Origin of the sequence: Domibacillus sp. PGB-M46 (assembly GCF_022668875.1) — a bacterium.
Lineage (GTDB): Bacteria > Bacillota > Bacilli > Bacillales > Domibacillaceae > Domibacillus.
The window spans coordinates 57,033-172,375 of the sequence record NZ_JAKGCR010000005.1 but is presented as its reverse complement, the minus strand read 5'-3'; the positions used below and the strand labels follow the sequence as shown (position 1 = coordinate 172,375).

Sequence of the window (115,343 nt, the reverse complement as noted above, 5' to 3'; positions counted from 1 at the left end):
GAATGCAGACCTTATTCATTTACATTCACTTTTCTGGAAGAAAGAACCTGGCCGTTTTTTCGTTCGATGAATTCAACGGATTTTCCAGAAGCGGCTCCAACCGGCTCTCCTTGTTTAATGCGTTCAAAAAGACGATACGAATGAGGACGCAGTCCCTTCACCTCCATTTCTGAACCATCTTCCTGCTGAATGACGATATTTTCAGCGCCAACCCGTACCACTACGCCGTTTTGTTCCGCGGCGAGCAGGCTGTTTGTGCTGGCAACGAAAGTCTGCCTGTCATTTGTTTGATGCATAGCCGGCAATAAAGGACCGAACTGTTCCTCATATGCGGCCGAAAAAACGGCAAACGAAAAGTCACGGGTAAAGATGGTTTGCACAAAGGAGGTATGCTGATTAACATACACGGCCGCAAATAAGCAAACAGAAACGAGGACTTTCTTGATCATCAGAATCCCTCCCGCCTGCTTATGTATATGCCGTCCAAAGAAAAAAAGCCGCTTTAAAAAAGCGGCTTTTTTTATCAGCTCATGCCGATAAATCGTTTGAGCTTCGTGAAGAACGTATCTTTTTCCTGCTCAAGCGGCTGAAGCGGAACCGACTCGCCGAGTATACGGCGGGCGATGTTCCGATATGCGATTGAAGCACGGTTATTTGGGTTATGAGCAACCGGCTCTCCGTTATGAGACGATTTAATGACCTCATCATCATCAGCTACAATCCCGATCAGCTCAATCGACAAATGAGCAGCTACTTCATCCACATCCAGCATGTCACCTTCTTTGACCATATGATTGCGGATCCGGTTCACCACAAGCTTTGGCGGTGCCATGCCTTCTTCTTTTTCCAAAAGACCAATTACACGGTCTGCATCCCGGACGGATGATTTTTCCGGTGTAGTCACGACAATGGCGCGGTCTGCGCCAGCTACAGCATTTTTATATCCCTGCTCTATTCCAGCGGGGCAGTCAATCAAAATATAATCATAATCTTGTTTTAATTCATCGACCAATTTTTTCATTTGCTCAGGTGTAACAGCAGACTTATCGGTCGTTTGGGCAGCCGGCAGCAAATAGAGGAGATCATTAAAACGCTTGTCCTTTACAAGAGCCTGATGCGTTTTGCACCGCTCCTCCACTACATCAACAAGGTCATAAATAATCCGATTTTCAAGTCCCATGACTACATCCAGGTTACGAAGACCGATATCTGTGTCAACGAGACATACTTTTTTCTCCTGCAGCGCAAGCGCTGTACCGAGATTTGCGGTCGTTGTTGTTTTGCCGACTCCGCCTTTTCCAGAAGTAATGACAATTGCTTCCCCCACTTAAAAGCCCCCTTTAAACGTCGATAAATCAGGACGCAAATATTTCAATACCTGCAGCCGATCAATCACCAATTGTTGTGCTTCATTAATAAACGCGCATTCCGACTCTGTAATATCTTCTTCATCATATCGGTCTGGTGAACGGGTTAAATGACTGCTGATCCGCAGCTGGGACGGCATCATTTTTCCGGCGGCAATCACCGCATTGTCATTTCCATAGCAGCCCGCGTGCGCCATGCCTTTTAGCGCCCCCATGATAAAAATGCTTCCTCCTGCCATCACAGCACCGCCAGGATTTACATCCCCAATCAGCAGTAAATCTCCTGGCACTTCCAGCACCTGACCGGAACGGATACGGCCTGTATATGAAACAATTTCATTTTCTTCTTTCCATTGTATAGCTTCGTCAATTGTCAGCACGTTGGACCTGATGTCTTCGACAACTAGATGACGGCGCTGCCTGATCAGCTGACGCAGTTCTTCTTTTTCTTCTTCAGTCAAATATCGGTTCCCCGTTTGAACCGTGACTGTAATGAGTGCATTTTCGCCGTCTTTTGTAACGGCATCTAATTTTTCGGTTAATTCCTCTATTAATTCACTATAGGAACATTTATCACTTAACTGAAGAGTCAGGCCGTCTTTCGTCCCTTTAATGACGACATTTTGACTTTGTTTCATAGAAAGTATCCCACCTCTGTACGTCTCAATATTCGACAGCGCTATCCGATATTCCTTTTTTCTCTCTTAATCGAACACTTTTTTCAATTTCAAAAAAGCACCTCGAAGCGGGATGGCAAACAGAATGTAAAAAAGAGCGTTTAACACAAACGTTGCCAAAAGCCGCATATAGGTGAACTGCTCAAATGAAAAGGTTGTCCGCTGTACGAGCACATTCAATCCGTACATGACCAATTCAAGCAGGGCAATATCAAACAACACGATAACGAGAAAAACAGGCAGCGTACCATGGAGCCATTTCGTCAGCATGGATGTTATGTAAACGATAAGCGGCAGGAAAAAGAAATAGGCGCCTAGAAGCCCTGTATAAAACATATCAAATAAAAAGCCGAAGAAAAAGCCATATTTTATAGCTGTATTCCTGTCAAAGAAAACAGACATAAACAAAAGGCCAATGATAAAAAAACGCGGAACCGGCATGTAGGCCCCGTCAAAGGCCTGTTCTGAAAAAAAGATCATAAACACACTATCACTATAAAACAGGGCGGTCATTAAAAGAGGAAGGAGCGCTTTTTTCACATTCCTTCCTCCTCAACCACTACCTGCTGGCGGTCTTCTTCTTCAGGCAGTACTTTTGTCATTTTACGCTTGGACACCATAACGTGTTCCAAATCATAAAAGCTTGCGGCCGGTTTGACAAGTGCTGTCTGTGTTAAACCAAATTCATCCGGAACAAGCTCTGATACCTTTCCAATCACCAGGCCTTTCGGGAAAACGCCGCCAAGGCCGGATGTTGTGACAGCTTGTCCTTTTTTTACTTTCGCATCGGACGGAATCTTCGTTAATTGAAGCATTTGTTTTTCTTCATCATATCCTTCAATAAGCCCATAAACGGTTTTGTCGCCTTGGACAAGCGCCGAAACGCGGTTGTTTGAATCGTGAGCCGACAAAAGCTGCACAGTAGACGTGAACTTTGACGTACTCTGTACTTTTCCAACCAAGCCGCTCGCTGTCATCACTGCCATATCCGGCTCAATCCCATTTGATTCTCCTTGATCGATGGTAATCAACTCATACCAGCGGTCAGGATTGCGGGCAATGACTGTTGCCTGAACGGGCTCGTAATCAGCCAGGCTGTCTTCTTTCTCAAGCACTTTACGGAGTTCAGCATTATCTTTTTCAAGACGCGCCACGTCACTTTCCAGCTGGGCAAGCTCTTCCAAGTGAGTGCGAAGCTTTTCATTTTCTTCATATGTATGGCGCAACCTGCTTACATCGTCAAAAAAAGACTCCACAGCACCCGCGGGCTTCGACACAATATTCTGCCCGAAACCTGTTACGTCTTTAATGAATTTTTCCGGCCAAGTGATGTTCTCCCGGTCCCGCATGGAAAAACCAATCATAGCAACAAGAAGAATAATACTGCCGAGCAATATAATCAACCGCTTGTTTGTTAAAAAGTGCGGCATGAATTCCACCTCAGTTTTCTAAGCATTCAAAACGGTGAGGCTGGTTCAACGCGCACCGGAAAACCGGTTAAGACGCGCGGAGAACCGGCCTCATCGTCAACGATTATTTGTTTTTAAACAGATGAATGTGATCCAATGCAAGACCCGTTCCTACTGCAACACAGTCAAGTGGATTTTCAGCAATAATAACTGGCATATTGGTTTCCTTGCTGATCACCTTGTCTAAATTGCGCAGCAACGCACCGCCGCCCGTTAGTACAATACCGCGATCCATAATATCGGCTGCTAATTCCGGAGGCGTTTTTTCCAAGGTGCTTTTTACCGTTTCTACAATAGCGTAAACCGTGTCTTTTAGCGCATCTGCTATTTCTTGTGCGGTAATCTCAATCGTTTTCGGCAATCCTGTCAACAAATCACGGCCGCGGATTTCCAAGTTTGGAATGCCTTCCGCATCGCCGGCTGACCCGATTTCCATTTTAATCATTTCTGCTGTCCGGTCTCCGATCAGCAAATTGTACTGCTTGCGGATATACGCGATAATTGCATCATCCATTTCATCACCGGCAATCCGAAGGGATTCGCTTGTCACAATACCGCCAAGCGAAATAATCGCGACTTCTGTCGTACCGCCGCCGATATCTACTACCATGCTTCCCGTTGGTTCCCATACAGGAAGATTGGCTCCGATGGCTGCTGCAAACGGCTCTTCAATCGGATAAGCATCCCGTGCCCCTGCCTGGCGTGTTGCATCAATCACCGCGCGGCGTTCAACGGCTGTAATACCAGATGGCACACAAACCATTACGTACGGCTTGCTTGATAGGAAGCCGCTTGCACCTTTTGTCGCCTGCTTAATGTAGTACTTAATCATCGTGGCTGTTGTTTCATAGTCGGCAATAACACCGTCTTTCATCGGGCGTGTGGCAATGATATTACCCGGCGTCCGGCCGATCATGTTGCGTGCATCATTCCCAACTGCCACGATCTGTTTTGTATCTGTCTGCAATGCAACAACAGATGGCTCCCGTACAATAACACCTTTTCCTTTTGCATAAACAAGTGTATTCGCTGTTCCAAGGTCGATGCCAAGGTCACGGCTCCCAATTCCAAACATGTAGTGTATCTCCCTTTCCTCAATAGACCCTTTTTATCGTGATCATTTCACTAGATATGGCTGTTTTAAAATGTGTGAAAAGTTTCTCAAAAACCATAACTTATATTATAGCGGAACGAAAAAAAAAAGCATAGCGTTATAAATAACCTTTTTCTTTCAAACTCACATATTTCTTCTCGCCTATAATCAAATGGTCGAGGACATCAATGCCTAATATTTTTCCGCACTCCACCAGCCGTTTAGTTACATCGATGTCTTCACGGCTGGGAGACGGGTCGCCCGATGGATGATTATGCAGACAGACAATCGAAGCAGCGGAACGGCGGAATGCTTCTTTAAAGACCTCGCGCGGGTGGACAATCGAGGCATTTAAGCTGCCAATAAACAGGGTTTGTTTGTGCATCACCTGGTTTTTTGTGTTTAAATAGAGCGCGACAAAATGCTCCTGGCTTAAGAAGCGCATTTCTTCCATCATATAATTAGCGGCATCTTCCGGAGAGCGGATGGTAAAACGCTCATCATACTTTAAGCGTTCTATACGCCGCCCTATTTCAACGGCCGCCATCAGCTGAATCGCTTTAGCACCCCCTATTCCTTTGATGGACGTAATTTCTTCAAGTGAGGCATCCTTGAGCAGGCGAAGGCCTTCAAAGTGGATTAAGATACGGTTGGACAGCTGCAGAACGGATTCTTCTTTTGAACCGGTACGAAGTAAAATAGCGAGGAGTTCATGGTTGGATAAACTGTGCGGACCGCTCGCAATCATTCTTTCACGCGGGCGGTCGTGCGGCGGAACATCCCGTATCATCAGCGGGTGAGACGGGATTGTTTTATCATGGGTCATTTGGATTCTTCCCTTCTTTTAATCGTGGACCGGCCCGGCCCGGCCCGTCCTCAAGAAGGCCCGATTGATTCAATCGGCGGTGAAGTGAGGAAACCGGCAGTCCCACTACATTAAAGTAATCACCGTGAATCGCTTTAACAAAAAGCGCGCCGGCTGTTTGAATTCCATAGCTGCCTGCCTTATCAAATGGGTCGCCTGTCTTGATATAAGCCGCAATCTCCGCTTTTGTCAGTTCCCAAAATTCAACGTCGGTTTTTTCATGAAAGACCACTTTTTCATTTCTCGAGAGAATGGCAACACCGGTATAGACGGCATGGTGGCGGCCGGAAAGCATACAAAGCATGTCCATCGCCTCCTGCTCGGTTTCCGGCTTTCCAAGAATACGATCGCCAACAGCTACGACGGTATCCGCACCGATCACTACTTTATCCGGGTACGCCGCCAAAACAGCTTCTGCTTTTCGTAGAGCAAGCTGTTCAACTGCCTGGGCCGGATGCGTTCCGGGTGCAATGGTTTCGTCCGTATTGGCCGCATGAACGATAAAAGGAATGTTTACTTGAGCAAGCAATTCTTTTCTGCGGGGCGATGATGAAGCCAAAATAATGTGGGTCAAAGAGGATCACCTTTCCTTTTGGTTGGATATAAAGAGTCATTGGGAGTTACGCGTTTATCATATCAAACAACATACCGGCAAACAAATAAAACCCGCCGGATGGAGGCAGGCTAGGGTGACAGAATCGAGGCGGCTTCTTCCAACTGCTGATCCTCTGCCGCTTTTTTTAACGCTTTTTCTTCTTCGCTTGAAACAGTGACTTTCGTTTCTTTTACATAAGCGGCTGTTCCGTCCGCTTCCAATTGCTGCTCGGCTTGATCCGCTTCAGGTTTGGAGAAAAAAACACCGTAGATCATGCTGTATTGCTTCCCTGTTGAAAGGACAGCGGCCCGCTCTTCTGATGCAGCAGCTGCTTCTTCTGCTGCCGATTTTGTAGAATAAAGCCCTCCTTGAAGAACAAACAGCGAAATATTTTTTTCGGTAGCAGCTATTCCTTTTTCGGCCGGCTCCTCTGCTGACGGCGCCGCTTGCTCAGAAGGCGTACCCGATGCCTGCACTTGTTTGGCTGATTTTTGATCCGGAACCGCGCTCATCATTAACAGCCCGAACACACTGCCTGTTAAAAGAGCAGCAAAAATAATTAGGATTCCCGTTCCTGCTTTTAAAGCAGGCTTTTTTTTCGGCTTCGGCAGTACCGTTTCTTCGCCGGGAAGCTGCCAAATCAATACCTCTCCATCCCGGCGTGTCCAGTCTGGCTCTTCCATGTTTATCCCTCCTCTCTTAAACATACGGCTTATAGAAAGCAAAAAGAACAGAATAAATACTATTCTGTCCTTATAATTTTTAATAGACAAGATGATCACTAGATACGTTTCTTTACACCTGTTTTTCAAAAGAAACTTAAGTACCAATCAATAAATATATTACCTTTAAAATAAGCTAGCAATGTACCCATCGAAATAAATGGAGCGAAAGGGACAGGTTCTTTTCTTTTTATTATTCCAAAAAATAAAAGAATAAGACTTATGACTGCTCCAAAGAAACAAGCAAGGAAAAAAGCTAGCAGAATCAATTTAAATCCTAACGTAAATCCAAGCAGCGCAAACAATTTAATATCTCCTCCGCCAATTCCTCCCCTTGATAACATAGCAAATGCTGCTAATACACCAAAAGTGAATAAAGCGGCTAACAAAGAGTTTCCCCAAGATTCTAGAGGCTTAATAAGCCATATAGGAAATATGATACTTCCAAAAACCAGTAAGATTTTATTTGGAATAAGCATATAAACAAGATCTGAAACAATAAGAATACTAAGTAACGAAATAAGCAGAAAGGCGTATAAAAAAGATAACGACGAGCCAAAAGTTTGATATGCAAATACAAAAAGCAGTGGTGTAACGAGCTCCATTATAAAATAAAGAGGAGAAATACTCTTTTTACACTTTCTACACCTGCCTTTTAACAGGATATAGGATATAAGAGGCAATAAGTCAGCAAAAGTTAAGCGATACTGACAGTGAGTGCATGTGCTTGGCGGGTAAAGAATTGACTTTCCGGCTGGAACACGTATCCCTATTACATTATAAAACGAACTGAAAACAAGTCCATATAGAAAAATCACCAAAGAATTCGCCATTAAACTTGATCATTAGAAACACGCATAGACTTTTTGTGAATTTTTGACCTGTTGGCCTTCTTCTGAAAAGTGAACGGATACATAAAATTCTTACTTTGTTTGTATTTGATTAACCTAATCATTTTAATGTTCCTCCTCCACTTCCTTTACTCTGTGCTCACTATACTTTAAATTTTTCTGGTTATGAAATATAGAAACGGCGTATTTCCACCCATATATTTACCATTTCCCTCTCTCTATCTAAAGAACTTATACATTTGGTCTTTAATCCAAAAAAAGAAAAGAAGACAATAACACTGATAGTAATATCTTTTGGAGGACACTAAAACGACGTAAACTAGTGAGCAAATAATCCTTTTGCTCCTTTTCCCCACTTTGAACCAACCATTTAAATGGTTAGTTCTTGTTTTATCATAGAAATAAAATAAAGGGAGCCCGTGACAATAAGAATATCTTGAATGGTAGAATTTTGCTGGAAGTCTCGAATAACCCTAACACAATCTGGATCAAATATAACTGATGCGCTTTGAAATGGTGCATACTCTTTTGCGCCTGCGGCTCTTGGAAAGTCAAACGAAGTCAGGTACAGCTGATCTGCCATTTGGTTTAAGCGTGCAATCATTCCATCCAGCGGTTTGTCCTTCATTGCCGCAAACAGGATCGTTATGTTTTTATTCGGAAACCGCTGGACGGCTGTCCGCACAAGTGCTTCTACTCCTTCTTCATTATGGGCGCCGTCTGCAATGATCAGCGGGTCGTCTGAGAGTGTTTCAAACCGTCCCGGCCATACGGCTTTTTGGAGCCCCTGCTCAATATGGTGCTCTTCGATTAAAAAGGAGTAAAATACACGTAAAAAGTCAGCTGCCATCACAGCTGTTGCCGCGTTTTGCACCTGGTGCAGCCCGGCAAGTCCCGTTTCGAGGGCAGAACGGCTGCTGTAAAGGGACGTGAAGTCAAATTGTTCTCCTTTTTCCGTTGAAGCGGTCCAGCTGCCCGTGAAATCCCGGCCGTATTGGTAAAGTGCTGAACGTTTTTGCTTTGCCGTCTCGGCAATCACAGCAAGAGCTTCCGGCTGATGAACCGCTGTTACAACGGGCACACCGCTTTTAATAATGCCTGCTTTTTCCCGCGCAATTTCTTCCAGCGTGTCACCAAGGAATTGAAGGTGATCCATGCCAATCGTGGTGATCACCGACAGCAGTGGATGAACAATGTTTGTTGAATCCAGGCGGCCGCCAAGACCGACTTCAAATAAAACAAGGTCAACCGGGTGCATATAAGCAAAATAATAAAAAGCCATAGCCGTAATGATTTCAAATTCACTCGGCCCGCCCATTTCCAGCTCTTCCATTTCATCTGCAATCGTTTTAATTTTCACTGCCAAAGCCGTAATCTCTTCATCTGAAATAGGCGTCCCATTAACGCTGATCCGCTCATTGAATTGTTCAATATAAGGTGATGTAAACGTCCCTGTTTCAAAGCCGGCTTCCGTTAAAATCGATCGCAGCATAGCGGTAGTCGAGCCTTTTCCATTTGTTCCGCCAATATGGACTGCACGCAGGCGGCGCTCAGGATGATCAAGCCGTTCCATCATATATTCCATCCGCATCAGACCCGGCTTAATGCCTACGCGCAGACGTCCATGAATCCAGGCAAGTGCTTCTTCGTACGTATTCATGCTATTTCTTCTCCTTATGTACGAAAAAGACGAACCGCCTTGAGGCGGGTTCGTCTTCTCGATTAATTCTTTAAATCTTCGATGCGTGCTTCAACAGCAGCGAGTTTTTCACGGTAATCCGCTTCTTTCGCGCGCTCTTCATCAACGACTTTTTGCGGTGCTTTTGAGATAAACCGCTCATTAGACAGCTTTTTCAGTACGCGGTCTACTTCAGACTGCCACTTTGCTTTTTCTTTTTCAAGACGGGCAATTTCTTCATCAATATTTAATAGACCTGCAAGCGGCATAAAGAGCTCGGCTCCCGTTACAACAGCTGTCATCGCTTTTTCAGGCACTGCCGGGTTTGCATCAATTACAAGCTCATCCGGGTTACAGAATCGCTCAATGTAGTAGCGGTTTTCTGTTAAAGTAGAAAGAACTGCTTCGTCTTTTGCTTTTAAAACAAGCGGTACTTTCTTGCTCATCGGCGTGTTCACTTCTGAACGAATGTTGCGCACAGCACGGATAATATCAACGAGCAGCTTCATGCTGGCTGCTGCTTCTTTGTTTGTTAAAGAATCATCTGCTGTTGGCCATGATGCTTCGACAATCGTTTCCCCTTCATGCGGCAGGTTCTGCCAAATTTCTTCGGTAATAAACGGCATAAATGGATGCAGAAGACGCATTGTGCTGTCGAGCACATAAGCAAGAACCGAACGGGTCATTTGCTTCGCCTGTTCGTCTTCCCCGTACAGCGGCAGTTTCGCCATTTCAATATACCAGTCACAGAAATCGTCCCAAATAAAGTTATACAGCGTCCGGCCGACTTCCCCGAACTCGTATTTATCCGATAAGTGTGTCACGCTTTCAATCGTTTCATTTAAGCGTGTTAAAATCCATTCATCTGCAACTGATTTTTTGCCCGTCAAATCAATTTGATCATATGTCATGCCGCCCATATTCATCAGGGCGAATCGAGACGCATTCCAAATTTTATTGGCAAAGTTCCATGTTGCTTCCACTTTCTCGGTTGTATAGCGCAAGTCCTGTCCAGGCGAGCTTCCCGTTGCAAGGAAGTAGCGAAGTGAATCGGCACCGTACTGGTCAATGACTTCCATCGGATCCACGCCGTTGCCAAGAGACTTCGACATTTTGCGCCCTTCTGCGTCGCGTACAAGACCATGGATTAAAACATCTTCAAACGGGCGTTCACCTGTAAATTCAAGCCCCTGGAAAATCATTCGGGATACCCAGAAGAAAATAATATCATACCCCGTTACAAGGGCTGCAGTCGGGTAATAGCGCTTGAATTCAGCAGAATCCTCATCTGGCCAGCCCAGCGTTGAAAACGGCCACAGAGCTGATGAGAACCATGTATCAAGTACGTCGGTATCCTGCTCCCAGTTTTCTGCATCCTGAGGCGCTTCCTGCCCTACATAAACTTCACCTGTTTCTTTATGATACCAGGCTGGAATGCGGTGCCCCCACCAAAGCTGACGGGAAATACACCAGTCACGGATGTTCTCCATCCAATGCAGGTATGTTTTTTCAAAACGATCCGGTACAAAGTTTACTTTGTTTTCGTTTTTTTGAAGCTCAACGGCTTGTTCAGCCAAAGGACCCATTTTAACGAACCACTGGGTAGACAAATACGGCTCGACAACAGCGCCGCTTCTTTCCGAATGGCCGACTGAATGTAAATGGTCTTCAATCTTAAATAGGACACCTTGTTCCTGAAGATCTTTGACAATCTGCTTACGGCATTCAAAACGGTCCATGCCGCCGTATGTACCGGCTTCTTTGTTCATTGTTCCGTCTTCGTTCATCACAAGGATACGCGGAAGATCATGACGGTTTCCGACTTCAAAATCGTTCGGATCATGCGCTGGCGTAATTTTCACAACACCGCTTCCGAATTCTGGATCTACATACTCATCAGCGATAATTGGAATTACCCGGCCGACAATTGGCAGGACAACATTTTTACCGATTAAATGTTTGTAGCGCTCATCTTCCGGATGAACCGCTACGGCCGTATCACCAAGCATCGTCTCCGGGCGTGTTGTGGCAACTTCAATAGAGCCTGATCCGTCCTCAAGCGGATATTTCATATGATAAAAAGCACCTTGTACATCTTTATAGATAACTTCAATATCTGACAGCGCCGTTTTAGTAGACGGATCCCAGTTGATAATGTACTCACCACGGTAGATGAGCCCTTTTTCATACAGCTTTACGAATACTTCACGAACGGCTTTTGACAACCCTTCATCCAGCGTAAAGCGTTCCCGGCTGTAGTCAAGGCCAAGACCAAGCTTTGCCCACTGGGCACGGATATGCCCGGCGTATTCTTCTTTCCATTTCCATGATTCTTCAAGGAATTTCTCACGGCCAAGATCATATCGGGTCTTGCCTTCTTCTTTTAACTTCTGTTCTACTTTTGCCTGTGTCGCGATACCGGCATGGTCCATTCCTGGAAGCCATAGAACGTCAAAGCCCTGCATGCGCTTCATGCGCGTTAAAATATCCTGCAGTGTTGTATCCCATGCATGCCCAAGGTGAAGCTTGCCTGTAACATTCGGGGGCGGAATCACAATCGTGTAAGGGGTTTTGGATTCATCGTTTTTTGCTTCGAAAAATTTGCCGGCTGTCCACCAGTCGTATCGGCCTTTCTCGATCGCCTGTGGATCATATTTTGTCGGCATCGTTGTTTCTTGTTGTGACATTGTTTTTCCTCCTTGTAAAAAAGCGCGAGGCACACGTTTTTCAGCGGCAAGCTTAAGACACCCCCTCACAGAAGCGGTTTGTACCTCCGGAAGGAACCGGCTTATGCCCTTGCTGATGGCGCCTGGAGCTTGGACATCATAAAAAAAAGCCCCGCCGTCTGAAAAGGACGAAGAGGCTGCTTGCGGTACCACCTTTTCCCGGTCCACACGTTTCTTTTCAATATCATTATCTTAGCCGAAAATGCTTCAGTGCGTCAACCTTACGCACCTTTTTTCGTGCAATTCATATGATGTCAAAAAGGAGTGTTTTCCATGATGCGCCATTACGATAGGTGGCCGCCGTGGCTGCGCCGCTGCCGCTTTATGTGCTGCCGGATTATTATTCCGCTTTGCTGCTTTCAAGGGCTGCGCACGCTTTTTTTGCCGACGACGTTTGATGTTATTCTGTTGGCTCTTTTGATTCTTCTTGCGGCTGCCCTTCATCTTGAGTGGTTATAAGCTCCACATTGCCGGAGGATACCTGGAACCGCCATTTAGCTTTTTGTGCAGGCCGCTCTTCAAGCCAGCTAAAAACGGAAGCATCGTCTTCCGCCCGTTTTTGAACTTGAACAGCGGCATCTTCTGATTCCATTTCGGCTGTTTCCTGCTCCTCTTCGGCTTCTGCGCTTTTTTCTGCTTCACTCTCCTCAAGCTCTTCTGCGTTGCTTTCTAAGCTTCCTTCTGGCTCGTACTCGTATGCAGCTGCCACGATTGGCGCTGGTTCTTCCTCTATTTTTCTGACAGTGGACACTGCAATAGCAAGCTCTGCTTCTAAAATAAGCCGGTCCGGCTTTTCTACTGTATAATCAAAGGTGTGAATTTCAATATCTGCCCCCTCCGCCGCACGCTGGTCCGGAGGCAAGACGGCCTGCACCGGAATATGACGGAAAAACTGGCGGATAGAATCTTCTTCCAGGCCAAAATAATCGTGTATACGATACTCGCCTGTTACCTCAATAGAGCCCTGCACACTTGCTCCTTGAATCACAACTTGCGGATCAAGGGAAATGGACAGCAGTTCATCCACTTCTTCTCCTTCTGGAAATACAACATCCTCCTGAAGCGCAACGAAAAATAACTCTTCCATGCACACCCCTCCCTTTCGCGCTAGTGTATGCGCGCAGAAACGGAAACATGAAAAAAAGGTGTCTATAACATAGCCTTAAAGGCTTTGTTATAGACACCACGTCGCTTTATTTTGCCAAGCGGCTAAACGCTTTTTCGGCTGCTTGAATGGTTTGATCAATATCCTCGTCTGAATGCGCTGTTGATAAAAACAGCCCTTCAAATTGGGACGGAGGCAAGAAAACACCTTCAAGCGCCATTTCGCGGAAATAATCAGCGAACAGAGCAAGGTCTGACCCTTTTGCATCTTCATAGTTTTGAACAGGCCCTTCATGGAAGAAGCAGCCGACCATCGAGCCAGCACGGTTAAACGTGATTGGAACCCCATATTTACGTGCCGCATCCGTCAGCCCTTTTTCAAGCATATCCGCTTTGCGTCCAAACTCCTCATAGGATGCCGGCGTCAATTGACGAAGTGTTTCGATTCCGGCAGTCATAGCCATCGGGTTTCCGGACAGCGTGCCCGCCTGATAAATGGTTCCCGCCGGCGCCACATTATTCATAATTTCCGCTTTGCCGCCGTAAGCCCCAACCGGAAGACCGCCGCCGATCACCTTGCCAAGACAGGTAAGATCCGGCGTAACACCGAAGTGCCCCTGTGCACAGTTGTAGCCGACACGGAAACCCGTCATCACTTCATCAAAAATAAGCAGCGAACCATTTTGCTCCGTAATTTCACGCAGGCCTTCTAAAAAGCCCGGCAGCGGAGGAACAACGCCCATATTGCCGGCAACCGGCTCAACAATTATACAGGCAATATCCTCACTATATTGTTCAAATGCAAAACGAACACTTTCCAAATCATTGTATGGAACCGTAATGGTGTTTTTAGCAACACTCTCCGGCACACCCGGGCTGTCCGGCAGTCCGAGCGTTGCAACACCGGAACCGGCTTTAATGAGCAGTGAATCTCCATGTCCATGGTAGCACCCTTCGAACTTAAGGATTTTGTTGCGTCCTGTATATCCCCGTGCCAGCCGAAGCGCACTCATTGTAGCTTCCGTACCGCTTGATACCATTCGAACGACTTCAATCGACGGTACGCGCTCAACGACGAGCTTTGCCATTTCATTTTCAAGCAGCGTAGAAGCGCCGAAGCTCGTACCCGTTTCCGCCGTTTTTTTCAATGCTTCGACTACCTCGTCATTTGAATGGCCTAAAATAAGCGGACCCCACGACAGCACATAATCAATGTACTCATTCCCATCAATATCGTAAATTTTTGACCCTTTGCCCCGCTCCATGAAAATAGGATCGATATTGACCGATTTAAACGCACGAACCGGACTGTTTACGCCGCCCGGCATCATTTGAACCGCTTCTTTAAAAGCAGCTTTTGATTTTTCGAATGAACGCATGAAAAAGCCTCCTCTTATTGTTCGTTTAGCCAGCGTGCCGCATCTTTTGCATGATACGTCATAATTAAATCTGCACCTGCGCGCTTCATGCCGGTTAATGTTTCAAGAACAATCGCCCTTTCATCAACCCAGCCATTTAAAGCAGCGGCTTTCACCATGGCATATTCACCGCTTACGTTGTATGCCACAACCGGTGCATCAAATTCGTTTCGTACGTCCCGGACAATGTCCATGTAGGAAAGAGCCGGCTTAACGATTAAAAAGTCCGCACCCTGTTCAATGTCAGCCCGCGCTTCCCGAATCGCTTCACGCCGGTTTGCCGGATCCATTTGATACGTTTTCCGGTCGCCAAATTGCGGTGTAGAATCGGCCGCATCACGAAATGGTCCATAATAAGCAGAAGAATATTTTACAGCGTAAGACATGATTGGCACTTCTGTAAAGCCCGCTTCATCCAGCCCTTTGCGGATTGCTGCGACAAACCCGTCCATCATGTTTGATGGCGCGATGATGTCGGCACCTGCTTCTGCCTGGCTGATTGCCGCTTTGGCCAAAAGATCAAGAGACGGGTCGTTTAATATGCGGCTTCCTTCGATAACGCCGCAATGACCGTGATCGGTATATTCACATAAACATGTATCCGCAATCACAATAAGGTCTGGATAGTGGTTCTTAATATGGCGTGTAGCTTTCTGGACAATGCCATCATTATGATAAGCGCCTGTTCCAACTGCATCTTTTACATCAGGCAGACCGAATAAAATAACCGATTTAATGCCAAGCCCGATTACCTCTTCGATTTCCTCGTTCAATTGATCAATAGATAATTGAAAAACGCCCGGCATAGATGGAACCTCGTTGCGGATTCCCTCTCCTTCTGCTACGAAAAGCGGGTATATAAAATCATTCACATGAAGACGTGTTTCCCGCACAAGTGCCCGCATATTTGCAGTTTGACGCAAACGGCGGTGACGTTCAAAATTCAATTCCATTTGTATCACTCCTTATAAAATCTGCTCATTTCCTTTACAAGCGCATCAATGGTAAAAACGGTTGGACAGACCGAAACCGGTATGCCGAATGCGACTGCTTCTTTTTCTGTTACCCGGCCAATCACTCCGTAATCTGTTTTTGGCAGCGGCTCTTGCGCCCGCTTCAAAATCTGCATAAAATGCCGGACAGCAGATGGACTTGTGAATGTAATCATATCTACTTTTTCCGTCCGAATCAGCTTTAATAAGTGTGCCCGCTCATCGGCTGGAAAGTAGGTTTCATAAACAAGCCATTCGTCTGCCTGTCTGCCTGCCTCACGAACGGTATCCGCTATTAAGCTGCGCGCCATGCTGCCTTTTGGAATCAGCACTTTTTCAGGCAAAAAACATCCTTTTCGTATGTCTTCGGCAACATCCTCCGCGGAAAACCGTCTGGGCATATAAGAAACAGAAAGTCCGTAGGATGCTGCTGCTTTAGCCGTTTGTGTGCCGATCGCCGCCCATTTTGGCCTTATTCTGTGCAAAAGATGACCGGCTTTTTGCATAAAAAAATCAACGCCGTTTTTGCTTGTAAACAAAATCCAATCATATGTATGCAAGCTGGCCAAAATGGCCTCTTCCTGCCCGTCTTCAAACGCCCGGAATGCGATAAGCGGCACTGCGTATGCTGTGCCGCCCGCTTCTTCTATTTTACCAATAAACGGTGCTGCCTGTCCCCTCGGACGGGTTACAACGATTCGTTTACCAGCGAGCGGCTTCATTCGGCTGCCGCCCTCGCCGCCTGGATTAATTCGAGCGCACCCCGGTCCTTTAAAAGATGTGCCGCTTCTAAGCCCACTTTTTCAGCGTTACTTCCGGAGACTGTTTCTTTTAAAATGGTTTTTCCATCCGGTGAAGCAACAAGTGCTGTTAAAGAGAGCTCTTCACCTTTTATTGTAGCAAAACCAGCTACCGGTACCTGGCATCCGCCCTCTACTGCTCCTAAAAAAGCACGCTCTGCCGTAACAGCTCGTTTCGTGTTGTCACAAGTGAATTGATCCAGCAAATTCCGTAATTCTTTGTCATCTTCACGGCACTCAATCGCTAGAGCCCCTTGACCGACAGCAGAAACAGACAATTCTTCACTCAAAAATTCTGTTACGGTATCTGCAGACCAGCTCATACGTGCCAGACCCGCGGCAGCAAGAATAATCGCATCATATTCTTCGTTCTGGAGCTTAGTCAGCCGCGTGTCAATATTGCCCCGAATCCATTTGATTTCAAGATCCGGTCTTGCCGCCAAAATCTGGGCGCTCCGGCGAAGACTACTTGTACCAACAATGGAGCCGGCCGGTAATTCATGAAACTTCACATGACCGTTTGAAATAAGCGCGTCGCGATGATCTTCCCGCTCCGGCACGGCGCCTATTACCAGACCTTCCGGCAGGACAGCAGGCATATCTTTCATGCTGTGAACAGCCATATCGATTTCGCCATCAAGCAGTGCCTGTTCGATTTCTTTTACAAACAGGCCTTTACCGCCTACTTTTGATAACGTCACATCCAGAATACGATCGCCTTTTGTCACGATTTCTTTTACTTCAAATTCTGTTCCAGGCGACAGCGCCTTCAGCTGATCGATCACTTGATTCGTTTGTGTGAGCGCCAGGCGGCTTCTTCTCGATCCGACAATAATTTTCCGCAAGATGATTCCCTCCATAACCGCCCGAAAGCCGGTGTCACGAATACCAGAAATGGAATGTGGACAGCCGGCTTCCGAGGAAAAAGTTCATTAAGATGATAAGAAAAGCCGCTGCATTGATCGATGCAAGGGTTTTTCCCGAAACTCCTTTTCGCACTTTTACATATAAAAAAGCACTATATATAAACAGTAAAACAAAAGAAGTAACAATTTTCAAATCAAACCAGCTTACATCAGGCAGTTTAATCGTTTTCCAAACCAGTCCTAAAATTAAGCTCAGCAGCAAAAGCGGAACACCTATTGCATTCCAGATGACTGACAGCTTTTCAAGCTGGCCAAGATCTCCAAGCCTCCAGAGGCGTTCATTCCACTTTTTCATTTTTAAAAGCCGGTATTGAAGCAGGTATAGGGCTGAAAAAATAAACGACAGAGAGAACGCTCCATACGACAAAATCGCTGTCGTGATATGAAGAAGCAAAAGTTCCGATACCAGTTTTTCCGCCGCCGCCTGCGACTCTACCTGAACCGGCGCAAAGGTATGGATCGTCATAATCATAAATCCTATCACATTCGTAAAGAAAACCGTGAAATCCATCCGAAGCAGCTTATTTAAAACAAGAGAAAACGTAACTAGCACCCATGCATAAAAATAAAGACCCTCAAAAAGAGTCAATACAGGAAATCGGCCTGTATTATACATATACAAGCCTAAAAAAATAGTTTGAAGGCTCCAAACCACTGTTAAAATCCAGAAGGCGATTCGATTCGCCCGCTGGTTTTTTTGAACAAAATCAAGAAAATAAAGCAATACGCTTACAGCGTACAAAATAATCATAAGTTCATGAAGGCGGATCATCCCTTGCTCCAACATCACGTAACCTCACTTAAAACTGGAGTAAAGGCTTTGTTTGAACCCTCTGAACACGCTCTTCCTCTTCCTGTGCACGTTTCAGTTCTTGAACGTCTTCCTCAATATTGAAAATGTGCATAAAAAGCTCAAGCTTTTCAGCCGCCCGCTTGTCACCGGCTAATTCTTTTGCCTGCAAGATCGGATCTTTCAGCATCTGATTGACAATACTTTTTGTGTGTTTACTTAATACTTTCCGGTCACGCTCTGATAAATGCGGGAGCTTCCGGTTAAGGCTCTCCATCGTGTCTGCTTGAATCGAAAGTGCTTTTTGGCGCAAAGCCGAAATAACCGGCACAACACCAAGCAAATTAATCCACTCATTAAACGCGACGATTTCCCCTTCAATCATAAGGCCTATTTTTGCAGCGGCTTTTTCTCGTTCAGCCAGGTTCGCTTCAACAATGCCTTCCAAGTCATCGATATCATATAAGAAAATGCTGTCCAAATCTGCAACCTCAGGAGCAATATCACGAGGAACTGCAATATCGACCATAAACAAAGGACGCCCTTTGCGCAGCTTTTGAACACCCTCAATTATTTCTTTTGTGATGACGTAATCCTTTGAGCCGGTTGAGCTGATTAGGATATCCGCCTCAACCAATGCGCCTTGCAGCTCGTCCATTGTTTTAGCCCGGCCCTGGAACCGCTCAGCAAGTGCTTCTGCTTTTTCGAACGTCCGGTTTACGACAGTCACTTTTGTCGCACCGCTGCCATGCAGGTTCTGGATGGCCAGTTCGCCCATTTTACCAGCACCCAGAACTAAAACATGGCGGCCGGACAAGCGGCCAAAAATCTTTTTGGCAAGTTCGACTGCTGCATAGCTGACAGATACTGCATTCGCGCCAATATCTGTTTCGGCATGCGCCCGTTTAGCCAATGTAACCGCCTGTTTAAATAAATGGTTAAAAACGGTACCTGCCGCTTTTACTTCTTGTGATTGCAAAAAGCTTTGGCGGACCTGTCCTAAAATTTGTGTTTCGCCCAGAACCATTGAATTTAATCCAGCAGACACACGAAAAAGATGTTCAACCGCCGCCTCTTGCTCATAAATAAACAAAAACGGCGTAAAGTCTGCCTGAGGAATATCGAACCATTTCGACAAAAATTCTTTTATATAGTAACGGCCGGTATGCAGCTGATCAACAACCGCGTAAATTTCTGTACGGTTACACGTCGATACGATGACATTTTCAAGCACACTTTTTTGTTTTTGGAGCTCTGCCATCGCTGCCGCGAGCGTTTCTTCTCTAAATGAAAGGCGCTCACGAATTTCTACCGGGGCTGTTTTATAATTTAATCCCACCGTGATGATATGCACGTCACTGCACCCCCGAAAACGATTCATTGTAGGTTTCATTATACCATAATGCAACGTTTTTATTTTTTATAAATTGTGAACATATGCTAACATAAAAGACAGTCGTGCTTTTAAAACATATATACACGTATTCCTGTTTCTATTTGTACTATAGACAGAAACTCCAATGCTAAAACTACGGCGTCACCGATCACCGTTATAACGCATGAGCTAATGCGCTGAACAACAGGTAAAATGATAGAAGTTCGGGGCCGTATTTTTTCAAACGACGTTTGTTCGGTTTCTTATTTATAAATATTATCAAATAAAAATTATTTTAGCAATAGGTTAAAATCATTGTACAAAGACTAAAAACGTGACGTCCTGTCACAATATCTTCGTGATCCACTTCCTGTGGTCGCTCTATTAAATGTGTTGGAAAGCGGGGGGCTTAATCGATATGAATGAACAGCGTATCTTCCCAGGAGTTTTATTAATCGGCTTTGGTTTGTACTTTTTTCTCCACCAATCAGCTTTTACGTGGGTTAAGCCTTACCTTGGCTGGCCGGCTCTGCTCTTTATTACAGGTCTTGCTTTTCTTGCCCAGGGGTTTAAAGGTGATGGAAGCGGACTGGTTCCCGGTGTCGTGCTTTCGGGATTTGGCTTTCATTTTTATGTAGTCGACTACCTCGGCTGGTGGGCCAATGATACCGGTGTTTTTCTTCTCATTATTGCCGTAGGCTTTTTGCTGCAGCATCAGCAGACCGGCCGCGGTCTTTTAAACGGTATTTTATTTTTGGCTTTAGCAGCCGTCATGCTTTTTTATGGGACTGTGAAACAATGGCTGGGACCGGTGGGTTCCTTTTGGCAGTTTTGGCCGCTGATTTTAATTGTGGTGGGCGGATACCTGCTGTTTGTGAAAAAAAACAGCGGACCGGCCCGCAAAAAAACATAAAAAAACAGCCTCCCTTATTGGGAGGCTGTTTTTATTCTTCTCCGAATTCTTCTTCTTTACGCAGCTCTGTTTGATATTCTTTTTGGTCGAGCGTCCGTTTTTTCACAGCTTTCCACACTTCATCTTTTCCAAGGCCTGTCTCCGATGAAAAAACAATGATATCATCGAGCGGATCGAAATCAAGGGTTTCTTTTACCACTTTTAAATGCTTTTGCCATTTTCCTCTTGGAATTTTGTCTGCTTTTGTCGCAATGACAATAGCTGGAATGTCGTGATATTTTAAAAACTCATACATCGCTACATCGTCAGCAGATGGAGCATGACGCAAATCGACAATATGAATGCAGGCAGCAAGGGGCTTCCGGTCCGTCATATACGTTTCGATCATGCGTCCCCAGGCTTCACGCTCTGTTTTAGCCACTTTTGCATAGCCGTAACCCGGCACATCGACAAAAAAGACGGTATCTTCAATTTTATAGAAGTTCAGTGTTTGCGTTTTGCCGGGTTTTGATGAAATGCGGGCCAGGCTTTTACGGCCGATCATGCGGTTAATAAAAGATGATTTTCCCACGTTCGACCGTCCGGCAAGTGCAAACTCCGGCAGTCCATCCGTCGGGTATTGGTGCGGTTTCGCGGCACTGATCACCAGTTCCACATTGTTTACTTTCATGAATTGCTTCCTCCGATCGCGATGTCCAATACTTCATCCATGGTCGAAACAGGCAGGAACGTCATGCCTTCACGGATACTTTCTGGAACATCATCGATATCTTTTTCATTGTCTTTAGGCAGAATGATCGTTGTTAAACCGGCACGGTGCGCACCGAGTGATTTTTCCTTTACACCGCCGATAGGCAGCACGCGGCCGCGCAGTGTAATTTCTCCCGTCATGCCCACATCCCGGCGTACTGGACGTCCCGTAAGAGCCGAAATAAGTGCCGTCGCCATTGTAATCCCTGCAGATGGCCCGTCTTTCGGAACCGCCCCTTCTGGAACGTGAATGTGAATGTCATAATGTTCATGAAAATCCGCTTCAATGCCCAGCTCATCCGCTTTTGAACGCACATAGCTGAATGCAGCCTGCGCGGATTCTTTCATCACATCTCCCAGTTTTCCGGTTAAAATAAGCTTGCCTTTCCCCGAGGAAAGTGACACTTCGATTTGCAGCGTATCGCCGCCGACAGAGGTATAAGCCAGACCGTTTGCTACGCCGATCTGATCTTCGGTATCAGCCTGCCCATAGCGGAAGATGCGCTTACCAAGAAATTCCTGCAAGTTTTTGTCTGTAACCGTAATCCGCTTTTTCTCGCCTGATACGATTTTTTTAGCGGCTTTGCGGCAGATGGCAGCCATTTGGCGTTCAAGACCCCGCACGCCGGCTTCACGAGTATAATAACGGACGATATCCCGAATCGCTTCTTCTTTTAAACGAAGCTGATTTCGCGAAAGGCCATTTTCTTTTACTTGTTTCGGGAATAAATGGTCTTTTGCAATATTGATTTTTTCCACTTCTGTGTAGCCGGCGATAGAGATTACTTCCATGCGGTCACGCAGCGGTCCTGGAATAGCGCTCAGATCATTGGCTGTTGCAATGAACATGACATTCGATAAGTCGTATGTTTCTTCAATGTAATGGTCACTAAAATTATGGTTTTGTTCCGGATCAAGCACTTCTAAAAGCGCAGCAGATGGATCACCACGAAAATCACTCGACATTTTATCAATTTCATCAAGCAAGAAAACGGGGTTGATCGTACCTGCTTTTTTCATGCCTTGAATAATCCGGCCCGGCATAGCACCTACGTACGTGCGGCGATGACCGCGGATTTCCGATTCATCACGCACGCCGCCAAGTGAGATGCGTACAAAATTCCGGCCAAGCGATTCCGCGATAGAACGGACCAGGCTTGTTTTCCCCACGCCCGGAGGACCTCCAAGGCAAAGAATCGGCCCGCGCAATGACTGCGTTAACTGACGGACAGCTAAAAATTCAAGCACCCGCTCTTTTACTTTTTCAAGACCGTAATGATCGCGGTTTAATACGTCCTCGGCTTTTAATACATCCAGGTCATCTTCGGTCGCCTTGGACCATGGCAGTGTAACGAGCCATTCAAGATAGTTGCGGATAACCGCACTTTCCGCGGCGCTTTGCGGAATTTTTTCGTAACGGTCAAGCTCCTTCATCGCTGTTTTTTCCACATGCTCCGGCATATTTGCAGCCATAATGCGTGTGGTTAGTTCTTCAACTTCACCTGTTTTTCCTTCTTTATCGCCAAGTTCAAGCTGGATCGCTTTCATCTGCTCACGCAAATAATATTCTTTCTGCGTTTTTTCCATCGATGTTTTCACACGCTGTCCGATTTGCTTTTCTAAATTCAATACTTCCCGTTCACTGTGAAGAAGGGAAATTAATCGTTCCAGTCGTTCTTTTATAGAGAATGTCGCTAAAATCTCCTGCTTTTCTTTTACTTTTAGTGACATGTGAGATGTGGCAATATCAGCCAGTCTTCCCGGTTCTTCAATATCAGCCACTGAACTGATCGTTTCCGCCGAACCTTTCTTGGACAGCTTGACATATTGCTCAAACTGCTTTAACAGCATCCGCATAAGTGCTTCTGTTTCTGGATCTTTAGTCACATCTTCTTTATGCACTTCTACGACTGCTTCATAAAATGCTCCCTGGTCTACAACAGAAATCAGCTTTGCCCGGTCCAGACCTTCAACAAGCACACGAATCGTTCCATTTGGCAGCTTCAGCATTTGCTTTACTTTCGTTAATGTACCGACTTCGTATACATCATCCCCAGATGGATCATCTAAATCCGGGTCTTTTTGAGCGGATAAAAAAACAAGCTGATCGTTCATCATGGCTTTTTCAAGTGCTTCGATCGACCGATCACGTCCTACATCCAAATGCAGAACCATTGTCGGATATACATGCATTCCGCGCAGCGGAAGCAATGGCACAGTATAAATTGTATCTGCCTTCATGACAAATCTCCCTCCCAGTAAGAAAAGCGCAAGGCGCCCGTTTATCCATCCAAACAAAAGCCAAGATATCATACCGCGGCGCTTTTATGCTTTCCGTAAGCGGATCCCCGGCGGCGCCTGAAGCTGGATAACGTCCAAAATATCTCTTTTCTTCCCTTTCTTTCTTCCTATCTTAACGCAAACGAACAGAAAATGTCGATTGAAAAGAAGGGACAGCACCCCGAGAGGCACTGTCCCTTCCTAAAATGACCCGTCTTTATGCAGACGTTTTATCGGCAGAGCCGACATCGTTTCCATTTTCATCAAGAAGACGCGGCGGCGCAAGGTCGGTTACGGTTTCCTTCGTGATCACACATGTTTTAATATCTTCACGTGTCGGCAATTCATACATTACATCGAGCATAATGCTTTCAATAATGGAACGAAGACCACGGGCACCTGTTTTCCGCTCAATCGCTTTTTTCGCAATTTCACTTAAAGCTGCGTCTTCAAATTGAAGATCTACATCGTCAAGCTCCAGCATTTTTTGGTACTGCTTGATCAGCGCATTTTTCGGCTTTGTTAAAATTTCAATCAACGCGTCTTCATCTAGCTGTTCCAGGCTTGCAATCACCGGAAGACGTCCGATAAATTCCGGAATTAATCCAAAACGAAGCAAGTCTTCTGGTACAAGCTGAGCAAGGTAGGATTTTTCCTCACCTTGGTCATTTTTCTGCTCGGAGCCAAATCCAATGACTTTTTGGCCAAGGCGGCGTTTAATAATTTGTTCGACGCCGTCAAACGCTCCGCCACAGATAAATAGGATGTTCGTTGTGTCAATTTGAATAAATTCCTGATGCGGATGCTTACGTCCCCCTTGCGGCGGTACGCTCGCTACTGTTCCTTCCAGGATTTTCAACAGTGCCTGTTGAACACCTTCACCGGATACATCACGTGTAATCGATGGATTTTCTGATTTGCGGGCTACTTTATCAATTTCATCGATGTAAATAATCCCTTTTTCAGCTTTTTCCACATCATAATCAGCCGCTTGAATTAACTTAAGAAGGATATTTTCAACATCTTCCCCTACATAACCGGCTTCTGTCAGTGATGTTGCATCCGCAATCGCAAATGGCACATTTAAAATACGCGCCAGCGTTTGAGCAAGAAGCGTTTTCCCGCTTCCTGTCGGGCCAATCAAGCAAATATTTGATTTTGCCAATTCAACGTCATCAATTTTGCTGTTTGAATTAATACGTTTATAGTGGTTATACACTGCCACAGCAAGCGATTTTTTCGCACGCTCCTGACCAATAACGTACTCACCTAAAATTTCACGAATTTCAGTTGGTTTTGGCACATCTTTAAATTCTACTTCTTCTTCTGTACCCAGTTCTTCTTCCACGATCTCTGTGCATAGTTCAATGCATTCATCGCAAATATAAACGCCAGGTCCCGCGACGAGTTTCCTCACCTGGTCCTGTGATTTTCCACAAAACGAGCACTTCAATTGTCCTTTTTCTTCATTGAACTTAAACATCTGTTCACCCCTTATGCTATGTTGGTGCAGCTGGGAGCCCCTTTTTAATAGTCCGCTTTTTAACTGCGCCGTAACTAAGTTATGTATCGCATTGTAGCACATCTGCCACAAAACCAAAACGAAAAAGCGTTTCTCAGCTCTTTTTGGGTAGAAAACAAGGCACGATCACGTCGCGCCCTGTCAGTTTGTTCTTTATTTATTATGCACCAACTGTGCTGTTTTCGACAAGAAATTCGACTGCTTTACGAATTTTCAAGTCTGCTTTCATGCCTTCAAGACTTCCAAGTGCTTTTTGAATGTCTTCTTTAGAAAGACCAAATTGCTCAGACATTTTTGTTACTTCCGCATCTACGTCTTCGTCTGTTGGCTCAAGGTTTTCTGCTTCTGCGATCGCTTCAAGCGTTAAGCTTGTACGTACGCGTGTTTCAGCATTTTCTTTCATTTGGCTGCGAAGGTCTTCTTCTGTTTGTCCAGAGAATTGGTAGTATAAGTCAAGATTCATACCTTGCATAGAAAGGTTTTGCGTGAATTCTTGAAGCATACGGTCGATTTCCGTGTTGATCATTGCTTCAGGCACATCTGTTTGTGCGTTGGCAACTGCTTTTTCAACAAGATCGTCACGAAGCTTTTGCTCTGCAGCGCTTTTCTTTTGCTCTGCAAGACGCTCTTGGATTTTTGTTTTTAATGCTTCTAATGTTTCTACTTCTTCGTCTGTTTCTTTTGCGAATTCATCGTTCAGCTCAGGAAGCTCCTGCGCTTTGATTTCATGAAGTTTTACTTTGAACGTTGCTGGTTTACCCGCAAGCTCTTCTGCATGGTACTCTTCAGGGAATGTTACTTCAACGTCTTTTTCTTCGCCTGTTTTCATGCCGATCAATTGTTCTTCAAAACCTGGGATAAATGTGCCAGAACCGATTACGATTGAATAGTTGTCAGCTTGGCCGCCTTCGAATGCTTCACCATTCACGAAGCCTTCAAAATCGATTACAACTGTGTCGTCGTTTTCAACTGTACCGTCTTCTTTTACAACAAGCTCAGCATGACGTTTTTGAAGATCTTTTAATTCATTTTGCACATCTTCTTCTGTTACTTCTGTGTTTTCTTTTTCTACTTCAAGGCCTTTGTAGTCGCCAAGTGTTACTTCAGGTTTTACCGTAACTTTCGCAGTGAAGATAAACGGCTTGCCTTTTTCGAATTGCTCTACATCGATTTCTGGACGGTCCACTGGCTCAATGCCTGTTTCGTCGATCGCTTTTCCGTATGCTTCAGGAAGAATCGCATCAATCGCATCCTGGTAAAGAGCTTCCACGCCAAAACGCTGTTCAAACAACGGACGCGGCATTTTCCCTTTACGGAATCCTGGAACGTTAATTGTTTTAACTACTTTTTGAAATGCTGTGTTAAGGCCTTTATCAACGGTTTCAGCGTCAACCTCAACTGTTAGTACGCCTTGGTTGCCTTCTTGTTTTTCCCACTTTGCTGACATAAAAATTCCCTCCAACAATCTATTAATAAATATGAACGTTCGTCCTATGTATATTCTGAACTGATATAAAAAGGACACAATACGACTTTTACATTATACCATACAGCCGCTTTGTTTCAACTAAAAGGCTGAAATTTCATCGAGTTCTTTCATAAATTGAATCGCTGCTTCGCCTTCTGAAGTACCTTCCTCTGTACTGCTCATCTCGTACAGGCGGCTTATTTTCAGCACCAATGCCTCCGCCCACCGCTCTACAGATGCAGGGGGATCAAAAGGATACAGCAAAAATTGATACTGTCTGGCCAGCTCTACAGCCTGCTCGCACAGGGCGGGGTCATTTTGGCCGGCGGTTTCTTCTAAGTATTGTATTACACCTCTGAAAAAAGGATGGCTGAACACTTCCCCTTCCATCACAGGAATGACCTCTTTTTCAAAGTGAAATTTACACACCAACACCCTTTCGGCAGTTCCTATATCCCTCAGCAGCCCAAGAGCCATCGTTTGAATGAAAGGATGCTCGGTTTGATCGCCCGCTCGGTCTATCAGCTCTTTTTCAAAAGGAGCGGCATCCGTTTTGGCCAGTTCTGCCAGCTTCATCATTTTATCCTGAAAGGAATCGTCCGTTTTAAACAGCGTTTCTTCTTTTTTCACACTCATTCGGTCTGCCAGTGCTTTTAAGTGTGCAAAATGCTCGTAACGATCTGGCGGAAGCCCTTCTTCAAGCAGGACGGATAATGTATCCGCGACTTCTTTATACCGCCGTTTTTGAATAAGCATCAACACATGCAGGTCAAGCACGTCAAAATAATGGCCTTCTCCTGCATGCAGCATCGCACGTGAAAGCTCTATCCCTTCATCGTGGTTCCCGCTTTCGTGATAAGCAATTAAGAGAGCTGTTTTAATTTCTTCCTGGTGCCCTTCGTCAAAACGGAGCGCTTCGGTATACAGACGAATGGCTTCATCAAACCGCTTTTCCTCCAGCGCCTGCTGTCCCTGCTGCTGGAGCCGGGCTGAGGTGCCGGGGAATTGAACGACATTGCCTGATTTTTTTCTTCTTTTTTTCTTCAACGTTCTCACCCGCCAGCTCTTATAATAGTTGAGTGTAGCATGGTACCGGGCGGTTGAACAGAGAAAACAGTTGCTCTTGCCGCTTCCGACTGTCATGCTGTTAGTATGAATACAATGAAAAGGAGATCCAATCATGATCGAAGTTAAAACATCTACATTAAGCGACGGTGAACTGAACCGCGGCGTTTTCGCTGTCCGTGATATAAAAAAGGGAGAGATGCTTCACGAGGCACCTGTTATTCCCTACCCGAACGACCAGCACATCCATATCGAAAAGACCCTGTTAGCCGACTATGCTTTTGAATACGGCGTCAATCACTCAGCTATCCTGCTTGGTTATGGTATGCTGTTTAACCATTCCTATGACCCTAATGCTACATATGACATTCATTTTGAAAGTCATTCTTTTAAATTTTATGCATATCGGGATATTCAAGCCGGTGAAGAGATTTTAATTAATTACAACGGTGATGTGGATGACAACGCTCCGCTTTGGTTTAATGATGACAGCCTGGAGCAATAAGAGCAAAGCTGCCGTACTTTCAGGGCGGCTCTCTATGTCCAGTTTATAATAAGCCCTCTCGTCCTGCATCATGCTGGCAAAAAAGCCATACATCCCCTGTATGGCTTTTGCTTTGTTTTATATATTGGACTGCCAGATTTCTTTTTTTGTTCTATAAAAAAATCAAAGCATTGGTCCATGCTTTGATCTGCAGCTTTACTTAATATAATAAAAATAGAGATAGATTCCTATAAATATAAAAAAGCGCCCTGCGGCGCTTTTTTATTACGTCCCAGGAGGGATTCGAACCCCCGACCGACGGCTTAGAAGGCCGTTGCTCTATCCAGCTGAGCTACTGAGACTTCCTCTGAAGACAATATCTATAATATCACTCCATATATCACCTGTCAACACTTGTTTCAATTTAAAATAAATTATTTGTTATACCGCTCGATTTTTGACTTAAAACAAAAACGCCCTGCACGAACAGCAGGACGTTCTGTTCGCTCAACGGCTGAATGTATAGCTTAGTTCTTTTACTTCTTGATGTGTGTCATCATAAAATTGAACGGAAATCGCCGATTTGCTTACATCGACAATAGCGTATGTTTTTTCACGGCGTCCTCTTGGCAGGGAAATGCTTCCCGGGTTCAAATACAAAACACCGTCTTCCATTTCAGCACCCGGGGTATGAGAATGACCGAAAAAAACAAAATCGGCTCCGGTTTCTTTTGCCTTCATAGCTAAGTTCGTTAACGTCATTTTGATATTGTAGCGATGGCCGTGTGTCACAAATACACGGCAGTCTTCTACACTTTCTAAAATGTCGTTTGGGAACTTGTTCTCATCATCGCAATTGCCGCGGACAATCGTATAGCCGACGACTTCCGGGTCTGTTGCCCTCATTTCGGAATCTCCGCAATGAATCATCACCGAAACTTTACCTGCATAGCGCTGCTTTAAATCCGACAAAATGCTGTTCCATCCATGGTTATCACTTACGACAAGCATCTTCATTCCGGTTCACCTGCCAATTCCGGCAGCTGTGCCCGTAATGACTGAAGGGCATTTGCACGGTGGCTGATTCGGTTTTTTTCTTCCGGATCAAGCTGTGCCATTGTCACATTGTACCCTTCCGGAATAAACAATGGATCATACCCGAACCCATGCTGGCCCGCTTCTTCAAAGCCAATAATTCCTTCACAGCGCCCTTCTGCATAAATCGGGTCACGCCCATCCGGAAACGCTACAGCGAGCACACACATAAAACGGCCGGTCCGGTCTTCTCTCGGTACGTCTTTCATTTCGGCCAGTACTTTATCATTGTTCGCCTGATCGTTTTTTTCTTCTCCGGCATACCGTGCTGAATAAACGCCCGGACGTCCATCAAGTGCATCAATGATCAAGCCTGAATCGTCAGCAATCGCCGGCCGGCCTGTTGACCGGGCGGCAAAATCAGCTTTTAAAAAGGCATTTTCCGCAAAGGTTTTGCCTGTTTCCTCTACATCCGGAAGATCGGGATAATCAAGCAGTGTTTTCACTGTGATGCCGACAGGCTCAAACATGCGAATAAATTCCTTTGCTTTACCAGCATTACGTGTAGCCACGATGACTTCATTCATTGACTGACTTCCTTTCGTAGATTAACTCTGCTGCAACGCCAAGCGCCTCTGCTTGAATATCAAATAACGTTTCCAGGCCGCTTTGTGCTGCTTGAAGCATTTCTTGAAGCTCGTTCATAGAGAAAGTGGCTTCCTCTCCTGTTCCCTGTACTTCAACAAATTGTCCGGTCCCTGTCATGACGACATTCATATCTACTTCTGCACTGCTGTCTTCTTCATAATTTAAATCTACAACAACCCCATGCCCCTTGACAATGCCGACACTTGTAGCGGCAAGAAAATCCGTAATCGGATAAACGGAAAACTCCTTTTCGATCGCCAAATCATGCAGAGCCAGGGTCATGGCTACGAACGCGCCTGTAATGGCTGCAGTCCGGGTTCCGCCGTCTGCCTGAATCACATCGCAGTCGATCCAGACAGTGCGCTCTCCAATGATATCAAGGTCTACGACTGCGCGCAGCGCCCGGCCGATCAGCCGCTGAATCTCCATCGTCCGTCCGGTTACTTTTCCTTTTGTTGATTCCCTCATGTTGCGCTGGCCGGTCGCTCGCGGAATCATCGCGTATTCTGCTGTAACCCAGCCTTTTCCGCTCCCTCTCATAAAAGGCGGAACCCGGTCTTCAATCGTCGCGGTGCAAATTACTTTTGTATTTCCAACTGAAATCAGCACGGACCCTTCCGGATGTGTTAAAAAGCTGGTTTGAATGTCAACCGGCCGAAGTTCTTTTTCTGTCCGTCCATCTGTGCGCATATACATTCCTCCGTTTTTTCCTGCTTCCGCTGTCCATTTTCCAAAAATTATACGCGTCTGTCAAATATTCATTCGGCAGATGGAAGACTTTCTTCATTTACAAACAAAGGAGTCGTCAAGGAAGCCGGCAGAGGGGCCCCTGTTTCCATTTTCACCTCTGGGTGGCCTTCCACTTCAACCCCTATACTTTCAATTTGGGCAGTAGCAGCCAGCGTTAGTGATAACGGCTTTAACAGACTGCTTGAAACAAGAGCTTCTCCGTTGTTTTCCAAAACGGCCTCGTTAAACTGAAGAACAGCCCGTCCATCTTCTACTTCCGGTTCTTTTGTCAGCTTTGCATCAGCCGGCCAGCTTGTCATAAGCCCGCTGCCTGCCGCAGGTCCCTTCGCAAGCTCTTTTACAGAAGCAGCAATAAGGTCTGTTTCATCCTCTGAAATGCGGCGGGTAACCGGCACTAAATAAGGCCCCTGTTCATTTTGTCCGGTAAAATACACAGTAATCGGTTTTGTTGCTCCAGGATCAGTATAGCCCGCTTTTAAGTTGATACCATCTTCCCGCTTCATGCCTCCGGCTGCAATCGGCAGTCCTGCTTTCGGCATGGACTCCAGTGTTTCGCCGTTAAATTTAATTTTAACGCGATCTGCCTGGCCCATTCCGGTAACCGTCCACGTAATGGCTGATGCGACAAGTGCCTCTTCCTCTGCCGGATAATTGGCAAAAGCGCCTCCCACACTTACGATAGCTGTTTTCCCATCGAGCTCGACATCTTGAATAACGGTTCCTTCAGGCAATGGAGAACGGAAGCCGGCTGGAATGTTCCCTTCCGCCAGCGCGATAAGCGCAGCTTGCTCTTCCTCCCCGTTTCCTTCGACTGCCGCTATTTGAGGAACAAGAAGTCCATTTTCGTCCACAACATACAATTCTGCCATCACTTTTTCTTCTGCCGCGACCGGCTTGTCTCCCTCTTCTTCGGTGTACACCACTTTCACCGGCAGTCCTTCCTCTGGTTCCGCTGAACAGCCTGACAGTATAAGCAGCAACAGCAAGCCACATTTTTTCTGCACTTAAACCGCCCCTTTCATTTGCATTCATACAAATATATGCAGACAAATGAAAAAAAGCCGGCATTTATGCCAGCTGAATTTTTTTCGTATTTAATGGAACATCCCCAAGCCAGTCTGCTGCAATCGCGTTAAAAGCCCGGACACTTCCGGTTGTAAAAAAACGGTGATCCGCCTGTTCACTATTTGAAAGCATCTCATTAAACTCTAAAATCGCACTGACTTCACGAGCGGTTTCATCACCAGAACTAATGACTGACACCTCTTCCCCCATAAAACCCGCAATAATCGGTTCCAAGAGAGGATAGTGTGTGCAGCCAAGTATAATCGTATCAGACGGCGTTTCTTTTAGCGGTTCAAGCGTATGGGCCACCACCTGCTTGGCTCGCTCGCTGCGATATTTTCCACTTTCAACAAGCGGGACAAATCCCGGGCAGGCAAGAGCATATACTTCTGCTCCCGGATCAATGGCGGCAATAGCTTTTTCATAAGCTTTGCTTTTCACCGTGCCAGCGGTTCCAAGCACAGCAATACGACGGTTCTTGGTTTGTTTAATAGCCGCGCGGGAGCCTGGCTGAATAACACCGACAACCGGAATAGGCAGCTGGCGTTTGATTTCATCTAACACAACAGCGGTAGCCGTGTTGCAGGCAATCACCAGCATTTTCATATCGTACCGCTCTAAAAAACGGGTCATTTCCCAAGTAAACTGCCGTACCTCTCCGGGCAGCCGCGGGCCGTACGGACAGCGCGCTGTATCCCCTATATAATAAATGGTTTCCTTAGGCAGCTGGCGCATCATTTCTTTTGCAACCGTCAGCCCGCCGACACCTGAATCAATTACTCCAATTGGTCTGTTCAACACCGACGCCTCATTCCACTTTCATTTCAATGTGCATTTTACTTAAAAGGGCATTTAATTGCGCTGTTTCTTCCTCCGAAAAGTTATCCAGCACATCCTCAACATATTGGCGGCGCCTTTTAATAACTTCTTTAATAATTTTTTCGCCTTCTTCTAGAAGATGAATCCGGACAATGCGCCGGTCTTTTGTGTCCCGGACACGCGCAACAAGGGACGCTTTTTCCATTCGGTTAATTAAATCCGTTGTCGTGCTGCATGCCAAAAACATTCTTGAAGAAAGATCGCCAATTGTTGTATCCCCTTTTTCATATAATGAATGCAAGGCAATAAATTGTGGCGGCGTAATCATATAATCATTTAAAATTTCACGGCCTTTTTGCTTGATAATGCTGTCAATATGACGCAGGTTCCGTTCAATATCGGCGACCGCTTCTCCCGAACTGCTTCGTGTGAGAGACATGTTTTTGCACCCTTTCATATGTAAAACAATATGCCATTCTTCTTTTATTTTCGCTTTTTTTCAAACAAAATGCAAGCAAGGGAAAAGCCGCGCCCTTCCCGGCACGGCTTTAGCTTTATAACGTAAGCTCCCCGATCCGAAGCAATTCTACAATAGCTTGCGCCCGTCCTTTGACGCCCAGCTTTTGAATGCCATTTGAAATATGGTTCCGGACCGTTTTTTCACTGATTCCCAATTCTTCTGCAATGTCGTGTGTAGATTTTCCGTCAACCAGTCTCTTGAATACGTCTTTTTCGCGCTTCGTCAAAATCAGAGCTGCCACAAACAACGTCACCCTTTCAAAGAGCAGCCTGTGTCGGTTAGCCGCCACTACCCTTATCATATGCGCGCTATACGTAATTGGTTTTACATAAGAAGCTCTTTTGTATTATCAGTAAAAGAAACAGGCCGGCCATAGGTTTTATCAGGGGCATCACCACGTTACTTTTTCACCATAAAAACCACCGGGAAAGTGACACGGGAAGCTGTTTAAACTTACATTTTAATTCATTACGATAGAGCACCTTTCCCTATAGCCACTTATAAATCAGTTTTTACAGCTGTAATGAGGTCCACGATCGTTTTTTTAAAGCCGCCTGCCTGCAAAAAGCAAACGAGACCTTTTCCAGAGTATATAAATACGGCGGGTGTATGACGAGGACATGCCTATTCTTCCAAAGCTTCACATACGCAGCTGCTTTCATTCACCGACAACGGTTATGGTATCTTTCCATACAAAAAACCTCCAGCATAAGCTGGAGGTTTTCTATTAATCTACTGCGTGGTCGCTTCCGAAGAAATTACGGAACGACTGGAATGTAGCTTCACGGTTTAACGCAGCGATCGATGTCGTTAACGGAATACCTTTCGGGCAGGACTGAACACAGTTTTGCGAGTTACCGCAGTTGGCAAGTCCTCCGTCTCCCATAATCGTTTCAAGGCGCTCATCACGGTTCATGGCACCTGTTGGATGCGCATTAAACAAACGAACCTGCGATAATGGCTGCGGACCGATAAAGTTTGATTTGCTGTTTACATTTGGACAAGCTTCCAAGCATACACCGCACGTCATACATTTGGACAGTTCGTATGCCCATTGGCGCTTCCGCTCCGGCATACGCGGTCCAGGCCCTAAATCGTACGTTCCATCAATTGGCACCCACGCTTTAACACGCTTCAATGAATCAAACATACGGCTGCGGTCTACCTGAAGGTCACGAATAACCGGGAACGTATTCATTGGAGCCAGGCGAATCGGCTGCTCCAATTGGTCAACAAGAGCTGTACAAGACTGGCGCGGCTTGCCGTTGATATTCATAGAGCAGGCACCGCATACTTCCTCAAGACAGTTCATGTCCCAGGTAATCGGTGTTGTTTTTTCACCTTTTTTATTTACCGGATTACGACGGATTTCCATTAGGGCGGAAATCACGTTCATATTCGGACGGTAGGGTATTTCGAACTCTTCCTCATACGGAGTAGAATCAGCGGCATCTTGACGTGTGATGAGAAATCGAACTGTTTTTTGCTCACTCATTATTTCTCCTCCTTCTTCTTCGAGTAGTCCCGTTTACGAGGCGGAATGAGCGATACATCGATGTCTTCGTAATGGAAAGAAGGCGCCGTGTTTTCACCTGTGAACGTGGCCATCGTTGTTTTCATAAATTCTTCGTCATTACGGTCCGGGAAGTCCGGCTTGTAGTGTGCTCCGCGGCTTTCGTTCCGGTTCAAAGCACCAATCGTCATGACGCGTGCCAAATGAAGCATGTTTTTCAACTGGCGGGTAAACATCGCACCCTGATTGCTCCACTTGGCTGTATCATTAATGTCGATGTTTTTATAGCGTTCCATCAACTCAACAATTTTATCGTCTGTCTGCTGCAACTTATCATTATATCGAACAACGGTCACATTAGCGGTCATCCATTCGCCCAATTCCTTGTGAAGAACATAGGCATTTTCAGATCCTTTGTTTAAGGACATGACATCGTTCCATTTTGCCTGCTCCTGCTTCACATGATTGTCGAATACAGACGAAGAAACGGCCTCGGCACTTTTCTCTAGTCCGTTAATGTACCGTACTGCGTTTGGCCCTGCTACCATACCGCCATAAATAGCGGAAAGGAGAGAATTCGCCCCAAGACGGTTTGCACCGTGCTGTGAATAGTCACACTCACCAGCTGCAAAAAGACCTGGAATATTGGTCTGCTGATCATAATCAACCCATAGTCCGCCCATAGAGTAATGAACAGCAGGGAAGATTTTCATCGGTACTTTACGCGGATCATCACCCATGAATTTTTCATAGATTTCGATAATTCCGCCCAGCTTGATGTCTAGTTCGTGTGGATCTTTATGGGACAGATCCAAGTATACCATGTTTTCACCATTGATACCTAGTTTTTGGTTTACACAAACATCAAAGATTTCGCGTGTTGCAATATCCCGCGGCACCAGGTTTCCGTAAGCTGGATACTTCTCTTCCAGGAAGTACCAAGGCTTTCCATCTTTATATGTCCAAACGCGCCCACCCTCACCGCGCGCTGATTCACTCATTAGGCGAAGTTTGTCATCCCCCGGAATCGCTGTTGGGTGAATTTGAATGAACTCGCCATTTGCGTAATGAACGCCCTGCTGATACACAATTGATGCAGCTGAGCCTGTGTTGATAATCGAGTTTGTAGACTTACCAAAGATAATACCAGGGCCGCCTGTTGCCATAATAACCGCATCTGCTGGAAACGATTGAATTTCCATCGTTGCCAGATTTTGACCGACAATCCCACGGCAAATTCCTTCGTCATCAACTACGGCGCCGAGAAATTCCCAGCCTTCATATTTTGTCACAAGACCTGCTACTTCAAAGCGGCGCACCTGCTCATCCAGCGCATACAGCAGCTGCTGGCCTGTAGTGGCACCTGCAAAAGCAGTACGGTGATGCTGTGTGCCTCCGAAACGGCGGAAATCAAGAAGACCTTCTGGTGTCCGGTTAAACATAACGCCCATACGGTCAAGCAAATGAATAATGCCCGGTGCCGCTTCTGCCATCGCTTTTACCGGCGGCTGATTCGCTAAGAAATCGCCTCCATAAATGGTGTCATCAAAATGTACCCACGGAGAATCGCCTTCCCCTTTTGTATTAACCGCTCCATTAATGCCGCCCTGCGCACAAACGGAATGAGAACGCTTTACCGGAACGAGCGAAAATAACTCGACAGGCGTACCTGACTCTGCTGCTTTAATCGTAGCCATCAAACCGGCCAAACCGCCGCCGACTACGATAACTTTACCTTTACTCATTGTGAGGTCCACTCCCTTTTCAGTCCTGCCTTCTATCTATCTGACAAAACTCCATTCATTGCCGGGTTTTATACAAACGCAAAGATAGCGCTTAATCCGACATATGATAAAGCTAAAAATACAAGCAATGTTGCGTATGTAACAATACGTTGTGAACGTGGCGATACTGCGATTCCCCAGCTCACACAAAACGACCATAAACCATTTGCAAAATGGAAAATTGCTGAAAGCACTCCAACTATGTAAAAAACGAGCATAAATGGATTATCTAAAATATTCTCCATCATCTGAAAATTCACTTCTGCACCAAGCGCAGCTTGAACCCGTGTTTCCCATACGTGCCATGCAACAAAGATCAGTGTAATCACGCCTGTCCAGCGCTGCAGCACAAACATCCAGTTGCGGAAGTACCCAAAGCGTCCAGGATTGTTTTTCGCAGTGAACGCAATGTAAAGCCCATAAATCGCGTGGAACAAAAGTGGCAGGAAGATCACTAACGTTTCAAGCACAAGCACAAAAGGTAAACTTCCCATAAAGCCTGCCGCCTGGTTAAACGCTTCTTCCCCTTTCGTCGCAAAATGATTCACGACTAGATGCTGCGTCATAAAAAGCCCGACCGGAATGACACCGAGCAATGAGTGCAGCCTGCGGTAAAAAAACTCTCGATTGTCAGCCACCATTTTCCCCCCTTGAATTTGAAGCATCCGACAAATATTTTGTTTATTCGCACATTGCTTCATCTAGTAATCTTACGATGTGACAAATTCATTTTACTCCCATAAATTAAGAGCGTCAAGGTAAGGCGGGGACATTTTTGTCCGGCTTTTCATGCGGAATATGCTTTTTTTGAGACGGCCAATTGTATATAATAACGAGAGAGAAAGCGAGGAATTCACTTTGACTATTGAAAACGAAGAACAGGGACTCGTTGAAGCACCGAAAGTGTCCGTTTCTGTCTTTGGCTATGAACTGATACGGGATGTTTTACTTGGCGATCTGCTCGGAAATGACGCGGCTGAAATCTTATATTGGGGCGGAAAAATGCTTGCGCGGAGCTTTCCTTGTGCAAATACAGAAGAATTGACAGCTTTTTTCAAAGAAGCCGGCTGGGGTACAATTGAACTTGTAAAAGAAACGAGAAAAGAATGGGTCTACCGCTTATCTGGAAGTTTAGTTGAACGGCGGTTTACCGTGCAGGCAAATCCTGCTTTTACACTTGAAAGCGGCTTTATTGCGGAACAGGCAGCAGCCCGTTTTGAGTCGAACGCTGAAGCAATTTGTCAATTACATAAGAAAAATAAGCATGTCGAAATTACTGTAAAATGGGAATAGACCGCTCGCTGAGCGGTCTATTCTTCATTTAGAGCTGCCATAACGGCTTCGGCTGTTTTGGCTGGAATCCCAGCCGCCATGATTTCTTCTTTTGAGGCTTCTTTTAGTTTTTTAAGAGAGCCAAATACTTTCAACAGCTGCTTTTTCCGCTGCGGCCCCACGCCCTCTATGTCATCTAAAATAGATTGAAAAGCACCTTTGCCCCGGATTTGCCGGTGGAAGGTAATCGCAAACCGGTGCACCTCATCCTGAATACGCTGAAGTAAATAAAATGCCTGGCTGTTGTGCGCAAGCGGCACAATTTGCAGCGGGCTTCCATAAAGAAGCTGAGAGGTGCGGTGACGCTCGTCTTTTGCGAGGCCGGCGACCGGGATATCAAGCCCAAGCTCATCGAGCAATACATCGCGCGCTGCTTCTATCTGCCCTTTTCCGCCATCGATAATAATTAAATCAGGCAGCGGCAGCCCTTCCCGCAGCACACGAGTATACCGGCGCCGCACTACTTCCCGCATAGAGCCGTAATCATCGGGCCCTTTTACGGTTTTAATTTTATATTTTCGATATTCTTTTTTTTCAGGCTTCCCGTCAATAAAGACAATCATCGCCGACACCGGTGCTGTTCCCTGGATGTTTGAGTTATCAAACGCTTCAATTCGGCGGGGAACATGAATATTCATGACTTCGCCAAGCTGCTCAGCCGCTTTGATCGTTCTTTCTTCGTCCCGGTCAATTAACGCAAATTTTTCTTTTAAAGCCGCTTTTGCGTTGTTGCCTGCAAGCTCCACCAATTCCTTTTTCTTGCCCCGCTGCGGCTTTGTAACCGGCACACCGATCAGCTGTCCGGCAAGATCTGCATCAACAGCGTCTGGAAGAAGAATTTCCTTCGGCTTAAAATGCTCCGGCGCCTCATAAAAACGGCCAAGAAATGTTAAAAATTCTTCTTCAGGCTCACTATAAATAGGAAAAGTGGACACATCCCGTTCAATTAAGCGTCCCTGACGCACAAAAAATACCTGCACACACATCCAGCCTTTATCGACTGTATAGCCAAAAACATCACGATCCGTAAGGTCGGCCATGTTGATTTTTTGCTTTTCCATCAGGGTGTCGATATGAGAAATTTGATCACGGTATTCTTTTGCGCGTTCAAATTCAAGCTTTTCCGCTGCTTCTTCCATTTTTGCAGTCAAAGCTTTTTTCACTTCTTGATGGCCGCCATTTAAAAAGCGGGTAATTTCCGCTGCCATTTCTTTATACGTATCAGCTGGCACTTCTTTTACACAAGGGGCGAGACACTGCCCCATATGGTAATACAGACAAACGCGGTCAGGCAGCGTTGAGCATTTGCGGAGCGGATACAAGCGGTCCAGAAGCTTTTTTGTTTCCGATGCAGCATACGCATTCGGGTACGGACCAAAGTACTTCCCTTTGTCTTTTTTTACCTTCCTCGTGATAATGAGGCGCGGATGCCGCTCTGCAGTCAGCTTAATAAACGGATAACTTTTGTCGTCCTTAAGCATGATATTATACTTTGGATCGTATTTTTTAATTAAGTTCAGCTCTAAAATAAGTGCTTCAAGATCCGAGGAAGTAATAATATATTCAAAGTCTGCAATTTCACTGACCAATCTCGTTGTTTTCGCATCATGCGAGCCGGTAAAATAGGAACGGACCCGGTTCTTCAGCACTTTTGCTTTTCCCACATAAATCACTGTCCCGTGCCGGTCCTTCATTAAATAGCATCCAGATTCATCCGGCAGGAGAGCCAGTTTATGCTGGATCAGTTCATTCATCTCTTTTCACTCCTTTTATAAGTAAGAAAGCATACGGCGGACGAGCCAGGCAGCATTCTTTACCGGAAGGCTAGCTGGCAGGAAAACGAAGGAGCTTTTAAGGAAATAACGTAAAAAAAACGCCCCGTCAATGCGGGACGCCTTTTCTTTCATTACGCGTTGCGGTTGATTAGTTCTTCAAGCGCTTCTTTTGGCTGGAATCCAATCACTTTATCGACCGGCTGGCCGTCTTTGAATAAGATCAGTGTCGGGATACTCATTACGCCGTACTCGCCAGCAGTTTGTTGGTTTTCATCAACGTCAATTTTGACGATTTTTACTTTGTCGCTCATTTCAGAATCTAATTCTTCAAGAACAGGCGCAATCATTTTGCACGGTCCGCACCAAGGTGCCCAGAAATCCGCGAGAACAAGTCCGCTTCCTGTTTCAGTCGAGAAGTTTGCATCAGTCGCTTTTACAATTGCCATGTATAAATACCTCCTAAAGTTTCTGTACGGAAAGTATATCACCGTTTTTTGGGGTTAGCTATTATTTTGCTTACCCTAAGTAAAAGAGCCCCAAACCCAGGGGCTCACAGGCTATTGACAAACGCCCGCTTTCGGCGTCACTTGCTGGCTGTGAATGCTCATGACCCCAAAAAGGTCACTCCGCTTCCCATCCAGCTGCGTTCCTGGAAGAGCAGGCGCTTTCAATCAGCCTGCTTCCTAACTTAATCTACACTCTAAGAGTCCAAAATTAGGGGCTCACTGCTTTTATTTTTTTCAGCTCTTCCGTCAGCATCGGGACTACCTGAAATAAGTCACCGACAATTCCGTAATCCGCCACCTTAAAAATCTCTGCATCCGGGTCTTTATTAACCGCTACAATCACTTTTGAATTGGACATTCCGGCCAAATGCTGAATGGCTCCGGAAATGCCACAGGCAATGTATAAATCAGGGGTTACCACCTTGCCCGTCTGTCCAATTTGCAGAGAATAGTCACAATATCCGGCATCACAGGCCCCCCTGGAAGCACCAACGGCTCCGCCCATAACATCCGCCAGCTCCTGCAGCGGCCGGAAGCCTTCCGCGCTTTTTACCCCTCGTCCGCCGGCTACAATCACTTTTGCTTCTGAAAGATCTACGCTTCCCGCTGATTTTCGAATGACCTCCTCGATCACAACGCGGATATCTTTAACCGGAAAAGAAAGAGGGGAAACATCTCCGGAACGCGTCCGATCCCTCGTGCATGGCTCAATGTTATTCGGCCGGATGGCTGCCAGCAAAAGGCCTTCAGGAACGGTTACTTTTTGAAATGCCTTGCCTGCATAAATAGGTCTTGTAAATACAACCTCTCCGCCCCTCACTTCGAGAGCCGTCACATCCGAAACGAGCCCTGCGTCCAGCTGTGCAGCGATTTTGGGAGCTAAATCCTTGCCGAGCGCTGTATGCCCGAAGAAAATGCCATCTGGCTGCTCCTGCTCAACAGCCGCCATCATCGCGCTGGCAAATCCATCTGATGTATAGTATCCGAGCTTTTCATCTTCTGCTGTCCGCACCCGGTCTGCCCCATATTGAATCATTTCTTCCGCAAGAGCACCGGCCTCTTTGCCAATCAAAACACCGACCACCTCCCCGCCCTCTGCAGCGGCTTTTGCAGCGGCAATGGTTTCAAAAGAAACACGGCGGAGCTGTCCTTCCCTTATTTCTCCTACTGCCATGATTTTCTTTGGCATAATAAACCCCTCCCCTAGAAATCAAATGACATGTGCTTCAGAGCGGAGCAATGCGGCCAGCTCACTGACCTGTCCGGCTAATTCTCCCTGCAGAATGCGTCCGGCTGTTTTTTGGGGCGGCATAAATACTTCAACGGTTTTTGTTTTGGGCGCTGCATCGCCTTCCTCCAGCTGAAGGTCGTCGAGCCCACATTCTTCAAGCGGCTTTTTTTTCGCTTTCATAATGCCGGGCAAAGAAGGATAACGGGGATCGTTTAACCCCTGCTGACAGGTTACAAGAAGCGGCAGTGTTGTTTTCACCCTTTCGGTATCGCCTTCTACGTCCCGGGTAATCAAAACTTCCCTTCCGTTTATTTCTATTTTTGTAATGGTCGACACGCAGACTATGCCGAGACTCTCTGCTACACGTGGTCCGACCTGGCCGCTTCCTCCGTCAATCGTGACGTTTCCCGCCAAAATAAGATCTGCTTTTTTGTTTTTTAAATACTCGGTCAAAACCCGGGCTGTAGTAAAGGCGTCCCCTTCCCCGATCTCTTCTTCTATATTGATAAGCACGGCTTTGTCTGCGCCCATGGCGAGAGCTGTTCGAAGCTGCTTTTGGGCTTCGTCTGTGCCGACAGTCATAACGGTTACTTCTCCGCCGTGCGCATCCCGGATTTTGATGGCTTCTTCAATAGCATATTCATCATATGGATTAATAATAAATTCGGCTCCGTCTTCTTGAATACTTCCGTCTGAAATAAAGATTTTTTCTTCTGTATCAAATGTTCTTTTCATTAAAACATATAAGTTCATTTGATTTCCTCCTTCTGTTCAGACAATTAACGGCCGGAAAAACCATTTAACAGCATCCTGGTTACTTCTTCCGCTGAAGCAGCCAGGTTATACTTTTGGTCATTCATCACCCAGGTAGTGACCATTTCATCGAGGGTTCCGAATACCATTTGCCGGGACAGGCGTATATTTAAGACTGCATTGAACTCGCCGTTTTGGACTCCTTTTTGTAAAATTTGTTCGATCAGCTGCAAGTATGATTTTAACACTTCATTGATTTTCAAACGCAGCTCCTTGTTGGACTGACGCAGTTCTAACTGGGTTACAACCGCCAGGTGGGGATCTTCTGCAAGAAGTCCAAAGTGGTTTTGGACAAGCAGCTCCAGCTGCTCAGCTGCCGTTTGCTTCGTTTCAATAATTTCACTTGTTTTTTGGATAAATGTCCCCATTTTTTCCTGGAACAATGAAATTAAAATATCTTCTTTATTTTTAAAGTATAAATAGATGGTTCCATCCGCGACACCGGCCTGCCGGGCTATTTTCGATACTTGTGCTTGATGGTAGCCGTTCTCGGCAATAGCGACAACGGCGGCATCGATGATTTGATGGTATTTTGGTTTGTTTCGCTGCATGAAGCAAGCCGCCTCCTGTGAAATCAATAATGAATGACTATTCATTCATGCATTTATCTTATTCTTATTCTTTGATTTCGTCAAGCAGGCAGCCCCTTCAGCTCGTTTAGTCCTTTTTTTGCTTTTCTTCTTCAATGAGCACGCGGCGTAAAATTTTACCGACAGCTGTTTTCGGCAGCTCTTCACGGAATTCATAAATACGGGGCACTTTAAAAGCGGCTAAATGTGTCCGGCAGTATTTATCGAGTTCTTCTGCAGCTGTATGCCGACCTTCTTTCAAGACGATAAAAGCTTTAACTGTTTCACCGCGGTATGGATCCGGAACACCCGCCACCACGGCCTCTTGGACGTTTTCGTGCTCATACAGTACTTCTTCTACTTCGCGCGGATATATGTTAAATCCTCCTGCGATAATCATGTCTTTTTTTCGATCGACTACATAAAAGAAGCCGTCTTCATCCATATAGCCAATGTCTCCCGTTAACAGCCAGCCGTCTTGAAAACACTGTTCCGTTTCTTCCGGCCGGTTCCAATATCCTTTCATCACCTGCGGGCCGCGGACAGCAATTTCTCCACGTTCTCCCGGCTGATCCACCGGCTTGCCGGTTTGCAGCGATAAAATCACTGCTTCTGTATCCGGCCATGGAACGCCGACACTTCCTTTTACACGCTTTTCCCAAATAAAATTAGCGTGGGTAACGGGAGATGTTTCTGTTAACCCATATCCTTCAACAAGCTTTCCGCCTGTGGCCCGCTCGAACTTTTCCTGCACCTCAACCGGCAGCGGCGCTGAACCGCTAATACATGAATCAATAGAAGACAAATCGTACTTTTGTAAGCGTGGAGCGTTAAGCAGGCCAATGTAAATCGTCGGCGCCCCTGGAAAAATAGTCGGCTTTTGCTTATGAATCGTTTTTAAGGTTGTTTTCACATCAAACTTTGGCAGCAGTACCATTTTATATCCTTGCATAACGCCTAAAATCATCACGGTTGTCATGCCGTACACATGGAAAAAAGGAATGACGCCTAAAATCACTTCCCCGCCAGGACGGTATTTGTACATCCATGCGCCGCACATCGAAGCGTTTGCCACAAGATTTTGATGAGTTAGGACTACACCCTTTGGAAAGCCTGTCGTACCTCCTGTATACTGCAAAACGGCCAGGTCGTTTTCAATATCCACTTCCAAGACTTCTTCCTTTGCTTCGATCTCCTCCATAATAGATGTGAAAAAGTGATTGTTATAACGGTTTTCTATACTTACCGAGATGCCAGTTTGCTTTTTTTGAATGAAGGGGTAAAGGACGTTTTTTGGAAAGGGCAGATAGTCTTTGATAGCGGTTACAATCAAGTGCTGCACATTTGTATGGTGAATGATTTTTTGAACGCGTGGATAAAGAAGATCGAGGACAATCATCACTTTGGCACCACAATCTTTTAACTGATACTCGATTTCCCGTTCTTTGTAAAGCGGATTGAACTGGACAACGACTGCCCCTGTGTACAAAATAGCGTAAAAGCTTATCACAGCCTGCGGGGTATTGGGAAGCATAATACCGATACGATCGCCTTTTTGAATACCGAGTTTTTTTAAATAGGAGGCAAGTTTTAGTGCGGATTCATGAAGCTCTTTATAGGATAATTCTTTCCCGAGAAAATGAATAGCCGTTTTGTCGGGATACTTCGCGGCGGCTTCCGTTAGAAACGATGACAGCGGCTCCTTCGGGTAATCCAGCGCAGCGGGAATTTCCTTCGGATAATGAATCAGCCACGGTTTTTCGGACATCTTCATCTGCCCCTTTACAAAAAGAATAGGTGCTGCCTTCAGTATAATGAACAGAAATTCATTTTACAAGAGAAGAAAAAGCAGCTCTGGAGCCGCTTTTTCTTTCCGCCATAAGCGGTTTTATTTCTTTTTTATTTTATGAGTTCATTACCATATAAATGATGCCGACAATCAAAAAAGCTGCACAGCAGGCCATCAAGATCTTTGCTAATGTTTCCAAGTTTGTGCTCCTCTTTTCTTTACAAAAGCGCAGCGCCAATCATGTATGAGAGGCCTGCAGAAATGATAAATGAAATAAAGCCGACAGCCCGGTTATCGCGCTGGATTTCTTTGTCCACGTTAAAACTCGGCGTCAGAAACTCAAACATAAAATAGCCGGCCAATAGCAGGATAAAGCCGAAAAGGCCCCATCCCGCCATGGTTAAAACAGAATCATTATGCAAAATAGAGTGGTGAAAAACGTTGGCAATACCGAAGATTTTGCCTCCAGTTGCCATGGCTACTGCCATATTGCCTTTTTTGATTTCTTCCCAATTCCGATAGGATGTGACCAGTTCAAATATAGCCAGGCAGATAATAATACAGATGGTTGCAATGCTGTAATAGCCCGCCATCTGCACATATTGGTTTTCCCAAAAACCTGTCATAACCCGGCCCCCTCTTATTTCAGCTCAGCGATTGTAACACCAAGCCCGCCTTCGCCCGCTCCGCCAAATCGTATATTTTTGACCATCCGATGTTTTGTCAGGTAACTGCGTACCCCTTTCATAAGCGCACCCGTTCCTTTTCCGTGGATAATCGACACTTGATGGTACCCCGCTAAAAGCGCATCATCCAGGTACTTTTCCACTCGCTTCAGTGCATCTTCATATCGCTCACCGCGTAAATCCAGTTCAGAGGAAACGTGAAAATCTTTGCCCCGGATCGTCGCAATTGGTTTTGGTTCTTTCTTTTTCTCGGATTTAATGAATTCCATATCCGATTCGGCTACCTTCATTTTGATGATCCCCATCTGAACGATCCATTCATCTCCGGCGGCTTTTTCAATGATGCTGCCTTTTTGGCCGAAGCTGATCACTTTGACTTCATCGCCTGGTTTCCACTGGCGTTTCGCTGGTTCAATAGCCGGCTTTTTCGTTTTGCGTTCCGGCACCGCGTCTTCCAGCCTTTTACGTGCTTCGATCAGTTCATGCTCTTTTACATTCGCTCCGCCTGCCAGGCGAAGTGCCCGAAGCTCTTTCATCACACCTTCTGCTTCTGCACGTGCTTTTTCTACAATCTCGGCTGCTTCCGCACGCGCTTTTTCTTCCATTTTTTCTTTCTGCTCGTGATAAGCAATCACTTCTTTTTGCAGGTCACGGTGAAGTTTTTCTGTGTCACGCAAATAAGCACGCGTTTCCTGTTCATGCTGTTCAGCTTTGCGGCGGCTCTCATCAAGCGCTGCAATCATATTATCCACTTCGTGCGAATCGGCGCTGATTAAATTCCGGGCATTTTCGATAAGCGCAGGATCAAGCCCAATCCGCTTCGAAATTTCAAATGCGTTGCTTCGTCCCGGAATGCCAATCAGCAAGCGGTATGTCGGGCTTAACGTTTCCACATTAAATTCCACACTTGCGTTAATGACTCTATCACGGTTATATCCGTAGGCTTTTAGCTCTGGATAATGCGTTGTTGCGATTACCCGTGCCCCTCGGCTGATCACTTCATCTAAAATCGAAATCGCCAGGGCGGATCCTTCCTGCGGATCCGTTCCTGATCCAAGCTCATCGAATAGAACAAGGCTTTCATGATCAATTTCTTTTAGCATAGCGGCGATATTAACCATATGAGAAGAGAAGGTACTTAAGTTTTGTTCAATCGACTGCTCGTCACCGATATCGGCAAACACGGATTGGAAAACCGCTGTTTCGGATCCGTCTTCAGCAGGGATAAACAACCCGGACTGCGCCATCAGCACAGAAAGACCCGTTGTCTTTAGCGTAACGGTTTTACCACCGGTATTCGGACCCGTGATCACGATCGCGGTATATTCGCGGCCGATCTCAATGTCACTTGCCACCGCTTCATCCGCAGGCAAAAGCGGATGCCGCGCGCCAATATAATGAATGTAGCCTTCCTCGTTTAAAAGCGGCTTTGTGGCATTCATCGACCGGGCAAACTTTCCTTTTGTAAAAATAAAATCAATTTCAGACAGCATCTTTGTCATGGCGAAAAGACCCGGTGCGTGCTCGGCCGTTTGGGCGGTCAGCTCCTGCAGAATCTTTTCCACTTCATACTGCTCTTTTACGGTCAGCTCTCGCAGTTCATTGTTTAAGCTGACAACCGATGCCGGTTCAATAAACAGGGTTTGTCCAGAAGACGACTGGTCATGTACGATACCGCCATAGTGGGAACGGTATTCCTGCTTTACCGGAATAACATAGCGGTCGTTTCGAATAGTCACAATGGCATCCGACAGCATTTTTTGTGCACTTTGCCCGCGTGTCAGGCTTTCAAGCTTGGCCCGGATACGCGATTCCGCCGAACGCATGCCGTGACGAATATGCCGCAGGCTGTCACTTGCTGAATCAAGCACACGGCCATTTTCGTCGACTGTATGTTTAATTTTATGTTCAAGGTCTGTTAAAACCGGAATCACAGCTGTTTTTTCCGGTAAAATACGCAGGGTCACCTGTCCTTCTGAACGTACATCTTCAATAAAATTACGGATGTGGCGGCTTGCAGCGATTGTGCTGGCAATCCGCACTAGTTCTGTACCACTAAGTACGCCGCCGATTTGCGCGCGTTTGGCATGCGGACGGATATCATAAATGCCGTCAAGCGGAACATTTCCTTTAATGCGAATCACCGCGGCTGCTTCTTCTGTTTCATCGAGCCACCGCTGTACCTCTTCCGGGTTCAGTGAAGGCTTTAATTCTTCCGCAAACGAACGGCCGACTTCGGAAGAAGCATATTCGGCCAGTTTGGCAATAATTTTATCAAATTCAAGTGTGGCAAGCACTTTTTTATTCAACACGTTTCGACTCCTTTAAAAGCTACAAGCGGCGGATAAATGACATCAGTTCCGCTTTTGGCCATGTATTCACGACCGTTTCCGGCCGCAGCCATCCTTTTCGGCCAGCGCTCGCGCCAGTTTCCATAAATTGTAGATGCTCGATGGCATGGGCATCTGTATTGATCATAATTTTCACGCCAGCTTCCTGAGCCGCCTTTAAGTGCTCAGCAGACAAATCGAGCCGATGCGGATTTGCATTTAATTCAAGCGCTGTGTTCGTTTGGGCCGCAAGACGGATTAACTCTTCCATATTGACTGAATAGCCGTCGCGCCGGCCGATAATCCGCCCGGTCGGGTGAGCAATCAGTTTCACGTATGGATTGTGCAGCGCTGTTTTTAACCGCCCCATAATCTGCTCCTGCGTCTGTGAAAAGCTTGAATGAATCGATGCGATCACAAAATCAAGCTGTTTTAATACGTCGTCCTCGTAGTCAAGTGTTCCATCAGGCAAAATATCCATTTCAATGCCAGAGAGGATTTCGATATCGCTGTATTTAGCGTTCCACTCTTTAATTTCTTCGTTTTGTCGAAGCAGCCTGTCAACAGACAGGCCATTTGCTACTTTTAAATACTGGGAATGGTCGGTAATAGCCATGTATTCATATCCGCGTGCGCGGCATGCTTCAATCATTTCTTCAATGGAAAATGCCCCATCCGACCAGGCTGTGTGCATATGCAGGTCGCCTTTAATATCAGACAGCTCAATTAACGTACCTTCTTTATATTTATCCGTTTCTGTCCCGTCCTCGCGGATTTCCGGCGGAAAGTATGGCAGCCCGAGGTGATGATAAAGCGACGCTTCACTGTCGAATGTTTTGACGCTGCCGTCCGGCTGCTCAATGCCGTATTCGCTTACTTTCTCATCCCGTTCTTTTGCAATTTGACGAATCTTCACGTTATGGTCTTTAGAACCGGTAAAGTGATGGAGTGCACTTGCAAACTGGTCCGGTGTGACAATGCGGAAGTCAATGGATAGATCAAATTCTCCTCCGATGACCACTGACACCTTTGTCGGTCCGGCAGCAATCACTTCTTTTATATCCGGCATGGCTAAAAGATGTTCTTTTACCCGTTCCGGTTTTTCAGTCGCAACGATAAAGTCAAGATCTTTGACTGTTTCACGGAGGCGCCGCAAGCTGCCTGCACGTGAAAAGCGGCTGATTTCTTCAAAACTGTCGAGATAAGCTTCAATCCCTTCCGCAACGGGCATAACATACATAATTGGCAGCCGTTCAGGCTGCGTTCCTGCTTTTGCTACCGCCGCTAAAATCTTTTCTTCTGTTTTAGCGCCAAACCCGGCAAGCTGCTGGACACGATGTTCTTCACAAGCTGCTTTCAGCTCAGTCATATTGGTAATACCCAGTTCCTTGTATAGCTTGGCAATTTTTTTGCCGCCGAGCCCTGGCAGTCCAAGCAGTGCCACAAGCCCTTCCGGCACCTCGCTGGAGAGCTCGGTCAGAACAGTAGATTTGCCTGTTTCCATGTACTCGGCAATCACAGCAGCCGTTCCTTTACCGATGCCAGACAGCTTCGTGACGTCGTCAATTTCCGACAAGCTTCGGTCATCCTGCTCAAGCGCCGCAGCCGCTTTTCGAAACGCGGATATTTTAAAGGGATTGTCCCCTTTCAGCTCCATATAAACAGCGATTTTTTCAAGCAATCGAATGATATCTTTTTTATTTACCATACAGGTCACCTGCTTTTCTTTTATAGTAGCAGAAAAAAACTTCTCTACCAAATAGGAGAGAAGTTTTTCAGCCATTCACCGCATTGCGGCTTTTCATACGGCTCATTTCCATTTTCATTTGTTCCAATTCTTCTTCCATTTTTAAATAATCATTCACCATATTAACAGCCGTCAGCACCGCAATTTTCTGCGTATCGAGCGAGGCATTGCGGCTGCCGATTTCACGCATTTTATCATCAACCATTTCCGTTACACGGCGAATATGGTATTCTGATTCAGTTCCGATAATCGTGTACTGATAACCGTAAATGTCAACTGTTAGGCGAGTCTTTTGTCGATCTGACAAATGCAAGGCCCCCATTTCTGTTGCAATTCTGTTATATATCATACCATGAGTCATTTACCGTGAAAAGGAAGAAAGTCTGGAGGCGTGTCGAATTGAGTCATACTGTCCTTGTTGTAAACGAAGCTACACTGCAAAAAATGAAAGATCATTATGGAATACCAGCCAAACTTCCCGCCGGCGCCGTTTTTGCGGCAAAGGTGGACGGCTGTTCTGTGACAGGCTACCGGTCCGGAAAAGTGCTGTTTCAAGGAAAGGAGGCCCAAACAGAGTCGGCCAAATGGGAGGGCCAGGCAGCGGCTTCAAAACCGAAGAAGGTATCTCCGCCAAGCGGCCAGCTGCCCGCTGGATTTGCCAATATGTCAGTGGCTGGAAGCGATGAAGTGGGCACAGGTGATTTTTTTGGACCGATTACCGTTGTGGCTGCCTACGTTGAAGCGGACCGGATTCCGGAGCTTGCCGCACTTGGTGTACGGGACTCCAAAGATATGAAAGATCCTGAGATTGTATCAGTTGCCAAAAAACTGCTCCGGACGATTCCATACAGCCTGCTCGTTCTACGCAATGAAAAATACAATGATTTACAGGAAAGCGGCATGTCGCAGGGAAAAATAAAAGCCATCTTGCATAATCAGGCGCTTGGCAAGCTGCAGGATAAAATGGCACCCGAAAAACCAGAAGCGGTGCTGGTGGACCAATTCGCGGAAAAATCCATTTATTACCGGCATTTAAAGGGACAAAAACGGATTATAGAGGAAAATGTCTTTTTCAGTACAAAAGGGGAAAGTATTCATTTAGCGGTTGCAGCGGCTTCGATTCTAGCGCGTTATGCATTCCTGAAAGAAATGGAGACACTGTCCGAAAAAGCGGGCTTCACCATTCCCAAGGGCGCCGGTCCAAAGGTGGATGAAGCGGCAGCACGCCTCATTCGAACCTATGATGAAAGCGTGCTGCGCCACTTTACCAAGCTTCATTTTGCCAATACGGAAAAAGCAAGACGGATCGTGCGGGGATTATAATGGTTTATGCCTGCAGAGCCGCCATATAAAAAGCAGGGCCGGATTCCTTTAAACTCCGGCCTGCTATTTGAAAATTACGGCCTAAACAAATGGATTCCGGGCCAAAAAAGTACATTTTTTATCGAAAAAGCAGTCCCGCTATACGAGGGACTGCTTTTCTTCTTTTATGCGCGCAAATCAGCGTTTGCTTTTTCTTTCAACGCCGTAAGCACTTTTTCGTGTACAGCTGTGACTTCTTCATCCGTCAGTGTTTTTTCAGGATTCATATACGTCAGGGCAAAGGCAACAGATTTCTTGCCTGCCTCCATCCGTTCTCCTTCATACACATCGAACACGTGAACATTCGTTAAAAGCGCTCCGCCTGCTTCTTTAATGACAGCCTCCAGCGAAGCCGCTTCCGTTGCCCTATCTACAACCAGCGCAATATCACGGCTGATCGATGGGAAGCGCGGAATTGGTGTATAAGCAAGTGCTGAACGATCTGTATTCAATAGAACATCAAGCTTCAACTCAAACAAATACGCTTCTTTTATATCTGCTTCTTTTGCGAGCGACGGATGAAGCTGTCCGATGACTCCGACCGGCTGCTCATCAAGTAAAACAGCAGCTGTCCGGCCCGGGTGGAAGCCTTCCGGTGCGGCTTTTTGGAAAGAAAGACGGTCTGTTAAGCCAAGACGGTCAGCGATTCCTTCGATTACGCCTTTAACCGCAAAGAAATCAACGGCTGTTTTTTCTCCCTGCCACAGATGCTCCTGCCATAGGCCTGTAACGATACCTGCAAGCCGTTCTTCTTCTTTCGGCTGCACGTTTTCGCCTTCATTTAAGTAAACAGAGCCTGTTTCATAAAGAGCGACAGAACCCATTTGACGGGCGTTGTTGTAAGCAGCCGCTTCGATTAAATGCGGCAGCAGACTTTCACGCAAGTACGCACGCTCCTCACTCATCGGCATCGCAAGCGCGACCGGCTCGCGTACTTCAAGCGCAAACTGGGCAGCCCGCTTTTGGGACGTTAAAGAGTACGTAACAGCCTGGTTAAATCCGGCTCCTTCCAAATAACGGCGCACCGTACGACGGCCAAGCTGATACGGTGATAAAGCACCCGGCAGCGCTTCTCCTTCCGGCAGCGTAAGCGGGATGTGATCATAACCGTAAAGACGGGCCACTTCTTCTGTTAGATCTTCTGGAATGGTAATATCCGCGCGGCGCGTTGGAACCGTTACAGTAATCGTGTCTCCATTAGTTTCTGCTTCGAATTTCAAACGGCTGAAGATCTCTTCCACGTTTTCCATTGTTAAGCTTGTGCCAAGGCGCATATTTAGACGGTCAAGTGTAATCGATACTTGTTTTGGCTCAGGTGCATATTCGCCAGCCACAACCGATCCCGACAAAACTGTGCCTTCTGCCAATTCTGCCATCAGCTCTGCTGCGCGGTCACATGCGGCCTGCACACGGGCTGGATCCACCCCTTTTTCAAAGCGGGCACTCGCTTCTGAACGAAGACCATGTGCTTTAGATGCTGCACGGACCGTTTGACCGTTAAAATAAGCAGACTCAATGAGTACATTTACCGTTTGCTCTGTTACTTCTGAGTTTGCACCGCCCATTACGCCGGCAAGGGCAATTGGCTTCTGGCCGTTTGTAATGACAAGCTGATCAGCCGACAATGTCCGTTCTACGTCATCAAGCGTGGTGAATGTTTCACCTTCCTCGGCATGGCGGACCACAACTTCTCCGGTTTCAACCCGGTTAAGGTCAAAGGCATGAAGCGGCTGTCCGTATTCCATCAGGACATAGTTCGTAATATCAACGACGTTATTGTGCGGGCGGATTCCTGCATTCATAAGCAGTGTCTGCATCCATAGCGGTGACGGACCGATTTTTACGTTTTTCACTACTCGTGCAATATAAAGCGGATTATCTTCTGGCGCGTTGATTTGAATGCGAACAGCGTCTGATGCTTTTTCATCCGCTTCAGCCGGCTTTGGCTCCGGCAGTTTCACATCACGGCCTAGAATGGCCGCTACTTCATAAGCTACCCCGATCATGCTGAGTGCGTCTGAACGGTTCGGTGTCAGGGATAGCTCTAAAATGGCGTCGTCGCGATTCAAGGCAGCGAGCGCATCCTCTCCTGGTGTAACGTCATTTGGAAAATTAAAAATACCTTCCGCATATTCTTTCGGATTTAAGCGGCTTTCAATACCAAGTTCGGACAGCGAGCAGATCATGCCGTTTGATTCTTCGCCGCGCAGCTTGGCACGCTTAATTTTAAAGTTACCAGGCAAAACCGCACCTGTTCGGGCTACAGCTACAAATTGGCCTGCATCTACATTTTTAGCTCCGCAAATAATTTGCACGGGCTCTTCCTCGCCTACATCTACAAGGCACTTGCTTAATTTGTCAGCATTCGGGTGCTGTTCACGTGATTGCACATACCCGACTACGATGCCTTTCATCTCAGAAGCAGGCATTTCAACGCCTTCCACTTCAATACCGGCGCGTGTGATTTTTTCCGCCAGCTCCTCCGGGGTTTGATCGGCAATGTCCACGTACTGAGACAGCCATTTATATGAAACAAACATGGGTTAATTCCTCCTTATTCGTGTACAGAAAATTGCTTTAAGAAACGAAGATCATTTGTGTAGAAATGGCGGATATCATCAATACCGTACTTCAGCATGGCAATGCGCTCCTGCCCCATGCCGAATGCGAAACCGGAATAAACATTTGAATCAAATCCGGCCATTTCAAGCACGTTTGGATGCACCATGCCGGCACCCAGAACTTCAATCCAGCCGGTACCTTTACAAATCGAGCAGCCTTTGCCGCCGCACATACAGCTCACATCTACTTCAACAGACGGTTCAGTGAATGGAAAGAAACTTGGACGAAGGCGGATTTGGCGGTCTGCACCAAACATTTTCTTCACAAACACATCCAGCGTGCCTTTTAAGTCACTCATGCGGATGTTTTCACCCACCACAAGCCCTTCGATTTGGTTGAATTGGTGGGAGTGCGTCGCGTCATCACTGTCACGGCGGTATACTTTACCCGGGCAAATAATTTTAACCGGCCCTTTGCCTTCATGCTGAAGCATCGTTCGTACTTGTACGGGTGAGGTATGTGTACGCATTAAAAGCTCCGGCGTAATGTAAAATGTATCCTGCATATCACGCGCCGGATGGCCTTTTGGCAGGTTGAGCGCTTCGAAGTTATAGTAGTCCTGCTCCACTTCCGGCCCTTCAGCCACTGTATAGCCCATGCCGATAAATAAATCCTCAATTTCTTCTGTAATACGTGTAAGCGGATGATGTCCGCCAAGTTTGACCGGGCGGCCCGGCAGAGTTACATCAACGGATTCTTCTGCCAGCTGCTTTTGAATAGCTTCGGACTCTAATGAAGCCTGCTTCGATTCAATCGCTTTTGTGATGGCTTCACGCACAACATTGACAAGCGCCCCCATTTTCGGGCGTTCTTCTGCAGACAGCTTGCCCATGCCTTTTAGCACTTCTGTAACTGGTCCTTTTTTGCCAAGGTACGCAACGCGTACATCATTCAGTTCTTTTAAATCCTGTGCGGCTGCCGCTTTCTTAATCGCTTCTTCCTGCAGCACTTTTAACTGTTCTTCCACGTTTTTTCCTCCTTTTTGGCAACAAAAAAAGCCCCGTTCCCGGAAAGGGACGAGGCTTCTGATATCGCGGTACCACCCTTTTTAACGCGCTAGAAAAACACGCGTTCACTTCATTCAGATAACGGTAAAAACCGGTATGCCTTTACACGAATGTGGTCCAAGCACCGGCTCGGGAGGTGAACTTCGGCCAGCTCTTTTTAAAAATGCTTTCAGTCGGGGCATTTTCTTCCTAAAAAAAGAGGGATGGCGTACTTTTCTCCGTCATTGCCTTTTAATTATCAAATTTTATACTTTCTTATTATAGACAACCCATTTTTGAAATTCAATTGTTTTCCCGAAAATGATAAAGAAGGATACCGGCCGCAACCGCGACATTCAGCGACTCACTTTGGCCGAAAATCGGAATGTAAACATTTTTGGTTGTTTTCTCAAGAAGCTCTGGACGTACGCCGTTTCCTTCATTGCCCACGAGCAGCGCAAACGGCCCTGCTTGTTCCTTTCTGTAATCAGACGCTCCTTCCAAAGCCGTACCGTACACCGGAATATTTCGTTTTTTCAGCTCTTCAACCGCTTCGGTTAAATCTACGCTTAAAACAGGCAGGTGAAAATGGCTTCCCTGTGCCGAACGAAGCACTTTTGGGTTATACAGATCAGCAGATCCGTGGCTGAGCAGCACCGCATCAATTCCGGCGGCATCGGCTGTCCGGATCATCGTGCCGATATTACCCGGATCCTGCACGGCATCCAGCAGCAAAAAGCTTTTCCCAGCAGGCAGTTCCGTTGCTTCCTGTTTTTGGCATACTGCAAAAACGCCCTGGCCGTTTTCCGTGTCAGAAAGCTTTTTTGCCACCTCGGCCGAAATCATGGTCACGTCAAGGCCATCTATATTCCACGATGCCGGTACTGCCGCTTCCTCTGATAAAAGAAGTTCCTTTATCTGCTCTTTGTGTCGAAGCGCTTCTTCTACGAGATGAAAGCCTTCGAGCATATAAAGACCTGTTTTATCGCGTTCTTTTTTTGTCCATAGTTTATTCAGCTGTTTTATATGTGTGTTATGTGCGGATTGAATGTACGTCAATGTGATTCTCCTTTCGCCGTATTCATTATAGCATTTCTCTGTATAATGGGCGCTACAGTGGTAAAAATAATCAAAACAAGGAGGGATAAACATGGATTTACGAGGCGCTATTATTCAAAATTTAAACGGACAAAATCCAAATGAATTATCGGCTGTAATTCAAGACGCGATTTCAAATGGCGAAGAAAAAACGCTGCCAGGTCTTGGTGTGATGCTTGAACTTTTCTGGAAAAAAAGCACAACAGAAGAGCAAAAAGTCGTATTAGAACGCATGTCATCTGCTCTTCAGTAACACAAAAAAACCGCTCACAGCGCTGTGAGCGGTTTTTTTTTAATCAAATGTAATGGTGTTAACTGTATCGCGGTCAAGGCGAAGGATTACTTCCCCAAGCAGCTTCACGGCGTTTTCATAATCATCACGGTGAAGCATGGCCGCATGAGAATGTATATAGCGTGTAGCAATGGTAACAGACAGCGTCGGAACGCCATTGCCTGTTTTATGAATTTCCCCTGAATCTGTTCCGCCGCCTGCCATAGCGTCAAACTGGTAAGGAATATTTAATTCATCGGCTACATCCGTTACAAAGTCACGCAGTCCTTTATGGGATACCATTGATGCATCATACAAAATAATCTGCGGGCCTTTGCCCATTTTTCCCATTGCCTCTTTTTCTGTTACCCCCGGTGTATCGCCGGCAATGCCAACATCAACGCCAAAGGCGATATCCGGGCCAATTTGGTGAGCGGATGTTTTCGCACCGCGCAGGCCGACCTCTTCCTGTACCGTTCCAACACCGTACACGATATTCGCATGCTGTTTATCTTTTACGTACTTCATCACATCAATGGCGATCGCACAGCCGATTCGGTTGTCCCAAGCTTTAGCCAGCAGCATTTTTTCATTGTTCATAACAGTAAATTCAAAGTAAGGAACGACCATGTCACCAGGACGCACGCCCCATTCTGAAGCTTCTTCGCGGCTTGATGCGCCGATATCGATAAACATGTCTTTAATATCAACCGGTTTTTTGCGTGCTTCAGCCGGCAAAATGTGCGGCGGCTTTGAGCCGATCACGCCTGTAATATCTCCTTTGCGCGTCACAATCGTAACGCGCTGGGCGAGCATTACCTGGCTCCACCATCCGCCGACGGTTTGAAAACGAATAAACCCTTTGTCATCAATGCGTGTAACCATAAAGCCGACTTCATCCAGGTGCCCAGCCACCATGATTTTCGGGCCGTTTGCGTCCCCGGTTTTTTTGGCGATCAAGCTGCCAAGGCCGTCCGTTGTCACTTCTTCTGCAAATGGCTCAATGTATTTTTGCATGACTTCACGCGCTTCGCGTTCATTCCCGGCAATCCCTTTTGCATCCGTTAGCTCTTTTAGCATCGTTAACGTTTCATCGAGTTTCTTCATTATAAATAAAGTCCCCTTTCTTAGTAGCCCGACTGCTGGCGCTTATAGTTTACTTCATTTTTGGCGATATACGCCTGTTCCACTTCTTCTGCTGAAAATCCAAGCATATCCCCCAGTGTAAAGAAACGGTCAAGCAGGGAATGATACGCTTCTTTTGTTTTATCACGGTGGAAGGTATGAACGGCTTCTGTAACAAGCAAAAACTGGTCCGTCGCCGTTTTTGCAGGCTGCTGGGACGCCGGCACTGCATCTGTCAGGTCAGCTAAAATGCCGAGTGACAGAATAAAATGTACGCCGTCTACAAATTCTTCTAAAATGATTCCCCGCTCGGACGGCCCTTTTGTACTCCAAAATTTAAAGCATCTCGTTTCATTAGCCAGTTCACCAATTTCAACAAGCAGAGCGAGCACTTTTTGGTCAAATAAATCCGTTCCTTCCAGATTGTGTTCCTTTTCTATGTATGAATCGAGCCCGCGCTGCATTTCAAACAATGTATTCATATTCAAATGGCTGTTCCTCCTATCATTGCTAACACCATTAAATCCATAACGGCAAGAACCGGCATTCCGTATTTAAAGGATGCATGCTTCGTTTTATGCCGATACGTCTGCATGGCCACCCATCCGCCCGGTGCACCGCCAAGCAAAGCCAGCAGCCAGAGCGTCCTTTCCCGGGTTCGGTACAGCCGTTTTTGGGCTTTTTTCTTATCATTTGCCATCGTTATGTAGGCAATCATATTAATAAAAATAAAATAAATGAAGACCATCACTATCTGCTCTCCCCCTTCCCTATTTTAACAAACTTTTCCCGAAACAGCCTAATTTGGAGAACAAGCGAAACAAATCTTTTATCAGCCGGCTGCTTTCCTGAAGCTGATGATATAAAAAACTGCTCATTCGGCTCGTTGCTTTTACAGGCCGTTAAAACCAATAAGCATAAAAAAACCGCCCTGACGGATCAGGACGGTTTTGAGGTTATTAACCTAGTTGTTTTTTTGCAGCGTCTGCAAGCTGTGCAAATCCTTGTGCATCGCTAACAGCAAGATCAGCAAGCATTTTGCGGTTTACTTCGATACCAGCAAGCTTCAAACCGTGCATTAAACGGCTGTAAGAAAGACCGTTTGTACGAGCAGCTGCGTTAATACGAGTGATCCACAATTTGCGGAAATCACGTTTTTTGTTACGGCGATCCCGGTATGCATATTGCAGGGATTTCATAACTTGTTGGTTGGCAACTTTATATAAACGATGTTTCGAACCGAAATAACCTTTTGCTAATTTAAGAACCTTTTTACGACGTTTGCGTGTTACAGTACCGCCTTTTACGCGTGGCATACTATTTCCCTCCTAATGATGTTACGTTAATTTTCTTACAGATTGTCAAGCATGTGGCGAATACGTTTGAAATCGCCTTTTGATACAAGAGCGCCTTTGCGCAATTTACGTTTTTGTTTTTGAGATTTGTTTGCGAACAAGTGGCTTGTGTAACCGTGTGAACGTTTCAGTTTACCTGAACCTGTTTTCTTGAAACGTTTGGCAGAACCACGGTGAGTTTTCATTTTTGGCATTTCGTCTTCCTCCTCAAACTGGTTTACTTTTCGTTTTTAGGCGCCATAATAAGGAACATACTACGGCCGTCCATTTTCGGCTTGGACTCAACAGTCGCAACTTCCTTGCACGCTTCTGCAAAGCGGTCAAGTACACGCTGGCCGATTTCTTTATGCGTAATCGCACGTCCTTTGAATCGGATCGATGCTTTTACTTTATCACCTTTTTCCAAGAACTTAATCGCATTGCGAAGCTTGGTATTAAAATCGTGGTCATCAATCGTTGGACTGAAGCGCACTTCTTTTAATTGGATGATTTTCTGGTTTTTGCGGGCTTCCTTCTCTTTCTTCTGCTGTTCGAACTTGAACTTTCCATAGTCCATGATGCGGGCTACAGGCGGTTTCGCGTTCGGAGCAACAAGCACAAGATCAAGATTTACGCGGGCAGCAATTTCAAGCGCTTCGCGTTTTTGTTTAATGCCGAGCTGATCGCCGTTTTGATCGATCAAGCGTACTTCACGGGCACGGATGCCTTCGTTTAAATTCATATCTTTGCTAATAACAAGCCACCTCCGGGTCATTTTAAAAACACTGTTTAAAAGAGAAGCGCACTGCTGCATGAAAAAAGCGAGGCATCTAAAAGTAGATGCCCCGCTAGTAAAAAGCTGCCCAAAACAGCTTAGTCGTTTTACCATGTCAACCTGCCAACTTTTCTGTCAGACGAGGTGAGAAGCGGGTGCTTCTGCTTTCTTTTATTATGTGTTTCATTCACCTAAGTAACTATATCATATCCTCTTTCAAATGTCCAGAAGACAAATTGAAAGAACCAACGTTTTAAATAATACCATTGCTTTTCAAAAAAAACAATAGTTTTTTTCTTAACGTTTGCCTTCTTTTTGAACAAGGCCGCGGAAAGCGTCAAATGACATCGTCTCAGACTGCTGCTCCCCGTACTTGCGGACGTTCACTGTACCGCTCTCAAGCTCTTTATCACCCACTACGAGCATGTACGGAATTTTCTTCATTTGCGATTCACGGATTTTATACCCGAGCTTTTCTTCACGGCTGTCCATTTCGACACGGATGCCGGCTGCTTTCAGCTCATCCTGTAACTTTCTTGCATAGTCGTAGTGAACCTCGTTAGAAACAGGAATGATTTGAACCTGAACCGGTGCAAGCCATGTCGGGAATGCTCCCTTGTATTCTTCAATCAAAAACGCAACAAAGCGTTCCATTGTGGAAACAACACCGCGGTGAATAACAACCGGGCGGTGCTGCTTGCCGTCTTCACCCACATATGTTAAGTCAAAGCGTTCCGGAAGAAGGAAATCCAGCTGTACAGTAGACAAAGTTTCTTCTTTGCCAAGCGCTGTTTTCACTTGTACGTCAAGCTTCGGACCGTAGAACGCCGCTTCATCTTCTGCTTCTACGTACTCCATTCCAAGTTCATCCATTGCGTCTTTCAGCATCGCTTGTGCTTTTTCCCACATTTCATCATCATCGTAGTATTTCTCTGTGTTTTCCGGATCGCGGTAAGACAAGCGGAACGAGTAATCATTTAAGTCGAAATCTTTATAAACAGACAAGATCAGCTCGACAACACGTTTGAGTTCATCTTTGATTTGGTCTGGACGAACAAAGATGTGGGCGTCATTCAATGTCATCCCGCGAACACGCTGCAGGCCGGCAAGGGCGCCTGACATTTCATAGCGGTGCATTGTGCCAAGTTCAGCAATACGGATCGGCAGCTCGCGATAGCTATGGATGTCATTTTTATAAATCATCATGTGATGAGGGCAGTTCATCGGGCGAAGAACAAGATCCTCGTTGTCCATTTCCATGACCGGGAACATACCATCCTGATAATGATCCCAGTGGCCGCTTGTTTTGTAAAGTTCAACACTTCCCATTACCGGTGTGTATACATGGTCATAACCGAGGCTTACTTCTTTATCGACAATGTAGCGCTCGATAATACGGCGGATGGTTGCACCTTTTGGCAGCCAAAGCGGCAGACCCTGTCCGACTTTCTGGGAATTTGTAAACAAATCAAGCTCTTTTCCAATTTTGCGGTGATCGCGCTCTTTTGCTTCTTCAATCATTTTCAAGTGATGCTCAAGATCTTCCTTTTTAAAGAAAGCCGTTCCGTAAATACGCTGAAGCATTTTGTTGTCTGAATTACCGCGCCAGTATGCGCCGGCGATGTTAAGCAGCTTAAATTCTTTTAACTTTCCAGTGGACGGAACGTGTACACCGCGGCATAGATCGGTGAAATCACCCTGCTCATACAGTGTAACCGTTTCGTTCTCCGGAATTGCTTCAAGAAGCTCCAGCTTGTATTCATCATCAATTTCTTTGAAAAACTGCTCTGCTTCCGCGCGTGATACTTCTTTGCGGATAACCGGCACGTTTTCGTTAATGATTTTCTTCATTTCTTTTTCGATTTTCGGCAAATCTTCCGGTGTAATGGATTCATCCAGATCAATATCATAATAAAAGCCGCCTTCAATAACCGGACCCACACCAAGCTTGACTTTGTCGGCTCCGTAAACACGTTTGATCGCCTGCGCCATCAAGTGTGCTGTACTGTGGCGAAGCACTTCAAGCGCGTCAGCATGCTCAGGTGTAATAATTTCAATCGCGCCATCCTGCTCGATCGGTGTTTTTAAATCAATAAACTGCCCTGATACTTTGCCGGCAAGTGCTTTTTTACGCAGGCCCGGGCTGATCGACTGCGCAACCTCTTCCATTGTTGTTCCAGACGGAAATTCCTTTACAGCGCCGTCTGGGAATGTTAATTGAATCGACATTTGTATTTCCTCCTTCTTTTTAAACGACAAAAAACCCCGCTCCTTCATAAACGAAGGGGCGAGGTTTAATCGCGGTTCCACCCAACTTTCCGGGAAATTCCCGGCTCAATTACAGTCAGATAACGGTCTGGTGCCGCCGCTTCTTACTTTCAGGTTCAGAAGCAGAGCTCGAGGGTGGTGAATTCATTTGTTTCGACGGGAAAGTTGCAGCTCATCGCTTTCCCTCTCTGTAGACGTCTCAAATGAAACATGTCCCTGTCTTCGCTTTTCATATGACGTTATTATAGTCTCCCTCTCGCTCAAAATCAAGAGTGAGTTTTAGTGCCGGCGGTTCATACCGGTCAGTTCTACTGGTGTGGTCAAAAACTTAATGCGTTCCATAATGCGTGCTGCTTTCAGCTCTTCGGATTCACCGCGCTGTGAATGCGTCAAGTGATGCTCAAGCTCACTATAATTAAAGTTAGAGGTAAACAAAACCGGAAGTCCTTCAAGCATACGATGCTGCAGAATCGTGCCGAGTATATCGTCACGAATCCAGCTCGACATCGTTTCTGCCCCAATATCGTCAATCATTAAAACAGGTGCGGATTTCACCGCTTCAATTTTCTCTCCCGTTGAATGATCGTTAAGCGACTGTTTCATTTCACGGACAAACTCCGGAAAATAAACGATCATGGATGCAATATGCTTCTCGGCCAATTCATTGGCGATAGCACCAAATAAAAAGGATTTACCGACGCCGAATTTCCCATGTATATATAAACCTTTAGAAGCCTGACCAAGCGCGTAGCTGTCAACAAAATCTTTTGCCATTGAAACCGCATCTATTCTGCTTTCATCGTCCAGCTCCACTTGATCAAATGTAGCTTTTAAAACGTCTCCCGGCATATAGAGGCTTTTCACGTGCCGGCGCAAATGTTTCATTTCATCATCCCGAATTTTACGAGAACAGCGCTTGTAATCCAGTTCAACTGCCTGGTAACGCATGGAAAGCTCCGGCTCAAAGCCCGGCATCATGTTCACACACCCGTCAAGAGATGGGCATTTCCCACAGCCGCGGCTTTGGGATACATACTCATATAGTTTGACCATCGCGCGCGTTACTTCCCGTTCACCCAGATTGTGTTCTTTAATAAATTTCTGGACTGTTTTGTCTGCCAGCACTTCCCGTTTTGTCTGCTCATATTGTTCTGCAAACCCGGGTGACGTTTTAATAATCCCGAGTGCTTCGTTAATCTTTTTCACCGGCCGACGCCCCCTCTTTCCGTTTTCTCAATTCTTCCTGCAGCTTGCGTTTCTTCGCTTCAAAGTCTTCGCTTTGTTTAGGCCGCTCTTTTTCTATGTCTTTTTCTTTTTCCTTTTCCGTAAACCAGGCTGGCAGTTTTTCCTGGCGAACTGCTTTGCGGTTTCCATAGGATGATGAGGTGCTCTTTGGCTTTGTCCATTCCTTCGGCTGCTTTTGTTCCGTTTTTGCCAGTTCAATACCCTCTTTGGCCGTTTTTACTTTTTTGCGTGCCCACTGGGCGGCAATTTTGTCCATAAAGCTTTTAGACAGCTTCATATTTGATTTCAGCATAACATATTGAATGAGCGCATTCATTACACCCGGCGTAAAATCGTACTGCAGCATCACCTGCTCAATAAGCTTCATATCTACAGATGAGGGCGCTTTATCTGATATATCGATCATCATTTGATAGGGGGTGACCGATTCACAATGAAGGATCAGCTTTTCTTCTTTTGTTTTCGGCTCACCCGCTTCTTTAAGCTCCTGGCTTCCCATGCGCGGTGTCATGTCTGGAAGGCGCCCGCCTGATTCAAACTGATAGGCATTACGCGCAGATTTCCGAAGTTCCTCCACCTCAATTTCATCCTGCTCGTTTATCGAAGACAAAACCAGGTTCTTCATATCAAGCGGTTGAATGCCATATAAAAAAGACAATTTTTTAATCGTTTCTTTAATAAAGGGGGTGAGGGCAGATGCCGGAATCAAGGCGTCTTTAAGAGCCCGTTCAAGCGCTGAAAAGTCAAAGGATTCATTTAAAACCGGTCCTGTTTTGGTTCCTTTTGAAGCGAGGCGGGTGCCCGGCTCCGGCGCACTGTCTATTTCTGCTTCCTGCATTTCTGTATACCCTGTTGAAAAAACGTCCGGAAAAGCATGGGTCACATCCTGATAATCAGGCGACTTCGGCTCCCGGTCGCAAAATATCCGCTTCAGCCTCAAAAAATGAGGACGGCCTATTTTCCGGTATAAAAAAACGTTTAAAAGACCGTCTGTAAAAAATTGGTCCGGAGCAAGAGGCGGCAGCAGCTCATAAAGAAATTCGCGGTTTTCTCCTGTTTTTTTCACATAGGTTTTCAGTAAGCCAATCCCTTCCAGCTTAAGCCGGTCTTCGTATATTTGCTGCGGACTGCAGCCGAGCGTATTCATTAAATGATAGTGCAGAGCACTCTCAGACGACAGCTTGCCGTCCTCCACCTCCGCATACATGGTCATATATAAGCTGAGTGCCTGGGCACCGATCAGCGGCTGGTACAACAGCGCGACCACTTTTTGTTCAAGGCTGTCTACACAGCCGGACACTGTCACCCTGTAAGCATCGGCGGGCTGCATTTCATTCCAGTGCCGATTCATATTCTTCACCTCAAAGTTTCTTAAATAAGAAGAAAAAAGCCCGGAGCTCTATCTCTCCCGGGAGTTTATTTTTCTTTGTTAATAATTTCTTTTAATTCATCCAAAAATACGTTAATATCTTTGAATTGCCGGTACACGGACGCAAAGCGGACATACGCTACTTCATCAATTTCTGCAAGACGGTCCATGACCATTTCACCGATTGCATCTGACTGCACTTCCGATACACCTTTTGAGCGCAGTTCCTGTTCGATATCAGCGGTCATTTTTTCAAGCGTTCCAAGCGGCACCGGCCGCTTCTCGCATGCTTTTATCAATCCGCGAAGCATTTTCTCGCGGTTAAATTCTTCGCGCATTCCTTCTTTTTTTACAACGATGAGCGGCATGTGCTCTACGCGTTCAAAAGTCGTAAACCGGTAGCCGCATTTTTCACATTCACGGCGCCGGCGGATGGAATGCCCGTCATCTGCCGGGCGCGAATCGACAACTTTCGTCCCGTTAAAACGGCAGTCAGGGCAAATCATGGCTTTAATCAACTCCGATTTTATTTATATCCTGCAATGTGCTGGTTTCGTTCTTACTCATTATCATACTAAAAAAGAGACCTTATGAAAATAAAAAAGAGGTGTATGAAAGTTCATACACCTCGTTTTGCTTACACATTTGCAGTTTCTTTAAGTTGCGTGCGTACCGGACCCATACCACGCGGCATCTCAATTGTTTCGCGTGTTTCAGCTTCAAGTGCATCTGCAATATAGTTTGCAGCAATGTTCGGATCGAGATCCCCACATGTATAAACATCAATACTTGCATATCCATGTTCCGGGAAGCTGTGAATCGTTAAATGAGACTCGGAGATAATGACGACTCCACTTACTCCTTGAGGAGCAAACTTGTGGAACGCGACTTCGCGAATTTCCGCACCTGATTTAAGAGCGGCGTCGACAAATGTTCTCTCGATGACTTCCATATCGTTTAATTTGTCAAAATTGCAGCCCCATAATTCTGAAATGACGTGACGACCCATTGTTTCCATGATCGTTCCCCCTTTTACAAAGTAGTTTTTGAATCAATTGTAAAAGTGATCACTGCCACGGGGGAAAGTTAGTCCGAAGAGGTCCTAACCCTTTAAGCATTTATTTCACAAAGTTGAGTATACGACCTGTCAAAACATTTTGCAACAAGTTTCTTTATTTTTTTCATAGAAAAAAGCCTCGGCGGGTACCGGGGCTTATGTATGAGACAATTAAGCTGAAATATAAACTTTTTTCTTCATTTGTTCTGCCACAAACTGAACAAGATCAACAACGCGGCATGAGTAGCCCCATTCATTATCGTACCAGGCAAGCACTTTTACTTTTGTTTCGCCCATGACCATCGTAGTCAGGCCATCGATCGTAGAAGAATGAGGGTTTGTATTAAAATCAACCGATACAAGCGGCTCTTCTGTAAAGCCGAGAATACCATTTAATGGACCTGCCGCTGCTTTTTGAAAGGCTTCGTTTACTTCTTCTGCTGTTACTGGCGTTTTCACATCAACTACCAAGTCTACCAGTGAAACATTAGACGTTGGCACCCGCAGGGCCATTCCATGCACTTTTCCTTTTAATTGCGGCAGCACAAGAGAAAGTGCTTTTGCTGCTCCAGTTGAAGTCGGAATAATAGACTGAGCGCAGGCACGGGCACGGCGAAGGTCTTTATGCGGGTTATCAATATTTTTTTGATCATTTGTGTACGCATGAACGGTTGTCATCAATCCGTTTTCAATACCGAATTGATCATCCAGTACTTTTGCGACCGGCGCAAGACAATTTGTTGTGCAGGATGCATTGGAAATAATATGATGATTATCAATATCAAGTACTTCTTCATTAACCCCCATCACAATAGTGACGTCTTCTTCTTTGCCCGGTGCCGTCAAAATGACTTTTTTTGCACCTGCCTGCAGGTGAAGGGCCGCTTTATCGCGGGCATTAAATTTACCTGTTGCTTCAATCACAATCTCTACCCCAAGTTTGTCCCATGGAAGCTCAAGCGGGTCACGGCTGGACAGAAGCTGCACGCGCTTTCCATTTACAATAAGCGCTTTTTCTTCAACTTCGATATCCCCTTCGAACTTTCCGTGATTCGTGTCGTATTTAAGCAAATGTGCAAGGGTTTCCGCCGGATAGCTGGCGTTTATCGCAATAATATCAAGGTTGTCCTCTAAAATAGCTTTACGAAATACCATACGGCCAATACGTCCAAATCCATTAATGGCTACTTTTGCTTTTGTCATAAATAAGGCCCTCCCGCTAATAATGTTATACTTTATATTGATTAACTGAATTTAGTATAACATATTAAACGGAAAATGGAACAAAAAATGTCCCACTAATTTTAAAAAAATTATTAAGGGACAAAAAAAGACCCGATTAAGAATCGAGTCCTAGTCGGGTCAGCCAATGCTCAAGCTGCTTTGCGGTTTCTTCTTTTGTACCACTGTTATTAATGATATCATCAGCCAGCTCTTTTTTTTCTTCAATTGGCATTTGAGATTGAATGCGGGCAGATGCTTCTTCTTCCGTGTAACCGTTTCGGTTCATCAGCCTGTGTAATTGAACAGCAGGATCAGTGTAAACAAGCAGCGTGCGGTCTGCCATCCAGGTAAGCTTACTTTCAAAAAGAAGCGGGATATCAAACACAATGGTTTTGTACCCCTTCTGGACAGCTTTATCCTTCTCAGCCATCATCCAGGACCGCACGGCAGGATGCACAATTTCATTCAGCTTCTTTCGCTTTTCTTCATCATGAAAAATAATCGAGCCGAGCTTTTGCCGGTTTAATGATCCGTCCGCACTTAACACATCACTGCCAAATGCATTCATAATTTCCTGTAAAGCTGGCTGTCCCGGCTCTACAACGGCACGGGCAGCAATATCAGCATCTATAACAGGGAAGCCTTTTTCTTTTAACATATTGCTGACCGTACTTTTTCCAGTCGCAATGCCGCCTGTTAATCCAATAATCACAGCGGACGCTCCAACGGCTGGCAGTTCAGACATATGTGCGTGCCGCGCCCGCCTGTTTTCGTTTTTACAATTTCTGCTCCGCATTCTACACATGCTTCCCCGGCACGTCCATATACATTTAATATTTCCTGGAAGGTCCCTTTTTGTCCCTGGCTGTTTACATATGTGCGAATCGTACTTCCGCCCCGCTTTACCGCTTCTGTCAGTACGGCGACCGTATGCCGGTGAATCTCTGCCGCTTCTTCCTTTGTAATCGTCCGGCCGAGCCGATGCGGATGCACGCGGGAACGAAACAGCACTTCGTCCACATAAATGTTGCCAAGCCCTGTTACAATCACTTGATCTAAAAGAGCTGTTTTTACCTGGCGTGATGTTTTTTGCAGCTTTTGATACAAATGATCGGCTGTAAAGTGTTCATCAAACGGCTCAGGACCGAGCCCTTTCAGCGAAGCCAGCTCGTGTTCGGCACCTTTCGCCGTTAAATGCATCGTACCGAATTTACGAACGTCCCGGTACCGAAGCTCCGTACCGTCTGTGAATGAAAAAACAACATGAGTATGAGGGGCTTCAGGCTCTGCAGCTTCATTTACACTAAACTTGCCTTCCATACGCAAATGGGAAATAAGCGCATAATGATCAAGCTGAAAAATTAAAAATTTCCCCCTCCGGTCGATTGACTGAATGGTTTCACCAATCACTGCATCGCGAAAAGCGTCTGCCTCGGGCTGTTTGATCATTTTCGGCCAGCGCACATCAACGCCGGCAATTGTTTTGCCCGCCGCCAGCTCGCTCAGCGTACGGCGGACTGTTTCTACTTCTGGTAATTCCGGCATGTTTCTCTCTCCTTACTTCGCATCATACCATGTTGGCCCAAATGAATAATCTACCTTCAGCGGGACATCGAGCTCAAAAGCATGCTCCATGACATCCGGCACAATTTGTTCCATTAGTTTGATTTCTTCCTTTGGCACATCAAAAATCAATTCATCATGCACCTGCAGCAGCAGCTTGGATGTTAAGCCTTCTCTCTCAAGACGTTCAGCAACGTCAATCATCGCTTTTTTAATAATATCTGCTGCGCTTCCTTGAATCGGTGTGTTCATCGCCGTACGTTCCCCAAATGAACGCAGGTTAAAGTTTCGGCTGGTGACTTCCGGAATGTAACGCCGGCGGTTTAACAATGTCGTCACATAGCCTTTTTCTTTAGCCTGGCGAATAGCCGTATCCATATATTCTTTTACACCTGGATAGGTGTTTAAATACCGTTCGATAAAAGCGGCTGCATCCTTTCTTGTAATGCCAAGACTTTGAGACAAGCCGTAATCGCTGATGCCGTAAACAATGCCGAAGTTAACGGCTTTTGCCTGTCGCCGCATATTCGATGTTACTCCGTCTTCATCTACATGAAAAACTTCCATGGCCGTGGCCGTATGAATATCAAGTCCCTGCTGAAAAGCTTCAATCAGTTTTTCATCGCCGCTTATATGTGCCAGCACCCGCAGCTCAATTTGAGAGTAGTCGGCAGCAAACATAACAGAATCCTTTTTTTCCGGCACGAATGCCTGTCGGATTTTCCGTCCTTCTTCAAGCCGGATCGGAATGTTTTGCAGGTTAGGATCAGTAGAGCTTAACCGTCCCGTCTGAGTCAAAGCCTGATTAAAGCGGGTATGGATTTTATGTGTATCCGGGTCCGCTACTTTCAGCAGTCCTTCAATATACGTAGACTGCAATTTGCCGATTTGTCGGTAATCTAAAATATGCTGTACAATTTCATGTGACGGCGCCAATTTTTCAAGAACGTCCGCCGAAGTCGAGTACCCGGTTTTTGTTTTTTTAACCGGCGGAAGACCGAGCTTTTCAAACAAAATAACGCCAAGCTGCTTCGGTGAATTTATATTAAAGTCCGTTCCAGCCAGCTGGTGAATCGTTTGTTCCATTTGTGCAAGCCGTTTTTTCAGCTCGGTTCCCATTTCATTTAACCGGTCCATATCAACCCGCACGCCTTCCGATTCCATATCGGCTAAAATGAGGGCAAGCGGAAGCTCTAATTCATCAAACAATTCATTTTGGTCATTTTCAGTCAGCTCCTGCCGGCATGTGTCATCAAGCCGGCTTAACGCTTCTGCTTTTGCACTAATATGTTTCGCATAAACAGCTTCGTCCGGAAGAGCCAGTTTTGCCCCTTTCCCATAAACGGTTTCGTCCGATGCGATGCCTGTTTCCCCATGCAGCTTCGCTACAGCAGCGAAATCTTCCGGTGATTCAGATGGGTTAATTAAATAAGACGCCAAAAACACATCAAAATCAATACCGGCCAACCCGATCCCCGAACGCCGCAGCGCAATGACCGTTCTTTTTGCATCATAAACGGTTTTACGGGCAGACGGGTTTTCCGCCCACTGCTTAAATGCCGGAGAAGACACAGCCGTTTCGCCCGGCAGAAAAATGGTTTTCCCACTTCCCGACACAGCAATACCGGCAATTGGCGCCCGGTGGTAGTTCACATCGAGCATTTCTACATATACAGCGTCCGCTTGTTCAAAATGAGATGCCTCCGGCTCCCTTACAATGGCAAAATCCACGTCTGCTGCCGGGCCGGTTTCCTCCGTACGCTGAATACTGTCAAGCAATGACTTAAATTCAAGATCCCGGTATAAATCATACAATTTATCTTGATCTGCCCCCTGATAAGCAAGCCGTTCGACTCCGAGCTCCATAGGCACCGTCCGTAAGATCGTTGCAAGCTGCTTGCTCATGACTGCTTTATCTTTATGTTCGACAAGCTTTTCCTTCAGCTTTGCACCGCTAACCTCATCAATTGACTGGATCAATTCTTCAACAGAGTGAAACTGCTTTAACAGTTTAATCGCTGTTTTTTCACCGATACCCGGCACCCCGGGGATATTGTCGGAAGCATCTCCCATCAGCCCCTTCATGTCTATGATCTGCATCGGTGTCAGGCCATATTTTTCTTCAATATGTTCAGGTGTATATTCTTCAATATCTGTTATGCCTTTGCGTGTAATGCATACAGTCGTTTTGTCTGTAGCGAGCTGTGTCAGATCTTTGTCGCCCGAATATACTTTAACCGTATATCCTTCTTTTTCCGCTTGAAGTGACAATGTCCCGATAATGTCATCGGCTTCATAGTTTTCCAATTCAAAGTAAGGAATACTGTACGCTTTCAGCAGTTCGCGCACATAAGAAAATTGTTCGGACAGCTCGGGCGGCGTTTTTTGGCGCGTCCCTTTATATTCTGTAAATGTTTTGTGGCGAAAAGTCGTTTTCCCCGCATCAAAGGCAACCAGTATATGAGTCGGCTGTTCGTCTTTCACCATTTTATTAAGCATCATCGCAAAGCCATATACGGCATTTGTATGCACGCCTTTTGAATTACTTAAAAGCGGCAATGCAAAAAAAGCCCGATATGCAATGCTGTTTCCGTCAATAAGCACTAATTTTTTTTCCATACATCCTCCTTGGCATTCATAGTACATGCACCTCAAAAAGCGCCAAGCGCCCCTTATCGGCAGCAGGCGTAAGAATGGAGCAGAAGTTAACAGCATCCGGCTGCCGTACCTTGTGACCCCTTTTCCTGTAAGCCCTCAGGCACCCGGCGCTACATATTCGTCAGTAAAAAAGCCGTTGTTTTTCTTTTTTATTCTACCATGCACGGCAGAAAAAAAGAAAACAACGGCTTGTTTGTTTTTCGGAAAAAAAAGCGGCGGAGAGCCATCAACTAAGCGCCTCCGCCAAACAAAAGCTGGATAAAGGGGTTGATATTTATACTATACCAGTTCAATATAAAATAAATGTAAACGGTTCGTTAATCTTTTGTAAAATCATTCCGCAAATTCTTGATGAACGAAACAGTAAATGTCGTTCCTTCATTCAGCTTGCTTTCCACGTTAATTTTCCCGTGATGGGCTTCCATAATATGTTTAACAATGGCAAGTCCAAGCCCTGTTCCGCCTGAATCCCGGCTCCGCGCTTTATCCACACGGTAAAACCGTTCAAAAATACGCGGCAGCTCCGCTTTTTCAATTCCAATACCGGTATCAGAAACTTTTACATCCACCACCTGGTCCGACTCGCTTGCATCCACGAAAATCTGCCCGCCTTTTGGTGTGTATAAAATGGCATTTGTAATGAGGTTAACAAATACCTGCTTAAGCCGGTATTCATCTCCTTGAATAACCAGATGGTCAGACACGTTCATTTGAAGGGCAATATCTTTTGCTTCCAGACGACTTTCAAGCGTGACAATCACTTCACTCAACAGTTTTTTCAACGGCACTGCTGTTAAATTAAGCGTAAGTCCTTTCTGCTCAATTTTGGAAAGGTCGAGTAAATCGGCCACAAGTCTTTCCATGCGGCCGCTTTCTTTCCAGATAATCTCCAGAAACATCTTTGCCGCATCCGGGTCATTCAGCGCACCGTCCAGCAATGTTTCTGAAAAGCCTTTGATTGAGGTGATCGGTGTTTTTAATTCATGGGACACATTGGCAACAAAATCCTTACGCATTTGTTCCAAATGCTTAATTTCCGTAATGTCATGGTACACGACGAGAATCCCTTTCCATTCGTCATTTGTACCGATAATCGGGGCCCCTGATACTTCAATGTCCTTCTCTTCAAGATCAAACGTCATTTTAATTTGCCGGCGGACATTTTTCTCTGTCATAAAAACATCCTCGACAATTTTAATCACGTCTTCTTGGGTAATGACCTCATAATACCGTTTTTTAATGATGCGGCCAGTGCTGTACATTTTTTTAAAAGACCGGTTCGCCATCACAATATAGCCGCGGTCATCAATAAGCAGAAGCCCGCTTTCAATGTTTTCAATCAACGTTGTCAGGCGATTTTGATGAACTTCCTGCGCCTGCATCATTTCTTGAAGGTTTCTTGCTAATATGTTAATCGACGTACTGAGCATTCCCATCTCATCAGGAGGCGTTTCATATGTTCTCGCCCTATAGTTACCCTTTGCCAGCTCAATGGCCACCATAGCTGCCGATTCAATTGGCTTTACATACCGGGTTGTAATTTTGGTCCCGATTAAAATAATCAAGAGCAGGGACAGTCCAAGCGAAGTCAGCAAAATCGCCCAAATTTGGCCGTATATTTCATCGAGCGCATCGACCCGCATACTCACAATGACGTAGCCTTCCTGCTCTCCCGTTTTTGTTAAAATAGGTGTCCAGTGGTACTGAACATCCATTTTACGCATTAAGGAGGTTTGGTAGTTTTTTTCATTTAAAGTTTCTGAGATACGGTGGGCGATATCCCGGTGCACGGCGTTTTCTTCTTCATCTGTCCCGCCGCTGTCATAAAGAAGATCTCCATTGTTATCCGCCACACTCAAACGCGTATCCATCTGCTCGCTCCATTTGTCGAGCACCACCGGATTAATTGCTTCTGTTCCTCCCCAATCTTCCACTGCACCGGCTAGCAGGGAGGTTTCCCGCTCAAGCCGGTCATTAATGGTAGCAAGATAGTAAGATTTAAACATTTGACCAAGCCAGATTCCCAAAGCGGCCAAAACAGCCGCAATCAAAATAAAAAGCGACAGAATGAGTTTTGCCCGGAAATTGATCACGCTTCTTTCGGCTCTTCCAGTTTATATCCAAGTCCGCGGATTGTTTTAATATACTGCGGTTTTTTCGTATTTTCTTCCATCTTATCTCTTAAATGGCTGATGTGAACATCTACAATACGGGTATCCCCGACAAAGTCATATTTCCAGACTGCCGCAAGAAGCTGGTCACGTGTCAGCACTCTCGTTTTGTTTTCTGCTAAAAACAGCAGCAGTTCAAATTCCTTTGGTGTTAAATCCAGCAGGTTTTCCTTGTAATACGCTTCATATTTTTCAGGATAAAGCTTTAAGTCCGCCACTTTAATTAAGGCACTGTCCTCTTCTTCCTCAATAACTGGTTCTGCCGGCGGCAGCTGCACGCGGCGCAAAATCGCTTTTACGCGTGCAATCAGTTCTCTTGGACTGAACGGTTTTGTCATATAGTCATCTGCCCCAAGTTCAAGACCAAGCACCTTATCAAATTCTTCATCTTTTGCTGTCAGCATTAAAATAGGCGTAGCAACCCGCCTTTGCCGCAAGTCCTTGCACACTTCCATGCCATCGAACTTTGGCAGCATCCAATCTAAAATAATTAAATCTGCAGACACAGACTCCGCTTTTTGAAGAGCTTCCTCTCCATCACAAGCGGTGTCCACTTCAAAACCTGCCTGCTCCAGATTATATTTAATTAACGTGACAATAGATGGTTCATCATCTACAACCAAAATTTTCTTCATATGACCCTCCTGATTCAAATGTCTATCTTTCATTATAGCGAAGAAATCCTACCCGATAAAGTGCTGTTCTGCATAAAAAAAGAACCTGCCGTATTACGGCAGGTTCTTTTTTTGCACTTGATTTAAGAAAGAACAGACATCACGCTGCGTACAGCTTCAGCAGATCTGTCAAGACCTGCTTGCTCTTCTGCAGTTAATTCAAGCTCAATGATTTTTTCAATGCCGTTGCCGCCTAGAATGGTCGGAACGCCTAAATATAAATCATTGTAGCCATACTCACCTTCGAGATACGCAATTGCCGGCAAAATGCGGCGCTGATCTTTTAAAATCGCTTCAGTCATTTCAACAAGTGACGCAGCCGGTGCGTAATACGCTGAACCGTTGCCTAAAAGCTGGACAATTTCACCGCCGCCTTTACGCGTACGCTCAACAATGGCATCTAGGCGGTCCTTTGGAATAAGTGTTTCAAGCGGAATCCCGCCTGCGTAAGAATAGCGTACGAGCGGAACCATGTCGTCTCCGTGCCCGCCAAGAACAAATCCTGTAATGTCTTTTACAGAAATCTTAAGCTCTTGTGCAACGAATGTGCGGAAACGAGCTGTATCCAGGACACCTGATTGGCCGATTACACGGCTTTTCGGGAAGCCCGATTCTTTTAAAACGGTGTATGTCATCGCATCAACCGGGTTTGTTAAAACGATAATTGTACAGTTTGGAGAATATTTTACAATTTCAGACGTAACAGATTTCATAACCTTTTGGTTTGTTTGAACAAGATCGTCACGGCTCATGCCTGGTTTGCGTGCAATACCTGCTGTAATAATGACGATATCTGAATCTGCTGTTTCAGCATAATCAGACGTGCCGGTAATATTTGCATCAAATCCTTGGACAGGGCTTGCTTCAAGCATATCAAGTGCTTTGCCTTTTGTTGGGCCCTCTGCCTGCGGGATATCGACAAGAACAACGTCTGCCAGCTCTTTTTGCGCCAGAAGAAATGCCGTTGTAGCACCAGTAAAGCCGCCCCCGATTACAGAAACCTTTTTACGGTTATATGCTGTCATAATAAAACTCCTCCTTTAATTATGGTGGAACCAAATATTATGCAAGATGCTCTCCTTTTGGGGAGAGCATCAATCAACATTACAGGTTTTTAATCAATTCGTCTGCGAACTCAGAACATTTAACTTCTGTTGCCCCGTCCATTAAGCGGGCAAAGTCATATGTAACAACCTTCGAAGAAATTGTTTTTTCAACTGATTTTGTAATCGCAGTTGCTGCTTCATTCCAGCCAAGGTGCTCAAGAAGCAAAACGCCTGACAACAAAACAGATGATGGATTTACTTTATCAAGACCTGCATATTTCGGCGCAGTACCGTGTGTTGCTTCGAAAATTGCATGGCCAGTTTCATAGTTGATATTGGCACCTGGTGCGATTCCAATTCCGCCTACTTGAGCTGCAAGCGCATCAGAAATATAGTCTCCGTTCAAGTTCATTGTCGCTACGACATCAAACTCTTTCGGACGAGTTAAAATTTGTTGTAAGAAGATATCGGCAATAGAATCTTTTACGATAATTTTGCCTGCAGCTTCCGCTTCAGATTGTGCTTTGTTTGCGGCTTCTGTGCCTTCAGCTTCTTTGATTTTGTCGTATTGTGCCCAAGTGAACACTTTATCGCCAAATTCTTTTTCAGCAAGCTCATAGCCCCAGTTTTTAAATGCACCTTCTGTGAATTTCATGATGTTGCCTTTGTGAACAAGCGTTAAAGATTTACGGCCTTCTTTGATTGCGTAGTTGATCGCCGCACGCACCAGACGCTGTGTTCCTTCTTTTGATACAGGTTTAATACCAATACCAGATGTTTCAGGGAAACGGATTTTGTTAACGCCCATTTCGTTTTTCAAGAACTCGATCACTTTTTTCACTTCATCTGATCCTTCAGCATACTCAATACCTGCATAAATATCTTCTGTGTTTTCACGGAAGATGACCATATCAGTATCTTCAGGACGTTTTACTGGTGAAGGTACGCCATCGAAATAACGAACAGGACGAAGGCATGTGAAAAGATCCAATTCCTGGCGAAGTGCTACGTTCAATGAACGGATTCCGCCGCCAACTGGCGTTGTAAGTGGACCTTTAATTGCGATCAAATACTCGTCAATTTGCTCAAGCGTTTCTTTTGGAAGCCATTCGCCTGTTTGGTTAAAGGCTTTTTCACCCGCAAGAACTTCTTTCCAAACGATTTTCTTTTCGCCATTGTACGCTTTTTCAACCGCTGCATCTAAAACGCGTGAAGCAGCTGCCCAAATATCAGGGCCAATTCCATCGCCTTCAATAAAAGGAACGATTGGATTGTTTGGTACATTTAGTACGCCATCTTGCATTGAAATTTTTTCGCCTTGAGTCATCTTGCCTTTCCCTCCAATTCCATGTTCAAAGGCTAGAGAAAATTTCTCTAACCCGTGTTTACCATCTTTCATATTACACTAGTTATTTATTTTTTTGCAAATGCTTTCTTAATTATACACGTTCGCCAATAGGTACGTATTTTTGCATATCCGGACCTGTATATTCAGCTCTCGGACGGATCAGTCTGTTGTTGGCATACTGTTCAAGAATATGTGCAATCCATCCCGATGCACGGCTTACAGCAAAGATAGGCGTGAACAAATCATGCTCAATACCAAGGCTGTGATAAACGGATGCTGAATAGAAGTCTACGTTTGGCGGCAGGTTTTTGCTTCCTGTAACAAGACTTTCAATTTCGATAGACATGTTATAAAGCTCTGCTTCACCGTTTTGCTCTGTTAAACGCTTAGACATTTCACGAAGGTGTTTAGCCCGTGGATCGCCCTGGCGGTATACGCGGTGACCGAAGCCCATGATCTTTTCTTTGTTATTGAGTTTCTCAAGAATATACGGTTCTACATTATCTGCTGAACCGATTTCTGTAAGCATTTTCATAACCTGCTCATTTGCGCCGCCATGAAGAGGCCCTTTTAAAGCGCCAAGAGCTGCAGTTACACCTGAATACATATCTGACAAAGTAGCGACACATACACGGGCTGTAAAAGTAGACGCATTAAGCTCATGATCTGCGTGAAGAACAAGGGCTTTATCAAATGCTTCAACTTCTACGGCTGTTGGTTCATTACCAGAAAGCATATACAAGAAGTTTGCGGCAATACCGTACTCCTTTTTCGGTGCAATCGGCTCTTCCCCTTTACGAATGCGTGAGAATGCTGTCACAAGCGCCGGAATCTTCGCCTGGATGCGAATGGCTTTGCGGTAGTTGGCTTCATCTGTCATAACATCAGCTTCTTCATCGTAAAGGCCAAGCAGTGACACAGATGAACGAAGCGCCGCCATTGGATGAACTTTCTCAATTGGATACATTTTAAAATGATCCAAAATTTCTTTTGGAATGGTATAGTTTTCCGAAAGCTGCTCTTTCAGTTCATCCAGCTGCGCTTGTGTTGGAAGACGGCGATGCCAAAGTAAATAAATTACTTCTTCAAAGCTTGCATTCTCTGTCAGATCATCAATATTGTATCCTGCGTATGTAAGTGTGTCATCAATGATAGAGCTGACAGATGATGTTGTAGCCACTACTCCCTCGAGTCCGCGTGCAGTAGTCATAATTATCTCTCCTTCGCTTGTTTATTTCCCCGTTACCCGCTTTTTTATTTGTATATGTATGCCGAGCAACTGCTCAGTACCATTTTATAAATAAAAAAGCATATGTAAATTACGTGCTCCTTTTAAAACAAAATTACTTAAATGTTCAAAAAGGTGTGCGCTTACATTGCTTATTATAAACAATGTGAGCAAGTTTGTGAATCAAAACGTGCCAAATTGTTCGAATTTTTTTGAAAACAGTAAAATTCCGGGCGTAACATACCCGGAATTTATGGTATTATAGTAAGTTTTAGTTTAAAAGTCAGACCGTCTGTTCATTCTGTCCGCTGTTTTGTAAGCATCATAAATGCCCCAGATCCATACAAGCGGATAAGTGATAAACCCAATCAGCACAAACATCAAGGCTGCATTAATCATCTGCACAACAATTAAAATTAAACCTTTCATAATCTGGCCGTTATAAATTTGCCCGACACCCGTCCAGAATACACTTAAGACAGCGGCAATACCCGGATTTTTGTTTAACAACACATCCAGCTCCTTTTTATCTTATTGTGTATTCATACGGTGAAGTATTGAAAAAGTTTCATTTTTTCTGCTAAAGTACAGAAAACACCTTCATTGCATAATACGCGATGCCGGCACCAATTAACGGCCCGACTGGAACTCCATTAAAAAGAGCGACTGCTAATACGGTGCCAAGCACCAGCGCTGTTGTAATATGGGGATCATCGGCTAAAAGCACGATTCCTCCTTTTGCAATGAGCGCTACTAAAATGCCTGCTGTAAGGGCGATCCAGGCATACGGTGATTTCAGAGCCGCGCCCAATTCCCTAAAGCCAATCGCCCCTGTTGCAATGGGGACGAGTACCGCAATGGTGATTACCGTAACCCCCCAGTTTATTCCGTTTTTCTGCATCATATCAAACCACTTCAGATCGAGGCCTATTGCTTTTAAGGCCAGTAAGAATGCCGAAGCAATAAGCAATGATTGGTTTTTGGCTACAATGCTGATCACTGTCAGCAGAAGCAAAAATAAAAACGCCTGCATAACTTCACTCCTAAAAAAAGACGCATGGCCGTGCCCTTTTTCTCATACGAGTAGTATAGAAACGGGGGCATGTACCATGCGGATCATTGTTCAATATCTTATTGCCAGTGCAATTTTTCTGCTTATTTACTGGCTCCTGCCAATTTTCAAGCCATTTTTAGCTGGGGCATTTTTTGCCGCTGTGTTACATAGACCAGCCCACTTTATTCAAAGGAAAACGAATGCCTCCCGGACAGTGGCTGTATGTGTATCAATGGTCTGGATTCTTCTGCTTCTGTCAGCGGGGTGCCTGCTGTTCGCCTGGATTAGCGCCCGGACCGTTTCCCATCTGCATACGGTGATTCCTCATTATATTCCTATTGCCGTTATACATTTGGAGCAGCTGCTTCAAAGCATGATGAATTTTTTAACCAAAGACCAGCTTGCTCTTTTGCTGCAATATCTGCACACGGTCGAAACGGCGGCTGCTCACACCGTTGAGGAATCCGCTGGAAAGTGGCTTCTTGCAGGCACTTTTTACTTTCTCTCACTTCCAGGTACAGCTACCCAATTGCTGATTGCTCTGCTGGCTGCTTTTTTCATGGCAAAAGACGGCTCTTTTTTCCTCTCTCTTTTGCCCGAATCCATCCGTGCCAAAACAGCCCGTGCAGCCAATACCTTTTCTTTTTCCTTGTACGCCTATGGATACGCACAATTAAAGCTGTTTACTGTTACTTTTACAGCAGCATGCGCAGGCTTTTTTCTGCTGGGTACTCCACATATACTGGAGCTGGCTTTTTTAACAGCCGTTCTTGAGTTTATTCCCATTGTCGGCTCTATCCTTTTGTTTGTACCCTGGATTTTCTTCTGCCTTCTTACTGGACAAACCCACGCAGCCATTTTCACTGCTGTTTTATATACGACCCTTGTTCTTGTACGCCAGCTGCTTGAACCGAAGCTTGTTTCCGATTCAGCGGGTCTTCATCCCCTGGCCGTTTTGTTTGCAGCATTTGCAGGCTACCATTTAACCGGCATTTTCGGGCTCATCACAGCACCCTTATTTTTGCTTCTTGGTTTGTCTATCCATCAAGCTGGTTTGTTTTTTACAAAACGTTAGCGTGACCGTTGTAAATAATACCGCGTGCCGCATCTACTGTAATTTCCTGTCCATCTGAGAACGTATTAAGGGCTCCCTCAACATCCACGATAACCGGAATGCCAAGATTGATGCCAACTACAGCTGCATGGCTTGTTAACCCGCCTTCTTCTGTAATAAGGGCACTGCATTTTTCAATGGCAGGCATCATTTCACGATCTGTTCCGTATGTGACAAGAATATCGCCCGGCTTTACTTTTTCAATGGCTTCAGAAGCTGTTTTAGCTGTCACAACTCTTCCATATGCTGAATGACGGCCGATACCTTGTGCTTTCACAAGAATGTCACCAACAACATGAATTTTCATTAAGTTCGTTGTTCCAGATTCACCTACCGGTACACCCGCTGTAATAACAACAAGCTCACCGTGGCTGATCAGCCCTTCATCAAGGCAGTGGACAATCGCGTTATCCAGCATATCATCTGTTGAAGACACACTAAGCCCCATTACCGGGAATACGCCCCAGACAAGTGATAAGCTTCTCATTACGCGTTCGCTGTCTGTTACAGCATAGATAGATGCTTTAGAACGGTAACGTGAAATCATCCGTGCAGTATGTCCGCTTGACGTTGGCGCGATAATCGCTTTTACTTCCAATGCTTCCGCCGTTTTAGCTACAGACTGGCCAATAGCGTCTGTCATAGTCATACGGCCTGTATTGTTGCGGCGGCGAGGCGGAATATCTCTCATTTGCAGCTCTGCTTCCGCGCGGACTGCGATGTTGTGCATCGTTTTTACTGCTTCAAGCGGATATGCACCGGCTGCTGTTTCACCTGACAGCATAATCGCATCTGTTCCATCAAAAATCGCATTTGCTACGTCACTTGCTTCCGCACGTGTTGGACGCGGATTACGCTGCATAGAATCAAGCATTTGTGTAGCCGTAATAACTGGTTTGCCAAGGAGATTACACTTTTTAATCAGTTGCTTTTGCACAATCGGCACTTCTTCAGCCGGAATTTCCACACCAAGATCACCACGTGCAACCATCAGCCCGTCTGATACTTCAAGAATGTCATCGATGTTATCAACACCTTCTTGGTTTTCAATTTTCGGGATGATTTGAATGTGAGTAGCATTGTTTTTTTCCAGCAGCTCACGAATATCCAATACGTCAGATGTGCGGCGTACAAAAGAAGCAGCGATAAAGTCGACACCCTGCTCGATACCAAAACGGATATCGTCCGCATCTTTTTCTGTAATACCCGGCAATTTAACAGAAACGCCTGGTACGTTTACACCTTTTTTATTTTTTAATGTACCGCTGTTTAAAATTCGAACGCCGATTTCGCCTTTTTCACGATCAATGCCTGTAACTAAAAGACCAATCAAGCCGTCATCAAGCAAAATACTTGAACCTGGCTCCACATCATCAATCAAACCTGAGTAAGTAATCGAAAACTTTTCAGGTGTCCCCAATACTTCTGTCATGGAAATTACAGCATCTTTGCCGCTTTCAAGATCAATGGCTCCGTTTTCCATGTTATGTGTGCGAATTTCAGGACCTTTTGTATCGAGTAAAATCGCAACAGTTTTCCCTGTGTTTTTTGCTGCTTGGCGAATGTTTTGAATACGCGCTCCATGCTCTTCATGGCTTCCGTGAGAAAAGTTTAAGCGTGCAACATTCATGCCTGCGTTCATTAATGATTGAAGCGTTTCAAGGCTTTCGCTTGCTGGTCCAATTGTACAGACGATTTTCGTTTTTTGCATTGATAGTTCCTCCATTTTTGTGATTAAATCGACAGTTCTTGCGATAATTCATACATACGCTGATCGACTTTATGCGGTTTTGAGAGAGCCTCAATAATGTCGTAATCAACAATTTGGTTTTGTTCGATCCCGACAGCACGACCGCCTTTTCCTTCTAGAAGTAATTCCACTGCATGTGCACCAAGACGGCTGGCGAGCACTCGGTCTGCTGCGCTTGGTGAACCTCCGCGCTGCATATGGCCCAAAACGGAAACACGCGTGTCGAATCCTGTCAACTCTTCAATAATAGCACCAAACTTGCTGCCTGTCATGACTCCTTCTGCTACGACGATAATACTGTGTTTTTTACCGCGCTCCTGGCTGCGTTTCAGCTTGGCCGCAATTTTGTTCATATCGTAGGGTGCTTCCGGAATAAGGATTGTTTCCGCACCGCCTGCAAGGCCTGACCAAAGCGCTAGATCACCGGCATGACGGCCCATTACTTCTACAATGAATGTGCGCTCATGGGAGCTGGCTGTATCCCGGATTTTATCGATCGCATCGATGACTGTATTTAAAGCTGTATCAAAGCCAATTGTAAATTCTGTTCCGGGAATGTCGTTATCGATTGTTCCAGGCACTCCGACACATGGAAAACCGTGTTCTGTTAATGCTTTCGCACCCATGTAAGAACCGTCTCCACCGATTACCACTAACCCTTCGATCCCAAACTTCTCCATTTGCTCGATGCCTTGCTTTTGGCCTTCAAGCGTTTTAAATTCCAAACAGCGGGCTGAACGCAGCATCGTTCCGCCTCGGTGAATAATATCGCCGACCGAACCACGATCTAATTGTTTAATATGCCCATTAATTAAGCCATGATATCCCTGATAAACACCAAATACTTCCATGTCGTGGTAAATCGCTTTCCGGACAACAGCACGCACGGCTGCATTCATTCCAGGTGCATCCCCGCCACTTGTTAACACACCAATTCGTTTCATATCTTGTCACCTCTAAAAATTTTTGTCAGTTGCATCTTTTGTATGCCTACCCTCTTTTAAGATAACAGAACGTTTTCCCGTTCACAATGTTTACTCAACAAGTAAGCGTTACCACCAAGAAAATGTCTATGCATGGAAAAAACCGGTCCTGAATATTAATTATTCAGGCCGGTTGTTTGTTCAGCATAGCCGCCGATTCGTTTGTATTTTTCATAACGCCGGTCAACCAGGTTTGCATGATCAATGCTCTGCAGCTCTTTCATGGCCGGATACAACACTTGGTCAATCAGCTGCGCCTGCTCTTTTGCATCACGGTGTGCCCCGCCCCGCACCTCTGGAATAATTTCATCCACAATACCGAGTGAGCGCAAATCCCGGGCTGTAATTTTCATCGTTTCTGCTGCACGCTTCGCGAGACTCGCGTCTTTCCATAATAAAGCGGCTGCTCCCTCGGGCGAGATAACCGAGTACGTAGAGTTTTCAAGCATAAACAGACGGTCACCGACACCGAGTGCTAAAGCTCCCCCACTACCTCCTTCACCAATAACAATGCAGATAATTGGTACGGTTAAGCCGGCCATTTCAAAAATATTACGGGCAATGGCTTCACTTTGTCCCCGCTCCTCCGCCGCTTTGCCCGGATAGGCACCTTTTGTATCAATTAAGCAAATGATCGGTCGTTTAAACTTTTCTGCCTGTTTCATTAAACGAAGTGCTTTCCGGTAGCCTTCCGGGTGGGGCATGCCAAACGTACGCTGAATATTTTCTTTTGTATCGCGTCCCCGCTGATGCCCAATCACCGTTACCGGCTGGCCGTGGTACTTTGCCACCCCCGCTACGATGGCTGCATCATCGCCGTATGCACGGTCTCCATGAAGTTCAAAAAATCCTTCAAACAAGAAAGGAATGTAATCCAGTGTGGTTGGACGGTTTGGATGGCGTGCCATTTGAACACGGTCCCAAGGTGTCATGCTGTTGTAAATGTCGTCTTCAAGCTTCTTTAAGCGCAGCTCAAGCTTTTCAATTTCATCTGACAAGTCTACATCAGAGCTGGAGGTGAAATTTTTGAGCTCCGCTATTTTTTCCTGCAGGTCACGGACCGGCTTTTCAAATTCAAGTCCTGTCATTGTTTTACACCGCCCGTTTGATGGATATCGAGTAAAAATGAAAGCTTTTCTTTCATTTCTTTTCTGTGCAGAACGGCATCAAGCTGTCCGCACTGAAGCAAAAATTCAGCTGTTTGAAAATCTTCCGGCAGCTTTTCGCGAATGGTTTGCTCAATAATCCGCCGCCCGGCAAATCCAATCAGCGCACCCGGCTCTGCAAAGTTAAAGTCGCCGAGAGATGCAAAGCTCGCCGATACGCCGCCTGTTGTCGGATGCGTCATTACAGAAATAATAAGTCCGCCCCGGTCGCTGAGACGCTTAAAAGCAGCCCCTGTTTTCGCCATTTGCATCAGCGATAAAACGCCTTCCTGCATCCGCGCTCCGCCGGAAGCGGTAAAGATAATAAAAGGAACTTGCAGGCGGATCGCTTCTTCAACAGCACGGGTGATTTTCTCACCCACCACTGAACCCATGCTGCCCATCCGGAAAGATGAGTCCATGAACGCAAAAGCGGCCCGATGGCCATCGATGGCGCCAACGCCTGTGACAATCGCTTCATTCAGCCCGGTTTTCTTTCGGTCGGCCGCTATTTTTTCTTCATAATCAGGAAACCCGAGCGGATTAGCTGTTGACAGCTCCGCATCAAGTTCACGGAAAGATCCTTCATCAAGAAGGCTTTCGATCCGTTCAAACGCCTTCATCGGATAATGATATCCGCAGCCCATGCAAACATGAAGATTTTTTTCGAGTTCTTTTGTATACATGATCTTTTTGCACTTCGGACACTTTTGCATGATGCCTTCTGGAACATCCTGCTTGGCTGCCTCCGAAGGAATGGTTGCATATTTTATTTTTTTTGGTTTTTGTTTGGTAAACATATTTTTAATCGCCATTGTCCCACCCCTTTACTGGCGTTTTGAATACTGAATTTGTCTGGCTGATGCCAGCAGCTTTTGGAGCCGTTCATGGTCCGGATCTCTTCCTGCGTAATTTGAAATAATCATCCATATGTTTTGCAGGAGCCGATTGCCGGTTTTACCTGTCAGCTCTTCAAAAGAACCTGTCAGCTCTATTGAATCTAAATCGGCTTTTCCCGCCAAAACGGCGAGACAGCCGAGCTCCAAGATCGCCTTTACATCGTGAAGATCTTCTTTTGCTTGGTCGCCATCAAAAAGAAAGGTACCGATAAGCGGGACAAGCTGATGGTCTTTGAAGTCACGCAGAAAAGTCCCTTCGCCGCGCCGCGTTTCAATAAGCCCCAGCAGCTCGAGCGCCCGCAATGCTTCACGAACTGAGGAACGCCCGATAGAAAGCTTGTCTGAAAGCTCGCGCTCTGAAGGGATTTTATCTCCGGGCCGAAGGCGGTCCCTTTTGATCATTTCCTGAATTTGTGCAATGGCAGCCAAAAATTTTGATGGCGGGCGCAAAGAATCAGTCATTTATTCACCTTTGCCAATCAATGACAGCTGCATGGTTCTTTGGCGAACATCCTCCGGTTCTACTTTCCGGCGCGCCACGCCTGTTTCCATGCCGGCTTTTGCTACAGCCGCTGCTACGGCAGGCGCAACCCGGGGGTCAAAAGGACCTGGAATTACATAATCGGCATGAAGGTCTTCTTCAGCCACAAGGCTGGCAATCGCTTCTACAGCAGCTTGTTTCATTTTTTCATTTATATGTGTGGCACGGACATCTAATGCCCCGCGGAAAATACCCGGAAAAGCCAGCACATTGTTTACTTGGTTCGGAAAATCAGAACGGCCGGTTCCGATTACTTTTGCTCCGGCTGCTTTTGCTTCTTCCGGCATAATTTCTGGTGTCGGGTTTGCCATCGCAAAAATAATAGGTTCTTCGTTCATCGTTTGGATCATTTCTTTCGTCAGTGCACCCGCTACCGATACTCCGATAAATACGTCCGCTCCTTCAATAATATCAGCAAGGCTGCCGGCTTTTTTCTCGCGGTTCGTAAACTTCGCTACTTCGTCTTTTACGGAATTCATGCCATCTGGACGCCCTTCGTAAATGGCTCCGCGCGAGTCACACATAATAATATTTTGCACGCCATATCCTTTTAATAATTTAATAATAGCAATACCTGCCGCACCCGCGCCATTCGCCACTACTTTAATGTCCGTCATCTTTTTCCCTGCCAGCTTAAGGGCATTAATTAAACCGGCTACTGTCACAATAGCAGTACCGTGCTGATCATCATGGAAAACAGGGATATTTGTTTCTTTCTTCAGCCGCTCCTCAATCACAAAGCAGTTCGGAGCCGCAATATCTTCTAAGTTTACGCCGCCAAATGTCGGCTCCATCATTTTAACCGTTTCAATGATTTTTTCTGGATCCGTTGAGTTTAAGCAGACTGGAAAAGCATCTACGCCTGCAAAGCTCTTAAACAGCACAGCTTTTCCTTCCATTACCGGAAGAGAGGCTTCCGGGCCGATATTGCCCAGTCCAAGCACTGCAGTGCCGTCTGAGACAACCGCTACCATATTGCCTTTCATTGTATAATCATACACAGTTTCTGGCTTTTCATAAATTTCTTTGCACGGCTCTGCCACACCGGGTGAATAAGCAAGACTTAAGTCTTTTGCATTTTTCACAACTGTTTTAATACCGGTCGACAATTTACCGTGATTTTCTTTATGCATTTGAAGCGCTTCTTCCCGATTCGACATTCTGCCAGCTCCTCTTTTTCTCCTTCAAGTGGTCAGACCACACAATTCAATATAATACTTTAAACGATTCACCCCGAATTGTAAAGGTTAGTCAAAAGATTTAAGCACAACGTTGCGTGTTCCACACTTTTTTTTCAGCCCCTCAATCAATTCTTCTTTCGGTGACACTTTATACTTCGGCCCGAGCCTTACCGTTTCCTTCGTCCGTTCATAATGGATCACCACCGAGGCCTGGCCCGGATAAAGCTGAAGCTCTTCCACTACCCAGCCTGCCAGCTCACTTTCTCCTTTTCCCTCCGGCAGCTGGATAAAAAGAACTTGTTTTTTCTCCATCGTTTTGTTTATTCCTTCTTGAATCGGTTCCAGAGAATGAACAATAAGCTGGAGACTGCCGTTTCGTTCTTCTGCTGATCCTTTTACAAGTACAGCTTTCCCTTTTTCAATAAATGGGCCATGTTTTCGGTACGCTTCCGGAAACAAGATCATTTCCCGCTCTCCTGTTTCATCTGCAAGAGAGGAAAAAGCCATTTTATCTCCTTTTTTCGTACGGATCTCACGAATGCTTCCGATCATTCCTGCTGTGATGACCTTTCGGCCGGATTGAACCTTTATCACCGGAACGGCACCGGCTTGAGCAAGCACCTTTCGATGAATCGCTATCGGGTGATCCGAAACATACAGACCGAGCATTTCCCGTTCTTTTTCCAGTTTTATATCTACGGGAAGTCCAGTTACATCCGCATATTTAGGATGGAACGATACACCAAGCCCTTCAAATAAACTCCCTTCGTCCGGCTGAATAAGAGCTGCGTGTTCTATGGCCGCATCAATACTGGCCAGCAGCACCGCACGATCCTGGCCAAACTCATCCATCGCTCCCGCATAAATCAGTGATTCGATTGCTTTCCGATTTACAATATTCGCCGGAACCCGCTGGCAGAAATCAAATAAATCCTGAAAACGGCCCTCTTTGCGCTCCTCTATAATCGTTTTGGCAACCGTCTGGCCCACTCCTTTTACCGGCACAAGACCAAATCTAATTCCATCTTGTTCTGCTTGAAAGGAATAGCTGCTCATATTAACAGATGGTGCGAGAAAAGAAAGATCATACTCCGCTGCCTCCGCTGCGTACTGCCGCATCTTTTCTTCATTTCCCGTTTGAGATTGCAAAAGCGCTGCTAGAAAATGAGCCGGATAATGGACCTTCAGCCAGGCAAGCCAGTATGCGATCATACTGTAGGCAACCGCATGGCTTCGGTTAAAGCCGTAGTCGGCAAACCGGACAATCAAGTCGTACACGAAAAGAGCGATGTTTTCATCGACACCGTTTTGAACAGCACCGCTGACAAAATGTTTTCGCTCCTGCTCCAATGTCTCTTTTTTCTTTTTGCTTACAGCACGGCGCAGCAAATCGGCTTCTCCGGGTGTGAAGCCGGATAGCTGCACAGCGATTTGAATAATCTGCTCCTGGTAGACAATGATGCCATACGTCGGCTCTAGTATCTCTTTTAAAACGGGATGTGGATACTGAAGCGATTCCTGTCCATGCCGCCGTTTAATATAGGTGGGAATCTGTTCCATTGGGCCGGGCCGGTATAAGGCATTCACGGCCACCATATCTTCAAAGCGGTTTGGCTGCAGCTGCGTGAGAACATTTTTCATTCCTTCAGATTCAAATTGAAAAATACCGGCTGTTTTTCCTTCCCCAAGCAGCTTGAAAACATCATGATCATCTAGCGAAAGCGACAATAAGTCTATCCTCCGGCCGGTTTTTCTTCGAATAGAAGCGATGATCCGTTCGATTGTTGTTAAATTGCGCAAGCCCAGCAAATCTATTTTTAAAAGCCCCAGCTGCTCAAGCGGCTCCATTGGATATTGCGTTAAATACACCTCGTCATGCCCCTTCATGATAGGCACATGGTCAGTGAGCGGCTTTTCAGTCATTACGATACCCGCTGCATGTGTAGAGGTATGGCGCGGCAGTCCTTCCAGGCGGAGTGCTGTTTGATAAATGCGTTCATGAACAGGGGACTCCGCCCGCCAGCCCCCTAAGTTAACCTGTGAAAGCTTTGTTCCTGGCGTCGACGGAATAAGCTTTGACAGCCGTGATAATTCTCCGCTTTCAAAACCGAAGACCCGGGCTGTGTCCCTCATCACCGCTTTAGCTGATAATGTACCGAACGTTACAATTTGCGCGGCGTGAACAGCTCCATATTTTTGGGTGATGTACCGGATTACCTCATCACGGCGATAATCCGGAAAGTCAATATCAATATCCGGCATCGTAATCCGCTCCGGATTTAAAAACCGCTCAAACAAGAGATTATGGCGGATAGGATCTACTGCGGTAATACCAAGGGCAAAGGCTACAAGAGATCCGGCAGCGGATCCCCGGCCCGGTCCTGTGAGAATTCCTTGTTTTTTGGCAAAGTGTACAAAATCATGAACAATTAAAAAGTAATCACTGAAATTCATTCTGCTGATTACAGACAGCTCGTAGGAAAGGCGTTCTATATAAGCTGGATCACTTCGATCCCTCAGCCCTTCCATACACAAATTTTTCAGCCGTTCATCGGCACTTTCTCCCTCCGGAAGAGGAAATGCAGGAAGAAGGCGGCTGCCAAATTTTATGTTTACATCGCAGAGCCTGGCAATAACCGCTGTATTGTCCATTGCTTCCGGAATATCTTGATAGAGTTCCTTCCATTCAGCCTCGGACTTAAAAGAATACACCGCTTCCGTTAATTCTTCTTCCGGTTCAATAAGCCGGTTGTCCCGGATGGCCTGGAGGCATGCTGAAGCAAAAGCGCCTGCTGGATCGGCATACTGAACATGGCCAATGGCTACAACCGGAATGTCGTCAGCCCTTGCTTTTTCTATTAAAAAACGTTCAGCCCGCGTTCCACGAAGCCCAATATAAAAATGCTGAAAAACTTCTTTAAAAAAAGCCAGTGCTTCCCCGGAAGGATCACCGTCCAGGCCTGGCAGGACGGCAATCAGATCTTTGGCATATCCGTTCAGCCAGCGAAGCGGAAGACCGGCTTCTGCTTTTGTCTGCAGAGCACTGGAAATTTTAATTAAGTTTGAAAAGCCATTATCATTTTGCGCGTACAAAAGAAGCGGATATGCCCGACCACTCTCCTGCTGGGCCTCTACTTCCGCTTTTAATCCCATAATAGGCTTAATGCCGCGCTTTTGACAGGCAAGATAAAAAGGAATAGCTCCATGCAGGTTGTTCCAATCTGTCAGCGCGACCGCCTTTTGGCCCGCTTCCTGCGTTTTTTGAGCGATTTGCTCTGGCGTGAGCGTCGCGCCGCGAAAGCTGTATGCCGTTTCCGTTTCCAGCTGGATCACTTCTTTTCACTCCTCTCACAATCTGAATATACGTTCTCTTTTTAATATAAAAAGAAAGGAGAAAAAATTCTCCTTTATTGTCCTGCTACAAGATTTTTTAAATCTGCTATAACTTGGTCTGCTTCTTCCCATGAATACACACTTGCCCCTGCCGCAAGCGCATGGCCGCCGCCTCCGTGCTTCATCGCCAGCCCATTAATGACAGGTCCCTTTGAGCGGAAGCGCACGCGGATTTGATCTTCTTCTTCAATAAAGAAGACCCATGCTTTAATGCCTTTTACACCACTTAAAATACTGACAAGCAGAGAGGTTTCAGCTTGTGTAGCACGGAATTGCTTTAACAATTCTTTCGTCAGCCGCACTTCCGCTACACCCGATTCATCCATCACAAAATGCTGAAGGATATATCCTTCAAGCTTCAAGACATGTGCGTCTTTTTCATACAAATGGTTAAACAGCTCCTGCCGGTCAAACGCATACTGCATCAATTCGCCAGCGCACTGCATAGTCTCAATCGTCGTAGACGGGTATAAAAAACGCCCTGTATCACTGACAATACCTGCATAAAGAAGGCGTGCTGCTTCGTCATTGATCTTCAGCTGTCCGCCAGATGTTTTAAACAGTTCATAAATCATCTGGCTGCACGCTGCCGCATCTTCCTCTACCCAAAGAAGATCGCCGTATGGATCCTCATTTGGATGATGATCAATTTTAATCACTTCTTTGCCAAGTTTGAAACGCTGATCGCAAACTCGCGCCTGGTTGGCTGTATCACATACAATGACGAGCGCATTTTCATAAACACTGTCTTCAATTTGATCGAGGCGCCGCATAAAAGAAAGCGTCTGCTCCTCTGCCCCAACTGTATAAACGTTTTTTTCCGGAAACGTAGCGCGGATTATTTCAGCGAGCCCTCCTTGTGATCCGTATGCGTCCGGGTCCGGACGTACGTGACGGTGAAGAATGATCGTATCGTATTCTTTAATTTTATCAATAATCTGTTGTTTCAACTTTTTTCCCCTTCTCTATAGGCTTGTTTCCGGTGGAAATCCGCCGCTGTTCCCGTTACAATAAAAACGGAAGCCAAAAAACGGAGGAATACATCGAATGCCTAATTTCTTGTTGGTCGTCATCATTGTTTTATCGTTTATGTTTTACTTGTTTTATAAAGTACAGTATGTCAGAAGCAGACGGCCAATGGAAAGAAAATGGCTGTCCGCTAAATCCAGTATGGCACTGGGGTTATTTGTCGGCATGTTTGGCGTAAATACGCTGCTTATTCAGCAGACTACAACCGCCTATATTATTTCCGCCATTTTTATTTTGTACGGATTCGCCAGCATGGCGGCCGGTTTTAAATTGTATAGGCATTACCAGCCATTCGCCCGGCAGGAAGCAGAACAAATGGATCGGCTGTAACCGAGGAAGCAGGCAGGCCGCCTGCTTTTTTATCGATCAATTAACTGGCACATCATCATCGCTTTGCCCGCAAGCACCCCTGCATTATATACCTCGACATCTACTTTCCCGAACTTACGGCCAATTTCCAGCACTTTGGGGGCAACCGTAAGAATGGACTCCATCTGAATCGGTTTTAAAAAGTAAATCGTGATATTTTCTACCACCAGGTCCCCGCGTTTATGTGCACGCAAAACGCGATTTGCAGCTTCGGTTACAATTGTTGTAAACACTCCGTAAGAAACCGTGCCAAGCTGGTTGGTCATTTGCGGGGTTACCTCAAACTGATAACTGCCGCTTGCGCTTTGATCCTCAGGCAGAATCAGCTGCTTGGCAATCGTATCATCGAGGGTCTCGGCTGCCTGTGGCTGACGCTGTGCGGTTTGCATCGCTTTAAGCACATCCTGGCGGCTGACAATACCCTGCAGACGATTTTGTTCGTCTACGACTGGCAGCAGTTCAATTCCTTCCCAGATCATCATATGGGCGGCTGAAGCCACACTTGTTTTCAAGGTGACGGTAAGCGGGTGTTTTGTCATTACTTTTTCCACACCAGTTTCCTGGCCGCTTCCCATAATATCCTTCGCCGTTACAATACCGAATACCTTTAAGTGCTCATCTACAACCGGAAACCGGCTGTGTGACGTTTCTCTGTTTTTATCCAGCCAGTCACCCACTGTATCTCCAAGTTGAAGAAATACACTGCTTTCCACTGGTGTTAAAATATCCCCGACCAGTACAATTTCTTTTTTGATCAGCTGATCGTAGATCGCCCGGTTGATCATGGCTGCTACGGTAAATGTATCATAGCTTGTTGAGATGACCGGCATCTCCAGCTCATCGGCCAGTTTTTTTATTTCGTCGCCTGCCTCAAATCCGCCTGTAATGAGGACAGCAGCGCCCGCTTGAAGAGCGAGCTCATGAGCTTTCACACGGTTACCAATAATCAGCAGGTTGCCTGGTCCTGTGTAGCGCATCATCGCCTCGAGCTGCATTGCTCCGATGACAAACTTATTTAATGTTTTATACAACCCGTTCCGCCCGCCAAGCACTTGTCCGTCTACAATATTTACAACCTCTGCAAATGTCAGCTTTTCAATATTCTCTTTTTTCTTCTGCTCGATCCGAATCGTGCCGACACGCTCAATCGCACTGACCATGCCTTTTGTCTCAGCATCCTTTATGGCCCGGTAAGCAGTCCCTTCACTAAGCGACAGCGCTTTGGCAATCTGGCGGACGGAAATTTTTTCACCGATCGGTAATTCCTCAATATATTGAAGAATTTGTTCGTGTTTTGTTGTCACTGGCTCCACCCGTCCCTTTCCGCTCTCATTCCTTTTTCAATTATAGAACAAAACAAAGCGAAAAAAAAGAAGCCGCCTCAATTGAGACGGCTCCGCTTTTATAACTCGATTACTTCCCCTACGGTCATTACCCGGCCGCTTCCGTTTTGTACCCTAGAAACAAAATCTGCAGGATTTTGGCGGATTGGCGGAAATGTATCGTAATGAATAGGCACCGTTATTTTTGCCTGCAAAAATTCTGCTGCGACCGCCGCGTCTTCCGGCCCCATCGTAAAATTGTCCCCGATCGGAAGAAAGGCCAGGTCGATTGGATGACGCTCCGCGATTAGTTTCATATCGGAAAATAAAGCAGTATCACCTGCGTGATAAACGGTTTTTCCTTCATTCATAATCAGTACACCCGCCGGCATACCCATATAAAGAAACGTTCCATCTGCCTGCTGAAGCCCTGAGCCATGGAAAGCCTGCGTAAATTTGATTTTCCCAAATTCGAATTCACGGCTTCCGCCAATATGCATCGGATGGGCTTCTATCCCCTGGTGCTGCAGGTAAAGAGCGAGTTCATTGACTGCAATGACGAGCGCACCGCTTCGCCTGGCAATATCAACCGTATCTCCGACGTGGTCCCCATGTCCGTGTGTAAGAACAATAAAATCCGGACTTTGTTCATCTGCTCTTAAATCTGTTAAATCATTTCCAGTAATAAACGGATCGATCAGAACTGTTTTTCCATTTGATCGGATTTTTACAACTGAATGTCCATGATACGATACTTTCATGAGCAGACTCCCTTCTTTAATCTTTAATACATCAGAGGATTTTTCCCTATCTTTAAAATCTCCAAACCTCTTTAAGAAAGTTTACAGAAATGTTAGACTTATCACTTTTGATTTCCTTTTTTTGAGGTAAAATAAAACTATAAGGGGGAATGAATTATGCTCAAATACAAGCACATCTTAGTAGCGGTAGATGGGTCAAAGGAAGCGGAATGGGCATTTAAAAAGTCTATTCAAATCGCCAAACGAAATGGCGCTTCGCTTAATCTGGTCCATGTCATTGATACCCGCTCATTCGCTGCTATTGAAGCGTATGACCGTTCCATTGCCGACCGGGCAACAAAGTACGGAAATGAACTCTTAAATGATTACAAAAAAGAAGCAGCAGCGGCCGGTGTTACAAACATAAATGTATTTGTTGAATACGGGTCTCCAAAAACTGTTATTCCAAAAAACGTAGCAAAGCATGTAGAAGCCGATTTAATTATATGCGGGGCCACCGGGCTTAACGCAATGGAACGCTTTTTGATCGGAAGCGTTTCCGAGCATATAACGCGGGCAGCCGGATGCGATGTGTTAATTGTCCGTACGGATGATCCTGATGAATAACAAAAAAACCGCCACTCCTTTGGCGGTTTTTTTATAGAAAGCGCCACTGATAGCAGCGCCTTACGCTTTTTATTTAAGCAGTTCTTTTGCCGCTTGAATCTGGTTTTCTACTTGGTCAAAACCAGTGCCGCCAAGAGACTTCCTTCTCTTAACCGCTTCATACGGAGATAGAACGCCGTAAATATCCTCTTCAATAACACTTGATGCTTCTTTCAGCTCTTCCATAGAAAGATCAAGCAGGAAGCACCCTTTTTGAATGCACGTAAAAACAAGTTTCCCTGTGATTTCATGCGCCTCTCGGAATGGGATGCCTTTTGCAGCCAGGTAATCCGCAAGCTCTGTTGCATTAGAAAAGTCATTTTGCACGGCGTCTTTCATGCGGTCTTCGTTTACCGTCATTGTATCCACCATGCCAGCGAAAATTTTCAAAGAACCGAGAACAGTATGAACAGTGTCAAACATGCCCTCTTTGTCTTCCTGCATATCTTTGTTATATGCAAGCGGCAGTCCTTTTAAAATCGTCAGCAAACTAAACAAGTTTCCATATACACGGCCCGTTTTGCCGCGGATCAACTCTGCCATATCCGGATTTTTCTTTTGCGGCATAATGCTTGAGCCTGTTGAGAACGTATCGTCCATCTCGACAAAACGAAACTCCTGGCTTGACCATAAAATAATTTCTTCTGCAAAGCGGGATAAGTGCATCATTAAAATGGATGATGCGCTTAAAAACTCAAGAATGAAATCCCGATCGCTTACCGCATCCATGCTGTTTTGATAGACGCCGGCGAATCCAAGCAGTTCTGCTGAACGCTCACGGTCAATCGGGAATGTTGTTCCCGCAAGTGCCCCCGCCCCGAGCGGTGATACATCGATCCGTTTAAGCGCTTCTGTGAACCGCTCTTTGTCACGCTGCAGCATCCAAAAATATGTCATTAAATGATGGCCGAATGAAATCGGCTGCGCCCGCTGCAAGTGTGTGTAGCCTGGCGCAATCGTTTCTTTGTGCTGATCGGCTTTCTCCACTAAAACCGATTGAAATTGGCTGATTAGCCCGATAATGTTTTTAACCTGCTTCTTCAGGTACAAATGCATATCTGTAGCAACTTGATCATTCCGGCTTCTTCCGGTATGAAGCTTGCCGCCAACAGGGCCAATCGAATCAATTAAAGCTTTTTCTAAATTTAAATGGATGTCTTCAAGCGAAACCGAAAACTCGATTTCACCGGCTTCGGCTTTCTTCTTTAAAGCCTCAAGTCCTGACTTGATTTGTTCCATTTCTTCACTTGTTAAAATACCTGTTTCACCAAGCATGGTCACGTGGGCGATGCTGCCTTCGATATCCTCGAAAACGAGCTCCTGGTCAAATGAGATGGACGCTCCGAATTCGTCTACCCACTCTTCCGCTGATTTTTGAAACCGGCCGCCCCATAACTTTTTCGTCATGATTACTTAAGCCCCTTCTCTTTATGAACCCGTGAACTCACAACCGTTGGAAGACCATATAAGTTGATGAAACCAACTGCAGACGCATGGTCAAAAGCATCGTCTTTCGAGTATGTTGCAAGGCTTTCATCATACAATGAATACGGCGATTTTCTTCCTTCTACAATTGCATGGCCTTTAAACAATTTTACACGAACTGTGCCTGTTACATATTTCTGTGTATCTTTTAAAAACGCAACAAGCGATTCACGAATTGGGTTAAACCAAAGACCGTCATAAATAATTTCCGTTAAACGTTTTTCAATGACTGGTTTAAAGTGAGCCAATTCTTTTACAAGTGTAATATCTTCAAGCTCTTTATGTGCAGTGATCAATGTCGTCGCACCCGGAGTCTCGTATACTTCACGCGATTTAATGCCGATCAAGCGGTTTTCAATATGGTCAATACGGCCGATACCGTGCTTGCCTGCCACTTCGTTTAAGTGAAGAATGAGTTCTGCCAGCTCCATTTTTTCACCATTCACAGATGTTGGAACCCCTTCTTCAAAATCAATTTCAATGATATCCGGCGTATCCGGCGTATCTTCTAAGTGAGCAGTTAAGTCGTATGCCTCAAGCGGCGGTGCTGCCCAAGGATCTTCAAGAGCGCCACACTCATTAGCACGTCCCCATAAGTTTTGGTCAATTGAGAACGGGCTTTCTTTACCGATTGGCACCGGCACATTATGCTGTTTCGCATATTCGATTTCTTCTTCACGTGACCAAGCCCAGTCACGAACAGGCGCCAATACTTCAAGGTCTGGATTAAGAGCGCGGATCGCCACTTCAAAACGAACCTGGTCGTTTCCTTTTCCTGTGCATCCGTGCGCAACAGCTGTTGCATTTTCTTGTTCTGCGATTTCAACCAGCTTTTTTGAAATAAGCGGACGAGACAGTGCAGATACAACTGGATACTTGTTTTCGTACCATGTATGCCCCTGCAAAGCAACAAGCGCAAAATCTTCCGCGAATTCTTTTTTCGCATCGATCATGTAGCTTTCGACTGCACCAACCTGCAGGGCTTTGTTTTTAATAAATTCAAGATCTTTTCCTTCGCCGACGTCCAAGCAAACCGCTACAACGTCGTATCCTTTTTCTTTCAGCCACGGAATTGCAACGGATGTATCAAGGCCACCCGAATATGCCAGAACTACTTTCTTACCCATCTATATTTCCTCCTCTTTCTTGCGAACAAAAGTATATTTATTCAACGAATCTTATTTTTATTCTTATATTATGTATAAAGAATATCATGTTCAGAGGGGCCTTTCAAGTGGTTTTCTCAAAAAAAAATACATTTTTTTGTGTATTTATGTAAAGATTCTGCATATTCAGCTCTTTTGCTATTTTACCCTTTTTCTTTTACTATGGAAGAAACCCGTTAAAAGCAGGTGACCAAATGTTTCAATATGATAAACGCCTGGGCATTCCTCTTCCTTCGCTTCAGCATGACTGGTTTTCTTATTCCGTGAATGAACGCCAGCAGATCACTCTCGAATGGGAAACGATCCGAGGAACCATCCCAGACCGCATCGGCGAACTTGAAGGGCAAATTAATAGGAAACAAGCCGCCTTAAATGAAGAAGAGAACTTCGACCAATCGTGCCGGCTGAATACAGAGATCAGTGAACTTGCTTCTATCATTAATGATTTATGGCTTTGGTTTAGAACGTCGCCAGACGTAGATGAGGCAAAAAAAACACATGCATAAAAAAGAACCGGTTTTTTAATTCCGGTTCTTTTTTTCATGCAAATAACGGTATTGATAATATCGTTCCGCCAACACTGCTGTTTCGTTTACTGTCCGCCAGCTTGCTCCAATGCCAATGGCCATTGACAGGAGTGGAAGGCCGGACATTTTCTGGCGGCGAAATCCCCTGACAGCTGCCAGCTTGATGATGTATTGCAGCGGCTCCCGCAGCATCGACTCATTGAAGGACCAGCGGCCGTCTATATAAGACGTTCCTTCTTCCAACTCCGTAATCAGCTGCACCCATCCATCTACTTTTAAATGCTTCGGGAGCATGGCTGTATACAGTACGTGAAGGATGGTTTCTTTCTCAAATGGTTCGTTCAAATCAAAACCATAGGACATCGCAGTTGCTTCAATAACATGCAGCTGAATAACGGGCAGTGAAACCACATCGGCTGCCAGCGGCAAAAGTTTTCCTGTTCCCGTAAGAGCCCCCTGTGCAGCTGCAAGAAGGCGGCTGCGGGCTGTTTGCTGGCTGCTTATGTAATGAAGCTGATCAATGGGCAGGCGGCTCATATGTGCCAGCGTTTCGATTTCCTCATCAAAAACCCGCGCTACAGCCAGCACTCGACTGCATACTTGGTTTTGAAGCTGTGTTTTGTGCATAAACGCATAAATATTCTTTAAGCCTTCATCCGCTTTTTCAGCGAGGAGCGTCTGCGTCTCTTCCGGCAGGACAGCTGCGGCCTGGCTCGTAAAAGAATTCGCTTCTTCTGCTGTGCTGTTTTGATCAGCTGCAAGCTGCTGTTCCCACGCCATTAACTCATCCCAGTAAGCCTGATCCCGTTTTGTCCACATATTGGTCATCCCTTCTGATAATCTGCAAACCACCGATCAATTTTTTGTACAATAGACGCTGTTGCCCTTTTATCCGTTAAAGACGGCATTGCTGCGAGCAGTACTTCCTTCGGCTTTTTCACACCCGGTGCTTTTTTCCGGATCATCAAAATACTTTTTGCTGCATTTTTGTTTTTAAAAAGGGTTTCCGGCAGCTGGATCACACCTTCGATATACGCTTCTTCCGTTAAAAAAGCCTGCAGCTTTTTCGCTTCCGGCGATTCGAACAGACCATTTGGAATAATAAAGAAAAGCTGGCCGCCCGGCCTAGTGTGATGTAAGCTCTGCTCAATAAACAGATGATGTGCATATGAGTGGCCGCTGTCCGCTTTTAGCTTGTAAGAAGACGCCCGAGCATCATTTGGATAATAGCCAACCGGCAGGTCGCATACAACAACATCAACTGGATCGATTAAAAGCGGCTCTAGTGCGTCCTGGTTATATAGCGTAATAGGATGGTGCAGGAGGTTGGCTCCCGCATATGCCAGCTTAAGCAGCACATCATCAAGGTCAACCCCATACGCTTCCACCTTGCCGCCAAATTCATTTAACACAGTGGCCACGAGATTTCCTGTTCCAATAGTTGGGTCAAGAAGGGTAAAAGAATTATTTTTCCCCATGCTTTTTCTTAATAAATAAGCAATAAACAAACCGATCGAGTCCGGTGTCATTTGATGATTGGGCTGTACATGCTCTTTCATGCCTTTTAAAATAGCGAGCTGAAACGCTTTGCGGATCGCTTCTTTTGAATAGCGGTCGAGCTGTGCGCTGCTGTAAAGCTTTTGCAGGCGTTTTTCATCCATCTCATTTAATTCTTCCTGGATAACATCCCCGTGGAAAAGATTTTCTGCCGTTTCACCGAGTGCTTCTAAATAGGGAATAGACAAAAGACGGCTTAGAAGAGCGGCCGATTCATCGAATACCCCAAATAAATTTTCTACTGTTAATTCCTGTGTCATAAAAAAACCTCACTTTCCTGTCGAAAAAAACAGCCGGCTCCGACAAAATGTCAAAGCCGGCTGCAAACCGAGCCTGTACTAAATTAGTTTGCTGCTTTTGCAGCTTCAATTGCTGCGGCGTAGTCTGGATGATCTGTTCCTTCTCCAACATACTCCACGTATGTAACAGTGTCGCTTGAATCGATTACAAAAACAGAACGAGCCAGAAGGCGAAGTTCCTGCATGCCAACGCCGTACGCTTGTGCAAATGAAAAATCACGGTGATCTGATAATGTTTTTACATTTTCAAGACCCGCTGCTGCACACCAGCGTTTTTGAGCAAATGGAAGGTCAGCCGAAATGGTTAATACTTCAACGTTGTCCAATTGGGCTGCTTCTTCGTTAAAACGGCGTGTCTGCGCATCGCAAACACCTGTATCAATCGAAGGCACTACACTGATTAAACGCACTTTGCCTGCTGTGTCTGCAAGCGTGACTGGAGATAAGTCATTTGCCAAAACAGTAAAGTCCGGCGCTTTGTCTCCTACTTTTACTTCATCGCCAATCAATGTCATTGGATTGCCTTTAAATGTTACGTTTGCCATCTATAATTCCCTCCACATTCTGCATTATACATACATCATACTGAATCGACCAATGCCATTGCAATGAAAAAGAGTTAAATAACGGCTTTTTTCTTTTGAACCGTTTTTAATTGAGCAAATGTAAAAACAACGAGCGCACTCCAAATAAAAGAAAACGACAGCAGCTGGGATGGTGTAAAAGGCTCATGGTATAAAAACACACCGAGCAGCAGTGTCATTGTCGGAGCAATATACTGTAAAAAACCAATTAAATAAAGCGGTATTTTTTGGGCGCCGTGACCAAACAAAAGAAGGGGAACGGCTGTCAGTACGCCTCCTCCGATAAGCAGAAGATCCGTTTGTACACTGCCGGAAAACAATTGAAGGGTTCCGCCCGATGAAAGAAAAGCCAAATATAAAACAGCGATCGGCGTCACAACAGCTGTCTCGATCGTCAATCCCACTGCAGCATCCATTCTGATCATTTTCTTAGCCAGTCCGTAAAGCGCAAACGAAACCGCCAGTGATATCGATACCCACGGAAAAGAGCCATAGGAAAAAGTCATAATGAGCACACCGCATCCTGCTAGAATAAAAGAAAGGATTTGTGCTTTTGAAAGAGCTTCTTTCAACACAAGAATACCGAGCAGCACACTCATAAGCGGATTGATATAATAGCCCATGCTTGTTTCAATAATATGGTTGTTGTTAACTGCCCAAATAAACACAAACCAGTTAATGCTGACTAAAACAGAAGCCGTTGCAAGTGCCGCCGCTTTCTTAGGGTGAGCGGTAATTTCTTTTAACACTTGTCCCAGCGGAGCAAGCTTTCTCATCAGAACAAGCAGCAAAATCATAAAAACAAACGACCATATCACGCGGTTAGCGAGTATTTCATAAGCGGATACACCGCTGACCAGCTTCCAGTAAATCGGAATCAAGCCCCATATTACATACGAACCGGCTGTATAGATCATGCCGGCTTTTCGTTCGTCCTGCATTTTTTCACCTCATTTATTTCTATACACGAAATATTTGTTGAAAGAAGCCGCGCTCACAGGCGCGGTGTTTTACAAAAGATCGTCCATTTCTTCTTCAATGTTTGGAAGCAACATTGTCTCGGTTGATTGAATCGCTTCTTCAATCAGCGGTTCAAAGTCTAAAAAGCTTTCAAAAAACTGGACTTTTTCCGTTTTCGGCTTTGTTTTTGGTGCAGCCGGCGTAAAAATCGTGCAGCAGTCTTCAAATGGAAGAATCGAAATATCATGCGTACCGATTTTGCGGGCAATATTCATGATTTCGAGTTTGTCTGCTGCAATGAGCGGCCGGAGGACGGGTGTGTTGGTTACATCATTGATCGCAGCCATGCTTTCCATCGTCTGGCTGGCTACCTGTCCAAGGCTCTCTCCTGTGACAATAGCCAATGCGCCGGCCTGTTCACGAATGCGGTCAGCAATGCGCATCATAATCCGCCGTGTTGAGGTCATTGTATAGTTTTCCGGCACCTGCTTGTGAATCGTTTCTTGAATCTTCGTAAACGGCACGATATGCAGACGGATATTGCCGCCATATGTTGTCAGTACGTTTGCCAAATCAATCACTTTTTGTTTAGCCCGGTCGCTTGTATAAGGAGGGCTGAAAAAATGGACTGCTTCGATTTCGACGCCGCGCTTCATCATCATGTAACCGGCAACCGGACTGTCAATTCCGCCGGATAAAAGAAGAACCGCTTTACCTGAAGCGCCCGCTGGCATGCCGCCTGCTCCAGGAATCGTTTCTGAAGATAAATAAACCCCTTCTTCTCTTACTTCGATCGTTAAGACGAAATCCGGATTTCGTACATCTACCGTTAATTGTTCGGTTTTCCGTAAAACAAAGCTGCCAATTTCATGATTCAGCTCATGCGTATCAAGCGGAAACTGTTTGTCTGCCCGGCGTGTATTGACTTTGAACGAAGCCGGTTTGCCATCCATCGCTTTTTCAACCAGCGCCAGTGCTGCTTCTTTTATGTCATCAATATTCTGCGCTGTTTTCATTACCGGGCTGAAGGATTGAATGCCCGACACATGGACAAGCGCATCCTTCACTTTGTCAAAAGATGCCCCATTTAAATAAAGAAACATCCGATCCCGCTGCGCTTCTACACCAATTCGATCATCTTTTAACAAACGTTTAATGTTGGTTTTCATTTTATTTGTAAATTTACTCCGGTTCCGTCCTTTTGTAGACATTTCACCATACCGGATCAATACGCGGTCATAATTCATGTTCGTTCATTCCTTTTTTTTGCGAGCGTTGGAACGACGCGGTCCAACGCTTCGATAAATTGTTCAGCTTCCTTCATCGTATTGCGGGATGACAAGCTGATGCGAATTGCCGAAGCCGCAAGTTCGCTGCTGATGCCCATCGCCTGAAGCACCCGGCTTGGCTTTGCGAGCTTCGAAGAACAGGCGCTGGTCGTTGAAACAATCACTTCTTCCTGTTCAAGGGCATGTACAAGAACTTCCCCCTTTAAACCAGGAAAAGATAAACTTAAAATATGTGGAGCTGACTGAGCAACCGGAGTATGGATGTTTACCCACGGACGTTTTTCCAGTTCATGATACAGCCATTCGGTGATGTGCCGCACCGGTTCCATATCCGACTCAAACGCCATACGAACGGCTTTTGCCAGTGAAGCTGCTCCAGCCGTATGCTCTGTACCGCTTCGGAAGCCGCTTTCCTGCCCGCCGCCCGAAAGCAAAGGAGCAAGGTGGATACCGTGCTTTTTAAATAAAAAGCCTGTGCCATTTAATCCATGCAGCTTATGACCGGATACAGACATGAGGTGAACACCCCAACCCTCCAGGTTAAGCGGCACTTTGCCGAACCCCTGAACAGCATCTACATGAAATAGTGTTTGCGGATGCTGCTGGATAATACGGCCGATCTCCTGGATGGGCTGCACCGCACCCGTTTCATTGTTCACGTGCATAACAGAAACTAAAATCGTTTCATCTGTTATCGCCTGCTCAATATCCGCCGGCGTCACAACCCCGTTTGCTGACGGCTTTACATACGTCACTCGAAATCCTTCCTGTTCAAGATCGCGGCATGCCTCAAAAACAGAAGGATGCTCAATTTGAGTCGTGACGATGTGCCGTCCCCTGCCCTTGTAGAACTGTGCCGCTCCTTTGATCGCCAGGTTATTGGATTCTGTACCGCCCGACGTAAAAATAATTTCGGGCGCTGACACTCCACAGAGCGAAGCCACTTGAGTACGCGCTTTTTGAAGAAATCGTTCTGCCTCCATGCCTGCATGATGAAGAGAAGACGGATTGGCGAAGAAACGCTTGCTTGCTTTTATAAATGTCTCGAGCACCGAATCATCGGGCATCGTTGTCGCACTGTTGTCGAAATAGATCATAGGCGCTGCTCCTCATTTTTTTTACCTATCCATGTTAGCATATTGAGTCAGAAAAAGCCGCCTCTTTTTCTCGAGGCGGCTCTGCATTATCATTGTTCTTGTTTGAACTGGGCATCAAACTTTTTGAGTCCTTTGGAATCCACCCTGTCGATCGCTGTCGCGCACAGTTCCAATGCTTTACTGTAATCTGCCTGGCGAAAAGCGAGCTCGGCTTCATTCAGTTTAGGTTCCACAGCAGGATGAGTGCGGCGGTACCGGTTGCCAAACTGAATCATTCGTTCTGCCAGCGCCACTTGGTCAATCAGCTCGTCTGTTTTATTAGCAAGATGATCAATCGAGGCACTTGCTGCATCCAGCTGTTCCCGCACCGCTTTCATATTTAACGGTTTTTCATTCAAATGTGTATTCGTCTGCTGAATACGTACACGCGCATCTTCACTCATTTCCCGGTAATAATCTGGGATATCCGGCAGATTGCTTTGCTTTACTTTCCGCATAATCTGCTGAAGCCGGTTTCTGAGTCCGTACAGTTCCTCTGCCGCCTCTACCTCGTCTTTTCGAAGCGTTTGAAGGAAAGCAGCAAAGCCCTGTTGCTCTTTTTTCATTTCGGCGATACGGACCTGGATTTCTTTTAATTCATCATGAAGGAACGAATAAGCCGTTTTTTCTTCTTGAATGCGCCCGTGTAAAATTTCATATTGTTTCTCAAGATGGTAAATTTCCTCTTTTAGCCGTTTCGGCACATCCGATTCTTCTCCGCTGAGCTGATAGCTTTGTTTCACGAGATCGGTTTCTTCAAGCAGCTCCTCGTTCTGGTCACTGATCCCGGCAATAGCCGTACCTGTTTCACCTTCATCTTTTAACACTTGATGCTTGGCCATCACTTCTTTTTCAAGCAGATCATAGAAAAATTCTATACTGTCTCTGGCATCGGACACAATAAGCTCTGTTTCTCCTACTTCTGTTTTCAAAAGAAGTTCGCGTCCGCGGCTCAGCTCTTCTTTTAAAGCAGCTGTTTCTTTTTCAATCTGTAAATGATCGAGCAGATAGCCGTCCTGCTTCATTTCCTTATAGCCATGCTCAATTTCCGATAATTGAGCCGGAAGCGTATGGTTTACCTCTGTCATTAAAATAGGAATGCGCGACATCTTATGCTCCATCGCATCCATTTCCGCTTGAATTTCCATTAACAGCTCCCGCGCTTCAAGATAGTTGCCTTCTTCTGTTAAATCGGCGAACTTTTCAAAACGGCCTGCAAGCACTTCAAGCTGCACCTCAAGCACGGATGCCGCTTTGCCAAAAGTGTGACGATGAGCAAGCAGTCTTTTTCTCGCTTCACGCTGGCGTGTGTGCATGTCTTCACCTTCGGACCGGTTTTTTTCCTCACTTCCAACCAGCTGATCGAGTTCCGATAAAATATTATTTACTTTTTTTTCAATTTGATGGAGGCGGCTTTCAATCTCATTATTTGTTTTTTTGGCGGCGCCAAATCGAAATTTATCCGTCTGCTCTTCTGAAAGAAAAAGCTTTTCATCCACAGCCGGAAGATCGATGGTTACGACCTCGTCCCATTCGGTGCGCCATCTATCGAACAGAGCCTCTGTCTGCCCTGTCATATTAAGTCTTTTTACTTTAGCCAGCTCTTCATGAACCGGCCGGTGAAGCAGTTCTGTTTTCTTCATATCCAGCCGATCGATTTCAGCCCTGTTTTTTTTCTTATTCATCAGCGTATAGATGAAAAAAACAAGTACGACAATGATCGCTCCAATGACAAATTCCACCCTCATAAGCCCCCTCGTAACCACGAATAAATAGTATGTATAGAAAGAAAACGCCTCATTGCGTCCTTTCAGTCAATTGCGTATAATTTCACTATCATTAATAATAGCATGATTGTCCACATTTTTAATGGGAACTTACGTTTTTTTAAGCAGGTTTTCGCAAAAAAATGTCAAAATAAGTACTTTTTAAAAGAAAAAGGAGTTTTTTCGCATGCTTAGAGACGGACATATTCATACACGATACTGCCCGCACGGCTCAACCGATTCATTAGATCAGTATATTGAGCGTGCACTTGAGCTTGGCTTTTCAGAAATTACGTTTACAGAACACGCGCCGCTGCCGGACCACTTTATAGACCCTGCACCAAACCGGGACAGTTCTATGCGAAAAAGCGACCTTGAACAGTATTTAAAAGAAGTGGAAAACGCGAAAAAGCAATATTCCTCTTCTCTTACCATCCATACCGGTCTGGAAGTGGATTTCATCACAGGTTTCGAAGAAGAAACCACTCAATTTCTAGCAGAATACGGTCCCTTTTTAGATGATGCGATTTTATCCGTTCATTTTCTTCCGTTGAACGAACGATTTGTCTGCGTCGACTTCAGTGAAGAAGAATTTGGACGAATCATAAAAGAAGCCGGATCGATTGAATTTATCTATGAATTATACTATGATACCGTATTGAAGTCTGTACAAGCGAATCTCGGGGTTTTTAAGCCAACCCGAATTGGACATATTACGCTTGCGCGTAAATTTCAGCTCCTATATCCGTGCACAACATCGTTCGAGCCGCATATAAACCGCTTGCTGCAGGCCATTAAACAGGCCAATTATTCGCTTGATTATAACGGGGCCGGATTTGTTAAACCGCTTTGCGGTGAAACATATCCTCCTCTTGATATTGCCCGTGCCGCCCATTCGCTCGGTATTCCGCTCGTTTACGGATCAGATGCTCACGCGGCTGCCGGCATTGGTCAGGGTTTAGAGCAAATTGACCGTACTATTATAATAGAAGGAAGTGTTTAAATATGTTTCAAACCGCCGCTTACTCTGGAACAAAACCAGAACAATATTCACTTGTAAATAAGCAGTTAGAAGCACTGCTGACAGGAGAAACAAATACGATTGCCAATTTAGCCAATGCGTCGGCTCTTCTTGGCCAATTCCTTCCCCGGATTAACTGGGTTGGTTTTTACGTACTTGATGAAAACAAAAACGGACTCGTGCTTGGGCCTTTCCAGGGGCTTCCTGCCTGCGTCCGTATTCCGTTCGGCAAAGGCGTATGCGGAACTGCTGCTGCTGAGCGAAAAACACTTCGCATTGAAGATGTACATGCATTTCCGGGACACATCGCCTGTGACGCCGCATCCCGGTCTGAAATTGTCGTTCCTTTAATCAAAGATGGCGAGCTGCTGGGTGTGCTCGATATTGACAGTCCGGAAACAAACCGCTTTGACGAAGCGGATGAAGAAGGACTCGTTCAGTTTGCCGAAATACTCGTCCGCTTTTTATAAGAAAAGGTTGACACTATAATAGGCACGTTATATACTATTCTTTGTGTAAAATAAATGCAGCCTATGTGTTCGCTGTTTAGATGTCATTTTGTTTCTTTATCCGGTATCAATCTGGAAAAGGGGCATCGTGTAACCCGTTGCTGCAGGGCGATGGTGCATGAAAACAAAATGTGCTGGCAGTTATTCACACCGGTTTTTATTTTACAACAAAATAAAAACACAGAAGGAGGAGTCATTCAATGGCTCGTTACACAGGTCCAAGCTGGAAAATTTCCCGCCGTCTAGGCATTTCTCTTAGCGGTACAGGTAAAGAAATCGAAAAACGCCCTTACGCTCCAGGTCCACACGGCCCGAACCAGCGTAAAAAGATGTCTGAATACGGACAACAACTTCAAGAAAAACAAAAACTTCGTCACATGTACGGCGTGACTGAGCGTCAATTCCGTAACTTGTTTGACCGCGCTGGTAAACTAAAAGGCGTATACGGTGAAAACTTCATGATTCTTCTTGAATCACGTCTTGACAACCTTGTATACCGTTTAGGTCTTGCCCGCACTCGTCGTCAAGCTCGTCAGCTTGTTAACCATGGTCACATCACAGTTGATGGAAAACGTCTTGACATTCCATCATACCAAGTGAAAATTGGCCAAACAATCGGCGTTCGCGAAAAATCAAGCAACTTCTCAATCATCAAGGAAGCAGTAGAAGTAAACAACTTCGTACCTGACTACTTGACGTTTGATGCTGATAAACTTGAAGGTACGTTCACTCGTCTTCCAGAGCGTTCTGAACTTCCAGCAGAAATCAACGAAGCGCTTATCGTAGAGTTCTACTCTCGTTAATTTTATCGCTTTATGGTTTTACGCAAAACACCAGCTGTTATATATAACAGCTGGTGTTTTTTTATGCTCAATAGATTTATATCATCTCTTCATACAAAGGAAATTGAATCGTTACTGTTGTTCCTTTTTCTTTTACACTTTGAAAACGGATCGTTCCTTTATATTTTTTCACGATATTGAAGCAAATCATTAAGCCAAGGCCGGTTCCTTTGCTTTTTAATGAATAAAAAGGAGTGCCCAGTGATTGAATTTCCGTTTCGGACATGCCCTTTCCATGATCAATAATGCAGATTTCTACGTTCTGTTTAACCCGTTTTGCCCGAACAAGTACAGAATGACCTTCTTCAGACGCTTCTATCGCATTTTTAATGAGATTAATACATAATTGCTTGAATTCTATTTGATTGGCCGCAATCATACACTCTTCCTCCGCTTCTAACTCAATCCGGTTTGCATGAAGCAGGCCATATGAATGGAGCAGGCCCACTACACTATAGAGACTTTCTTTTATCTTTATTTTTTCCATACTCACTTCTTTGCTTGGCGCAGAAAGCGATAAAAATTGAGAGATTACTTCCTCCGCCGTATCGAGCTCATCTATCATTAAAGCAAAGTGCTTTTTTGCTTCTTCATTGTATGAAGAGTCTTGTTCATACAGCTGTAAAAATCCTTTTACGACCGTTAGCGGATTTCTTATTTCATGTGCAACTGCAGCCGCTAATTGTCCGGCTGTTTTAATTCGCTCCGCCTGCTGAATTTGTTCATAATAAAGACGCTGTTTTTTAATTCGTAAGTAGGTCAGATAAAAAAGAAGGCACAAGATAATCTGGCTGCCGAAAAAGTTAATCATATTTCCGATCAGATCCTGCTTCATTAAAACATACAGTCCGCCTTTTTGAGTAATCATGACATAACTCACAATACTTGTAATAGCGGCCGTGTTCATAAACAGCGTTAAATAAAAAAGTTTTGGATCAAAGAATAAAATGGAGATAGCCGGAATCAAACAAATGTAAATAAACGTAGACCACGTATCTGGATAAAGGAAGAAAATCGTATAAAAATAAGCGATGGCTGCCGAAATGAGCACAGTTTTCATCACCCGGTTTTGAAAAGCAGGATACATGAGAAGGCACAAAGAAACTGCGGCTACAAGAAGCATATGCATCGTAAAAGTTGAATCCATTTGATGAAAATGAGGATTTCCCCACAATAATCCTGTTATCATGGCTGCTATTACAAATCCCATTCCAATATAATAGTTTCTTTTTAAATTAAAATATGTATTCATCTGATATAATTACTCCCTGACTTCATCACAAAATGGATTGACTCTTAGTTTTCTCTTCTCTTTATTTTACCATAAAACAGTAATCTCTATTTATCGATCGAAAAAGCAAAAAAACCGTCCCTTTTGCGTGACGGTTTTTTGAATGCATATGCACGTTATTGATTACTTGTACTGAACTAAAAAGTACTTCTTTTTCCCGCGGCGGACGACAGTGAATCGGCCGTCCATTTTGTCTTCTTCCGATAAAATATAAGCCGTGTCTGTCATTTTTTCACCGTTGATCGATACAGCGCCGTTTTGAACATCTTCACGCGCCTGGCGTTTTGATGGAGAAATTTTAGCGTCGACAAGCAGGTCAACAATGTTTGGAAGCTCTCCTTCTGCCGTGTAGCTTGGAACGTCTTTAAGCCCCTGCTCGATTTCATCAGCAGATAATGACTTAATGTCACCGCTGAACAGCGCTTTTGTAATATTGATCGCTTGAGCCAGCGCTTCTTCTCCATGAATGAGACGTGTCATTTCTTCTGCAAGCGCTTTTTGTGCTTTGCGAAGGTGCGCTTCTTCTTTCATTGATGCTTCAAGTGCTTCGATTTCCTCTTTTGAAAGGAACGTAAAAATTTTCAAGTAGCGGATTGTATCAGCGTCCGCTGTGTTAATCCAAAATTGGTAAAACTCGTAAGGAGATGTTTTCTCCGGATCAAGCCATACTGCGCCGCTTTCCGTTTTTCCGAATTTTGTTCCGTCTGATTTCGTTACAAGCGGGATGGTAAAGCCGTATGCCTGCTCGCCTTCTGGGTTTAGTTTACGGATCATTTCAAGGCCGGTTGTAATATTGCCCCATTGATCACTGCCCCCAATTTGCATGCGGCAGCCGTGGTTTTTATGAAGATAGTAGAAATCCATCGCCTGTAAAATTGTATAAGCAAACTCTGTGAATGAAATGCCGCTTTCAAGCCGTGATGCGACTGTATCCTTGGCCAGCATGTAGTTCACGCCGATATTTTTTCCAAAGTCACGCAGGAATGTCACTACATCCATAGACCCGATCCAGTCGTAGTTATTGACAAGAACAGCGCCATTTTCACCTTCTACTGAGAAGATTTTTTCCAGCTGGGCACGAAGGCCATTCACATTTTTTTGCACCTGATCCATCGTCTGCAGGGTACGCTCTTCTTTTTTACCGCTCGGGTCGCCGATTGTTCCCGTCGCTCCACCCACCAGTACAATAGGCTTATGGCCGTTCTGCTGGAAACGGCGGAGTGTTAAAAACGGCAGTAAATGGCCGATATGCATACTGTCTGCTGTCGGATCGACACCGCAGTACAAGGCAATTTTTTCATCTTTCAGCATTTTTTCAATGCCTTCTTCGTCTGTCTGCTGGTAGACGATGCCCCGCCATTTTAAGTCTTCTAACAATTCCATATTATCCTCTCCTTTTTCAACAAAAAAACGCCCCTGCAATCAATGCAGGGACGCTGTTTACGCGCGGTACCACCCAGGCTTGAGAAAATCATTCTCCACTCTATACCGGTAACGACGGCAGACGTCAGCCGCTACTTGTTGTTCACGGCGAAAGCTCCGGGAGGTAATTCATCTCACTGTTTGTGCTTTCTTCCACCAGCCGAAAGCTCTCTTTGTAACAGGGACAGCAGACTACTTATTCCGTTCATCGCTTTGTTTATTGAATATAACACACATTGTAGCCTGCGCCACTTTGTTTGTCAAACGGAAATTGTCTTTTGTTACGTGATGTCCCTGCTTCACTAAAAAGCTGCTCCGCTTTTTTACGGAGCAGCCGTTCAAACTTGTTAGTCTTCCATCGTCGATAAATCGCCCGTTGGCAGATCAAGCTCCCATGCTTTCAAGACGCGGCGCATAATTTTGCCCGAGCGTGTTTTCGGAAGCTTGTCACGAAACTCAATTTCACGTGGAGCAGCGTGAGCCGCAAGGCCTGTTTTAACAAATTGGCGGATTTCTTCCTTTAAGTCATCCGATTGTTCATATCCGTCACGAAGCGCAATAAATGCTTTGATCACTTCTCCCCGGACCGGGTCTGGTTTTCCAATCACACCTGCTTCGGCAATAGCTGGATGCTCGACAAGCTTGCTCTCTACTTCAAATGGGCCGACGCGTTCACCAGCTGTCATAATGACATCATCTACGCGGCCTTGGAACCAAAAATAACCGTCTTCATCCATGTATGCGGAATCTCCGGATACATACCAGTCACCCGGCATAAAATAAGATTCGTATTTGGCTTCATTGTTCCAAATCGCCGCCATCATAGACGGCCAGCCTTTTTTAATCGCCAGATTGCCCATTCGGTTTGGCGGCAGCTCATTACCCTGGTCATCTACAATCGCTGCTTTCAGTCCAGGAATTGGTTTACCCATAGACCCCGGGCGAATATCCATTGACGGATAGTTACAAATCACTTGAGCGCCTGTTTCTGTCATCCACCATGTATCGTGAATGCGAAGGTCAAAAACTTTTTTACCCCAGCGTACAACCTCCGGATTTAATGGCTCTCCTACACTTAAAATATGGCGCAGGGACGACAGATCAAACTTTTTCACAACTTCGTCACCAGCGCCCATCAGCATGCGGAAAGCTGTTGGCGCACTGTACCATACGCTTACTTTATACTCTTCAATCGTTCCATACCATGCCTCCGGACTGAAGCGTCCCCCAACGATGACGTTTGTAGAGCCTGTCAGCCATGGGCCGAAAATGCCATAAGCTGTACCTGTTACCCAGCCCGGGTCCGCTGTACACCAGTAAACGTCATTCTCCTGCAGGTCAAGCACCCACTTGGCTGTCTGATATTGCTGAATCATTGCATTATGTACGTGCAGAACCCCTTTAGGTTTTCCGGTCGAACCAGATGTGTAATGAAGCAGCATCCCATCTTGACGGTCTACCCATTCAATCTCAAACTGGTCTGATGCTTCTTTCCACTTTTGCATAAAATCTATTTGCTTTTCGTCCTCTTCTACGCTGTCGGACACGATAAATACTTTTTCCAGTTTCGGCAGCTCATCCACTGGAACACGGCTTGCAAGCTCCGGCGTCGTAATAATCATGCGCGCCTCGCTGTCTTCCAGACGGTCCCGCACAGCGCCTTCCATAAATGCTTCAAACAACGGCCCTACAATAGCGCCTGCTTTAATAGCCCCTAATGCTGCGAAATAGAGCTCCGGGGAACGCGGCATAAAAATAAAGACACGATCTCCTTTTTGAAGATCTCCGTATTGCTTTAGTACATTGGCTGCTTTGTTTGTATTTGCTTTCATCTCTGCGAACGTGTATTGCTCATTGCGGCTGGCATCCCGGTAATAAAGCGCCACTTTTTCCCCTTTTCCAGACTCGGCATGACGGTCAATCGCTTCATATGCCGCATTTACTTTACCTGTCTGGGACCAGGAAAAAGCTTTCTCTGCTTCTTTCCAATCAAAAGAGGCATACGTTTGATCATAATCTGCTAAATTATAATTTCCCTGTACAGCTGATAGCGCTTCCAATTTCATAAACCGATTCCCCCTTTTGTATGATGAATGCTCCCTTATTATATAACACATCCAGATTTTTCACAATTTATACAAAATTAAAATTATGAAGATTGTAAGGATTCTATGAAAATTTAGTGAAAACGCTTTATTTATTGTTTATTTATGTATATGGTTAGGATAGAAGATTTATGAAGGCGGTGACCTAATGGAACATATCAAAACCTACTATTCAAAAGAAATACAAACACCCGGCGGGACACTGATTATAGAAGGTCCTATTGAGCCGGAACAGCTTGCAGAGTACAAGTTCCATGAAGGACTGGTAGCATTTCGCCAGCCTGACCAGCAGCTTGAAGCTCTTATTGAAATTGCGGGTCTTCCCGAAGGGCGGATTATTATTGCGAGAAATGATCAAACGATCGTTGGGTATGTTACTTTTTTGTATCCCGACCCTCTAGAGCGGTGGTCGGAAGCAAAACTTGATAATCTTATTGAGCTTGGCGCGATTGAAGTAGCACCGGATTACCGGGGAGCCCGGGTTGGCCAAACGCTGCTGCACGTTGCCATGATGGACGACCAAATGGAGGAGTATATCACCATTACCACTGAATATTATTGGCATTGGGATTTAAAAGGAACCGGTTTAAATGTATGGGAATACCGTAAAATTATGGAGAAAATGATGGGTGCCGGCGGACTTGTATGGTACGCAACAGACGATCCGGAAATCAGTTCTCATCCTGCGAATTGTTTAATGGTCCGAATTGGTTCAAGAGTAGATCAGGAATCAATTCAAAAATTTGACCAGGTGCGCTTTATGAACCGCTTTATGTATTAAGAAAGGAGGGCTGCAAGTGGTTCTTGAAGAAATTATGAAAATTCATATACATACACTTACCCCTGATGATACGATCGGGGCCGCTCTTCAGCTTTGCCGTGACTATAAAATCCGTCATATCCCTATTTTAGATACAGATCATACATTGGCCGGACTGGTGACTGATCGAGACATAAAAGACGCGACACCCTCCATTTTAAAACAAGAAAACGGCTCTGAACAATTAAACAAGCCGCTCAGCCTTATTATGAAAACAAATGTGATTACAGGACACCCGCTCGATTTTGTTGAAGATGCCGCTGCAACCTTTTATGGGCATCATATCAGCTGCATGCCCGTTGTCCAAAACGGCAAAGTGATTGGGCTGGTGACAGAAACCGATGTTCTTCATACCTTTGTAGAACTTACGGGTGTTAACCAGCCTGGTTCACGTGTCGAAGTCCGTGTGGAGAATAGGGCAGGGGTTTTGTATGAGATTTTACATGTGATGCATCATCGGAAGGTAAATGTACAAAGTGTTCTTGTTTATCCGGACCGCACAGCCGCAACACATAAAGTGATTGTTTTACGCATTCGAACGATGAATCCGATCGGCGTTATCGACGATTTGAAAAAAGAAGGCCATGAGGTGCTTTGGCCAAACATGCCGGGGATTCGTTCATGAACCATGATGCCGTTTTTATTTATTCCGATCAATTATTGCGATATCGGTTTTCAGAACATCATCCCTTTAATCAGTTTCGTCTTACGCTGACCCTTGATTTGCTTCGTCACCTGAATGCATTGGGCGACAGCCAGATCATTGAACCTCGTATGGCAGGAGATGAAGAGTTGACGCTTATTCATGACCATGAATATGTTGAAGCAGTAAAAAAAGCGGGACGCGGTGAATTGCCTGAATCAATCGGTGAAGGGTTCGGTCTTGGCACAGAAGATACACCGATGTTTAAAGACATGCATGAAGCAAGTGCTTTTCTGGTCGGTGGCGCTTTGACCGCGGCTGACCAGGTGATGACCGGCCGGGCCAATCATGCCATTCATCTAGGCGGCGGCCTTCATCATGGATTTCGCGGAAAAGCGTCCGGCTTTTGCATTTATAACGACAGTGCCGTTGCGATCAAGTATTTGCAAAAAAAGTACAAAGCACGGGTTTTATATGTAGATACAGATGCCCATCACGGCGATGGTGTACAGTGGGCTTTTTATGATGATCCGGATGTGGCAACATATTCGATTCATGAAACAGGGCGTTACCTTTTCCCCGGAACAGGCAATGTAACAGAGCGAGGACATGGACAAGGCTACGGTTATTCTTTTAATGTACCGCTCGATGCATTTACAGAAGATGAGTCCTGGCTCGCTTCCTATGAAACGACACTGCGTGAAGTGGCGCACTTTTTCAAGCCGGATGTGATTTTAACGCAAAACGGTGCAGACGCCCATTATTATGACCCGCTAACGCACTTGTCCGCTACGATCAATATTTACAAGCATATTCCGGCACTGGCCCATGAGCTCGCTCACGAATATTGTGATGGCCGCTGGATTGCGGTTGGCGGGGGCGGCTATGATATATGGCGTGTTGTTCCGCGCGCTTGGTCCCTGCTATGGCTCGAGATGAGCGGACAGCAGCATCTTGCCGCAACATTTCCAGAGGGCTGGACGGCAAAGTGGCAGCCGAAAGCACCGCATCCCCTTCCCTCGTCCTGGGCGGATCCGCCTGATATGTACCCTGCTATCCCGCGAAAAAGCGAAATTACAGAAAAGAATCAGCTGACGGTGAACAAGCTTCTTTATCCGCTCCGTGATCAAAAAAAATAACCGGACAGGCACAGTTTGTTTTACACTGTGCTTGCCCGGTTTTTATTGTTTATGCTGTTTTTCTTATGCTTTCGTTGATCCGCGCTTTTCAATGCGGTGCGGCAATACCACGACTGGATTTTCTACTTCTTCCTTGTTCATCAGCTTTGTTAACAAACGCATTGCAACGGCACCAATATCATATAGCGGCTGCGCAACCGCTGTCAGTTGAGGACGCACCATCAGAGACAGCTTTGTTGAATCAAAGCTGACTACTTCAAGATCACCTGGAATAGACAGACCTGCTTCTTGAGCTGTGTGAACAACACCAAGAGCCATCTCGTCATTGTAAACAAATACAGCTGTTGGCTTTTCATCTGCTTCGCTTAGCTTCTCCCATGCTTCAATTCCAGAATCATATGTGTAATCGCCTTCTACAACAAGGGATTCATCGTAAAGACCCGCTTCTTCAAGCACCTCTTTGTATACCGCAAGCGCATATTTTGTGTTGATCACATCGTGGAACGGGCTGGCTACGTAAGCAATACGCTTATGGCCGTTTTCAATTAAAGACTGCATTACCTCACGAGCGGCCTCTTTGTAATCGATATTAACAGAAGCTGTTTTTCCGGATGTTTCAACAGACCCTGCCAGCACAACCGGTACTGGTGAACGGTCAAATTCTTTTACATGCTCTTCTGTAATATGATTGCCCATAAAAATAAGGCCGTCTACTTGTTTGCCAAGCATCGTTTGAATTAAATGCATTTCTTTTTCTTCATTTTGATCTGAGTTGCTTAAAATAATGTTGTACTTATACATAGTCGCAATATCTTCAATTCCGCGTGCAAGCTCTGCATAGAAAATATTTGAAATGTCAGGGATGATTAACCCGACAGTTGTTGTTTTTTTGCTCGCCAGCCCACGTGCAACCGCATTTGGACGATAGCCTAAACGCTCGATTACATCATTTACTTTCTTTCTTGTTGCCGGTTTCACATTTGGGTTTCCATTTACTACGCGCGATACTGTTGCCATCGACACGTTTGCCTCTCTTGCTACATCATAAATCGTAATATTCATCGGGTAATAGCTCCTTTTCGTTTCTTTCTCTCTATATTAACGAAAAAAGGCTCCTGTGCAAACACAGGAGCTCTAATTTTATGCTTTTACCGGTACAGATTTTAAAATCTCATCATAAAATTCATCAAATTGTTGCAAATTCATCTGCTGCGCTGCATCAGACAGTGCAACAGCCGGATCCGGATGCACCTCTGCCATAATTCCGTCTGCCCCGATTGCGATACCTGCTTTTGCTGCCGGAAGAAGAAGATCACGGCGTCCAGTTGAATGCGTAACATCCACGAAAACAGGAAGATGCGTTTCTTGTTTTAAAATGGGCACCGCGGTAATGTCAAGCGTATTTCGCGTAGCACGTTCATAAGTTCGAATGCCCCGCTCGCAAAGGATGACTTGATCGTTTCCTTGGGCAAGAATATACTCTGCCGCATTAATAAATTCATCAATGGTAGCCGCTAAACCGCGCTTCAACAAAATAGGCTTTTTCACAGCTCCTGCTGCTTTTAAAAGCTCAAAATTTTGCATATTACGGGCACCGATTTGAATGACATCGATATAATCACAGGCCGTTTCAATATCAGCCGGATTGACAATTTCGCTGACAACGGCAAGGTCAAATTCATCTGCTACGCGCTTTAGAATTTTCAGCCCCTCTAAGCCAAGTCCCTGGAAATCATATGGAGACGTACGCGGCTTGTAAGCACCGCCACGGATCATTTTCAACCCTTTGCCTTTGATCGATTTTGCCACTTCTGCTACTTGCTCGTATGATTCAACTGCGCAAGGTCCAAAAACAAACGTAACATTGCCCTCTCCTACTTTATGGCCCCGCACCGTCACAACAGTATCTTCCTGCTTTTTCTTTCTTGAAACAAGAAGCGCTTTTCGATGATCATCTTCTTGAAGTTCAAGACCTGCTTTGAAAATTTCTTTGAAAATATGTTCAATAGTGGAACGTTCAAACGGTCCATCGTTTTTATCTAGTAAATTATTAAGCATAGAGCGTTCACGAACTGGATCATAACGGTTAACACCCTGTTTTTCTTTGATGCGCCCGATTTCTTGAACAAGTTCTGCCCGTTCGTTAATTAACTTTAGCAGCTGGACATTCATTTCATCCACTCTGCTTCTTAACTGTTCTAGTTCCTGATTGCTCACATGTCTCATCCTTCCACACTGATATAATCGAAATATTTCCTCAATTCAAAGCAAACAAATGCCGTTTTCAATTTTTAATTACACTTATTATAAATCAACCGTTTGGAAAAGTC

Annotated in this window: 110 protein-coding genes, 1 tRNA gene and 4 other annotated features (1 of these 115 only partly in view); of the genes, 16 read left to right on the top strand and 95 right to left on the bottom strand. The window is 45.4% G+C overall.

All coding sequences use genetic code 11. From position 1 onward, the window contains the following. The 13 genes from L2D08_RS08515 to L2D08_RS08455 form a co-directional block, all read right to left on the bottom strand. Positions 1-19, bottom strand: the start of a protein-coding gene (locus L2D08_RS08515) for a site-2 protease family protein (protein ID WP_242233334.1). It extends 803 nt beyond the left edge of the window; the window shows 19 of its 822 coding nt (coding positions 1-19); the start codon lies at positions 17-19; its stop codon lies off the left edge, out of view. Then, entirely contained in the window at positions 12-449 is a 438-nt protein-coding gene (locus tag L2D08_RS08510; RefSeq protein ID WP_242233333.1) for a hypothetical protein, read from the bottom strand. Before L2D08_RS08510 ends, L2D08_RS08515 begins: the two co-directional genes overlap by 8 nt. A 74-nt stretch (positions 450-523) precedes the next feature. Continuing rightward, positions 524-1,327 carry a septum site-determining protein MinD gene (minD, locus tag L2D08_RS08505; protein WP_242233332.1) on the bottom strand — a complete coding sequence of 268 codons (804 nt, stop codon included), beginning with the start codon at positions 1,325-1,327 and terminating at the stop codon, positions 524-526. Further along, entirely contained in the window at positions 1,328-2,005 is a 678-nt protein-coding gene (minC, locus tag L2D08_RS08500) for a septum site-determining protein MinC (RefSeq protein ID WP_242233331.1), read from the bottom strand. It lies immediately after the preceding gene. 66 nt (positions 2,006-2,071) lie between these two features. Continuing rightward, the gene (mreD, locus tag L2D08_RS08495) at positions 2,072-2,584 is read right to left on the bottom strand and encodes a rod shape-determining protein MreD (RefSeq protein ID WP_242233330.1); all 513 of its coding nucleotides are present in this window, start codon (positions 2,582-2,584) and stop codon (positions 2,072-2,074) included. Next, on the bottom strand, positions 2,581-3,474 hold the full coding sequence (mreC, locus tag L2D08_RS08490) for a rod shape-determining protein MreC (RefSeq protein ID WP_242233329.1): 894 nt from the start codon (positions 3,472-3,474) through the stop codon (positions 2,581-2,583). Before mreC ends, mreD begins: the two co-directional genes overlap by 4 nt. Positions 3,475-3,577: 103 nt before the next feature. Then, entirely contained in the window at positions 3,578-4,588 is a 1,011-nt protein-coding gene (locus L2D08_RS08485; RefSeq protein WP_242233328.1) for a rod shape-determining protein, read from the bottom strand. Positions 4,589-4,724: 136 nt separating this feature from the next. Continuing rightward, the gene (gene radC, locus L2D08_RS08480) at positions 4,725-5,432 is read right to left on the bottom strand and encodes a RadC family protein (protein ID WP_304653925.1); all 708 of its coding nucleotides are present in this window, start codon (positions 5,430-5,432) and stop codon (positions 4,725-4,727) included. Further along, entirely contained in the window at positions 5,422-6,045 is a 624-nt protein-coding gene (locus L2D08_RS08475; protein ID WP_242233327.1) for a Maf family protein, read from the bottom strand. The genes radC and L2D08_RS08475 overlap by 11 nt, the downstream gene beginning before the upstream one ends. Positions 6,046-6,155: 110 nt before the next feature. Next, the gene (locus L2D08_RS08470; RefSeq protein ID WP_242233326.1) at positions 6,156-6,749 is read right to left on the bottom strand and encodes a hypothetical protein; all 594 of its coding nucleotides are present in this window, start codon (positions 6,747-6,749) and stop codon (positions 6,156-6,158) included. A 125-nt stretch (positions 6,750-6,874) separates the two neighbouring features. After that, on the bottom strand, positions 6,875-7,621 hold the full coding sequence (locus L2D08_RS08465; RefSeq protein ID WP_242233325.1) for a prepilin peptidase: 747 nt from the start codon (positions 7,619-7,621) through the stop codon (positions 6,875-6,877). Between the two features lie 388 nt (positions 7,622-8,009). After that, positions 8,010-9,299, bottom strand: coding sequence for a bifunctional folylpolyglutamate synthase/dihydrofolate synthase (locus L2D08_RS08460; protein WP_242233324.1), 1,290 nt, complete (start codon positions 9,297-9,299; stop codon positions 8,010-8,012). Between the two features lie 62 nt (positions 9,300-9,361). After that, positions 9,362-12,004, bottom strand: coding sequence for a valine--tRNA ligase (locus L2D08_RS08455; RefSeq protein WP_242233323.1), 2,643 nt, complete (start codon positions 12,002-12,004; stop codon positions 9,362-9,364). 312 nt (positions 12,005-12,316) lie between these two features. On the opposite strand from L2D08_RS08455, the gene L2D08_RS08450 reads away from it, so the two are divergent. Then, positions 12,317-12,502, top strand: coding sequence for a hypothetical protein (locus L2D08_RS08450; RefSeq protein WP_242233322.1), 186 nt, complete (start codon positions 12,317-12,319; stop codon positions 12,500-12,502). On the opposite strand, the gene L2D08_RS08445 is transcribed toward L2D08_RS08450, so the two are convergent. The 7 genes from L2D08_RS08445 to hemA form a co-directional block, all read right to left on the bottom strand. Then, the gene (locus L2D08_RS08445) at positions 12,444-13,130 is read right to left on the bottom strand and encodes a hypothetical protein (RefSeq protein ID WP_242233321.1); all 687 of its coding nucleotides are present in this window, start codon (positions 13,128-13,130) and stop codon (positions 12,444-12,446) included. The two genes, L2D08_RS08450 and L2D08_RS08445, sit on opposite strands and share 59 nt — an antisense overlap. Positions 13,131-13,236: 106 nt before the next feature. Then, entirely contained in the window at positions 13,237-14,526 is a 1,290-nt protein-coding gene (gene hemL / locus L2D08_RS08440) for a glutamate-1-semialdehyde 2,1-aminomutase (RefSeq protein ID WP_242233320.1), read from the bottom strand. Between the two features lie 14 nt (positions 14,527-14,540). Then, positions 14,541-15,518, bottom strand: a complete 978-nt coding sequence (hemB, locus tag L2D08_RS08435) for a porphobilinogen synthase (protein WP_242233319.1) — start codon at positions 15,516-15,518, stop codon at positions 14,541-14,543. Between the two features lie 5 nt (positions 15,519-15,523). Further along, positions 15,524-16,279, bottom strand: coding sequence for a uroporphyrinogen-III synthase (locus L2D08_RS08430; RefSeq protein WP_242233318.1), 756 nt, complete (start codon positions 16,277-16,279; stop codon positions 15,524-15,526). Next, the gene (gene hemC / locus L2D08_RS08425; RefSeq protein WP_242233317.1) at positions 16,276-17,202 is read right to left on the bottom strand and encodes a hydroxymethylbilane synthase; all 927 of its coding nucleotides are present in this window, start codon (positions 17,200-17,202) and stop codon (positions 16,276-16,278) included. Before hemC ends, L2D08_RS08430 begins: the two co-directional genes overlap by 4 nt. A 34-nt stretch (positions 17,203-17,236) precedes the next feature. Beyond that, positions 17,237-18,070 carry a cytochrome C assembly family protein gene (locus L2D08_RS08420; protein WP_242233316.1) on the bottom strand — a complete coding sequence of 278 codons (834 nt, stop codon included), beginning with the start codon at positions 18,068-18,070 and terminating at the stop codon, positions 17,237-17,239. Between the two features lie 13 nt (positions 18,071-18,083). Next, positions 18,084-19,427: a glutamyl-tRNA reductase gene (gene hemA, locus L2D08_RS08415; protein WP_242233315.1), complete on the bottom strand. Its 1,344-nt coding sequence runs from the start codon at positions 19,425-19,427 to the stop codon at positions 18,084-18,086. A 439-nt stretch (positions 19,428-19,866) separates the two neighbouring features. Here hemA and L2D08_RS08410 point away from each other — a divergent pair, with 439 nt between their 5' ends. Further along, on the top strand, positions 19,867-20,361 hold the full coding sequence (locus tag L2D08_RS08410; RefSeq protein ID WP_242233314.1) for a hypothetical protein: 495 nt from the start codon (positions 19,867-19,869) through the stop codon (positions 20,359-20,361). A gap of 31 nt (positions 20,362-20,392) precedes the next feature. Here the strand turns inward: L2D08_RS08410 and yihA are convergent, their stop codons facing one another. The 5 genes from yihA to L2D08_RS08385 all read right to left on the bottom strand — a co-directional run bounded on the left by yihA (position 20,393) and on the right by L2D08_RS08385 (position 27,428). Beyond that, entirely contained in the window at positions 20,393-21,031 is a 639-nt protein-coding gene (gene yihA / locus L2D08_RS08405; protein WP_242233313.1) for a ribosome biogenesis GTP-binding protein YihA/YsxC, read from the bottom strand. Then, positions 21,028-23,352 carry an endopeptidase La gene (gene lon / locus L2D08_RS08400; protein ID WP_242233312.1) on the bottom strand — a complete coding sequence of 775 codons (2,325 nt, stop codon included), beginning with the start codon at positions 23,350-23,352 and terminating at the stop codon, positions 21,028-21,030. Before lon ends, yihA begins: the two co-directional genes overlap by 4 nt. A gap of 256 nt (positions 23,353-23,608) precedes the next feature. Further along, positions 23,609-24,874: an ATP-dependent protease ATP-binding subunit ClpX gene (clpX, locus tag L2D08_RS08395; RefSeq protein WP_242233311.1), complete on the bottom strand. Its 1,266-nt coding sequence runs from the start codon at positions 24,872-24,874 to the stop codon at positions 23,609-23,611. A gap of 199 nt (positions 24,875-25,073) precedes the next feature. Continuing rightward, positions 25,074-26,360 carry a trigger factor gene (gene tig, locus L2D08_RS08390; protein WP_242233310.1) on the bottom strand — a complete coding sequence of 429 codons (1,287 nt, stop codon included), beginning with the start codon at positions 26,358-26,360 and terminating at the stop codon, positions 25,074-25,076. A 120-nt stretch (positions 26,361-26,480) separates the two neighbouring features. Then, entirely contained in the window at positions 26,481-27,428 is a 948-nt protein-coding gene (locus L2D08_RS08385; protein ID WP_242233309.1) for a tetratricopeptide repeat protein, read from the bottom strand. A gap of 133 nt (positions 27,429-27,561) precedes the next feature. On the opposite strand from L2D08_RS08385, the gene L2D08_RS08380 reads away from it, so the two are divergent. Then, positions 27,562-27,951 (top strand): SET domain-containing protein, encoded by a 390-nt coding sequence (locus tag L2D08_RS08380; protein ID WP_242233308.1) that lies wholly within the window; start codon positions 27,562-27,564, stop codon positions 27,949-27,951. Positions 27,952-28,218: 267 nt separating this feature from the next. Here the strand turns inward: L2D08_RS08380 and L2D08_RS08375 are convergent. From L2D08_RS08375 to L2D08_RS08325, 11 genes are all read right to left on the bottom strand, one after another. Then, positions 28,219-28,292, bottom strand: a tRNA-Arg gene (locus L2D08_RS08375). Between the two features lie 145 nt (positions 28,293-28,437). Further along, on the bottom strand, positions 28,438-28,947 hold the full coding sequence (locus L2D08_RS08370; protein ID WP_242233307.1) for a metallophosphoesterase: 510 nt from the start codon (positions 28,945-28,947) through the stop codon (positions 28,438-28,440). Beyond that, positions 28,944-29,552, bottom strand: a complete 609-nt coding sequence (locus L2D08_RS08365; RefSeq protein ID WP_242233306.1) for an XTP/dITP diphosphatase — start codon at positions 29,550-29,552, stop codon at positions 28,944-28,946. The genes L2D08_RS08370 and L2D08_RS08365 overlap by 4 nt, the downstream gene beginning before the upstream one ends. Continuing rightward, a complete protein-coding gene (rph, locus tag L2D08_RS08360; protein ID WP_242233305.1) occupies positions 29,545-30,303 on the bottom strand; it encodes a ribonuclease PH in 759 nt (252 codons plus the stop codon). The genes L2D08_RS08365 and rph overlap by 8 nt, the downstream gene beginning before the upstream one ends. A 68-nt stretch (positions 30,304-30,371) precedes the next feature. Then, positions 30,372-31,367, bottom strand: coding sequence for a GerMN domain-containing protein (locus tag L2D08_RS08355; RefSeq protein WP_242233304.1), 996 nt, complete (start codon positions 31,365-31,367; stop codon positions 30,372-30,374). A 64-nt stretch (positions 31,368-31,431) separates the two neighbouring features. Beyond that, positions 31,432-32,226, bottom strand: coding sequence for a glutamate racemase (gene racE, locus L2D08_RS08350; RefSeq protein WP_255821890.1), 795 nt, complete (start codon positions 32,224-32,226; stop codon positions 31,432-31,434). Positions 32,227-32,236: 10 nt separating this feature from the next. Next, on the bottom strand, positions 32,237-32,686 hold the full coding sequence (locus tag L2D08_RS08345) for a MarR family winged helix-turn-helix transcriptional regulator (protein ID WP_242233303.1): 450 nt from the start codon (positions 32,684-32,686) through the stop codon (positions 32,237-32,239). Positions 32,687-32,801: 115 nt separating this feature from the next. Further along, entirely contained in the window at positions 32,802-33,020 is a 219-nt protein-coding gene (locus L2D08_RS08340) for a helix-turn-helix domain-containing protein (protein WP_242233483.1), read from the bottom strand. Between the two features lie 474 nt (positions 33,021-33,494). After that, positions 33,495-34,262 (bottom strand): succinate dehydrogenase iron-sulfur subunit, encoded by a 768-nt coding sequence (sdhB, locus tag L2D08_RS08335; RefSeq protein ID WP_242233302.1) that lies wholly within the window; start codon positions 34,260-34,262, stop codon positions 33,495-33,497. Next, the gene (sdhA, locus tag L2D08_RS08330) at positions 34,262-36,025 is read right to left on the bottom strand and encodes a succinate dehydrogenase flavoprotein subunit (RefSeq protein WP_242233301.1); all 1,764 of its coding nucleotides are present in this window, start codon (positions 36,023-36,025) and stop codon (positions 34,262-34,264) included. The genes sdhB and sdhA overlap by 1 nt, the downstream gene beginning before the upstream one ends. A gap of 68 nt (positions 36,026-36,093) precedes the next feature. After that, positions 36,094-36,702 (bottom strand): succinate dehydrogenase cytochrome b558 subunit, encoded by a 609-nt coding sequence (locus L2D08_RS08325; RefSeq protein WP_309089606.1) that lies wholly within the window; start codon positions 36,700-36,702, stop codon positions 36,094-36,096. A gap of 220 nt (positions 36,703-36,922) precedes the next feature. On the opposite strand from L2D08_RS08325, the gene L2D08_RS08320 reads away from it, so the two are divergent. Then, the gene (locus tag L2D08_RS08320) at positions 36,923-37,357 is read left to right on the top strand and encodes a YslB family protein (RefSeq protein WP_242233299.1); all 435 of its coding nucleotides are present in this window, start codon (positions 36,923-36,925) and stop codon (positions 37,355-37,357) included. Between the two features lie 17 nt (positions 37,358-37,374). Here L2D08_RS08320 and uvrC read toward each other — a convergent pair whose 3' ends face one another. The 10 genes from uvrC to zapA form a co-directional block, all read right to left on the bottom strand. Further along, positions 37,375-39,150 (bottom strand): excinuclease ABC subunit UvrC, encoded by a 1,776-nt coding sequence (uvrC, locus tag L2D08_RS08315; protein ID WP_242233298.1) that lies wholly within the window; start codon positions 39,148-39,150, stop codon positions 37,375-37,377. Between the two features lie 152 nt (positions 39,151-39,302). Continuing rightward, positions 39,303-39,617, bottom strand: coding sequence for a thioredoxin (gene trxA, locus L2D08_RS08310; RefSeq protein ID WP_242233297.1), 315 nt, complete (start codon positions 39,615-39,617; stop codon positions 39,303-39,305). A gap of 268 nt (positions 39,618-39,885) precedes the next feature. Next, a complete protein-coding gene (locus tag L2D08_RS08305; protein ID WP_242233296.1) occupies positions 39,886-40,866 on the bottom strand; it encodes an electron transfer flavoprotein subunit alpha/FixB family protein in 981 nt (326 codons plus the stop codon). Positions 40,867-40,887: 21 nt separating this feature from the next. Then, positions 40,888-41,661: an electron transfer flavoprotein subunit beta/FixA family protein gene (locus tag L2D08_RS08300; RefSeq protein WP_242233295.1), complete on the bottom strand. Its 774-nt coding sequence runs from the start codon at positions 41,659-41,661 to the stop codon at positions 40,888-40,890. A gap of 26 nt (positions 41,662-41,687) precedes the next feature. Next, positions 41,688-42,272, bottom strand: coding sequence for a fatty acid metabolism transcriptional regulator FadR (locus L2D08_RS08295; protein WP_242233294.1), 585 nt, complete (start codon positions 42,270-42,272; stop codon positions 41,688-41,690). A gap of 106 nt (positions 42,273-42,378) precedes the next feature. Further along, entirely contained in the window at positions 42,379-44,058 is a 1,680-nt protein-coding gene (locus L2D08_RS08290) for a long-chain-fatty-acid--CoA ligase (protein WP_242233293.1), read from the bottom strand. A gap of 239 nt (positions 44,059-44,297) precedes the next feature. Beyond that, entirely contained in the window at positions 44,298-44,705 is a 408-nt protein-coding gene (locus tag L2D08_RS08285) for a DUF350 domain-containing protein (protein ID WP_242233292.1), read from the bottom strand. A gap of 14 nt (positions 44,706-44,719) precedes the next feature. Next, complete coding sequence (locus tag L2D08_RS08280) at positions 44,720-47,074, bottom strand: endonuclease MutS2 (RefSeq protein ID WP_242233482.1); 2,355 nt, start codon at positions 47,072-47,074, stop codon at positions 44,720-44,722. A 22-nt stretch (positions 47,075-47,096) separates the two neighbouring features. Then, positions 47,097-48,803 carry a DNA polymerase/3'-5' exonuclease PolX gene (polX, locus tag L2D08_RS08275; RefSeq protein WP_242233291.1) on the bottom strand — a complete coding sequence of 569 codons (1,707 nt, stop codon included), beginning with the start codon at positions 48,801-48,803 and terminating at the stop codon, positions 47,097-47,099. A gap of 67 nt (positions 48,804-48,870) precedes the next feature. Further along, positions 48,871-49,149 (bottom strand): cell division protein ZapA, encoded by a 279-nt coding sequence (zapA, locus tag L2D08_RS08270; RefSeq protein WP_242233290.1) that lies wholly within the window; start codon positions 49,147-49,149, stop codon positions 48,871-48,873. Positions 49,150-49,241: 92 nt separating this feature from the next. Here zapA and rnhC point away from each other — a divergent pair, with 92 nt between their 5' ends. After that, entirely contained in the window at positions 49,242-50,165 is a 924-nt protein-coding gene (gene rnhC, locus L2D08_RS08265) for a ribonuclease HIII (protein WP_242233289.1), read from the top strand. Positions 50,166-50,329: 164 nt separating this feature from the next. Here the strand turns inward: rnhC and pheT are convergent, their stop codons facing one another. The 3 genes from pheT to L2D08_RS08250 all read right to left on the bottom strand — a co-directional run bounded on the left by pheT (position 50,330) and on the right by L2D08_RS08250 (position 54,871). Next, complete coding sequence (gene pheT, locus L2D08_RS08260; RefSeq protein WP_242233288.1) at positions 50,330-52,744, bottom strand: phenylalanine--tRNA ligase subunit beta; 2,415 nt, start codon at positions 52,742-52,744, stop codon at positions 50,330-50,332. Positions 52,745-52,758: 14 nt separating this feature from the next. Continuing rightward, positions 52,759-53,793, bottom strand: coding sequence for a phenylalanine--tRNA ligase subunit alpha (gene pheS, locus L2D08_RS08255; RefSeq protein ID WP_242233287.1), 1,035 nt, complete (start codon positions 53,791-53,793; stop codon positions 52,759-52,761). 42 nt (positions 53,794-53,835) lie between these two features. Beyond that, positions 53,836-54,067, bottom strand: a binding site (T-box leader). A 48-nt stretch (positions 54,068-54,115) separates the two neighbouring features. Further along, positions 54,116-54,871, bottom strand: coding sequence for a TrmH family RNA methyltransferase (locus L2D08_RS08250; RefSeq protein ID WP_242233286.1), 756 nt, complete (start codon positions 54,869-54,871; stop codon positions 54,116-54,118). 91 nt (positions 54,872-54,962) lie between these two features. Between L2D08_RS08250 and sspI the strand changes: the two genes are divergently transcribed. Beyond that, a complete protein-coding gene (sspI, locus tag L2D08_RS08245) occupies positions 54,963-55,163 on the top strand; it encodes a small acid-soluble spore protein SspI (protein WP_242233285.1) in 201 nt (66 codons plus the stop codon). A 39-nt stretch (positions 55,164-55,202) separates the two neighbouring features. Here sspI and L2D08_RS08240 read toward each other — a convergent pair whose 3' ends face one another. The 22 genes from L2D08_RS08240 to L2D08_RS08135 all read right to left on the bottom strand — a co-directional run bounded on the left by L2D08_RS08240 (position 55,203) and on the right by L2D08_RS08135 (position 77,299). Further along, complete coding sequence (locus tag L2D08_RS08240; RefSeq protein WP_242233284.1) at positions 55,203-56,288, bottom strand: M42 family metallopeptidase; 1,086 nt, start codon at positions 56,286-56,288, stop codon at positions 55,203-55,205. Between the two features lie 20 nt (positions 56,289-56,308). Then, positions 56,309-56,794 carry a dUTP diphosphatase gene (locus tag L2D08_RS08235; RefSeq protein ID WP_242233283.1) on the bottom strand — a complete coding sequence of 162 codons (486 nt, stop codon included), beginning with the start codon at positions 56,792-56,794 and terminating at the stop codon, positions 56,309-56,311. Next, a complete protein-coding gene (locus L2D08_RS08230; RefSeq protein WP_242233481.1) occupies positions 56,791-57,054 on the bottom strand; it encodes a DUF1294 domain-containing protein in 264 nt (87 codons plus the stop codon). Before L2D08_RS08230 ends, L2D08_RS08235 begins: the two co-directional genes overlap by 4 nt. Before the next feature lie 211 nt (positions 57,055-57,265). Then, positions 57,266-57,622: a 50S ribosomal protein L20 gene (gene rplT / locus L2D08_RS08225; protein ID WP_242233282.1), complete on the bottom strand. Its 357-nt coding sequence runs from the start codon at positions 57,620-57,622 to the stop codon at positions 57,266-57,268. A 35-nt stretch (positions 57,623-57,657) separates the two neighbouring features. Next, positions 57,658-57,855, bottom strand: coding sequence for a 50S ribosomal protein L35 (gene rpmI / locus L2D08_RS08220; RefSeq protein WP_242233281.1), 198 nt, complete (start codon positions 57,853-57,855; stop codon positions 57,658-57,660). 23 nt (positions 57,856-57,878) lie between these two features. Then, positions 57,879-58,415 carry a translation initiation factor IF-3 gene (gene infC, locus L2D08_RS08215; RefSeq protein WP_242233280.1) on the bottom strand — a complete coding sequence of 179 codons (537 nt, stop codon included), beginning with the start codon at positions 58,413-58,415 and terminating at the stop codon, positions 57,879-57,881. A 34-nt stretch (positions 58,416-58,449) separates the two neighbouring features. Then, positions 58,450-58,588, bottom strand: a sequence feature (ribosomal protein L20 leader region). Between the two features lie 124 nt (positions 58,589-58,712). Further along, positions 58,713-60,644 (bottom strand): threonine--tRNA ligase, encoded by a 1,932-nt coding sequence (thrS, locus tag L2D08_RS08210; protein ID WP_242233279.1) that lies wholly within the window; start codon positions 60,642-60,644, stop codon positions 58,713-58,715. Between the two features lie 51 nt (positions 60,645-60,695). Then, positions 60,696-60,915 (bottom strand) — a binding site (T-box leader). Between the two features lie 47 nt (positions 60,916-60,962). Then, a complete protein-coding gene (dnaI, locus tag L2D08_RS08205; RefSeq protein ID WP_242233278.1) occupies positions 60,963-61,889 on the bottom strand; it encodes a primosomal protein DnaI in 927 nt (308 codons plus the stop codon). Next, on the bottom strand, positions 61,876-63,279 hold the full coding sequence (locus tag L2D08_RS08200) for a replication initiation and membrane attachment family protein (RefSeq protein ID WP_242233277.1): 1,404 nt from the start codon (positions 63,277-63,279) through the stop codon (positions 61,876-61,878). Before L2D08_RS08200 ends, dnaI begins: the two co-directional genes overlap by 14 nt. A gap of 65 nt (positions 63,280-63,344) precedes the next feature. Then, positions 63,345-63,803 carry a transcriptional regulator NrdR gene (nrdR, locus tag L2D08_RS08195; protein WP_242233276.1) on the bottom strand — a complete coding sequence of 153 codons (459 nt, stop codon included), beginning with the start codon at positions 63,801-63,803 and terminating at the stop codon, positions 63,345-63,347. Positions 63,804-63,934: 131 nt separating this feature from the next. Further along, positions 63,935-64,315 (bottom strand): adenosylmethionine decarboxylase, encoded by a 381-nt coding sequence (gene speD, locus L2D08_RS08190; protein WP_242233275.1) that lies wholly within the window; start codon positions 64,313-64,315, stop codon positions 63,935-63,937. A 210-nt stretch (positions 64,316-64,525) separates the two neighbouring features. Further along, positions 64,526-65,557 (bottom strand): glyceraldehyde-3-phosphate dehydrogenase, encoded by a 1,032-nt coding sequence (locus L2D08_RS08185; RefSeq protein WP_242233274.1) that lies wholly within the window; start codon positions 65,555-65,557, stop codon positions 64,526-64,528. Positions 65,558-65,693: 136 nt separating this feature from the next. After that, entirely contained in the window at positions 65,694-66,323 is a 630-nt protein-coding gene (gene coaE, locus L2D08_RS08180; RefSeq protein ID WP_242233273.1) for a dephospho-CoA kinase, read from the bottom strand. Then, complete coding sequence (gene mutM / locus L2D08_RS08175; protein WP_242233272.1) at positions 66,287-67,123, bottom strand: DNA-formamidopyrimidine glycosylase; 837 nt, start codon at positions 67,121-67,123, stop codon at positions 66,287-66,289. The genes coaE and mutM overlap by 37 nt, the downstream gene beginning before the upstream one ends. A gap of 12 nt (positions 67,124-67,135) precedes the next feature. Next, positions 67,136-69,760 carry a DNA polymerase I gene (gene polA / locus L2D08_RS08170; protein ID WP_242233271.1) on the bottom strand — a complete coding sequence of 875 codons (2,625 nt, stop codon included), beginning with the start codon at positions 69,758-69,760 and terminating at the stop codon, positions 67,136-67,138. Positions 69,761-70,116: 356 nt separating this feature from the next. After that, positions 70,117-71,892 (bottom strand): two-component system histidine kinase PnpS, encoded by a 1,776-nt coding sequence (gene pnpS / locus L2D08_RS08165; RefSeq protein ID WP_242233270.1) that lies wholly within the window; start codon positions 71,890-71,892, stop codon positions 70,117-70,119. Continuing rightward, a complete protein-coding gene (locus L2D08_RS08160; RefSeq protein WP_242233269.1) occupies positions 71,889-72,605 on the bottom strand; it encodes a response regulator transcription factor in 717 nt (238 codons plus the stop codon). The genes pnpS and L2D08_RS08160 overlap by 4 nt, the downstream gene beginning before the upstream one ends. Positions 72,606-72,727: 122 nt before the next feature. Next, positions 72,728-73,669: a malate dehydrogenase gene (mdh, locus tag L2D08_RS08155; RefSeq protein WP_242233268.1), complete on the bottom strand. Its 942-nt coding sequence runs from the start codon at positions 73,667-73,669 to the stop codon at positions 72,728-72,730. A gap of 79 nt (positions 73,670-73,748) precedes the next feature. After that, a complete protein-coding gene (gene icd, locus L2D08_RS08150; RefSeq protein WP_242233267.1) occupies positions 73,749-75,017 on the bottom strand; it encodes an NADP-dependent isocitrate dehydrogenase in 1,269 nt (422 codons plus the stop codon). 112 nt (positions 75,018-75,129) lie between these two features. After that, positions 75,130-76,248, bottom strand: coding sequence for a citrate synthase (gene citZ / locus L2D08_RS08145; protein ID WP_242233266.1), 1,119 nt, complete (start codon positions 76,246-76,248; stop codon positions 75,130-75,132). 294 nt (positions 76,249-76,542) lie between these two features. Then, positions 76,543-76,776, bottom strand: a complete 234-nt coding sequence (locus tag L2D08_RS08140; RefSeq protein ID WP_242233265.1) for a hypothetical protein — start codon at positions 76,774-76,776, stop codon at positions 76,543-76,545. Between the two features lie 70 nt (positions 76,777-76,846). After that, the gene (locus L2D08_RS08135; RefSeq protein ID WP_242233264.1) at positions 76,847-77,299 is read right to left on the bottom strand and encodes a DUF441 domain-containing protein; all 453 of its coding nucleotides are present in this window, start codon (positions 77,297-77,299) and stop codon (positions 76,847-76,849) included. Positions 77,300-77,375: 76 nt separating this feature from the next. On the opposite strand from L2D08_RS08135, the gene L2D08_RS08130 reads away from it, so the two are divergent. Beyond that, positions 77,376-78,395, top strand: coding sequence for an AI-2E family transporter (locus L2D08_RS08130; RefSeq protein WP_242233263.1), 1,020 nt, complete (start codon positions 77,376-77,378; stop codon positions 78,393-78,395). Here the strand turns inward: L2D08_RS08130 and pyk are convergent. From pyk to L2D08_RS08090, 8 genes are all read right to left on the bottom strand, one after another. Continuing rightward, positions 78,382-80,145, bottom strand: coding sequence for a pyruvate kinase (gene pyk / locus L2D08_RS08125; protein WP_242233262.1), 1,764 nt, complete (start codon positions 80,143-80,145; stop codon positions 78,382-78,384). The genes L2D08_RS08130 and pyk overlap by 14 nt on opposite strands. A gap of 23 nt (positions 80,146-80,168) precedes the next feature. Then, complete coding sequence (pfkA, locus tag L2D08_RS08120) at positions 80,169-81,128, bottom strand: 6-phosphofructokinase (protein ID WP_242233261.1); 960 nt, start codon at positions 81,126-81,128, stop codon at positions 80,169-80,171. A 155-nt stretch (positions 81,129-81,283) separates the two neighbouring features. Further along, the gene (gene accA / locus L2D08_RS08115) at positions 81,284-82,255 is read right to left on the bottom strand and encodes an acetyl-CoA carboxylase carboxyl transferase subunit alpha (RefSeq protein WP_242233260.1); all 972 of its coding nucleotides are present in this window, start codon (positions 82,253-82,255) and stop codon (positions 81,284-81,286) included. Further along, positions 82,252-83,127, bottom strand: a complete 876-nt coding sequence (gene accD / locus L2D08_RS08110; RefSeq protein WP_242233259.1) for an acetyl-CoA carboxylase, carboxyltransferase subunit beta — start codon at positions 83,125-83,127, stop codon at positions 82,252-82,254. Before accD ends, accA begins: the two co-directional genes overlap by 4 nt. A gap of 12 nt (positions 83,128-83,139) precedes the next feature. Further along, positions 83,140-83,673 carry a FadR/GntR family transcriptional regulator gene (locus tag L2D08_RS08105; RefSeq protein WP_242233258.1) on the bottom strand — a complete coding sequence of 178 codons (534 nt, stop codon included), beginning with the start codon at positions 83,671-83,673 and terminating at the stop codon, positions 83,140-83,142. Continuing rightward, the gene (gene ystJ, locus L2D08_RS08100) at positions 83,674-84,912 is read right to left on the bottom strand and encodes an NADP-dependent malic enzyme (RefSeq protein WP_242233257.1); all 1,239 of its coding nucleotides are present in this window, start codon (positions 84,910-84,912) and stop codon (positions 83,674-83,676) included. It abuts the gene before it with no gap. An 87-nt stretch (positions 84,913-84,999) separates the two neighbouring features. Beyond that, the gene (dnaE, locus tag L2D08_RS08095; protein WP_242233256.1) at positions 85,000-88,266 is read right to left on the bottom strand and encodes a DNA polymerase III subunit alpha; all 3,267 of its coding nucleotides are present in this window, start codon (positions 88,264-88,266) and stop codon (positions 85,000-85,002) included. A 74-nt stretch (positions 88,267-88,340) separates the two neighbouring features. Then, positions 88,341-89,276, bottom strand: a complete 936-nt coding sequence (locus tag L2D08_RS08090; protein WP_242233255.1) for a DHH family phosphoesterase — start codon at positions 89,274-89,276, stop codon at positions 88,341-88,343. Between the two features lie 97 nt (positions 89,277-89,373). On the opposite strand from L2D08_RS08090, the gene L2D08_RS08085 reads away from it, so the two are divergent. Then, positions 89,374-89,685, top strand: a complete 312-nt coding sequence (locus L2D08_RS08085; protein WP_242233254.1) for a YtpI family protein — start codon at positions 89,374-89,376, stop codon at positions 89,683-89,685. Between the two features lie 29 nt (positions 89,686-89,714). Here the strand turns inward: L2D08_RS08085 and L2D08_RS08080 are convergent, their stop codons facing one another. Beyond that, the gene (locus tag L2D08_RS08080; RefSeq protein ID WP_242233253.1) at positions 89,715-91,028 is read right to left on the bottom strand and encodes a CBS domain-containing protein; all 1,314 of its coding nucleotides are present in this window, start codon (positions 91,026-91,028) and stop codon (positions 89,715-89,717) included. A 98-nt stretch (positions 91,029-91,126) separates the two neighbouring features. Further along, complete coding sequence (locus L2D08_RS08075; protein WP_242233252.1) at positions 91,127-91,807, bottom strand: metal-dependent hydrolase; 681 nt, start codon at positions 91,805-91,807, stop codon at positions 91,127-91,129. A gap of 156 nt (positions 91,808-91,963) precedes the next feature. Between L2D08_RS08075 and L2D08_RS08070 the strand changes: the two genes are divergently transcribed. Beyond that, positions 91,964-92,413 (top strand): universal stress protein, encoded by a 450-nt coding sequence (locus L2D08_RS08070; RefSeq protein WP_255821888.1) that lies wholly within the window; start codon positions 91,964-91,966, stop codon positions 92,411-92,413. Between the two features lie 69 nt (positions 92,414-92,482). Here L2D08_RS08070 and argH read toward each other — a convergent pair whose 3' ends face one another. Beyond that, positions 92,483-93,859, bottom strand: a complete 1,377-nt coding sequence (gene argH, locus L2D08_RS08065) for an argininosuccinate lyase (protein WP_242233251.1) — start codon at positions 93,857-93,859, stop codon at positions 92,483-92,485. A 2-nt stretch (positions 93,860-93,861) separates the two neighbouring features. Continuing rightward, entirely contained in the window at positions 93,862-95,064 is a 1,203-nt protein-coding gene (locus L2D08_RS08060; RefSeq protein WP_242233250.1) for an argininosuccinate synthase, read from the bottom strand. A 233-nt stretch (positions 95,065-95,297) separates the two neighbouring features. Here L2D08_RS08060 and L2D08_RS08055 point away from each other — a divergent pair, with 233 nt between their 5' ends. Further along, positions 95,298-95,609 (top strand): hypothetical protein, encoded by a 312-nt coding sequence (locus L2D08_RS08055; RefSeq protein WP_242233249.1) that lies wholly within the window; start codon positions 95,298-95,300, stop codon positions 95,607-95,609. Positions 95,610-95,624: 15 nt separating this feature from the next. On the opposite strand, the gene L2D08_RS08050 is transcribed toward L2D08_RS08055, so the two are convergent. The 7 genes from L2D08_RS08050 to ezrA all read right to left on the bottom strand — a co-directional run bounded on the left by L2D08_RS08050 (position 95,625) and on the right by ezrA (position 103,197). Beyond that, the gene (locus tag L2D08_RS08050) at positions 95,625-96,449 is read right to left on the bottom strand and encodes an EcsC family protein (protein ID WP_242233248.1); all 825 of its coding nucleotides are present in this window, start codon (positions 96,447-96,449) and stop codon (positions 95,625-95,627) included. A 5-nt stretch (positions 96,450-96,454) separates the two neighbouring features. After that, positions 96,455-97,447 carry a class I SAM-dependent methyltransferase gene (locus tag L2D08_RS08045; RefSeq protein WP_242233247.1) on the bottom strand — a complete coding sequence of 331 codons (993 nt, stop codon included), beginning with the start codon at positions 97,445-97,447 and terminating at the stop codon, positions 96,455-96,457. A gap of 83 nt (positions 97,448-97,530) precedes the next feature. Continuing rightward, positions 97,531-98,031 (bottom strand): thiol peroxidase, encoded by a 501-nt coding sequence (gene tpx, locus L2D08_RS08040; RefSeq protein WP_242233246.1) that lies wholly within the window; start codon positions 98,029-98,031, stop codon positions 97,531-97,533. A gap of 74 nt (positions 98,032-98,105) precedes the next feature. Next, the gene (gene rarD / locus L2D08_RS08035) at positions 98,106-99,011 is read right to left on the bottom strand and encodes an EamA family transporter RarD (protein WP_242233245.1); all 906 of its coding nucleotides are present in this window, start codon (positions 99,009-99,011) and stop codon (positions 98,106-98,108) included. A gap of 69 nt (positions 99,012-99,080) precedes the next feature. Then, positions 99,081-100,277: a tRNA uracil 4-sulfurtransferase ThiI gene (gene thiI / locus L2D08_RS08030; RefSeq protein WP_242233244.1), complete on the bottom strand. Its 1,197-nt coding sequence runs from the start codon at positions 100,275-100,277 to the stop codon at positions 99,081-99,083. Continuing rightward, positions 100,274-101,416: a cysteine desulfurase family protein gene (locus L2D08_RS08025; RefSeq protein ID WP_242233243.1), complete on the bottom strand. Its 1,143-nt coding sequence runs from the start codon at positions 101,414-101,416 to the stop codon at positions 100,274-100,276. Before L2D08_RS08025 ends, thiI begins: the two co-directional genes overlap by 4 nt. 89 nt (positions 101,417-101,505) lie before the next feature. After that, positions 101,506-103,197, bottom strand: coding sequence for a septation ring formation regulator EzrA (gene ezrA, locus L2D08_RS08020; RefSeq protein WP_242233242.1), 1,692 nt, complete (start codon positions 103,195-103,197; stop codon positions 101,506-101,508). 211 nt (positions 103,198-103,408) lie between these two features. Here ezrA and hisJ point away from each other — a divergent pair, with 211 nt between their 5' ends. From hisJ to rpsD, 3 genes are all read left to right on the top strand, one after another. Then, positions 103,409-104,224 carry a histidinol-phosphatase HisJ gene (gene hisJ, locus L2D08_RS08015; protein ID WP_242233241.1) on the top strand — a complete coding sequence of 272 codons (816 nt, stop codon included), beginning with the start codon at positions 103,409-103,411 and terminating at the stop codon, positions 104,222-104,224. Positions 104,225-104,226: 2 nt separating this feature from the next. Further along, positions 104,227-104,712 carry a GAF domain-containing protein gene (locus tag L2D08_RS08010; protein WP_242233240.1) on the top strand — a complete coding sequence of 162 codons (486 nt, stop codon included), beginning with the start codon at positions 104,227-104,229 and terminating at the stop codon, positions 104,710-104,712. Positions 104,713-104,951: 239 nt separating this feature from the next. Next, positions 104,952-105,554 (top strand): 30S ribosomal protein S4, encoded by a 603-nt coding sequence (rpsD, locus tag L2D08_RS08005; protein WP_242233239.1) that lies wholly within the window; start codon positions 104,952-104,954, stop codon positions 105,552-105,554. A gap of 76 nt (positions 105,555-105,630) precedes the next feature. Here the strand turns inward: rpsD and L2D08_RS08000 are convergent, their stop codons facing one another. The 3 genes from L2D08_RS08000 to acsA form a co-directional block, all read right to left on the bottom strand. Further along, the gene (locus tag L2D08_RS08000; RefSeq protein WP_242233238.1) at positions 105,631-106,845 is read right to left on the bottom strand and encodes a sensor histidine kinase; all 1,215 of its coding nucleotides are present in this window, start codon (positions 106,843-106,845) and stop codon (positions 105,631-105,633) included. Positions 106,846-107,007: 162 nt separating this feature from the next. Beyond that, positions 107,008-108,267, bottom strand: coding sequence for a tyrosine--tRNA ligase (gene tyrS / locus L2D08_RS07995; RefSeq protein WP_242233237.1), 1,260 nt, complete (start codon positions 108,265-108,267; stop codon positions 107,008-107,010). Between the two features lie 43 nt (positions 108,268-108,310). Continuing rightward, positions 108,311-108,524, bottom strand: a binding site (T-box leader). 129 nt (positions 108,525-108,653) lie between these two features. Continuing rightward, on the bottom strand, positions 108,654-110,372 hold the full coding sequence (acsA, locus tag L2D08_RS07990; RefSeq protein WP_242233236.1) for an acetate--CoA ligase: 1,719 nt from the start codon (positions 110,370-110,372) through the stop codon (positions 108,654-108,656). A 187-nt stretch (positions 110,373-110,559) separates the two neighbouring features. Between acsA and L2D08_RS07985 the strand changes: the two genes are divergently transcribed. Genes L2D08_RS07985 through L2D08_RS07975 form a run of 3 tightly spaced genes read left to right on the top strand, consistent with a single transcriptional unit; the run spans position 110,560 to position 113,013 of the window. Next, complete coding sequence (locus L2D08_RS07985) at positions 110,560-111,192, top strand: GNAT family N-acetyltransferase (RefSeq protein ID WP_242233235.1); 633 nt, start codon at positions 110,560-110,562, stop codon at positions 111,190-111,192. Positions 111,193-111,208: 16 nt separating this feature from the next. After that, positions 111,209-111,856, top strand: a complete 648-nt coding sequence (locus L2D08_RS07980) for an acetoin utilization AcuB family protein (RefSeq protein WP_242233234.1) — start codon at positions 111,209-111,211, stop codon at positions 111,854-111,856. Then, complete coding sequence (locus L2D08_RS07975) at positions 111,853-113,013, top strand: acetoin utilization protein AcuC (protein ID WP_242233233.1); 1,161 nt, start codon at positions 111,853-111,855, stop codon at positions 113,011-113,013. The genes L2D08_RS07980 and L2D08_RS07975 overlap by 4 nt, the downstream gene beginning before the upstream one ends. Before the next feature lie 63 nt (positions 113,014-113,076). Here the strand turns inward: L2D08_RS07975 and ccpA are convergent, their stop codons facing one another. Both ccpA and L2D08_RS07965 read right to left on the bottom strand, forming a co-directional pair. Then, positions 113,077-114,075 carry a catabolite control protein A gene (ccpA, locus tag L2D08_RS07970; protein ID WP_242233232.1) on the bottom strand — a complete coding sequence of 333 codons (999 nt, stop codon included), beginning with the start codon at positions 114,073-114,075 and terminating at the stop codon, positions 113,077-113,079. A 78-nt stretch (positions 114,076-114,153) separates the two neighbouring features. Then, entirely contained in the window at positions 114,154-115,230 is a 1,077-nt protein-coding gene (locus tag L2D08_RS07965; protein ID WP_242233231.1) for a bifunctional 3-deoxy-7-phosphoheptulonate synthase/chorismate mutase, read from the bottom strand. Positions 115,231-115,343 lie beyond the last annotated feature (113 nt).

What these genes read in the sequence shown, in the direction of transcription:
- L2D08_RS08025 (WP_242233243.1), bottom strand. Translation starts at nt 101,416, where the DNA reads ATGATCTATTTCGACAACAGTGCGACAACGATGCCCGATGATTCGGTG.
- L2D08_RS08455 (WP_242233323.1), bottom strand. Translation starts at nt 12,004, where the DNA reads ATGTCACAACAAGAAACAACGATGCCGACAAAATATGATCCACAGGCG.
- L2D08_RS08135 (WP_242233264.1), bottom strand. Translation starts at nt 77,299, where the DNA reads ATGCAGGCGTTTTTATTTTTGCTTCTGCTGACAGTGATCAGCATTGTA.
- ccpA (WP_242233232.1), bottom strand. Translation starts at nt 114,075, where the DNA reads ATGAATATTACGATTTATGATGTAGCAAGAGAGGCAAACGTGTCGATG.
- mutM (WP_242233272.1), bottom strand. Translation starts at nt 67,123, where the DNA reads ATGCCGGAATTACCAGAAGTAGAAACAGTCCGCCGTACGCTGAGCGAG.
- accD (WP_242233259.1), bottom strand. Translation starts at nt 83,127, where the DNA reads ATGGCGATTAAAAATATGTTTACCAAACAAAAACCAAAAAAAATAAAA.
- L2D08_RS08485 (WP_242233328.1), bottom strand. Translation starts at nt 4,588, where the DNA reads ATGTTTGGAATTGGGAGCCGTGACCTTGGCATCGACCTTGGAACAGCG.
- mdh (WP_242233268.1), bottom strand. Translation starts at nt 73,669, where the DNA reads ATGACAGCATATAACCGTAAAAAGGTTTCTGTAATCGGGGGCGGCTTT.
- L2D08_RS08075 (WP_242233252.1), bottom strand. Translation starts at nt 91,807, where the DNA reads ATGAAAGTATCGTATCATGGACATTCAGTTGTAAAAATCCGATCAAAT.
- clpX (WP_242233311.1), bottom strand. Translation starts at nt 24,874, where the DNA reads ATGTTTAAGTTCAATGAAGAAAAAGGACAATTGAAGTGCTCGTTTTGT.
- pheT (WP_242233288.1), bottom strand. Translation starts at nt 52,744, where the DNA reads ATGTTTGTTTCATATAAATGGCTGTCTCAGTACGTGGACATTGCCGAT.
- ystJ (WP_242233257.1), bottom strand. Translation starts at nt 84,912, where the DNA reads ATGTCGAATCGGGAAGAAGCGCTTCAAATGCATAAAGAAAATCACGGT.
- icd (WP_242233267.1), bottom strand. Translation starts at nt 75,017, where the DNA reads ATGACTCAAGGCGAAAAAATTTCAATGCAAGATGGCGTACTAAATGTA.
- L2D08_RS08465 (WP_242233325.1), bottom strand. Translation starts at nt 7,621, where the DNA reads ATGGCGAATTCTTTGGTGATTTTTCTATATGGACTTGTTTTCAGTTCG.
- sdhB (WP_242233302.1), bottom strand. Translation starts at nt 34,262, where the DNA reads ATGAGTGAGCAAAAAACAGTTCGATTTCTCATCACACGTCAAGATGCC.
- mreC (WP_242233329.1), bottom strand. Translation starts at nt 3,474, where the DNA reads ATGCCGCACTTTTTAACAAACAAGCGGTTGATTATATTGCTCGGCAGT.
- L2D08_RS08300 (WP_242233295.1), bottom strand. Translation starts at nt 41,661, where the DNA reads ATGAACTTATATGTTTTAATGAAAAGAACATTTGATACAGAAGAAAAA.
- tpx (WP_242233246.1), bottom strand. Translation starts at nt 98,031, where the DNA reads ATGGCAAACGTAACATTTAAAGGCAATCCAATGACATTGATTGGCGAT.
- nrdR (WP_242233276.1), bottom strand. Translation starts at nt 63,803, where the DNA reads ATGATTTGCCCTGACTGCCGTTTTAACGGGACGAAAGTTGTCGATTCG.
- citZ (WP_242233266.1), bottom strand. Translation starts at nt 76,248, where the DNA reads ATGACTACTGCACGCGGACTCGAGGGAGTAGTGGCTACAACATCATCT.
- rpmI (WP_242233281.1), bottom strand. Translation starts at nt 57,855, where the DNA reads ATGCCAAAAATGAAAACTCACCGTGGTTCTGCCAAACGTTTCAAGAAA.
- pfkA (WP_242233261.1), bottom strand. Translation starts at nt 81,128, where the DNA reads ATGAAACGAATTGGTGTGTTAACAAGTGGCGGGGATGCACCTGGAATG.
- sdhA (WP_242233301.1), bottom strand. Translation starts at nt 36,025, where the DNA reads ATGAGTAAAGGTAAAGTTATCGTAGTCGGCGGCGGTTTGGCCGGTTTG.
- L2D08_RS08055 (WP_242233249.1), top strand. Translation starts at nt 95,298, where the DNA reads ATGTTTCAATATGATAAACGCCTGGGCATTCCTCTTCCTTCGCTTCAG.
- thrS (WP_242233279.1), bottom strand. Translation starts at nt 60,644, where the DNA reads ATGTCGATTCAATTAACATTCCCAGACGGCGCTGTAAAGGAATTTCCG.
- L2D08_RS08365 (WP_242233306.1), bottom strand. Translation starts at nt 29,552, where the DNA reads ATGAATGAAGTCATCGTGGCTACACGTAATGCTGGTAAAGCAAAGGAA.
- L2D08_RS08000 (WP_242233238.1), bottom strand. Translation starts at nt 106,845, where the DNA reads ATGAATACATATTTTAATTTAAAAAGAAACTATTATATTGGAATGGGA.
- hemL (WP_242233320.1), bottom strand. Translation starts at nt 14,526, where the DNA reads ATGCGTTCATTCGAAAAATCAAAAGCTGCTTTTAAAGAAGCGGTTCAA.
- L2D08_RS08420 (WP_242233316.1), bottom strand. Translation starts at nt 18,070, where the DNA reads ATGTTGGAGCAAGGGATGATCCGCCTTCATGAACTTATGATTATTTTG.
- L2D08_RS08200 (WP_242233277.1), bottom strand. Translation starts at nt 63,279, where the DNA reads ATGAATCGGCACTGGAATGAAATGCAGCCCGCCGATGCTTACAGGGTG.
- L2D08_RS07975 (WP_242233233.1), top strand. Translation starts at nt 111,853, where the DNA reads ATGAACCATGATGCCGTTTTTATTTATTCCGATCAATTATTGCGATAT.
- rplT (WP_242233282.1), bottom strand. Translation starts at nt 57,622, where the DNA reads ATGCCACGCGTAAAAGGCGGTACTGTAACACGCAAACGTCGTAAAAAG.
- hemB (WP_242233319.1), bottom strand. Translation starts at nt 15,518, where the DNA reads ATGGAATTGAATTTTGAACGTCACCGCCGTTTGCGTCAAACTGCAAAT.
- L2D08_RS08070 (WP_255821888.1), top strand. Translation starts at nt 91,964, where the DNA reads ATGCTCAAATACAAGCACATCTTAGTAGCGGTAGATGGGTCAAAGGAA.
- yihA (WP_242233313.1), bottom strand. Translation starts at nt 21,031, where the DNA reads ATGAAAGTAAACAATGTGGAACTGGTGATCAGTGCCGCGAAACCGCAC.
- L2D08_RS08470 (WP_242233326.1), bottom strand. Translation starts at nt 6,749, where the DNA reads ATGGAAGAGCCAGACTGGACACGCCGGGATGGAGAGGTATTGATTTGG.
- L2D08_RS08445 (WP_242233321.1), bottom strand. Translation starts at nt 13,130, where the DNA reads ATGGAAGAGTTATTTTTCGTTGCGCTTCAGGAGGATGTTGTATTTCCA.
- tyrS (WP_242233237.1), bottom strand. Translation starts at nt 108,267, where the DNA reads ATGGAATTGTTAGAAGACTTAAAATGGCGGGGCATCGTCTACCAGCAG.
- polX (WP_242233291.1), bottom strand. Translation starts at nt 48,803, where the DNA reads ATGGTAAATAAAAAAGATATCATTCGATTGCTTGAAAAAATCGCTGTT.
- lon (WP_242233312.1), bottom strand. Translation starts at nt 23,352, where the DNA reads ATGAAGGCAGATACAATTTATACTGTGCCATTGCTTCCGCTGCGCGGA.
- L2D08_RS08345 (WP_242233303.1), bottom strand. Translation starts at nt 32,686, where the DNA reads ATGTCTCTCACACGAAGCAGTTCGGGAGAAGCGGTCGCCGATATTGAA.
- L2D08_RS08105 (WP_242233258.1), bottom strand. Translation starts at nt 83,673, where the DNA reads ATGACTGATTCTTTGCGCCCGCCATCAAAATTTTTGGCTGCCATTGCA.
- L2D08_RS08510 (WP_242233333.1), bottom strand. Translation starts at nt 449, where the DNA reads ATGATCAAGAAAGTCCTCGTTTCTGTTTGCTTATTTGCGGCCGTGTAT.
- coaE (WP_242233273.1), bottom strand. Translation starts at nt 66,323, where the DNA reads ATGTCTGAACTGCCAGCCGTTGGAGCGTCCGCTGTGATTATTGGATTA.
- L2D08_RS08285 (WP_242233292.1), bottom strand. Translation starts at nt 44,705, where the DNA reads ATGACAGGTTTTTGGGAAAACCAATATGTGCAGATGGCGGGCTATTAC.
- L2D08_RS08230 (WP_242233481.1), bottom strand. Translation starts at nt 57,054, where the DNA reads ATGGTCTTCATTTATTTTATTTTTATTAATATGATTGCCTACATAACG.
- argH (WP_242233251.1), bottom strand. Translation starts at nt 93,859, where the DNA reads ATGACGAAAAAGTTATGGGGCGGCCGGTTTCAAAAATCAGCGGAAGAG.
- thiI (WP_242233244.1), bottom strand. Translation starts at nt 100,277, where the DNA reads ATGAATTATGACCGCGTATTGATCCGGTATGGTGAAATGTCTACAAAA.
- minC (WP_242233331.1), bottom strand. Translation starts at nt 2,005, where the DNA reads ATGAAACAAAGTCAAAATGTCGTCATTAAAGGGACGAAAGACGGCCTG.
- speD (WP_242233275.1), bottom strand. Translation starts at nt 64,315, where the DNA reads ATGGAAACAATGGGTCGTCACGTCATTTCAGAATTATGGGGCTGCAAT.
- L2D08_RS08380 (WP_242233308.1), top strand. Translation starts at nt 27,562, where the DNA reads ATGATCGAAGTTAAAACATCTACATTAAGCGACGGTGAACTGAACCGC.
- rarD (WP_242233245.1), bottom strand. Translation starts at nt 99,011, where the DNA reads ATGCAGGACGAACGAAAAGCCGGCATGATCTATACAGCCGGTTCGTAT.
- uvrC (WP_242233298.1), bottom strand. Translation starts at nt 39,150, where the DNA reads ATGAATGAACTGATCCAGCATAAACTGGCTCTCCTGCCGGATGAATCT.
- L2D08_RS08460 (WP_242233324.1), bottom strand. Translation starts at nt 9,299, where the DNA reads ATGAATACGTACGAAGAAGCACTTGCCTGGATTCATGGACGTCTGCGC.
- infC (WP_242233280.1), bottom strand. Translation starts at nt 58,415, where the DNA reads ATGACCCGGAGGTGGCTTGTTATTAGCAAAGATATGAATTTAAACGAA.
- sspI (WP_242233285.1), top strand. Translation starts at nt 54,963, where the DNA reads ATGGATTTACGAGGCGCTATTATTCAAAATTTAAACGGACAAAATCCA.
- polA (WP_242233271.1), bottom strand. Translation starts at nt 69,760, where the DNA reads ATGGAAAAAAAATTAGTGCTTATTGACGGAAACAGCATTGCATATCGG.
- L2D08_RS08290 (WP_242233293.1), bottom strand. Translation starts at nt 44,058, where the DNA reads ATGTCCGAAAAACCGTGGCTGATTCATTATCCGAAGGAAATTCCCGCT.
- L2D08_RS08045 (WP_242233247.1), bottom strand. Translation starts at nt 97,447, where the DNA reads ATGACACAGGAATTAACAGTAGAAAATTTATTTGGGGTATTCGATGAA.
- trxA (WP_242233297.1), bottom strand. Translation starts at nt 39,617, where the DNA reads ATGGCAATTGTAAAAGCGACTGATGCAAACTTCTCGACTGAAACAGGA.
- L2D08_RS08240 (WP_242233284.1), bottom strand. Translation starts at nt 56,288, where the DNA reads ATGAAGAAACTCGATGAAACGTTAACGATGCTAAAAGAGCTAACGGAT.
- L2D08_RS08305 (WP_242233296.1), bottom strand. Translation starts at nt 40,866, where the DNA reads ATGCCAAAGAAAATCATGGCAGTAGGAGAAATAAGGGAAGGACAGCTC.
- L2D08_RS08430 (WP_242233318.1), bottom strand. Translation starts at nt 16,279, where the DNA reads ATGAAGCCGCTCGCTGGTAAACGAATCGTTGTAACCCGTCCGAGGGGA.
- rpsD (WP_242233239.1), top strand. Translation starts at nt 104,952, where the DNA reads ATGGCTCGTTACACAGGTCCAAGCTGGAAAATTTCCCGCCGTCTAGGC.
- L2D08_RS08085 (WP_242233254.1), top strand. Translation starts at nt 89,374, where the DNA reads ATGCCTAATTTCTTGTTGGTCGTCATCATTGTTTTATCGTTTATGTTT.
- tig (WP_242233310.1), bottom strand. Translation starts at nt 26,360, where the DNA reads ATGTCAGCAAAGTGGGAAAAACAAGAAGGCAACCAAGGCGTACTAACA.
- hisJ (WP_242233241.1), top strand. Translation starts at nt 103,409, where the DNA reads ATGCTTAGAGACGGACATATTCATACACGATACTGCCCGCACGGCTCA.
- L2D08_RS08160 (WP_242233269.1), bottom strand. Translation starts at nt 72,605, where the DNA reads ATGAAGAAAATTTTGGTTGTAGATGATGAACCATCTATTGTCACGTTA.
- L2D08_RS08050 (WP_242233248.1), bottom strand. Translation starts at nt 96,449, where the DNA reads ATGTGGACAAAACGGGATCAGGCTTACTGGGATGAGTTAATGGCGTGG.
- rph (WP_242233305.1), bottom strand. Translation starts at nt 30,303, where the DNA reads ATGCGCACAGATGGACGGACAGAAAAAGAACTTCGGCCGGTTGACATT.
- L2D08_RS08185 (WP_242233274.1), bottom strand. Translation starts at nt 65,557, where the DNA reads ATGACAAAAGCAAAAGTAGCCATTAATGGATTTGGACGTATTGGCCGT.
- pyk (WP_242233262.1), bottom strand. Translation starts at nt 80,145, where the DNA reads ATGCAAAAAACGAAAATCGTCTGTACAATTGGACCAGCAAGCGAAAGC.
- L2D08_RS08295 (WP_242233294.1), bottom strand. Translation starts at nt 42,272, where the DNA reads ATGCAGCGAAACAAACCAAAATACCATCAAATCATCGATGCCGCCGTT.
- L2D08_RS08010 (WP_242233240.1), top strand. Translation starts at nt 104,227, where the DNA reads ATGTTTCAAACCGCCGCTTACTCTGGAACAAAACCAGAACAATATTCA.
- accA (WP_242233260.1), bottom strand. Translation starts at nt 82,255, where the DNA reads ATGACAGGACTTGAATTTGAAAAGCCGGTCCGTGACCTGCAGGAAAAA.
- L2D08_RS08370 (WP_242233307.1), bottom strand. Translation starts at nt 28,947, where the DNA reads ATGAAGATGCTTGTCGTAAGTGATAACCATGGATGGAACAGCATTTTG.
- L2D08_RS08130 (WP_242233263.1), top strand. Translation starts at nt 77,376, where the DNA reads ATGCGGATCATTGTTCAATATCTTATTGCCAGTGCAATTTTTCTGCTT.
- L2D08_RS08060 (WP_242233250.1), bottom strand. Translation starts at nt 95,064, where the DNA reads ATGGGTAAGAAAGTAGTTCTGGCATATTCGGGTGGCCTTGATACATCC.
- L2D08_RS08410 (WP_242233314.1), top strand. Translation starts at nt 19,867, where the DNA reads ATGAATGAACAGCGTATCTTCCCAGGAGTTTTATTAATCGGCTTTGGT.
- acsA (WP_242233236.1), bottom strand. Translation starts at nt 110,372, where the DNA reads ATGAAATTGGAAGCGCTATCAGCTGTACAGGGAAATTATAATTTAGCA.
- radC (WP_304653925.1), bottom strand. Translation starts at nt 5,432, where the DNA reads ATGACCCATGATAAAACAATCCCGTCTCACCCGCTGATGATACGGGAT.
- L2D08_RS08450 (WP_242233322.1), top strand. Translation starts at nt 12,317, where the DNA reads ATGATGCGCCATTACGATAGGTGGCCGCCGTGGCTGCGCCGCTGCCGC.
- L2D08_RS07985 (WP_242233235.1), top strand. Translation starts at nt 110,560, where the DNA reads ATGGAACATATCAAAACCTACTATTCAAAAGAAATACAAACACCCGGC.